Consider the following 112,543-nt stretch of genomic DNA (forward strand, 5'->3'; position numbering starts at 1 on the left):
CGCTATGAAACAGCCTAAGCTGTTTATTTTTTTATATATGGTTTCAAATTTATATTTTTATATTTTACAAACAAATAAATTCCTACGATTAAATAAATCACACTTGTAAGTTGTGCCATTCTTATTGACCCTATCATTAGAGAATCTGTTCTAAGTCCTTCTACAAAAAATCTCAAAATTCCGTAAGCAATAAAATATATTCCTGTTTGAATTCCTTTTTTTGGATTTTTTTTCCTATAATTTATTAAAAATAAAAATATTAAAAAATCTCCAATTGATTCATACAAAAATGTAGGATGGACTTTTACTCCATCAACTATTATTGCCCATGGTAAATTTGTAGGAGTCCCATGTGCTTCTCCATTTACAAAATTACCCCACCTTCCGATAGCTTGACCAAAGGCTAAAGATGGTGCCATTACATCTAAAATATCTATCAACGGAATTTCTTTTTTCTTGGCGTAAAAATAAATACCAATTATTGCAAATAAAATTCCGCCGTGGATAGCAAGTCCTCCTGCTCTGAAATTTAAAATTTGAATTGGATTATTTTTGTACATATCCCATTCAAAAATTACATACCAAGCTCTTGCTCCAATAATTGCAAGTGGCAAAATCACAAAAAGTAAATCGTAAATAAAATCTTCTTTAAATCCTCTTTTTACAAATTCTTTTTGGGCAAATTTTGCTCCAATTAAAACTCCGGTAATAATTAATATTGCATACCAATATATATCAATTCCAAAAAGAGAAAATGCTACTCTATCTATATTAAAATTTAACATATTATTCTTCTATATTATCTGGCACATTCCAATTTGTATAAACTTCTTGAACGTCATCGTTATCTTCAAGAGCATCAATCAATTTCATTATTTGTTTATTATTTGATTCTTGTGCATCAATCAAATTATCTGCTATATATGAAATATCTGCTTTTGCAAGTTTATAATTTTCTTTTTTTATTCCATCAAGAACTGTTTGAAAATCTTCAACGCTTGTTATTATTTGATAAACATCTCCTTCGTCTGTTACGTCTTCTGCTCCAAAATCAATAACTTCTAACATCAATTCATCAAAATCAATTTCATCTTTTTCGATTTCAATAAGTCCTTTTCTGTTAAACATAAACATAACTGAACCATCTGTTCCAAGATTTCCACCGTTTTTATCAAAAATGTGTCTAATATCTGGAGCTGTTCTATTTTTATTGTCTGTAAGACAATCTACAATTACAGCTACTCCATCTTTGGCATAGCCTTCGTAAATTATTCTTTCAAAATTTGCCCCGCTTGTGTCGCCGCTTGCTTTTTTTATTGCTCTTTCTATATTATCATTTGGCATATTTTCTGCTTTTGCCTTGTCGATTGCTGCTTTTAAAGCTGGATTATATTCTGGATTATCTCCGCCTTCTCTTACTGCAACTGAAATATTTCTACCAAGTTTTGTAAAAATTTTTCCACGTCTTGCATCTTCACTACCTTTTTTATTTTTAATTTTGCTCCACTTATTATGTCCTGACATATTTCCTCCTATTTTTAATCTTCGTATAACATTATTTCATCAATTTTTTCTATTTTAATATTTGATGATGTCATATCAATAAGTTTTTTTTCAAATTTTTCAAAATTTTCCTTTTTAATATATAAATTTATTCTAACATTTTCAAGAAAGTCCTTTTCTATAATAATATATTTTTCCTCATTTAGGAAGTTTTCTATTATTCCTAGTAAATTATAATCGAAAATTATTTTACTTTCTACAAAAATTTTTCGACAAATAATATTTCCATCAAGGCAATCCGAAACTCCTCTTGTGTAGGCTCTTACTAGACCGCCTTTTCCAAGTTTTTTGCCACCAAAATACCTAGTTACAATTGCAACTACATTAAAAAGATTTTCTTTTTCCAAAGCTGAAAGCATGGGAAGACCTGCTGAGCCTTGTGGCTCTCCATCATCAGAATATCTTTTTATTTCTGGTTTTTCATTTATTATATATGCATGGCAATTGTGGTTGGCATCTTTGTATTTTTCTTTGATTTTTTCAATAAAAGAAAGGGCGTCTTCTTCACTTTCCACATATTTCATATTCGTGATAAAAATTGATTTTTCTATTTCAAATTCATCTTTAATTTCGCCTTTGATGGTTTTATAATTTTCGCTAATTTTTCTCGATATATCTTTCATATTTATTGTAGTCTTTCTTTGAAATATCAAATTCTAATATTGATGAACTCTCATCATAATCTTTATTGTCAATGTCGTAATTTGTCATTATATAATCTAAAACTTTCCCATCTTCGTATGGTATTTTCATTTTTACTTTTATATAATCATCTTTTATTACATCAACAATTTTTTCTTTTAATTTTATAATATCATCTTGATTTTTTGCTGATATATAAATTTTTTCTTCTTTTCTCTTATATCCTAAAAGAAGAGTATCATTTTCTATTTTGTCTATTTTATTAAAAACATAAAGAATTTTTTTATTTCCAACGTCAATATCATCCAAAGCCTTATCTATTGTTTTCAACTGAGTTTCAATATCGTATGATGAATCTATGACAACTAAAAGCATATCTGAAAATTTTATTTCCTCAAGCGTTGTAAGAAAAGAATCATTTAATTCTTTTGACAAATTATCAATAAATCCTACTGTATCAGTCAAAGTAACCTTGGTATTTGAAAAATCTAGTCTTCTTGTTGATGTATCCAAAGTTGCAAACAACAAATCATCAGAATATACATATTTTTCTTTACCAAAAATTTTTAGCATATTATTTAATATTGTAGATTTTCCTGCGTTGGTGTAGCCCAAAAGTGAAATATTTAAAATCTTATCTCTTGATTTTCTATTTACACTTTTTGTTTTTTCCAAATCTTTTAGTTTTTCTTCAAGACTTCTTATATCACGAACTATAGCTCTCTTATCAGTTTCAAGCATTGTTTCGCCTGGTCCTCTTGTTCCAATTCCACCTGATTGACGAGAAAGATAAGCAAACCATTTGTTAATTCTTGGCAACTGATATTTTAATTGAGCAAGTTTAATTTTTAATTTTGCTTCTTTTGTATTTGCTCTTTGAGCAAAAATATCCAAAATTAAAGTTGTCCAATCAACGACGTGAAGTTTCATTTTCTCTTCAAGATTTCTAAGTTGAGATGCCGAAAGCTCCACATCAAAAACTACAGTTTTTACATCTAATTTTTTTGCTATATCTTCAATTTCAGAAACTTTTCCAGAACCTATGTAGTAGGCAGGATTTACTTTCGAAATAACTTGACTGATTTTTGCAACAGATTTTCCGCCTGCTGTGTTAATTAATGATTCAAGCTCAAACTCTTTATTTGGATTTTCATTTTTTTCAAAAACATTTACTTGTATAACTTCTTGCATAAACTTCCTTTCTATTAAGATTATACAATTTATTGAATCAAATTAAAGAATCTAAAAATAATCTCCAATATTTATTTGAATAAAATAGATTAAATTTTTAAAAAATGATAAAATAATAATAAGTTTAAATTTATGATTAATTTGAAATAAAAAATAAAGACTTTAAGCAAGGAGGTCAAAATGAATAAAAAAATTTCCTCTATAGTTTTAAAAGTTTTACTTATAGCGTTTTTTGCCTTAGGCATATTAGCAACTATATTTGCAGGATTAGTTGGCGGAGGAATAATTGAGGTTATGAAAAAATCTCCAAAGGTTAATCCCGATAATATAAAATATGAAATGAGTGAAAATTCAACTATAGTAGATAAAGATGGAAATGAAATTGATTCTATTAGGACTAGCGAAAATAGGGAAATTGTTGATTACGATAAAATTCCTGAAAATATGAAAAATGCTTTTGTAGCAGTTGAAGACAGAAGATTTTACAAACACGGTGGAATTGATCCAATGTCAATAATTGGTTCTGCTTTTCAAAATTTAAAAAGCGGATCAATAGTAAGAGGCGGATCAACTCTAACTCAACAGCTTGCAAGAAACACTTATCTTTCAAACGACCAAACTTATGAAAGAAAAATTAAGGAAATATTTCTTGCCCTAGAAATCGAAAAAAATTTAAACAAAGATGAAATACTCGAAGCTTATATGAATAGAGTTTTTCTAGGACAAAATGTTTATGGAGTTCAAGCTGCAGCTCAAACATATTTTTCAAAAGACGTAGGAGAATTAACACTTGCCGAATGTGCAGCCATTGCAGGAATCGTTCAATCCCCTACAGAATTTGCTTTATTTAAATCAATCCCAACATCTGAAGTTACAAATCAAAAAGTTTTAGGAGAATTTTCAATAGATGGACAAAAATATTCAGCTATTTATAATCCAAAACCATTTGAAAGACAAAAAGATGTTCTTTTAAAAATGAAAGAAGAAGGATATATTTCTCAAAAAGAATATCAACAAGCTTTAAACGAAGATGTAGCTAGCAATATTAAGCCACCAAAAGACAAAAAACCATTAATGGCTTCTTATTTTAATACACTTTTAGAAAAACAAGTAGTAGAAAAACTACAAGAACTTTATGATATTGATGAAAAACAAGCTTATAACAAGTTGTATTATGGTGGTTTAAAAATTACAACTACTATAGATACAAAAATGCAAGAACAACTTGAAAATATATATGATGATTTTTCAGAATATATAATGGGAAACACTCAAGGCTGGTATAATGCCCCATTACTTTCTCTACTATATGATAATTTTGGAAATATTATTAACGAACAAGGAGAAGTTTTATACTATGCAAAATCAAATGTTATTAATGATAACAATGATTTTACTTTGTCAGCTGATGAAGCCTACTTTGATGAAAATGAAAATTTCATAATAAATTCAAACAAAGTTCGTTTAGATCAAACTAATATAATTTTGAAAAAATTTTATACATTAGATGACAAAAATTCAAATCTAAGAACTCATAAAACAGGCTTAATACAATTAACTTCAAATGAAAATATCAAAAAAGGAAATGATGGCTCAATTATAATTACATCAAAATATTTAAAAGCACACAAAGATTTAATTACAAAAAACGAATCAGGATCTTATTCTCTTAATAAATCTTATTATGATATTGATCTTGAAGGAGTTATTCAACCACAATCATCCACTGTTGTAATTGACCATAAAAATGGAGAAGTAAAAGCTGTTGTTGGTGGACGTGATCAAAAAGGTCTAAAAACACTAAATAGAGCCATAGATCAGCCAAGACAACCTGGCTCCTCAATTAAACCTCTAGCTACCTATACCCCAGCTTTAGACAACGGATATAATTTGGCAACAGGGATTGATGACGTTCCATTTATGAGAAATGAACAAGGAGAAATTTGGCCAGAAAACGTATATAAATATTACAAAGGTATTGTAACTTTAAGAGATTCTTTGGTATATTCAATTAATACTAACGCAGTTAGAACCCTTAAAGATATAGGGATAGATAAATCAAAAGAATATCTCGAAAACTTTGGTTTAATAAAAAAAGATAAAAAAGATAATTTTATTACTAAAGAAGAAGATAGTGCTCATAACGATGAAAATTTAGCAGCACTAGGACTTGGAGCAATGACAAGAGGTCTATCAGTTTTAGATATGACTGCAGCATACGCAGCTCTTGCAAATGGCGGAGAGTATATTGAACCTCTTACTTTTTCTAAAATTGAAGATAATAGAAATAAAGTAATTTTTGATTCAAATAAAGTTAATAAAAATAAAGTTACTAGTCCAGAAACCGCTTATCAAATAACATCTGCTTTACAATCTACTGGAGAAAGTTACCAGACTATCTACTTAGATGGTACAGATTATGCTACCAAAACTGGTACTAGTGATGATAGTGTTGATTTTTGGTGTGTAGGATATAGTCCTTATTATACAGTTGGAGTTTGGATGGGATCAGACGATCAAAATTTATCTTTAAATGGCTATTCATATAATAGAGCAGCTAGTATGTGGAATGTAGTTAATAGAAATCTTTTAGAGGAATATGAAACTGCAAAATTCGAAGAGCCAGAAGGAATAATCCATGCAAAAGTTGACACAATAAGTGGAAAACTTCCGACTCAAGCATCCTATTCAGATCCTAGAGGCACTGTCAAAGATGAAATATTTACAAAAGATAATCTTCCAAAAGATGAAGATGATATGCACGTTTGGATCACAGTTGATAAAAGAAACAATTTACTTGCAACAAATAAAACCCCCAAATCCTTACAAGCAACTAGAGCCTTTGTTGATAGAAAAAAATCTTATGATCCTAACAAATGGGATGGAATAATACCAGAAGATTGGAAATATAATATTCCTTATATGTATTCTCCTTTAGGAGCTGAAAAGCCTAAATCAGATGACAATTCTAATGAAAAGGATAAAAAAGATAAGGATGAAAAATCTAAAGATAATAAAGAAAATAAAAATAAGATAAACAATACAAATAATGGTCAATAATATAAAAATAATTTACATTAAAAAAAGAGCTTAAAGCTCTTTTTTTATGCAATAGATTGTAAAAACAAATCTTTTTTATTGTCATTGTCTATTATTACAATCTTTTTTTCTAATTTTAACTTATTTAATTTTTCTAGGATTTTATCTCTTTCGTTTTTATCAAAATTTAATAGCCAAGAGATATAATCTTTATTTAATTTTTCAGTCCTATCTAGGCTTGGATCGTCTTCATTATTTTTTTCAGTTAATGATCTTTTTACTGATCTTTTTAAATTTGTTACTGGTGGAAAATCTAAAAAAATAATCGTATCACTAGCTTTTAATCTTAAATCCAAAGTGTCTGGATAGTAGCCGTCAAAAATAAATGATTTTTTGTTTTCTATTATATTTTTTTGAATTTCTAAGAATTTCTCATCGCTAATGTGGTCTTTATCGTTTATCCACCATATTTTATTTAAGTAAAAAACTTCTATATTAAGCTTTTCTCCTAGCTGTTTGGCAAGAGTTGATTTTCCAGAACCTCCTGATCCAATTATAGTTATTTTTTCCATAATTCCTCCATACCGATTGACTATACTTAAAAAATATTTCTTTGCAACAAGCTATAAAGCAATATCTATGTCGTATTTTGTTTGGTCTGGATAATAGTCTATTAATTTAAAATCATCTATTGTAAAGTCTTTAAATTCTTTTATATCTGGATTTATTTCAAGCCTTGGCTTACTTTTTTCATCGACTTTTATTTCTAATATTTTTTTAACGCTTGGTATGTGTTTTTTGTAGATGTGATAATTTTGTATAAAGTGAACAAAATCTCCAGCTTTATATCCTGTAACTTGGGCAACCATTCTTAATAAGACATAATATTGGAAAGCATTTATTCCTCCTGGTGCTGCGGCCGCCAAAAAATCTCCGCTTCTTTGTACCAAAGTAAGATTTAAATATTCTCCGCTTACTGTCCACATTGTCAAAAATGCACATGGTATCAAAGTCATATCTGCCATGTCGTCTACATCAATCAAATTCATAATCAATCTTCTGTTTAGAGGATTATTTTTTATTTGGTCAATTAAACGTTCGATTTGATTTGTCATTTGTCCTGTTTCTGGCGATTTAAATTTTTTATTTATTTGATAACCGTAGGCTGTTCCTAGATTGCCATCTTCATTTTTCCATGAATCCCAATAATTTACTTTGTATTTTTCTTTTAATAAATTTACATCGTTTGACCTATCTTGATAAATCCACAAAATTTCTTTTATAGCTGATTTCCAAGCAATTTTTCTTAAACTTATTAGAGGCAATTCTCCTTTCTCATATCTTACGACTTGTTGGGGTAAATATTTTGTGTAAGCACTTTCTCCATCATCCCAAACAGGTCTTACCTCTTTGTTTAATTCTTCTTCGTCATAGCCTTTTTCTAAAATTTCTTTTGCGATTTTTATATATTTTTCATTTACATCCATATTTATATTATAGCAAACCCTCATAATATTTGATAGCTATTTAAAATATTTAAATTTTTTTACAAAAAAAGACTGGATAAACCAGCCTAAAAACATAATAAATTTATTTTTTCTTTGTTATTAAATTATAAATATAAATTAAAATTACAGAACCTAGGATTCCTGAAATTAAACTTCCTACAAATCCTGATACGCTTATGTTTACCATTCCAAGTATCCATGAACCGATTGCTCCTCCGATAACTCCTACTACTATATTTGCTATAGCTCCCATTTGAGCATCTGTTTTCATTATCATACTTGCAATCCATCCGCACAATGCGCCTATTATAATTGAACTAATCATATTTCTCTCCTTCATATATTTTTTAATTTTTGTAATTATCTTACATATTATTTATACCCAGCTTATTTAAAATCTATCATTTTTTTAAATTTTTCACATAATATAAACTAATTAATAGGATATATTAATTTTAACAATTTTAATAAGGTATAATAAAACAGAGGTGAAACAGATGAATGATATAAATATTTTAATTATTGAAGATGAACAAGGTATTTCAAAAATTATTAAATCTTATCTTGAAAAAGAAGGCTACAATGTCTTTCAAGCTTTTGATGGCAAGGAAGGTTTAGATTTTTTTGAAAATGAACAAATCGATTTGATCTTGCTTGATTTGATGATTCCAAAAATTTCTGGCGAAGATCTTATTAAAGAGATTAGAAACAAGTCTAATGTTCCTGTTATCATGGTTACTGCCAAAGTAAGTGAGGAAAATATTATAAATGGTTTAAAACTTGGCGCTGATGATTACGTTACTAAACCATTTTCTCCAAAGGAACTTATGCAAAGAATCAAAACTGTTCTTAGAAGAATTGAAAAATATAATATTCCAAGAGCTGACATTATAAAAACAACTGATGGCAGACTTGAAATGGATCTTGAATATAATAGATTTTTCAAAGATGGAGAGGAAATTTTCCTTACAAAAAATGAATTTCAAATAATTAAAACTCTATTTTCAAATCCTAATAAAATTTTTACTAGAGAAGAAATTATAGAAATCACTTTTGGTTTTGACTATGACGCCTACGACAGAGCTATTGATACTCACATTAAAAATATCAGACAAAAAATTGAAGATAATCCAAAAAAACCTGACTATATAAAAACAATTTATGGTATGGGTTATAAATCTGGTGGTGTCGATGACGTCTCTTCGAAATAAAATAATTAGAAACTTTGTTGGAGGAATTTTTGCCTGCATCTTAGTTTTTTCTATTGCAATTTCTTATTTATTAAGTATCTATACAAAAAATTTCCTTGCAACGACTGAGGATAATATGCCTTTGAATATTAAAAAGCAATTTGAAAGTCTTTTGACTGATAATGATGTTTATACTATGAAAGAAAGACTTGGCAAATATTCTAAGGCTTTAAATATTGATATAGAAATTTTAGATAAAGACAATGAGCCAGTAATGCGTTTTAAGGGGAGAAATGACAATGAAAATCCTCTTACTACTACAAAAAGTTACGATATTATAAATCCTAATCTCAATGATTATAGGGGTCAATTAATTATAACTTATGACACTGGCGAAATGGCAGCTAATGAACTTTTAAATAATTTTAGAAATTCAATCATAATTGCCATTGTTATGTCTCTTACTATTGGGATAATTATTGCCTTAGTGCTTTCTACAAATATAACTAATCCTATAAAGCAAATTTCTGATGCAACTTTAAAAATTAAAGATGGTGATTATGATATAAATTTAAAGGAAAGCAAAATTATTGAGCTTGAAAATTTACAAAATAATATAAGGTATCTTTCAAGGAATTTAAAAAATCAAAAATATGTAAGAAAACAATACGCTCAAGATATTTCTCATGAACTTAGAACTCCAATTACAAATCTACAACTTTATATTGAAGCGATAAAAGATGGAGTTATTGATGTTGATGAGCAAACTCTTTCGTCTTTGTTGGAAGAAACTCACAGACTTGAAGGGCTTGTAGTAAATTTAAATAAATCTTTCAATGATAATTCTGAATATTTAAAAATAAATAAAAAAGAATTCGACTTATCTCAACACATAAAACTTATTCTTGATACAATAAAACCAAGACTAGCTAAACTTGATATTTCTTTGATTGAAGAAATAAAATATGGAGTTATGATTTATTCTGATAAGGATAAGATAAGCCAAATAATACAAAATTTAATTTCAAATGCTATAAAAGCTATAAAAGAAGATGGCTTGATTAGAGTAAGCCTTTACGAAGATAAAAACAATATTTACATTGACATAAAGGATAATGGTGTTGGAATATCTGATGAGAAAAAAGAAGTTATTTTTGAGAGATTTTATAGAATTGATGATGCAAGAAATACAAAAACAAACGGACATGGTCTAGGTCTTTCAATTACAAAAAATTTCGTTGAAAGTCTTGGAGGAAAAATAAAATTAAAATCCAAGCTTGGAAAAGGCTCAACCTTTTCAGTTATTTTCCCAAAATAATTTTATATATTCCAAAAAATTTTGTATATAAATTATTTTTTGATATATTATAATACAGGTGAATTATGAAAAGTAAAAATAATAAAAGAAATAAAAAAGATCAGTCCGCATCAAGACATACGAAAAAAAAAGTAAGAAAAAAAGATATAAAAATAAAATCAAAAAATACAAATATTAAAAATAGGTCTAAAAAAAGATTAAAAGCAAAAAAAAGAAAATATATGAGAAGAAGGTTTGCCCTTCTTCTTATCTTGATTTTTTTAATATTTTTTATTGTAAAAGCTATTTTTTCTTCAAAAAATAAATTCGAAACATATACATATCCAAAATTTAGAGATAAGGTAATGAATTCTGTACAAAAAGAAATTTTTATCGGAAATACTGAAGAAAGAACACTTACAAGTGCAGAAAAAATTGCAGATTTTGATAAACTTACCTATTATGTAAGTAGAAATTACGCTATTGATAAGGAAAACAAAGAAAATTTTAAATCTTTAATGAATCAAACCGACGCTTACAAAAAAAGAATTAAAAATTCAAAATCAGACCAAGAATTTTTTGATGCAATTCAATCATATCTTTCAATCCTTGATGATAATAGAACAAATGTAATTGATATTAAAACTTATAGAAGCATATTTGGATATTACAAAGAAAATAAAGATTCTCCTAGGGGAAAAATTTTAGGGGATGCTCAAGTTGTAAATAGGTACAAAAGACTTCTTGGAAGAAAAGATGATTTAGAAAAAATAGAAATTAAGGAAAATAAAAATATTTTAGAGATAAATATGCCAAGTTTTAATTCAAATGATTTAAAAAAAGACAAAGAAAATTTGAAAAAAATATTGCAAAATAATCAAGAAATTCAAAATATTTTTATTAACTTATCAAACAACGAATCAATCGATGACAAATATGCAAACGAAATTCTTCCCTTGCTAATTCATAAAGATTATTCATACGAAAAAGTTATTTTTTATAGGGGAAATTTATTAAAGCAAAGTCTATCCTACATGAAAAATAACAAGGATAAGGTCAATACTTACTCCTCATTTATGAAAAATCAGGCGATAAAATTTCCTGAAAAATCACAAGGCATAAATAAAAATGACTTTATGTATTATGATCAAATAAAAACTGAAATCAAAAAAGATTCCGATTTGCCAGATAAAAAAATATATATATTGACAAATGATAATACAAAAAATGACGCCATTAGATTTGCAAATATTTTAAAAAACACTTCAGATGCTTATGTTGTAAAAAATGGATTTGAAGGAGATAAGTCCAAAAGCGATATTATTTATCACATGAGAACTGAAATTATAAAATTAGATCATTGCGGAATTTTAGTTTCCATCGATTGTGCAAAAAGTTTAGATGAAGATGATAAATATTTAAAATATAGCCAAATTATAAATGCACAAAATCCTTACAAGCAAGTTTTGTCTATGATAAAATAATAAAAACTTAATTTTTCCACCTGCGTAGTAGGTGGTTTTTTTCTATTTTATGATCGCTTAGCTAACTTAGATTTACAAAAAAATCCTAAAGGAAATTTCCTTTAGGATTTTTGAATTTATTTTTAAAGATTATTTACGTATTGTTCTCCCATTTTTGCTGTATAAACTTCAATTGCAAGTCCAACAATTAAGAATAAAAATACTAAAACAGCTCCAGCTGATGCTTTATTTGTTGCAGATTCTGCCCCATCTTTTGCTTTTTCAACTGTTTTATCTACATCTTTTTTAGCTTTTTCTAAAGAATCTTTTGCATTTTCAATTTGTTTGCTTGCTTCTTTTGATGCCTTATCCATTCCATCATAAATATTATTTACAGCTTCTTCACTTTCTTTTTCAGAAAGATCTGAATTTTTGTAAACTTCTTCTTGGATTGTTTTTTTATCAACAGAATCAGTAATATTTTTAGCCTTTTTCTCTAAAGATTTTGCTAAATCATCAATTATTTGATCAGAATTTTCTGGATTTGTTAAAAGTTCTTTTCCAGCTTTTGCAATTTCGTCTTTTGAGTCATCAAGTTGAGATTTTAAATATCCAGGTTGAAGTTCTTTAACATCAGTTTCTTTTAAAGCATCTTCTATATTTTTTTCAAGCTCTTTTGTATCAACTTCAGAAATTGAATCTCCAACACTTGATAGAACATTTCCTGCCCCATCAGCTGCTGTGCTTGCCACGCTTCCTGCAACATTTCCTGCAGTGTTTGCTACAGATTTTGCAGCAGAACTTGCAAGTCCAAAAGCAGATGATAAAATGCTAGTTACCAAACCAAATAATAACATTATTGATAAAGCCCAGCTCATAAATCCATGAAGCAAAGATTGTCCTTTTGAAAAAGCTCCAGAAATAAATCCAGAAATTGCAAAAGAAATTATCAAAATAATTATTGTAGCAATTCCTACCCCAATTCCCATAGATTGAAATGGATTTTCATTATTTGGTGAAAAAATTCCAAGACCTAAAGCTCCAACAAGTAAACTCAATACTGTAAAAACAGCCGCAAATGAAATTGCACCAGCGATAATTGAACCCCAAGAAATACTATTATCTCTAGAATAATCATCATTGTATCTAGCTCTTCTGTGCTCCCTCATTTCGGAAGTTCTTTTCTTCCTATTATTTTCATTATAATTTTCAGTCATAATTCCTCCTTTAAAATTTTATAAAATATAAATAATTTATATATGCAAATTATACTGGAAATATTTCAATAATCAATTTCAAATTTTGAAATAATTAATTTTTCTAAAGAATTACTAAATAAAATTAAAATATCCGTTAATATTTTTGTAATTTTTATTTATTTTTATATAAAAAATTTAATATCCATTTTTATTTTTTATATTTGTATAAACTTTGAGCATCTTCAATTTCTCTTATCATATCTCTGCCCTTTAACATTTTTTTGATATTTTTTACATCCAAAATCAATACATCTGCTGCAATTAATTCATTTTTTGATTCCTCTTGCAAAAAAGATGTATTTATTACAAGAACAGGTCTTACTCTTTCATTTTTTAATTTTTCAAAATTATCTGCAAGCTTTCTTGCAAATCCTTTATCAATATCTCTTTGAGATTTATAATTTCTAATTTCAACTGCATATCTTCTCTCGTTTTTCTTGGCATATAAATCAAATTTATTGCTTCTTTCAAAGCCTTCTTGATAAGGCTCAACCCAATAAGAAGTATTTTTTAAAGCTTTTGAAATTAATTTTTGATTTGTCAAATCTTCATTTAACATTTTTAGAGCATTCAAAAGATTTTTTGGTTTTATTTTAAAAATTGCTGTAGTTTTCGCCTCATCTTTGCTAATTATTTTTTCATCAAAACCAACCATCAAATCATCAACAATATTAAAAGAGCCATGTGCTATTGCATTTCTAATATGTCTTAACAAGGATTCAGTTTTTGTTTCCCCATCTGATTGAGTCAAAATTAATTTTTGAGAATTTGTACAAATTCTTCTTTTATATTCAGATGCAATTTTTTCGTCAATTTGATTTGTGAACAAACAATCCTCATCTCTTAAATCCATATAAGTCATTATTTCTACAAAAGTATAATAATCATATTCCTTATTTGAAATCAATTCATTTGATTTTGATTGGATTGATGAAATATCTGGCACATACCACAGCAAATACGCAAGAGCAGCCCACATATCGCTTGATAATTTTATGGGAATTTCTTTATGTATTAGTGAATATTCTCTAGGATTTTTACAATTGTCTTTTTCAAATTTTTCTGTTAATTCCATTTTTACTTCCTTTTTTTATTTTCATTATAATTTTACCCATTAAAAAATTAAAATAAGAAGAATATAAAAAAACTCATATCAATAAAATTTTATTAATATGAGTTTTTTATATTTATATATTTTGTATTTTTTTATTTGAAAAATTTATTTGTAATTTTTTCTTTTATTTTTTCTACACAAAATCCTAATTCATCTTGGACTTCTTCGCCTTTGCCGGAAATTCCAAACCTATCTATGCCAATATTTAATCCATCATCTCCAGTAAATTCGCTCCAGCCAAATGTTGATGCCATTTCTATTGAAACTTTTTTTACTTCTTTTGGTAAAATTTCATTTTTGTATGAATCATCTTGCATCCTAAATAATTCCATTGATGGCATTGAAACAACTCTTACCTTTTTATTTTCTTCTTCAAATTTATTTGAAACTTCTAGGGCAAGGGAAACTTCTGAGCCTGTAGCTATTAAAATTAATTCTGGATTTTCGCAATCTTTTATTACGTAAGCTCCCCTATTAATATCTTCTAAATTTTCTGTTTGTTTTAAATTTGGAAGATTTTGTCTTGTCAAAGAAAGTATTACTGGTGTATTTTGACTTTCTAAGGCAATTTTCCAAGCAAGTCTTGTTTCATTTGCATCTGCTGGTCTTATAACTATAGTATTTGGAATTGATCTTAGCATCGCTAATTGTTCAATCGGTTCGTGAGTTGGTCCATCTTCTCCAACAGCAATTGAATCATGTGTAAAAACATAAGTTAAAGCATGGCCCGATAAAGCTGATAGTCTAATTGCAGCTTTCAAATAATCTGCAAAAACAAAGAAAGTTGACACATGATGAAAACTTCCGCCGTGAGCTATGATTCCATTTCCAATTGCTGCCATAGCAAATTCACGAACTCCATAAAAAATATTTCTTCCACAAGAATTTTCATCACTAAAACTTTTCTCATCTTTTATATCAGTCTTGTTTGATGCAAATAAATCAGCTGAACCACCCCAGAAATTCCTTGTTATTTTTGAAAGATCTTGAATTATTTCTCCGCTTGATGCTCTTGTTGCAAGAGCTTTCATTGATGAATCATATTTTTTTACATCTTTCATAAAATCTTTAGGAAGTTTTCTATTAATTCCTATCATTAATTCCTTATAATCTTCTGGATATTTTTCCTCATATTTTTTAAGAATTTCATCCCATTTTTTATTTTCTTCTTTTCCATTTTTTAAAATGCCAACTTCAAAAGTATTATAAACTTCATCTGGCACTTCAAAATCTTCAAATTCCCAGCCATAATTTTTTTTAGCTAAAGAAAAATCTTCCTTTCCTATTGGAGCACCATGAACTTTATTTGTTCCTTGATTTTTTGAACCATATCCTATAATAGTTTTTACTTCAATTAAAGTTGGACCATTTTTATTTTCTTTTGCTTTTTTTATAGCCTTATAAATTTCTTCTAAATTATTTCCATCTTCTACTTTTAAATAATTCCAATTTTGTGCACTAACTCTTTTTTCAACATTTTCAGAAAATGATGAAGAAAGACTACCGTCTAAACAAATATCGTTTGAATCGTATAAAACAATTAATTTATTTAGGTTAAGATGTCCTGCAAGGCTCATTGCCTCATAAGAAACGCCTTCCATAAGATCTCCATCTCCACAAAGAGCAAAGGTATAATGGTCTATAATTTTAAAATCATCTTTATTGTAAAGAGCTTGCATGTGTTTTTCTGCAATAGCAAGACCTACAGCTTGACCTATGCCTTGTCCAAGTGGACCTGTTGTAACTTCTACTCCCTTGGTGTGTGAGTATTCTGGATGTCCTGGAGTTTTTGAACCTTTTTGCCTAAATTGTTTTAAATCATCAATTGATAAATCATATCCTGACAAATGCAAAAGTGAATAAAGCATAGCAGAACCATGGCCTGCTGATAAAACAAACCTATCTCTATCAAACCAATTTTCATTTTTTGGATTTGTTTTTAAAATTTTATTAAACAAAACATAAGCCATAGGACTTGCTCCCATAGGGAGTCCTGGATGGCCACTATTTGCTTTTTCTATTTGAGCAAGGGACAAACATCTTATAGCATTAACTGCTAGCTGATCATTTTTTGTAAACATTGATTCTCCTTATATATTTTTATTTTTTTAATTTTATTTTTGAATAAGAAAAAGGCTTTGCAAAATATTTTAAACATTGTGCAAAGCCATTTTTTAATTAACGATTTTCGAAAGCTTCCCAATCTTTTTTAAATGATTCTATGCCTGCATCTGTCAATGGATGAGACCATAGTTTTTCGAATAAAGTTCCTGGGATTGTTGCTATGTGAGCTCCCGCTAAAGCAGCTTCTTCTAGATGACCAATATGTCTTATGCTTGCTGCAATTATTTGTGAATCATATCCGTAAATATCTATAACATCTCTTAATTCACTTACTAATTTTGCTCCAGATTCTCCCATATCATCTATTCTTCCCATAAAAGGAGAAATATATGTTGCTCCAGCTTTCATAGCCATTAATCCTTGAGATACAGAAAATATTAGTGTACAGTTAGTTTTTATTTTTTCTTTTGACAAAATATTTATTGCTTTCAATCCTTCTTCTGTCATAGGAATTTTTACAACAATATTTTCTGCCCATTTTGATAAAGCTCTTGCTTGTTCAACCATTCCCTCACATTCATAGCTTGTTACTTCTGCTGATACAGGACCATCTACAAGCTTACAAATTTCTTTTACAACCTCTTCAAAATCTCTACCTTCTTTTTTTATAATAGATGGATTTGTTGTTACTCCGTCGCAAAGTCCAAGGTCGTTTACTCTTTTTATTTCTTCAATATTTGCTGTGTCTAAGAAAAATTTCATTTTAACTCCTAACTTTTTTCTAACAATTAAAATATTTCGTTTATTTTATTTTTAAAATCAATGGCAGCTTGTTTAGGATTTTCCGCTTCTGCTATAGATCTACCTGCTATAAAAGCATTAACATCTATCCCCTTAAATAATTCAAGAGTATATACATCAAGCCCACCTGTAACTGAAACCTTAAAGCCCATTTCTACCAATTTTTTAATTTTATCTAAATCTTTATCTCCCCAGCTTTGTCCACTAAGAAGAGCATCTCTTGATTGATGATAAACAACTTGTTCTATTCCAATATTTTTCCAATCTTTTGCTTGATCGAATGTCCAATCTCCATATAATTCTACTTGAAGTTCGTCTATTTCTTTATTAGCCGCTTGCATTGTTTGTATAGTTGCACAACAGATAACAGTCATCCAATCAGCACCTGCATCTTTGCAATTTTTAGCAACAGTTTTTCCAGCATCTGCACATTTTGTATCTGCAAGAATTGTTTTTTCTGGATACAATGCTCTTATTGCTCTTACAGGTTCCATACCATCTTGCAAGCAAAGTACAGTACCAACTTCTAAAATATCTACTACATCTCCAACTTCTCTAACTGTAACTAGAGCTTCACTTAAAGATTGACTGTCAAGCGCTATTTGTAGTTTTGGTTTTGCCATAACTTTCTCCTTATTTTAGTTTTTCACTTAAAAATTCGTAAGAATTTTTTATTATTTCCTTATAATTTTCTTCTCCATGATCCCAAAATTCACCAGTGTAAATTTGAACTTTTTGATTTTTTAATTCTTTTATACATCTTTCATATTCTGTATGACCACCAGATCCAAATTGCATATCCCTATAAATTCCAGGATTTGTTTCTTTAAGGTGTGCTGCAAAAATATGTCCCTTGCCTTTTTTTAAATCTTTAACAACATCCTCATTATATTTTACAGATGCGTTTTTTAAGTTGCCAATATCTGGATATATTCCAAGATAAGGGCTATCAACAAGATTAACATATTCCATAGCTTTTTCTACAGTATCCATAAATTCTGTTTCCATGGTTTCAAAAGCAAGTATAACTCCATATTTTGATGCAAAGTCCACCGCTTTAAACAAATTTTCTATAAAATATTTTTTTGTTTCATTATTTGATTTTTCGTAATAAACATCATAGCCTGCAAGCTGAATTATTTTTATAGAATTAATGTCAGCAAACTCTAAAGCTTTTTGCATAATATCAAGGCTTTTTTTTCTGATTTGTTCGTCATTTGAACCAAAAGGATACTTTCTATGACCTGATAAACACATTGTTCTTACTCTCATGTCATTATCAATTTGTGCCTTGAGAAGTTTTTTGGAAAAACCATTTGTAAGCCTATTTAATTTTTCATCTGACTCATCTATACTAATTTCTAACTGATTAAATCCTATTTTTTTTGCAAGTTTTAACTTTTCATTTATATCTAATCTATTTGGCAGAGCCTTTTCATATATTCCAAGATTAATTTTGTCCATAATAAGCATCTTTTCCATGTTTTCTTAGGTAATGTTTATCAAGAAGATTATCGCTCATTGATTCATTTTTTCCAAGAGAAACTAAGTGCCAATTCATAAAAGCAACTTCTTCTAAAACTACTGAATGAAATACTGAATCATTTGCATCTTTTCCAAATACAAATGGGCCATGATTTGCTACCAACACAGCTGGCACATCTTTTGGAGAAATATTTTTCTCTTCAAAACATTCTATTATTACAAGACCAGTATTTTTTTCGTAGTCATTTTCGATTTCTTCTTTTTTCATATCTCTTGTTACAGGAATACTTCCATAAAAATAATCTGCATGAGTTGTTCCCATAGCTTTTATATCAAGCTTTGCTTGTGACATAATTGTTGCCCATCTTGAATGAGTATGAGTTATACCACCAATTTCTTTATACTTTTTATAAAGTTCAAGATGTGTTGGAGTATCGCTAGAAGGTTTTAATTTACCTTCTACGATATTTCCATCAAGATCAACAACAACCATATCACTTGCTTTCATGCTATCATAATCAACGCCAGATGGTTTTATTACAACATATTTTCTATCTGGAGTGATTTCTGAAACATTTCCCCAAGTAAATTTAACTAGATCATATTTTGGCAATAATAAATTTGCCTTGTAGACCCTTTCTTTTATATCTTCTAACATTTTAACCAACTTATTTTTCTAAAAGATTGTGTTCTTTAATCTTTTCAATAGCTTCATCTTTAGAAAGAATATTTTTCATTCCAATTATTTCAACACCTTTTGATTTTAACGCATCAAAATCTTTGGTAAAATTAATAGCACAGAATATAACATCAGCATTTCTACCTGTAGATTTTCCTTCTGACAAGGAGCAATGAGATATATCAAGTTTTCCTTTATAATCCAACTCTTTAAATGCTTGTTTGATTTTATTCATCATCATTAAAGAAGTTCCAGCTCCATTTGCACATGCTACTATTACTTTCATTTTTTCCTCCTATTTGTTTTCAATTGTTTCTTTGTACTTTTCATAATCTTCAGTTATCATGAAATAACCTTTTTTGTTCTTTTTGTATTGAAGTTGAGGTATAACTATCAAGAAAATTGCTACTATTGCTACACCAACATATTGGATATTATTAATCAATACTGTAAATGCTGGCCATACTGTTGCCCAGTCAAACATTCCTAAGTATCCACCATATTGAGCAAGTCCTGTATATGTTGCTATAAATGCAGAACCAAATACTTGAATTAGTCCAGATATAAATGGCATCAAGAAAGCTGCTTTATATCCTCCTCTATTATTAGCATATACCCCAATTACGGCATTATCAAAAAATAATGGTACAAATCCTGCAATTATTAATGTAGGAGATTTTAGTAAAAATAGGATTGCTATTGCTAAAAATTGACCTAAAGCACCAAACATAAATCCAATTGTAACAGCATTTGCTGCACCAAATCCGAAAACTGCAGCACAGTCTATTCCTGGAAGAGCTCCTGGTAAAAGTTTATTTTGAATTCCATCAAATGATGCAGTCAACTCTCCAACGAAAGTTCTAACACCTAATTGTAAAATTGCTAAATTTACAGCAAAACTAAATGATGATTGAAGTATATAGAAGAAGAAATTATCTTCCATTGTTAAAGCTTCTTGAGCTACTAAATATTCTTTTCCCAAAACACCTTGGATTATTCCAAAGAATAAAGTCATTAGTATAGCAGTTGCTACCATATTTTCATTGAAAATTGACAAAAATCCTGGAAGTTCAATATCATCAATATCTTTACTTTGATCTTTTTTATTTGCAAATAATTTATCACTTAACCAGCAAGCAAGTCTAATACCAAACATTTGTTGGTGAGCTATACAAAAACCAGCCCCATCAGTTAAGCGTTGTGTATCTTCAACAGTTAAGTTACTACCAACAGCCCAATAAAGTCCTAAAAGAATTGCCATTATAACAAGTATAGGAGTTTGTCCTAACTTTGGAAAACAAAAAACTATTAACCAAAAAGCTGTTGCAGCTTGTTGCATTTGTACGTGTCCTGTTGTAAAAACAGCTCTCATTTTTGTAATATTTTTTAATCTTACCAAAATAATATTTACAATAAAGGCAACCAATAACAAAATCATTACTTGAGAAAATGATTTACCTAAGTGTTCCATACCTTCAGTAACTGCGTTTTGTCCAAAATAAGGATCTATTACAGTTGCAGAAATATTAAATCTGTCCTTTAGTCCTGTAAGAATCGGTCTAAATGTTGAAACAAGTCCACCAGAACCCACCATCAAAATCATATATCCTACAGTAGCTTTAATAAAACCAGCTAAAGCTTCATACCATTTTTTTCCATCCAATAAATAACCAATCAAAACCAAAAATCCTATGAAAAACGCTGGTTTTGTGAGAATATTTTTTACAAATCCATTTAAAATACTTAAAATTATATCCATATTTTTCTCCTAAATATTATATTTTTTTGAAATTTTTATTAAATCATCTACGTTCTTAGCCTGATTAAAAGCTTCTACTATTTCTTCATCACACAAAATATCAGAAAGTTGTGCTATATTTTCCAAATGTTTTTCATTATTTTCACTTGCTATTGTAAAAAATATTTTCGCATCCTTATCCCTATCATTTTCGTCAAATACAACTGGCTTTTCTACTTTCATAAAAGCCACAGCGGTATCTTTTACTCCATCGGCACATTCTTGACAATGTGGCATGGCAACTCCAGGAATTAAAACTATGTATGGACCATATTTTTCAACTGTTTCTATAACTTGTTTAGCATAAGAATCATCCACAATATCCTTTTCCACTAGCTTATCACAAGATTTTATAATAGCATCTTGCCAGGTATCGATTTTATCATAAAAATCAAATAAACCCTTTTCAATAATTTCACTAATCATTATTATCCTCACTTATATGTAGGCGCTGCCAAAAATTTGACAGCACTTATTATTTTATAAAATAGATTTAAAAGGAACATTCCTTTCATTATCAAACGCATCTTCAAATCCAGGTCTATATCTAAATTCTAATTCATCTTTCATCTTAGGCCATACGTATTTGCCACCTACATCCCAAATATATGGATGGAATTTATATTTTGACCTATCTTTTCTATATTGCCATAAATATTTTATTTCTTTAGGATCAGCTTTGAAGTTAGTCCAAACATCATAGTGAATTGGAATTACAACTTCACATCCTACTGATTCAGCCATTCTTAAAATATCAATCGAAGTCATCTTATCTTGATTTCCAACAGGATTATCTCCATAAGAACCAAACGCAATATCTACATCATATTTCTTTCCAACTTCTGCAAAACCAATTGAAAAATGAGAATCACCTGTATGATATACGCTACCAGCTGGCATCTTAATTAAATAATTTACAGCCTTTTGATCCATATTTGTAGGACAAACTCCTTCAATATCTTCTCCTACTTCAGTAGTAACTAAACAAGTTCTATCAAAACTGTCCAAAACAACTATAGTAGTATCTTTAATTTTAATTTCATCTCCTGGTTTAACCATTTTGCATCTTTCTTCTGGAACTCCATAAGATAACCATTTTTTTACAGATTCTTCAGGGCCTATAAAAGGAACATCTTCTGGACAATTTTTCAAAACTGCTGCAGCAAAGAAAGGATCAATATGATCATTATGATAATGAGTAGATAAAACTGCATCAACATTTTTAACTGCAAAAGGATCAAAGACAATTGGATTTGCTCTTAAATTTGGTTGAAGAGCTTTTCCACCAGTCATATTTCTCATTTGATGATATGGTTGCATCTCTTTAACTTTTTTTGTTCTCTTTCCATTACCAAACCAAAGATCCACAGCTATGTTAGTATTATTTTCAGTTTTAAACCAAATACCAGTACATCCTATCCACCACATAGCAAATGTGCCTTTTTCTACAACTTCTTCATCAATTTCTTCATTTAGCCACGTTCCCCATTCTGGAAAAGCATTTAAAATCCAATTTTCTCTTGTGATTTCGTCAACTTTGCTCATTAATACCTCCAATTTTTCATTTTCTTTTTTTCTTTGATATTATAATATAATAATTATTTTGAACGGTCAAGCATAAAAAACACATTTTTGCATATATTTTACGATTGTTTCTTTCGTTATTTGATTTTTTTATAATTTAGAAAGGTTTTTTTAAAAATTTTAATTAAATTAATGGATTCTTTTGATTTTTTTCTAAGTATAGGTTATCATTTAAAGAGAGGTAGTTATGAAAATAAAAAAAACAATCGTAAATAACAGAAGAAATAATATATTAAAATTTATAAAAGATAATAAACAAGCAAAAACAAATGAGCTTGTCGAAATATTTAAAGTTTCAGAAATAACTATAAGAAGAGATTTGGATTATCTTCAATCAATAGGAAAAATAGAAAGATTTTATGGAGGAGCAGAATATAACGAATCAAACAGCTGCAAAAATCTAACTATTGAAAATAATAAAGAAAAAATCGCAAAAAAATGTGCCGATTTTATAAAAGAAAATGATGATATTTTTATAAATTCATCATCGACAGCCCTAGGAGTTTTAAAATATCTCAAAAATAAAAGGATAAATGTTATAACAAATAACGCAAAAGCATCTTATATTGATATAGACCCTTTAGTTAATGTAATTTTAACTGGTGGCAGGGTTTCTTATCCAAAAAACGCCCTTACCGGTACTTTTGCTTTAAATAATCTTAAAACTGTAGCATCAGATATTTCAATCCTAGGAATTTCCGGTGTATCCGAAAGTGGAGAATTAACTACGTCAGTTATAGATGAAGTTGAAATAAACCAATATATGATAAACGAATCTACAAGCAAAAATATTTTAGTGTGCGATTCAAGTAAATTTTCAAAAACAGCAAATTTTAAAATTGGAACAATAGAAAATATAGATATTCTGATAACAGATAGCTCTATGCCAAGAAGTATTTTAGAATATGCTGAAAGTTTAGGAATTAAAGTTATACTTGTATAATACAAGTTTTAAATCACGATTTTATGATTGAATTGAATGTTATAAACAAAAAAAGAATTAGCTATTAGGCAAAAGGCTAATTCTTTTTTTGTAAAAATATTTAATTTTATCGGCTTTTTTTATTTTTTAAAAGTAAAATAAATTACTTTTCTTATCCCATAATTAAAGATAAAATATTTTTTCCATAAGTTGATAGGTAAACTTCCATTTCATAATTTTTTAAAAATTCATCAATTGTATTTTTTGCAATCATAAAGGCATCTTTGTCAGGATAGCCATAAATTCCTGATGAAATCAAGGGAAAAGCTATAGACTTTATTCCTTTTTTCTTGGCAATTTTTAAAGAATTTTTGTAGGCGTCTTGAAGAATTTTTTGACAAGCTTCTTTATACATTTCATTATAAACAGGGCCTACTGCATGGATTATATATTTTTGATAAAGATTAAATCCATCTGTAATTACAGCCTCGCCTGGTTTAATTGGGGATAATTTTAGGCACGCTTTTTTTAACTTTTCTCTTCCTGCTTTTTCAAAAATTTGCCCACAAATCCCTCCACCTTCAATCAAGTCCACGTTCGCAGCATTTACAATTGCATCTACATTTAATTTCAAAATATCTATATCAATAACTTTTAATGTCATATTTACTCCTTTTATATATTATAACTTGAAATTTAAAAAAATCATAATATACTATTCTTGTAGGATTTTTTTAAATTTCAAAATTAATATAATTAATTTACAAGTGTAAAATTTAAAGTATAATTAAAATGAAAATAAGAATACTTTAAATTTTATTTTAAAAAGAAAGTAAGGGATAAATAATGATAAACAAATTTTTAAAAATCAAAAATTTCATACCAGTCTATTTTAAGGCAATGAGAAATAAAGAAACTCCAAAACTTGCAAAAATTTTGGGACTTGGAGCAATTTTATATGCAGTCATGCCCGCTGATTTTGTAAATGATATGATTCCATTTTTGGGAATTTTGGATGATGCTATTGTTCTTCCATTTTTAATATATGTAACAAGCAAAATGATTCCTGATTATGTAATGGAAAAAGAAAAAATTGAATATGTAGAAGAAAATAAATAAAAAAGACACAGTTGAAATGAATCCCTCAATCCGTATTCCGGATTTGGGGTTCACTTCATGCTGGGTCTTTTTTATTGTTTTATTTTAAAGGTTTTTGGGGCAAATTTATATATTAAAAAACTTGCAAGTCCTACAAATCCTATAATAAAAATTGAAATAATTAACATAAATTTAATCTCTCCAATTTTAGTTGCCAAAGCTGGAAGCCCAAATATAAAAATATAATACAAAAACATATTCATCAAAACTAAAACTACAGATTTTTGTTTTCCTTCCTTGTCAAAGGGTTGGATTATATAGTATTGAAACAAGGGCAAAACTGTAAAAAATATTGCATTTAATAAAATATAAAAAATCGGCAATAATAAATTTAAATCAGTTTTAATCAAAAATTTTATTGCAAAACCTATATAAATTATAAACATGGCACCCATAGGAATAAGCATAAGTTTAAAAATCGAATTTAATCTTAGCCAAAACATTTTCAATAAATTCTTATCTTCCCTATAAAAATTGTAGTACAAAAGCGATGAGTCACAATTTTTATAGAAAGCCATCAAAATTTTATCTTGTTTGAATAAAATATAGGAAATTATTGGTATTGCATATATTAAAATTTTATAAACCTCATTACCCTTAATTGTAAGTCTGGATAAAAGAAAAAATCCACAAATTCCAAGGACAAAAAAGATGCCTGTTTTTATTAAAGTTGGTTTTAAAAGGTGTCTTTTGTGTCTTTTAAAAAACAAATTATTCAAATATACAAAGCCTTCGCCTTTAATCTTTTCCTTTTTATTTATATCTTTATTTTCAATTTTTACTACACCATCTTGAATATTTTTCGCATCTTTAACCGCAATTTTATATACATTTATTGTTTTTTCGATTATTTTGTCATATCCCTTAAAATTTTTAAAATATTTCACTGTAAATGGAAATAAAATTATATTTATAAAGAAAAATCCAAGGCTTAAAACTTTAAAATCAAGTTTTATTATTAAAACTAACAAACTTATCGCCAAATCCAAAATTAAAATCAAAATAATTTGTAAAAATGGTCTATCTTCAAAAAATGATTTTTCTCTTTTTTCATATATTTTTGTCCAAAAACAAGTCATATTTATATTGTAAAAATAAAGTCCTAGGCTAAAGGCAAAAGTGTAAATCGGATTTATATTTGCAAAAATTTTTCCAAAAATCACAAATCCCAAAGTTCTTCCAATAAAAATTAAAAATGGCTGTAAATACAAAAATATGCGCGCCAAATCATTTGGAAAAAAATTAAAATTTTTACTCAAATCTGAAAATACATTTCCATTATCTGTTAGCATTGATGATGTAATCATATTTGTTATATAAAAAACAAAAGGAATACAAGTTAGAAGAACTGCTCCCAGACTTAAATCAAAATTTTCCCTAAAAAATAAGGGAGATTTATCAGAAATTTCAAATAAAAATTTTAACATAGTCCTTGAAATTATTATTGCAAATCCAAAAGTTAAAATCGATTTGATAAATTGCCAAATTATAGAAAAAATTGGAACAAATGTATTTACAATTTCTTTTAAATCATAAAAATAATACTTATCTCCCAAGTGTTTCCCAATTAAAGGAACTTTTCTTATCCCATAAACCATTCCATTAAAAACTTTGGTGATTTTTATTCTTTCAATTAAAAGAAATTTTGAAAAATATCTACTCATCTTTATCACCCAAATTTTTATCATCTAAATTTATTTCAATATTTTCAATATTTTTGCTTGTCAAAAGCTTTATTATTTTATCTTCAAAATCCTTGTCTTCTGAAACCATCTTATCAACTTTTTGTAAATTTTTATCATGGAGAAGGACAATGTCATCACAAATATCTTTTGCAAGTTGTAAAATATGGGTTGAAAAAATAATTATATGGTCCTTGTGAATATCTCTAATTATTTTTTTCATTTCAAGTTGAACAACTACATCAAGACTTGTAAGCGGCTCATCCATCAAAATTACCTTTGGTCTTAAAATCAAAAACATAAGCATTTGAAGTTTGTTTTTCATTCCTGTTGAATAATCTTGAATTAATCTATCAGCATCTTCCATGTCAAAATCCACAAGAGAAAAATATTCTTCGACGGACTTAAAATCTTTTATAATTTCTTTGTTTGCCTCTACAAAAAATTTTATAAATTCTCGCCCTGTAAGAAATTTGGGAAGATCTGGCTCTGCCACCATAAAAAATACATCCCTAAAATCAAGTTCTTTCTTTTCATTTTCATCAAGAAGATAAATATTTCCAGAATCTTTTTTGATTTGCTCACTAATTAAAGAAAAAAGTGTAGTTTTTCCAGCACCGTTTCTTCCCAAAAGAGCATAAACGACTCCTTGGTCAAAAGTGTAATCTATATTTTTTAAAACTTCTTTTTTGCCAAATTTTTTGGAAAGATTTTTTATTTCAAGTTTCATAAAAGCTCCTTTAAGAAAATTTATATTTATTTTATTAATAATATTATTTATTTTATCACTAATCTTTTTCATTATAACAAAAAAATAAGCAAGTACAAAACTTGCTTTTTTAAAAAAATTATGAAATTTTTCCACCAGAAATTTTTAAATCTTCTCCATTATGATTTATTATTGTTTTTATGGCAATATTTATTGCCCTTAAAGAATTTTCCAAATCCATTGAAGGTGTATTCGCTTTATTTAAAACTTGTTCTGGCAAATATGGAATATGGATAAAGCCTGCTCTTATATTTTTATATTTTTCTGCCAAATACAAGGCTTCATACATCAAATGATTACATACAAAAGTTCCTGCTGAATTTGAAATTTCTGCTGGAATTTTTTCTTTTTTTATCTCTTCCACAATTTTTTTAATTGGAAGATTTGAAAAATAAGCATTTTCTCCGTCAATTCTTATTTTTTCATCAATCGGTTTTTTACCATCATTATCAGCTATTCTTGCATCATCAATGTTAATTGCAATTCTTTCAACAGAAATCGCACTTCTTCCACCAGCTTGCCCAATACATAAAATTACATCTGGTTTAATTTTTTTTATATTTTCTTCTAAAATTTCTCCTGATTTTTTGAAAACTGTTGGAATTTCTATTTTAAAAATTTGGGCGCCCTCAATTTTTTCGTTTAATTTTTTTACAAGTTCAATTGATGGATTTATTTTTTCTTTATCAAAAGGATCAAATCCTGTAAGCAATATTTTCATTTTCTATCCTTTCATAATCAATCTTATCAATTTTTTCAATATATTTTACAAAATCTACCATTAGGTCGACTCCTCTTAGCATATCTTTTTCGTTAATATCAAATTCTTCGCTGTGATGGCTGTCTTTTAAATTTGAGCCTAAAATAAAATGAACTGTCTTACCACCAGCTTTTCTAACTTCATTTAATAAATATGCAATATCTTCTGAGCCTTTCAAATTTGCATCTACAAGTTTGTAGGATTTTTCTTTATAATAATTTCTAAGATTTTTTATAAATTCTTCATCATAAGAAATAAGTGATGGAGCTTGTCCCTTTATTTCTATTTCATAAGAACAACCATAAGAAATTGCAGAGCCTTCAACGATTCTATTTACTCCATCGTATAAATAAGAAATTATATGATCATTTTCTCCCCTAATTTCCATTTCTATTTTTGCAATGTTTGCAATAATATTTCTTCCGCTTCCTGCATTTAATTTTCCAACATTGATTCTTGCCTCTCCCATTGAATGTTGAGCAAGACTATTAAAATTTAAAACTGCACTTGATGCAGCCAAAAGTGCATTGTGACCTTTTTCGGGACTTGCTCCAGCATGAGATGCCTTGCCTTTAAAAATAATATCAATTTTTTTTGTAGCAAGAAAGCCATGACTTCCCACACCAATTTCTCCACTTTTTACGTCCATTCCAATATGCATGCCAGCCAAATAATCAAGTTTATCTATAATCGGATTATTCATTAAAGAATAGGCTCCTCTTACTCCTTCTTCTGCTGGTTGAAAAATAAAAATAATTTTTCCTTTTAATTTTTTTATATTTGATGCAAGAATTTTTGCAAGCTCAATCCCAATTGACATGTGAGCATCGTGACCGCAAGCGTGCATGGCAAAAGAATTTTTTGATGAAAAATTTAAAATATTTGGCAAATGTCCAAGTGAATTACTTTCGCAAAGTTCATTTGCATCTATATCAAATCTAAAGCCAATATTTGGTCCAATTTTTTTCGTATCCAAAACAGCGATAAGACCTGTGTAAGAATCCAAAATTTCTTCTTTTTTTTCAATATTTGAAATAGAAATTGAATTTTTATAAGACTCTAGGATTGATTTTTCTGGAAGTCCCATTCTTTTATTGAAATAAATTTCTTTTCCATAATAAAGGTCAAGATTATAATTTTTCAACTCTTCAATAATTTTTGCAGTAGTCAAAAATTCCATCCAAGCAGGCTCAGCATATTTGTGAAAATGTCTTCTTAATCTAATAAGCTCTTCTTCAATCATTTTATTTCCTTATTTAAAAATCATTTTTTTGTATCACATTAAAAAAATGAGCCTAGACTCATTTTTTAAAAAACATATCTATATCTTCAAAAACTTCAAATCTTTCATCTTCATTTAAAACTTCATGTTTCATGTGATCGTAAGTTTTGAAATATAAATTTTCGTAACCAATAGAAGATAAAATATTTTTTGTATTCAATAGTCCCTTATCTCCACCAGTAACGTCATCATCAACTCCATTAAATGAAGCTATTTGTAAATTTTTATTTTTTAGCTTAAATTTATTTTTCTTGTTTAAATTATTTACAAGAGTAAACAAACATACATTACTTCTTGCCAAAAATCCATCAAGGCGCATTGGATCATTGTTTTTAATCCTTACATTTTCTTCATTATAAGAAATCCAAGATGGATCTTTTGAGGAAATTCCAGAAAGTTTATCAAGAATTTTAGATTTTCTTTTCTCTCCCAAATAAAATGTGACAATATTTCCAATAAAAATTCCAAGACTTGCTATTGGAATATAAGCTACAGTTCCTGTCAAAACTAATTTATCAATTGTATCATCATATTTTTGCAAATAATTTCTACAAATCAAAGACCCCATAGAATGACCTATCATATAAATTTTTTTGTCCTTGTAATACATTCTAATATATTTATTTATAACAAATTGATCGTCAACAAGCTCATCTTTTTCCTTTATAAATCCAGAAGGATGATTTTCAGAAATAGATTTTCCATGTCCCCTATTATCAGAAATGATAACAGCGTATCCTCTTTCATTCAAAAACTTAATAAAATGTAAATAATTAAGTGAATGTTCAAGCATACCATGGACAATTTGCACAACAGCTTTTGGATTTTCAACATCAAAACGATTAGCATAAATATCAAAACCATCTGAATTTGTCAAAATAACTTTGCATCTATTATCATTTATCATGCTTTCTTCTTTGATAAAAAATCTTGAACCATTTTTTAAATCAAGGTAAGTTTTTTTCCTATACAAATAATAAATTTGAGGAAGAAAAATCAAAAACAAAATCAAAATAAAATATTTCATCTTAACTCCTTTTTTTCACATTAAAAGCAGTATCTCCCCTGCCAAAATCTTTCACATCAAATTCAACCCTTGCACCGTTTTCTATAGTTTTATAAACCTTGTCAGAAATTATTTCAGAATAATGGAAAAAATAGTCGCCACTTTCTGATTCTATAAAACCAAATCCTTTTTTGTTATCAAAAAATTTAACTTTTCCTTCCATTTTCACTCCTTTTTAGCCTTAAACAAAATTCTCAAAGTATCATCTTTGATTTCTTGCATTGTATCTTCATCAAAAATTTCAATTTCAGAAAAATTATTTTCTTTTAAAATTTTTTTCATAAAATCTACAGAATAAATTCTTTCAACTTGATTTTCAATTATTCTTTGGTAAGTTCCGCCCTCATTTTCGACAAAAAAGTTTAATTCCATATCAATTATATCGCCATCTTTAATATTATCCCAAGTATAAAAAATATCTTCATACTCATAAACATAAGATTTTGAGCCAAAAACTTCTTTCATTTTATATTCTGAATTTATATCAAAAATCAAAAGTCCACCCTTTTTCAAATTTTTGTAAGAATTTTCTATTAATTTTTTCAAATCTTTTTCATCCAAAATATAATTTATAGAGTCAAGCAAGATTACAATTAAATCATAGGAATTTTCATTTTGAAAATCAACCATATCATAATTATATAAAGACACATTTTCTTTTTGAAATTTTTTCGAAAAAACTTCAAGCATAGATTTTGATAAGTCTAAGGCATCAATTTTTTCAAAAAAATCAAAAAAATGATTAGTTAGCATGCCAGTTCCGCATGCTAACTCTAACATTTTTTCTTTTTTTATATTATTTTGTCCGACTAAATTCTTGATATTATTTGCATATTTTTCATAATCAAGGTCAAAGGATAATTTATCATAAATATAAGCAAAATCTTTATACATTATTTATCTTCTACTTCCTTGTAAGATTCTTGAGTTTTTACAAGTAAGTCTTTATATTTTTCTAATTTTTCACGTTCTTCATTTACAACAGCCTCTGGTGCTTTTGAAACAAAACCTTGATTGTTAAGTTTTCCTTCTGCTCTTTTTATTTCGGATTCTAATTTTTTGATTTCATCTTTTAATCTTTTTCTTTCCTTGTCATAATCAATTAGATTTTCCAAAGGAATATAAATTTTAAAATCATTAAAAATTAAACTAACTGCATCTTCAACTTCTTTGTCCTCATCTATTATTGTAATTTCTCCAGATTTTGAAAGATTTACAAATTGGCCCTTCAAAATTTCTAGGAAATTTCTTGTATTTTCATCAGATGAATAGATTATTAAATCTTGTCTTATTTTTGATCCAAGATTTAAAGTTTGTCTTTGATTTCTGATAGCTTTTATAGCCTCAATTGCTCCATCAACAACTCTTGCCTCATCATCAAAATTAAAATCATCCCTAACTTGTGGCCAAGTCTCAACTATAAGCATATCTTTTTTATTTGGTAATTGCTTATAAATTTCTTCAGTAATAAATGGCATAAATGGATGAAGAAGTGAAATCATATCTTTTAAAACATAAAGCAAAACTTTTTTAACTGTAGCTTTTTTATTATCATCATCAGAATTTAATCTTTCCTTGGCAAATTCAATATACCAATCACAAAATTCTTCCCAAATAAAATCTTCAATCCTACTTGCAGCAAGACCAATTTCATATTTATCAAGATTTTTAGAAACTTCCTCAACTACATTGTTTAATCTTTTTAAAATCCACTTATCTTCAAGACTTAAATCTAAATTTTTAAATTCAATATCATCATTTTCATCAACATTCATCAAGACAAATCTTGTAGCATTCCACAATTTATTGGCAAAATTTCTGCTTGCTACAATTCTTTTTTCATCATAGCGCATATCATTTCCAGGAGAATTGCCAGTAATTATTGTAAATCTAAGAGCATCTGCTCCATATTTATTTACAACATCAATTGGATCAACTCCATTTCCAAGAGATTTACTCATCTTTCTTCCTTGTGGATCTCTAATTAATCCTGTGAAAAGTACATGGTCAAAAGGAGTTTTATTTGTATTGTAAAGTGAAGAAAATACCATTCTTATAACCCAGAAAAATATAATATCATAACCTGTTACAAGAATATCTGTTGGGAAGAAATATTTATAATCTTCAGTTTCTTCGGGCCAACCCAAAGTTGCAAAAGGCCAAAGAGCTGATGAAAACCAAGTATCAAGAGTATCTTCTTCTTGTGTTACTTTTTTTCCATCCAAATATCCATTTTCATCTGGATCATCTTCTGAAACAATAATTTCTCCATCTTCTGTATAGAAAACTGGAAGTCTATGTCCCCACCATAATTGTCTAGAAATACACCAATCTCTAATATTTTCTAGCCAATTCATGTAGGTTTTTCCTAAAGAATCTGGAATTAAATTTAAATCTCCATTTTTATAAACTTCGATTGCATCTTTTGCTAAATCTTCCATTTTAACAAACCATTGTTTTGAAATTAATGGTTCAATTACAACATTTGTTCTTTCACTGTATCCTACTGCATGCTCAATTTTTTCAGTTTTTACCAAAAGATTTTCTTTTTCCAAATCTTCAATCATTAATTTACGAGCATCATACCTATCAAGCCCAGAATATTTTCCATATCCTTCTTTTATTTTTGCGCCTTCATCAATAACTACGCATTGACCAAGCTTATGCCTTTTTCCAACTTCAAAATCGTTAGGGTCATGAGATGGAGTGATTTTTACACAACCTGTACCAAATTCCATATCAACATAAGAATCTTCAATCAAAGGAATTTTACGACCTACAAGTGGTAAGATTAAATTTTTTCCAATTTTATCTTTAAACCTTTCGTCTTCTGGATTTACAGCAACAGCCAAATCTCCAAGCATAGTTTCAGGCCTTGTTGTAGCTATTGTTATAAATTCATCGCTATCTTCAAAGAAATATTTTATATACCACAAATGTCCTTCTTGGTCTTTGTGATAAACTTCTGCATCAGAAAGTGCAGTTTTTGCCTCAGGATCCCAATTTACAATTCTATTTCCCCTATAAATCAATCCCTCATCATACATTTTTTTGAAAACTTTTCTTACAGCTCTTGTTAGATTTTTATCCATAGTAAAAGAATCACGATCCCAATCGCAAGAAACTCCTACAGTTCTTAATTGTCTTTTGATTGTTCCACCGTATTCTTCTGTCCAATCCCAACATTCTTCCAAAAATTTATCACGACCTAAATCATCTTTAGATTTACCTTCATTTTTGATTTTTTCTACAACTTTTGCCTCAGTCGAAATAGATGCGTGATCTGTTCCTGGAATCCAACAAGCTTCATAGCCTTGCATTCTTTTATATCTAATAATAATATCTTGAATTGTATTGTTTAAGGCATGGCCCAAGTGTAATTTTCCTGTAATATTTGGTGGTGGCATAACAATAGTAAATGGTTTTTTATTTTCATTAACTCTTGCTTTAAAATATCCACCTTCTTCCCATTTTTTATAAATTTCTTTTTCAAATTTTTGTGGTTCGTATTTTGTTTGCATATTTTCTCCTTATTTTCAAAATAAAAAATTAAAAATAAATAATAAAAAAAGTAACACAATTCTCAAGGACGAGATTATCGCGTTACCACCTATCTTCCTTTTTTATAAAAAAGGCTCTTATTTGCATTCATGCATGCTACATTAAACTATTTCAAAACAACCTTCATAGTTTCAATTTAAAGACTTTCACCATCCGTCTCCTCTCTAAAAAATTTCCCCTACTACTCCTTTTTGTCAAAGTTTTATATTCAATTCTTTTTCTTATTATATTTTAAAATATTTTTTTGTCAATTTCACTTGTAAAAGTTAATGTTGAAAATTCAAATGATATATTTGTAAAAAATTAATAATTATTAGTTTTAACGATTGAAAAATGTTTTCAGCTCTTGGATTTTTGATTAAAAATGCTATAATATTAATAGAATCTTATATTAAAGAGGTGACAGGATGAAGCTTAGTGTAAACATTATCTCTGATACAAGTGGATACGCTACAGAAAAAATTGTAAAAGTATCTCTTAGTCAATTTAATGTTGAATCAATTACAAATATATATCCAGATGTAAGAGATATAGATTCTCTTAAAGATATATTAAATTTTATAATTGAAACTTGCGATAATTTCATTATCTATCACTCATTTCAAGATTCAAGGATGAACGTTTATATCAATGATTTTTGTGAGCTAAATAATATTACTTATGTTGATATAACCGGCTATTCCATAAGGACTATTTCTAAAAAACTTGATTTAGAACCAAAATATGCTTTTTCTGAAGAGTCCCTTTATGAAACTGACCGATTTAAAACATTAAATTCATTAGATTTTGCAATCAAATATGACGATGGCAAAGATTTTAGGTCACTTAAAGCTTGTGATATAGCAATAATTGGAGTATCTCGTTCTTCTAAAACTCCATTATCAATTTATATGGCAAGTAAAGGCTATAAAGTTTGTAATATTCCTATACTTTTAAATACTAGCCTGCCCGATGAACTTTTTGAAATTGATAGCAAGAAAATTTTCGGTCTAACTATCGATAAAAACATTTTAAAGTCTTTTAGGGAAGAAAGACTTAAAAGTTTGGGTTTATCTGGAAAAAGTCAATATTCAGATATAAGAGCCATTCAAAAAGAATTGGACTATGCCAAAGAGATTATGGAAGATTTAGATTGTGTCATGATTGATGTTACATATAAATCTATAGAAGAAACGTCTGATATAATAATTAATCATATTAACAGTAGGAAAGGGGAAAAAAATGACTGAAAAATATGTTTACAATTTTAACGAAGGAGACAAGGACATGCGCTCTTTGCTCGGTGGTAAAGGCGCAAATCTAGCAGAAATGACAAATATGGGAATCAATGTCCCATACGGTTTTACGGTTACAACAGAAGCATGTGCAAGATTTTACAAAGAAGATAAAAAAATTTGGGAAGATCTTAAAAAAGAAATAACAAATCACATCAAAGATTTAGAAGAACATAATGGAAAAACATTTGGTTCAACAGAAGATCCTCTCCTTGTATCTGTAAGAAGTGGTGCTCCAATTTCTATGCCAGGTATGATGGATACAATTTTAAATCTTGGTTTAAATGATGATGCTGTTATAGGTCTTAGCAAAAAAACAAACAACGAAAGATTCGCTTACGATTCTTACAGAAGATTTATTCAAATGTTTGCTGATGTAGCAATGGGAATCAATAAAAATAATTTTGAAAAGGTTCTTAGTGCTAAAAAGGATGAAAAGGGCGTAACAGAAGATACTGAGCTTGATGCTAACGACTTAAAAGATGTTGTAGAAAAATATAAAAAAGTTTATAAAGATATTGAAGGAGAAGATTTCCCACAAGAACCAAGAGAACAATTAGACAAAGCTATTACTGCTGTATTTGCGTCTTGGAATAATGAACGTGCAATTTTATATAGAAGATTAAATGATATAGATGATTCTATGGGAACTGCTGTAAATGTTCAATCAATGGTATTTGGAAATATGGGAGAAACTTCTGGAACAGGTGTAGCTTTCTCAAGAAACCCTGCAACCGGTGAGAATAAATTATTTGGTGAATATTTAATGAACGCTCAAGGCGAAGACGTTGTAGCTGGAGTTAGAACACCAAAAGAAATTGCAACATTAAAGGATTCATTACCAGAAGTTTTTAATCAATTCCATGATACTGCAGAAAAACTTGAACAACATTACAAAGATATGCAAGATATGGAATTTACAATCCAAGAAGGACAATTATTCCTACTTCAAACAAGAAATGGTAAAAGAACTGCTCATGCTGCAGTAAAAGTTGCAGTTGATATGGTTCATGAAGGACTTCTTAATGAAAAAGAAGCTGTTTTAAGAATTGATCCTAAAGATCTTGATGGTTTACTCCATCCTACACTTTCTCAAAAATCTATAAAAGAAAATGAACCTGTTGCTAAAGGTCTTGCAGCAAGTCCAGGAGCTGCTGTAGGTTACATTGCATTTACTGCAAAAGAAGCTAAAAAAAGAGCTGCAAAAGGAATAGATGTAATCTTAGTTCGTGAAGAAACTTCTCCAGAAGATCTTGAAGGAATGGTTTCAGCAGTTGGAATCCTTACAGCAAGAGGCGGTATGACAAGCCACGCTGCTGTAGTTGCTAGAGGAATGGGAAAATGTTGTGTATCTGGTGCTCATGAAATATATGTAAATGAAGATGAAAGATTCGTAAGAATTGATGGCAAAAAATATTCAGACCAAGACGTACTTTCAATAGATGGTTCTACTGGAAATATTTACGTTGGAGCTCTTGAAACTGAAAATCCAAAACTTGAAGGTACATTTGGAGAATTTATGAGCTGGGTTGACAAATATCGTGATATGAAAGTAAGAACTAATGCAGATACACCTCACGATGCTAAACAAGCTTTAGAATTTGGTGCTGAAGGAATTGGTTTATGTAGAACTGAACACATGTTCTTTAAGGCTGATAGAATTTTCCAAGTTAGAAAAATGATTTTAGCTCACAATTTCGAAACAAGAAAAGAAGCTTTAGATAAAATTCTTCCAATGCAAGAAGATGATTTCTATCAAATTTATTCTCTAATGGGCGAAAGACCTGTTACTGTAAGACTTCTTGATCCACCTCTTCACGAATTTTTACCAAGAGGACAAGAAGAAATTAGAACTCTTGCTGAAGATTTAAATATGGAAATATCTGAAGTTAAAAAGAGAATCCTAGATCTTGAAGAAGTAAACCCAATGCTTGGATTTAGAGGACTAAGACTTGGTGTAAGATATCCAGAAATTTCAAAAATGCAAGCTCGTGCTATAATTCAAGCTGCAATGCATTGTCATGAAGATGGAATTAATGTTGTTCCAGAAATAATGATTCCACTTTCATCTGATGTTAAAGAACTTGCTTATGTAAAAGCTCAAGTAAAAGAAGAAATTGAAAAAGTATTTGAAGAAAAAGGAAAGAAAATTGACTACTTATTAGGAACAATGATTGAAATTCCTAGAGCTGCTATAACAGCTGATCAAATTGGAGAAATTACTGACTTCTTCTCATTTGGTACAAACGACTTAACACAAATGACTTTTGGTCTTTCAAGAGATGACGCTGGTAAATTCTTGGATCTTTACTTAGACAAAGATATTTTCGCAAAAGATCCATTCCAAGTTCTAGACCAAAAAGGTGTTGGTTTCTTAGTTGAAACTGCTGTTGAACGTGGTAAAAAAGCAAATCCAAATCTTCACTTAGGAATTTGCGGAGAACACGGTGGAGAACCTACTACTGTTAAATATTTATATAATGTAGGACTTGATTATGTATCATGTTCTCCATTTAGAGTTCCAATTGCAAAACTTGCAGCAGCTCAAGAAGCAATTGAACATCCAAGAAATAAATAATTTAAAATTAATACAAAAATACCAGAGTTTTAAAACTCTGGTATTTTTGATTCATCAAGAAGGATAATATAAATCTAAATTCGAAAATTTTCATTTTCTACATTTTGTCTTTTATTATTTTTTCTATCATTTCTTTTACTTCTTTGTATTTATCTTCTTTGTCTATTGCTCCTACTATTGGATCTCCAACTATATTTCCTTCGCTATCTACAAGGATTGATGTCGGATATGACATTATTGTTTCTGTGTATTTTTCAAGTTCGCTACCTTTGTCGATAGTAATATTTTTGTATTTTGCTCCTTGTTTTTCTAGGATTTTTTTAGCTTCTTTTATTGTATCTTCCTCGCCTACTTTGGCTTCTGAATTTATTCCTATTACTTGTCCACCTATTTTTTCTATTTCATCGTTTAATTGTTGTAATTTTGGAAGCTCTCCTACGCATGGTGCACAACCGTTAAACCAGAAATTTACTAATGTTAATTTTTTATCTTTGAATATGTCTTTTGTAACATCATTTCCATCAAAATCTTTTGAATTAAATGTTGGGAATTTTTTTAATTCTTTTGTTGAAACTGCTCCATCATCTTTTTTGTTTGATGCACTTTCGTTTCCTGCTTTTAATTTTGTTATTTCTTCTTCTAGTTTTGCAATTTCTTCTACGTCTTTTGTCAAAAGCTCATAGTCTTCTTTGGATAATTCATCTTTTGCTTTTTCTACTAAATCTTTTAAATATGCATCGTATCCTTTATCTTTATTATCTTCTGCGCTTGACTTATCTGCTTTTGAAAATGCTACTTGCCATTGCTTATCGTGTGAAGCTAAGATGTCATTTTGTTTTTTCATCAATTCGTCAATTTTAGCTTTATTATCGTCCATCTTGTTTGAGTTATTTGAATTGCTTTCAACTTTTTCTACTGATGAAGGATTTGAGTTCATATTGTCTTTGTTTTCTTGTTTTGAACAAGCTGTTAATGCTAATACTAATGTTGCTGATAATGCTAATACTTTTACTTTTTTAAATTTCATTTTTTTCTCCTTTAATATCTTCTTTTAAATTTTCTTTTTTATTTTCATCTTTTTTCTTATCAAGTCCAAATTGATATTTTAGGGCACAGGTTGGACATGATGTGATACACATTCCACACCTTATACATTCGGTATGGTTTTGGTCTTTTCTAACGTCTACATCCATTTTACAGGCTTTTACACATTTTTTGCAGGATATGCACTTGTTGTTGTCAAAATTTATTTTGAATAGGGATATTTTATTAAATAGGGCATAAAATGCTCCCAATGGGCAAATCCATTTGCAAAATGGTCTAAAAAATATTATTGATAGGATTACTGTTATTATCAAAATTGTAAGTTTTAGATTAAATAATGAGCCTAAGCTTGCTCTTATTGATGTGTCTACTAAGGAAAGTGGTATTGCTCCTTCTAAGACTCCTGCTGGGCAAATATACTTACAAAAATATGGATTACCCATTCCCAATTCGTTTACTACAAGAACTGGCAAAATAATAACGGCAACTATGAGTATCAAATATTTTATGTATCTTAATGGTTTTAATTTTTTTGTTGAAAATTTTTTGCATGGAATCTTGTGTAAAATTTCTTGGATAAAACCAAATGGACACAAAAATCCGCAAACTAATCTTCCTACCATTACTCCCACAAAAATCAAAAATCCGCTTATATAATAGGAAAATTTGAATTTTGATGAGCCAACTACTGCCTGATATGCTCCTATTGGACAAGCTCCTGTTGCTGCTGGGCAAGAATAGCAATTAAGTCCAGGAACGCAAATCTTTTTTATATTCCCCCTATAAATTACTCCTTTTAAAAAATTGGGAAGGTGAATATTTGTCATAAGACTTGCTAAAATTTGGATTAGCCACCTAAATTTTGCTATAGTTTTTGATCTAATCTTATCCAATTCCAACACACTCCAGACATAATTTTATCGCCTTGCTAAAAACCGTATCTACTTCTCCACGGAAGGCTCCATAAGAAATAAAACCTATTGCAAGGATCAAAAATCCTATTTGTATATTTTTCTTTTTTTTAATTTCTATATCAATCACCTCTTTACAAATTAATAATAACAGATTAGATATAAATTTTCTGTTAAGATTTTCTTAACATATATTTTATTATGATTTGATATAATACTTATAAAGGAGAGAACATGAAAATATTAATAGTAGAAGATGAAAAAATATTAAATAACACAATAAATAAATCTTTAAAAGATGCAGGTTATGAAGTCGAATCCGCTTTTGACGGCTTTGATGCTATGGAAATGATAGAAATTGAATCTTATGATCTTATAGTTTTAGATTTAAATCTTCCAAATATGGATGGAATGGAAATTTTGAAAAATTTGAGAAAAGAAGATGTTGAAACAAAAGTTTTAATTCTATCTGCAAGAAGTCAAATCCAAGATAAGGTCGAAGGTCTTGATGCTGGAGCAAATGATTTTTTGCAAAAGCCATTTCACTTGGACGAATTAAAAGCAAGAGTTAGATCTCTTACTAGAAGAAACTTTATACAAAATAATACAGAGCTTTCTTTTGATAAGATAAAATTTGATAGTAAAAATAGGACGATTTTTATTGAAGACAAAGAATTAAAATTGACAAGAAAAGAATCTGGGATTTTGGAATACTTGCTTTTAAATCAAGGAAGACCAGTAAGCCAAGAAGAATTAATTGACCACGTTTGGGATTCTAGCGTTGATTTATTAAGCAATTCCATAAGAGTGCATATATCTGCTCTTAGAAAAAAATTAAAACAAGAACTTGGCTATGATCCCATTGAAAATAGGATTGGAATAGGATATTTGTTGAGGAAAATAAAATGAAAAAAATGTCATTAAGGCTTCGAATCGCCATTTTAACAAGTATTTTGATAGCTCTTACAAGTTTAACCATGAATTTTTTTATGAATAAAACCGCATATTTTTATATAGATTCTTTGGGTGGATATGTCGATAAAATGGAAAACAAAGAAGATTTGTATATAAACATTGACAAGGATAAAATTGGCGATTTTGATACAAATTTTTCAGACCAAGTCACAATTACAAAAAATAATTTTTCAAAAAAATCTTGGATAATAACAAGTTTAGTTACAATTTTTGGCGGAATAATTTCATATTTTCTAAGTGGCAAATTTCTAGAACCCCTTGATAAATTCTCAAATCAAATTGAACAAATCCAGCTTAAAAATATAACCGATTACGAAGTAAAAGAAAATCCAATAAAAGAATTTCAAAAACTAACCAAATCTTTTAACCAAATGCTAGAAAGATTAAACGAATCCTACAAAAACGAAAGAGAATTTACAGCAAGAGCAGCCCACGAGTTGAGAACTCCCCTTACCATAATAAATTCACAAATCGACCTATTCGAAGAAGAAAATATGGATGAGGATGAAATAAAAAATCTTGTAACAATGATAAAAAACGAATCAGATAGACTTTCAAAACTTGTAACAAGCCTTTTAGATTTAAGCGAATTAAGATCAGTTACAAGAAACGAAAAAATTGAACTATCCTCTTTAATTGAAGAGGCAATTCAAGATTTATCATTTATATCCGACAAAAAAAATATAAACATAGAAAATCTTTGCCAAGAAATATATATAGAAGGAAGTGATTTACTAATCTATAGAGTATTTTATAATTTGATAGAAAACGCAATAAAATACAACAATAATAATGGATTCGTAAAAATTTATTCCAAAAAAAATAAAGACTTTGCAGAAATTTATGTAGAAGATAGTGGAATAGGAATAGCAAATAGCGAAAAAGAAAATATCTTCAAAGCCTTTTATAGAATAAAAGCAAACGAAGAAATAGGCTCAGGACTAGGACTTTCTCTAGTAAAAGAAACAATAAAACTTCATAGAGGAAAAATTAAAGTTTTAGACAAAGAAAAAGGAAGCCTAATAAAAGTTTCCCTACCGATTTCTAATTTATAAAATAATTTTAAGCACAAAAAAACTAGGCGCAAAGCCTAGTTTTTTAATTAAATTTCTTCAGCATTTATAATTTCTTCATTGAAACCGTCTTTGTAGTCATCATTTTTAACTATATGTTTATTAAATATTTTATCTATACCAACTGAGATTGCTGTATCTCCTGATATATTTGCAGCGGTTCCAAATGAATCTTGAGTTAGATATAGTGTAATTAACAATGATGCAAGCTCTCCTTCTGAAGGAATTCCTACAACTGGTAAAAATGGTAGGGCACTCATTACAGCTCCACCTGGTGCTCCAGGGGCTGCAACCATAGCTATTCCCAAAATTGCCATATATCTTAACATTAATAAATAAGAATGATCCATGCCATACATGGTTAAAATTGTAAATGTGCAAGCTGTGATTGTAATCATTGAGCCTGGCATGTGAACTGTAGCTCCAAGAGGAATTACAAAATCTCTTATTCCCTTGCTAACACTATTTGACTTAGCACATTCTAAGTTTACAGGAATTGTAGCAACAGATGATTGTGTACCAACTGCTGTTAAATATCCTTTGATTTGGTTTTTGATTAAAACTAGAGGATTTTTCTTTGTATAAAGACCATTTATTATAAATAAAGCAGATATATATAATAAGTGAAGAGCAATTACACACAAGAATATTTTCCAGAAAATTGAAAGAACTGCAAATACAGAACCTGTAAATGCCATTTTTGAGAAATTACCAAAAATAAAAAATGGTAATAATGGAACAATTGCTGTTGATAAAACTTTTGTAATTATCTCATTAAATTCTCCAATTAAACCGTAAGAATATTCTCCCTTACCATGTTTTCTTAACCAAGAAATTGAAATTCCCATCATAAAGGCAAAAATAATTGCTGATGTAACATCAAAAAATGGTGTGATAGGCACTTCAAAAAATGGATTAACTTCAATTTCACTTGAAGCTTGGATTTTAGCAACTTGATCTTGACTTATAAAAGCTGGGAAAATATTTGAACTCATTAAATAAGATAATGAACCACCAACTATAGTTGATGTATAAGCAATAAGAACAGTTACAGCAAGTAACCTTCCAGCTCCTTCTCCAAGATCTGCTATTCCTTTAGTAACAAAAGCGATTATCATAAGTGGGATAACAAAGTTTAAAAATGCACCGAAAATTGATGAGAATGTAACTGCAATTCTTACAAACCATTCAGGCAAATATAAACCAGCTAAAGTACCTAAGGCAATCGCTATCAATAATTTAGGTATTAAACCAAGTTTTTTCTTTTCAGATTTACTCATAAAATTTAAACACTCCTTTTTTAGCTATATTTTTATGTAAAATATATAGCTCGTAACGTGACTACCTATCCATTATAGGACATAAAGAAAAAAAGTGCAAATAAAATTGCACTTTTTTTAACAAATTATTATCAATTTATCTTATTTTTGGTCATATTTTATTTGAAGTTCAGAAATTAAATTATTATCATCAAAATAATTTATGCCCATAGCATCTTTTACTTGCTCAAGTTTCATTTTTCCATAAGCACTTGCTTCTTTCGAACCATTTTCCATAATTTTAAATAATTTGGAAATATCTTTTTCATAATAAGCTCTTTTTTCTCTAACCGGAACAAGAAAATCTTCCAAAACTTTATTTAAGAATTTTTTAATTTTTACGTCGCCAAGACCACCACGTCTATAATGATCTTTTAATTCATCTAAATTTTTATATTCTGGCAAATATTTTTCAAAATGATAATCTTCACAAAAAGCATCAAGATAAGTAAATACAGAATTTCCCTCAACCTTTCCTGGATCTGTAATTTTTATATGTCCTGGATCTGTAAACATTGACATTACTTTTTTCTTTACTTCTTCTTTTGAATCTGATAAGTAAATACAATTATCCAAAGACTTACTCATTTTTGCATTTCCATCAATTCCCGGAAGTCTTCTACAAACTTTATTTTCTGGAATTACAGCTTTAGGTTCTCTAAAAATTTCTTTGTAAGTACTATTAAATGAACGAACCAATTCTCTAGCTTGTTCAAGCATTGGCTCTTGGTCTTCTCCAACTGGAACAATATTTGAATCAAACAAAATAATATCTGAAGTTTGGCTAACAGGATAAATTAAAAATCCAGTTGGAAGACTTGTTTCAAAATTTTTAGATTTTATTTCGCTTTTTACTGTAGGATTTCTTTCAAGCCTTGATAGGGTAACTAAATTTAATAAATAAAAAGTTAATTCTGTAAGCTCTTTTACATAAGATTGAACAAAAAATGTCACCTTATTTGGATCAAGTCCAACTGATAAATAATCAAGCATAACTTCTGTAATATTTTCTCTGATTTTTTTTGGATTATCAAAATTATCTGTTAGGGCTTGAGCATCGGCAATCATAACATACATTTTGTCATAATTTCCTTCATTTTGCATTTTAACCCTATTTTTTAATGAGCCAACATAATGGCCCAAGTGAAGTTTTCCTGTTGGTCTATCTCCAGTTAAAATTATATTTTTCATTTTTTCTCCTTTTTAATAAAAAATAAGGGAAAGATTATTCCCTTCCCTTATTAGCTAAATATTCATCTATAAATCCGTCAATATCTCCATCCATTACGCTTTCAACATTTCCAACTTCAAAATTTGTTCTATGATCTTTAACCAAAGTGTATGGATGAAATACATAAGATCTTATTTGATTTCCCCAAGCTATTTGGGTGTAATTTCCTTGAATATCTTCAATTTTTTCCCTGTGTTCTTCTTCTTTAATTTGAGTAAGTTTTGCCAAAAGAAGTTTCATTGCTGTTTCTTTATTTTGAGTTTGGCTTCTTTCAGCCTGACTTGATGCTATAACTCCTGTTGGGATGTGAGTAATTCTTACAGCAGAATCAGTTTTATTAACGTGTTGTCCACCTGCTCCACTTGCCCTATAAGTATCAATCCTCAAATCTTTTGGATCAATTTCTACACTCATATCATCATTTAATTCAGGAAAAATATCAACTGATGCAAAAGAAGTGTGGCGTCTTTTTGAAGAATCAAAAGGAGAAATCCTAACAAGCCTGTGAACGCCTTTTTCTCCTTTTAAATATCCATAAGCAAAAGAACCTTTCACATGAATTGTTGCAGATTTTATACCACCAGCTTCTTCGTTATTTAAATCTGTTACATCAAATTTAAAATTTCTTTTTTCGAAAAATCTTGTGTACATTCTCATAAGCATTTCTGCCCAATCAGTAGCCTCAAGTCCACCAGCTCCAGCATGTATTACAAGATAGGCGTTATTTTTGTCATATTCTCCATCAAGCTCAGTTTTTATTTTAAAAGATCCAATTTCTTTTTTTAAAGAATTTAAAATTTCTTCAATTTCATTTAAACTTTCTAAATCTTCATTGCTTTCTTCAATTATATCCAAAAGATCAGATTGGTCTTTTAATTCTTCTTTAAAGCTTGTAAAAGTTTTAAAATTATCTTTTTTATCTGACAAATCTGCCATTATTTCTTGAGCTTTTTGGCTGTCATCCCAAAAATTTTCTTCTAGAGTTTGTTTTTCAATTTCTTTTATTTCTGTATTTAGCTTTTCTGGGTTAAGATGAGAGCCAATCATATCTAGATTTTTATCAAGTTCTTTAATGATTTCTCTTAGCTCATAAATTTCTGCCATCTAATTACCCTTGATGTGTCCTTTTTTAGCTTCTCTTTTTAATCTTCTTCTTTCAGCCCTATTTGTTGCTTCTTCTGGATTTTCAGGATTTTCAAATCCTTCTTCATCAGGTTTTAAAACTTGTTTTCTTTCAATATTTTGTCTGATTTCAACACCCATCATAAGTCTTACAGTTTCTTCTTGGATGGCATTAGTCATTTCTTCATACATATCAAAACCAGTATTTGTGTAAGCTCTTACAGGATCATCATTTCCCATTGCCCTTACACCAATTTCTTTTCTCATTTGATCCATTGAATCGATATGTTCCATCCATTTTGTATCAATTACTCTAAGTAAAACAACTCTTTCAACTTCTCTCATGTTTTCTTCGCCAAATTGTTTTTCCTTATTTTCATATTTTTCTAAGCTTGTTTGGTAAATATAATCTATAAGTTTTTCTTGAGTAAAATCATTTATATTTTCAAACTTCAATAATTCAACAGGAATTGCAATTGATTTTAAATGGTTTAATAAAGCTACCATTTCCCAATTTTCTGGTTTTACTTGTGGATTTGTAAATGAATATACGGATTGTGAGATTGAATCTTTTATCATTCCAAGAATTGAATCTCTCATATTTTCTCCGTAAAGAACTTGTTTTCTTTCGTTGTAGATTATTGTTCTTTGTTTGTTCATTACATCGTCGTATTGAAGAACTCTTTTTCTTGTTGCAAAGTTATTTGCTTCAACTCTTGTTTGAGCTTTTTCAATTGACCTTGTAACCATTTTTGAAACAATTGGTTCATCTTCTGGATAATTATAGTTTTCTACAAATTTTGAAATTTGTTCTCCAACATTAAGTCTAATCAAATCATCTTTTAATGAAATGAAAAATCTTGATTTTCCTGGATCTCCTTGCCTTCCAGAACGACCTCTCAACTGATTATCTATTCTTCGTGATTCGTGTCTTTCTGAACCAATTATATAAAGTCCACCAACTTCTCTAACTTTTTTAGCTTCTTCGTCAATTCCTGGTTTTACAAGAGATTTATAATGTTTATATTTTTTTCTTGCTTCTAATATTTCTTGGTTATCTGTTTCTTGGAAGGAGTCAACTTGTTCAAGCAATTCTTCTGAAATTCCTTCTCTTTTCAATCTTTGCTTTGCCATGTGATCGGCATTTCCACCAAGCATAATATCAGTACCACGGCCTGCCATATTTGTTGCTATTGTTACAGAATTTAATCTTCCTGCTTGAGCAACTATATCAGCTTCTCTTTCGTGATTTTTTGCATTTAATACAACGTGTTTTATTTTTTCTTTTTTAAGAGCGTTTGATAATTTTTCAGAATTTTCTATTGAAATTGTACCTACAAGGATTGGTTGACCTGTTGCATGTACTCTTTTAATTTCTTCAATTATCGCATTATATTTTCCATTTTCATTTATATAAACATAATCTACATCATCAACTCTTTGAATTGGTTTATTTGTTGGAATTTCTACAACGTCTAGATTATAAATTTCTGAAAATTCTTCTTCCTCTGTTTTTGCAGTACCAGTCATTCCTGATAATTTATCATACATTCTAAAGTAATTTTGGAAGGTAATTGTTGCAAGAGTTTTTGATTCTGATTGAACTTCAACTCCTTCTTTTGCTTCAATTGCTTGATGAAGACCATCTGAATATCTTCTTCCTTGCATGATACGTCCAGTAAATTCATCTACAATCATAACTTCGCCATTATTTACTACATAATCAATATCTCTTGTCATTGTAGTGTTTGCTTTCAAAGCATTGTTGATGTAGTGAGCAAGTTCAAGATGTTCTGGATCTGATAAATTTTCAATTCCAAAGAATTTTTCTGCCTTTGCTGTACCTTGTTCTGTAAGGTTTGATGATTTTCTTTTTTCATCAACTAAGAAATCTACTTTTTCTACAACAAATTCTCTATCAAATGGATCTTGATCTAAATCTTCATTTGGATCTAAAATTCTTCCTTCAAGTCCTTTTATAAATTCATCTGCTTTTACATAAGTATCAGTTGATTCATCGCCTTCTCCAGAAATAATAAGTGGAGTTCTTGCCTCATCTATTAAAATTGAGTCAACCTCATCGACTATTGCATAGTGAAGTCCTCTTTGAACCATATTGTCCTTATAAATAACCATGTTATCTCTTAGATAATCAAAACCAAATTGGTTGTTTGTTCCGTAAGTTATATCACAGTTATAATTTTTTTGTCTTTCTGAATTTGTAAGTCCATAAATTATACAACCTACTGTAAGACCTAAAAATGAATAAACTTTTCCCATCCACTCTTGGTCACGCTTTGCAAGATAATCATTTACTGTAACTATGTGAACGCCTTTTCCATCAAGGGCATTTAAATAAGCAGGAAGAGTTTCAACCAAAGTTTTTCCTTCTCCTGTTTTCATCTCTGCAATTTGTCCATTATGTAGAACAATTCCACCGAGCAATTGAACTGGATAGTGTTTCATTCCCAAAACCCTATCACTTGCTTCTCTTACTGTTGCAAATGCCTCTACCAATAAATCATCAAGACTTTCTCCCTTGTTTAATCTTTCTTTAAATTCATTAGTTTTATCTTGTAACTGTTTATCTGTTAGTTTTTGCATATCTTCATCTAGTGCCAAAATTTTATCAACCAATTTTTGGTTGTTATCAATTTCTTTTTGACTAAATGATTTAAATATATTTAATAACGCCAAATCTTTCACCTCTAATTCTCTGTATATCCTACCCTTTTTATAAGCTTTTGGCAATAAGTTAGGATTAAACTATCACAAATATAATATTAAATGAAAATCAACAAATTGTAAAATAAATTTACATATTTATTTATCATAATTTTCTTTTAAAAAATCTATCGCTTCTATATAACCATCAAAGCCCTTGCCTTTAATAGTTTTTTTGGCAAAATATGAAACATAAGATATTTTTCTAAAATCTTCTCTTTTATTTACATCTGTCAAATGCACTTCAACTGTTGGAATATTTACAGCTTTTAGTGCATCCAAAATTGCAATTGATGTATGGGTATAAGCTGCTGGATTTATTACAATTCCATCATACAAATTATAAGCTTCTTGAATTTTATTTATAATTTGTCCTTCAGAATTTGATTGGTAAATTTCAATTTCAATGTCCTTTTCTTTAGTGTATTCTTTTATATATTTTATTAAATCTTTATAATTTTTTGAGCCATAAATATTTTTTTCTCTAATTCCAAGCATATTTATATTTGGTCCGTTAATTATCAATATTCTCATAAAATTTCACCTCAATTTCCTTAGCACATTCCAGCAAATTATTATTTTCCACCTCAACATCTTTAAAACTGTCATATAATTTTTTTCTCTTTTTATATAAATCAAATAAATTATATTTTTTTGAAATAGGTCTTCCCTCTGTTTCTAGATTTTCTAAATTTCTTTTTACTTCTACTATCAGAGAATTTTCTTTTAGGAAATAATAATTTTCTTTTCTTTCAACAACACCTCCGCCACAACTTATAATAAGAGAAGTTTTTTTTGAAATTTCTTTTATTATTTGGCTTTCTTTTTTTCTAAATTCGTCTTCCCCATATTTATTGAAGAACTCTTCAATATTTCCATATTTTTTTACAAATTCTAAATCAATATCGACAAGTTTTCTATTCATATTTTTTGCTAAAATTTTTCCAAGACTGGTTTTGCCTACTGCTGGCATACCTATTAGGGCAATATTTATTTTTTCTCTGTAAATAGATTTTTTTATTTTTTCAATAACTGATTCATCAATCTTTTTATCTAAAAATAATTCGCTTGCCTTAACTGCTTGGGCAAGCAACATATCAAAACCTGTTGCATATTTTATATTTTTTTCTTTGGCACAAGCTATAATTTTTGTCATATATGGATTGTAAATCAAATCTACAACTGCCTCTAAATTTATAAAATCATCAAGGTCAATTTCTTTTAAATATTTTTCGTTGTTAGGATACATTCCAACAGGAGTTGTATTTACTATAATTTCAAAATCAAAATAATCTTTTGCATCTTTAAGAAATGGTTTATATTTTCTTGACAAAAATACTATTTTTTTTGCCCCCTCATCTTTTAAAACCTCACTTACAGTTTTTGATGAGGCGCCTTTACCTAAAATTAAGCATTTTTTATCTTTTACATTTATTTTATTTTTTCTCAAATTATAAGAAAATCCATAATAATCAGTATTGTAGCCGTAAAGTTTTCCATTTTTATTTACAATTGTATTTACTGCTCCAATTTTTTCTGCTTTTTTTGAAACAAAGTCTAGGTACTTCATTACTGTTTTTTTATAAGGAATTGTTACATTTATTCCTTTAAAATCTTTTCTTTCAAAAAAATAATCTAATTCTTCTTCGTTTTTTTCAAAATATTGGTAATTATAAAAGGCTATTTTTTCGTGAATTATTTTTGAATAAGAATGAGCTAAACTTTTTCCTAAAAGTCCATATTTTTCTTCTTCTTTTTGTAAATTCTTCGATTGATCCATAATTTCTTGAAAAATAGGAAGAAAATATTCGCCATATTCAGGACTTTCCTCTTTTATTTTTTTTAAAATTTCTCGCTCTCTTTTTGGATCGTAAATTTTTTTATTGTGGGAAATTTTGTAGGCTCTAACTTTTTTTGAAAGGTCAAATCTTTTTTCCAATAAATTTATAATTTCTTCATCAATTTTATTAATTTGATTTCTAATCTCTTTTAAATCTTCCATTTAAGCTCCTAAATACTCAATTTTTCCTCCTAATTTTTCAAAAGTTTTAAAAAATGAAGGATAGGATTTGTTTACTGCCTTATAATTTTTTATAATAATATCATCTTTTGCCATTAAGGAAGCGATGCTTGCTGCCATTACAATTCTGTGATCGTTAAAAGAGTCGACTTCTCCTCCTATAATTTTTCCAGAAATTTTTAGATTATCTCCAATAATTTCGCATTTAGCTCCCAAATCATTCAGCATTTTTGAAGTTGATTCAAGCCTATCGCTTTCTTTAAGCCTCAATCTTTTTCCATTTGTAATATAAGACGTTTTATCTAAATATGTTAAAAGAAGAGCAAGTATTGGACAAAGATCTGGAATTTGAGAAATATCTATTTCAAGTGTCTTATTTTCATTTTTGCAAAGTTTTATTTTTTTTATAATATCTATAATTTCCCTATCTTTTTGCAAGGAATCTTCTTTCAAATTTTTAATTTTTATTTGAGAATTTATAAGATTTGCCCCATAAAAAAAGGCAGCATTTGACCAATCGCCTTCAACATAATAATTATTAGGCGATTTTATTTGTGAATTTTCTATAAAATAAGAATTATTTTCTTCTTTTACATCTACATTAAAATCTTTTAAAACTTCTCTGCTTATGTCAATATAGCCAAGCGATTCGGGTTTTTCTTTTAATTTTATCGATGTTTTCCCTGATAATTTGCTTGACGCAAGCATAATTGCGGTAATATATTGACTGGATTTATTTTCAAAAAATTCAAAATCTCCACCAAATAAATTTCCCTTTATCGTATAAGGAATTTTATCAGATGAAATTTCAAGACCATGCTTTCTCAAATTTTTTATTAATTCATAATTTGGTCTTTGACTTAATCTTTCCTTTCCCATTATTTTTACTTCTTTTGCAAAATGATTTGCTACAGCTGTAAAAAACCTTAGTGAAGAACCCGACTCGTACATATCTATTGTGGCTTTTTCTATTTTTACTTTTGGAGGAGTAACTTTTACAAAATTTTCAAATTTTTCAATTCCAACTCCCAAATTTTTTAAAGATTCTATTGTAACATTTATATCTTTTGAAAATTCATTTATATAAATATTTGTAGGCTCTTCACAAAGTCCAGCCAAAATCAAAGCTCTATGGGCAAATGATTTTGAAGAAATAGCATCAATTTCGCCTTTTAGTTTTGATGGATGAATTAAAATATTATCTGTTTTCATAAATTTTCCTCAAATCCTTTAAATCTATATTTAAAATTTCGCAAGTTCCAAGATTTCTCACAACAATTATATTTATCCTGTCATTTCTTGATTTTTTATCAACCATGCAAACTTTTAATATTTTTTCTGTATCAAAATCAATTTCTTTATCAAGATTATATTTTTTCAACACTTTTATAAAATCATCGTAAAAACTTTCGTAAAAATTTTTAACCATAATTTTCATACCAAGAGCAACCGCATGGCCATGGCTTATTTCAAAATTTGAATTTTTCTCTATAGCATGAGCAAATGTGTGACCATAATTTAAAATTTGCCTAATACCAAAATCTTTTTCATCATCTTTAACCACATCTTTTTTTATATCCAAACATTTTTTTATAATTGATGGGAGATTTTCGTAAGTTTTACTTACATTTTCTTTTGAAATTTCATCAAAAATAGACTTATCTTTTATCATTCCATATTTTATTGCCTCAGCCAAACCATCATTAAAATAATAATCAGACAAAGTTTTTAAAAAATCTGTATCTATAAAAACTTTTTTGGGTTGGTAAAAAGTTCCACACAAATTTTTCCCTGCCTTTAAATTTACGGCTGTTTTTCCACCAACTGATGAATCAATTGCTGATAAAAAAGTAGTTGGAATTGAAATATAATCAACTCCTCTAAGATATAAAGATGCAACAAGTCCAGAAATATCTCCTACAACTCCTCCACCAAAGGCAATTATTAAATCATTTCTCTTGTATTGATTTTCAGCAGCAAATTCTAAAATTTTTATCAAATTTTCTGTTGATTTAGAATTTTCTCCGTTTTTTATTATAAATTCTTTATAAAAAAATCCATCAAGCTCTTTAATTAATTTTTCTTTATGAATTTTATAAACTAAGTCATCGCTTATAATTAAAATTTTTGAATTTTTATAATTTTCTTTTAAATATGTATTTAATTTTTTTATAATATTTGAGCCTATTTCTATTTCATAGGGATTTATTAAATCTACACTTAATTTCATTACCACATCTTCTTTCTTGTGTCATTTCCTTTTTTTAGTTGGGCTTTTAATTTATCTACGTCGTTATTTTTCAAATCATTTTTTAATTCTTCCAAGTTTTCCATCATTGTATTTATGTCCTCAATCAAAAAATCCTTGTTTAATAAAAATAATTCTGACCATAAGTTTTCATCAATCTTTGAAACTCTTGTCATATCTTTTAAACTCCCAGCAGAAAATCCATCATGGTAAATGCTTTTTTGATTTAATACATAAGCATTAGAAATCACATGACATAGTTGAGATGTAAAAGAAATCATTTCATCGTGTTTTTTGGGACTTGCCTTTACAAATTTGTCAAATCCAATTTTTTTAAATAAAGAAATTTCCTCATCATCTAAATCATCAACATAAATCATAGAAGCATTAATGTATAAATCTTTTAAAGAAGATTCAAAGCCATAAACTTCTCTACCAGCCATAGGATGAATTGATTTATATACGAAAGAATATTTTTCTGATAATTTTTTTATATATGGATACAAATTATTTTTTACTCCCGAAATTTCCATAACAGTTTTGGATAGATATTTATAATTTTCTCCAACAAATTTTTTTATGGTTAATGGATTTAAACAAATAATTGTAAGATCCATATTTTTTAATTCATTCTTATCTTCAATTATTTTTATACCAAAATTCTTAGCCGATTTTTTCGTTTTTTCATCAATATCATAGCCATAAACTATATTATCACTATACTCTATAAAAGCCTTAGCAAAAGAACCGCCCATTAATCCTAAACCAACTATAGCAATTTTTTTCATTATTTATCCCTCATATTTAAATATTTTTATTTATATTATATCAAAAAAAATTTTAGTAAACACAAAAATACTGCTGCAAAATATTTTGCAGCAGTTAATTTATTTTATTCGGGAATAATTAATCCGTAATGTCCATCTTTTCTTTTATATACAAGTCTTGTTTTCATTTCCTCATCATCTAAGTATATGAAGAAATCATGATTTAATAATTCCATTTGCATACAAGCTTCTTCATCGCTCATAGGTCTTAGAACTATTTCTTTTTGTCTTTTAATTTTTGGAATATTTTCCTCTTTTCCTTCTTCAATGTTATCAAAGGATTCAAATTTAATTGATTCACCATTTCTTCTATTTCTTTGAAGTTTTGTTTTTTGTTTTCTAATTTGACGAACCAAAGCATCTATTACCTTATCAATTCCAGTTGAGAAATTATCATTTACTTCCTCAGCTCTTAAAATTGTTCCGCCTTTAAGAAAAATGGTTGATTCAACTTTTTTTAAATTACCTTCGGTAGAAAATTTGAGGTCCATTTCTTCTTCCTTGTTGAAATATTTGTCAAGCCTATCAAATTTTTCCTTAGCTTCTTCTTTTAAGCTTTCATAAACATTGATGTTTTTACCTTTAATATTTAATTTCATATTGAACCTCCGTCATTTTGATATTATATATATACCCCCGTAAGTTTAATGTAAACCTTTAGTTTTTTCTTTATTAAAATTTATTGTATAATGAGATAAATGCAAGGAGGAGAAATGGAAAAAACAAAAATTAATGATATTTTAACTTATGATTTTTATTCAAGTCTTGAAATATCTAATGACGAAAAATATTTGGCTTTTTTAAAAACAAATGCCGATTTAGACGAAAATAAATACAATTCTTATCTTTATCTTTTTGATATAGAAAAAAATAAAAAATATAAAGTTTCTGATAATAAAAATATTGGAATCTTTATTTTTGATGAAAATGATAATTTAATTTACAAGGAAAAATCCGACGATAAATTTGATTATTTTTATAAAAAAGATAAGTCAATGGGAGTTGGAAGTTTAGAATTTAAAATTGATAAAAATGTTTCATATATCAAAGATTTAAAAAATGGATATTATTTGATAAAAGCTTCTGACAAATTAAGTGAGGACGAAAGGAAAAAACAAAAGGAAAATTCTTTTTATAAGGAAGTTACCAAATTACCTTTTTGGTTTAATGGCACAGGTTATATAAATAATCAAAAACAAAGTCTTTACCTTTTCAAAAAAGAAGATAAAAGTCTTCAAAAAATTAGAAATTTTGAAAATGAAAGTCTAAATGCTTTTGCAATAAATAAAAACGCAAATAAATTAGCTCTAGTTTTGGGAAAAAATGATAATAAAGTTTCAAGGCTTAGAGATGATTTAGTAATTTTAGATTTAGAAAATAAGGAAGAAAAAATTATAATCGAAAATGAATTTTCATATTATGATTTATTTTTTAATGACAAAGATGAAATTATTTTTGTGGCAAGTGATATGAGAAAAGGCGGAATAAATGAAGACGCCTTTATCTATAAAACCAATTTAACTGGCGAATATAAAAAAATAAGTCCTGATGATTTTGACAAATCTTTTGGCAATTCTATTGGAAGCGATGCAAGATATGAAGCTTATAGGACTTTTTTTTACAAAAACAATAAATTTTATTTTGTAGTTACAGAAAAAGAAGAATCAAAACTTTATTCTTTAGATGAAAATGAAAATATAAAGCTAGAAATTTCTGGTTGCGTTGAAGATTTTGCAATAGCAAATGACAATATTTATTATTTTGCCATGACAGAAAATAGAATTTCCCACTTAAAAGAAAAGAAAAATAACAAAATTTTACTTGATAATAAAATAAATTCATCACTTGGAAAAATCGAAGAATTTTTCTATGAATCAAACGGCGATAAAATTAGAGGATTTGTTCTTTTGCCAGTAGATTTTGATAAAAACAAAAAATATCCTACCATTTTATCAATCCACGGCGGACCAAAAACAGAATTTTCAAATATTTTCCACCACGAGCATCAAGTTTTTGCAAATGATGGATATATAATTATTTATACAAATCCACACGGTTCAAGTGGAAATGGCATAAAATATTCTGATATTAGAGGAAAATATGGAACTATTGACTATGAAGATTTGATGAATTTTACAGATTTGGCTATAAAAAAATATCCACAAATTGATGAAAATAATATGGGAGTTTATGGCGGATCTTATGGTGGATTTATGACAAATTGGATTGTTTCACACACAAACAGATTTAAGGCTGCAAATTCTCAAAGATCAATTTCAAATTGGACTTCATTCTATGGAGTTTCTGATATAGGATATTATTTTGCACCTGATCAAACAGGGGCAAATCCTTGGGATAATTTAGAAAAAATGTGGGAGCAATCTCCTATTAAGCATGCAAAAAATGTAAAAACTCCAACAATGTTTATTCATTCTGACGAAGATTATAGATGTCCATTAGAGCAAGGTCTTCAAATGTATACAAGAATAAAAGAAAATGGCGTTGATACAAAAATGTATATTTTTCATGGAGAAAATCACGAATTGTCAAGATCTGGAAAGCCAAAAGCAAGAATAAAAAGACTAGAAAAAATTAAAGAATGGTTTGATGGGTACTTGAAATGAAAGGAAAAATAAAATCAAAAAAAACTAAAAAATTTATTTTTACCCTAATCGAAAGAGCAAAGTCCCACGATATTATGACCTTGGCGTCTTCTCTTTCATATTATTTTTTGTCAGCTGCAATTCCCATGCTTTTGGTTTTGTTAAATCTTGTCACAAAATATATGAAAGGTAACGAAGATGTAATTGTAGAATTTATTGAGCTTTTGCCAGAAACAATAAGAGGTGTAATTTTGATGCTTGTAAAATCAATTATTAATTCATCATCAGTTTCAACACTTTCTACAATCACATTGATATTTGCCCTTTGGTCAGCATCAAAAGGAGTTTCAAAAATAATTCTTGCAATAAATGTAGCCTACGGACTTGAAGACGATCATTCCATGATAAAAAATAAAATATTTGGATTCTTATATACCTTTATCCTTATTTTTATCCTAATATTTTTATTTTTGCTAAGAATTTATTCAAATGGAATTTTAAATTTAATAGAAAATGTATTGCAACTTGTAAATTCTTCATTTTCTCTTGAAGAATTTACTTGGCTAATTAATTTGGTTTCAGGAATACTTCCACCAATAATTTTAATTCTTGGTCTAAGCCTTTTATACAAGTGTGCGCCTTACAATAATTCAATAAAAATAAGCTTCAAAGACGCCTTTGTCGGCTCAATTTCTACAACAATTATGATTACCATAACAAGCTTTGCCTATTCATTTTTCTTAAATAATATGAGCAATATGTCCGTTATTTACGGAGCCTTGGCAGGAATTATAGCCTTATTAGTTTGGATGCTTTTATTTTCATTGACAATAATTTTGGGAGCAGAAATCATTGCAGCCTATATGAAAACAAAAAATAAATTTACAGGATTAAATTAAGAAAAAATAAAAATTTTAAAATTATTGAGTCAAAAAACAAGAGCTTTTGGAGTGATTTAATGAAAAAAGACCTAAGACGTTATTTTATAAATAACAGAAAAAAAATCCCAAAAACCGATAAAAAAAATTGGGATGAAAAAATAAAAAATAAACTTATATCAAGCGATTATTATAAAAATGCCAAGTCGATTTTTATTTATTATTCAACAGAAGATGAAATTGATACAAAAAAAATAATAAAACAAGCATTTTTAGATAAAAAGGAAGTTTATATACCAAAAATTATAAAAAAATCTGAAATGATTCCAGTTTTGCTCACTTCATTTGACGATCTTATTGATGGAGCATATAAAATAAAAACATCAAAACTTGAAAAAAGTTTGGAAAAAATAGATCTTACCATAGTCCCAGGACTTTCCTTTGACAAAAATAAATTTAGACTTGGCTACGGCGGAGGATATTATGATTATTACATAAAAAATCATAAGTCCTTTTACATCGGTTTATTTTATCAAATAAATAAATCTTATAAATTAAATTTCGATGATTTTGATCAAAAATTAGATTTAATAATTACAGATAAAAAAATATTTTAAAATCCTAGCCAATTGGCTAGGATTTTTTGAGTGTTTATAAATGAGTTTCTTTAATTTCTATTTATTTTTTGGAACAAGTTTTTCTATTCCACCCATATACATTTGAAGTGGTTTTGGAATTTTAACTGATCCGTCTTCTTGTAATAGGTTTTCTAAAAATGCAATTAACATTCTTGGAGGAGCTACTACTGTGTTATTTAATGTGTGAGCAAAATAATTTCCTTTTTCTCCTCTTAATCTTATTTTAAGTCTTCTTGCTTGAGCATCTCCAAGGTTTGAACATGAACCTACTTCAAAATATTTTCCTTGTCTTGGGCTCCATGCTTCAACATCGCATGATTTTACTTTTAAATCTGCCAAATCTCCTGAGCAACATTCAAGTGTTCTTACAGGAATTTCTAATGATCTAAAAAATTCTACTGTATTTTTCCATAATTCATCGTAAAATTTCTTTGAATCTTCTGGTTTACAAATTATAACCATTTCTTGTTTTTCAAATTGGTGGATTCTATAAACTCCACGTTCTTCAATTCCGTGAGCTCCAACTTCTTTTCTAAAACAAGGAGAATATGATGTCATTCTTAGTGGCATTTCGTTTTCATCTGTGATTGAGTTTATAAATTTACCAATCATTGAGTGCTCACTTGTTCCGATTAAATATAAATCTTCGCCTTCGATTTTATACATCATATCTTCCATTTCAGCAAAGCTCATAACGCCTGTAACAACGTCAGATCTAATCATAAATGGTGGAATGTGATATTCATATCCCTTGTCAATCATAAAATCTCTTGCATAAGAAAGAATTGCTGAGTGAAGTCTTGCAATATCTCCTTTTAAATAATAAAAACCTGCTCCTGATGTATCTCTTGCAGAATCTAAATCAATTCCATTAAAGCTTTCCATAATATCAACGTGATAAGGAACTTCAAAATCTGGAGTTACATTTTCTCCAAATCTTTCAATTTCTACATTTTCGCTGTCATCTTTTCCTATTGGAACTGAATCATCAATTATTTGTGGGATAACTTGCATTTTTTCTTTTAATTGGTCTTGGAATTTTCTTGTATCTTCTTCGATTTGAACAAGTCTATCATTTATATCTGAAACTTCTTCTTTTACTTTTTCAGCTTCATCTTTTTTTCCTTGACCCATAAGAGCACCAATTTGTTTTGAAGTTTTATTTCTTTTTGCCCTTAAATTGTCTCCCTCTGTTTTTACATCTCTTAATTTTTCATCAAGCTTAATTACTTCATCAACCAAAACTAATTTTTCATCTTGAAATTTTTTCTTGATATTTTCTTTTACAAAATCTGGGTTTTCTCTTACAAATTTTATGTCTAACATATTTCCTCCTAAATTTTTTACAATAAAAAAATCTCATCCCAAAAGGGACGAGATTATCGCGGTACCACCCAATTTAATGAAATAAATTCATTCACTTTAAATTTATAAGCTCAAAGACGGATTCATTAACTTTCGCCAAAGATTTTCACCAACCATCTTCTCTCTAAAGGCTATTTTTAATTACTACTTCTCATCACAGCTTTATTCAATTAATTCTAATATACTTTTATTTTTGCTTTTTTCAAATATTTATAAATTTTTCGATTGCAATTTGAGGAAGACCTATATCACAAACTACAGTTTTATCTTTAAAATAATTATCTTCATAAAGACCTTTTTTTAAAATTTGCATACAAACAATTAAGTCGCTGTCAACGTATGTGCCATAATTATTTTCCCCATTTGCATCAAAACCTGATGGCAAATCAATAGAAATTGTGTAGATATTTTTTTCATTTATCAAATCAATTATATTTGCATAAATTCCAGAAACAGGTCTATTCAAACCAGTTCCAAATATTCCATCAACAATCGTATTTACCCTATCAAGATTTTTTCTCAAAAAATTCATATCTTCAATTGTTTCAATCGAATAAATATTTTTTGTAAGATTTTTGCAAGCATTATAATTTATTATAAAATCTTTGCTTGCCTTGTTTTTATTTCCAATAATATAAATATCGCAATCCTTAGAAAGAGCAAGCAAATTTCTTGCAAGAGCAAGTCCATCAGCTCCATTGTTTCCACAAGAAACAATAAGAGCAAAAGAGTGTCTTATATCAAGATTAATATTTTCCATCACAGAAAGTGCTGCTCTTTCAACCAAACACAAAGACGGAATTTTAATTTCATTTATAGCGTAACTATCAATATTTTGCATGGTTTCACGATCTACTAAAAGCATATTTTACTCCTAAAATAAAAGTCTTAAATCTTCTCCAAAAATTTCCATTACATGGCTAGAACCAATAATTCTTGAAAAAATCCTATCTCCATAAAACTCCATTAGCTCATCTTCAGAATAATTTGATGAAAAAATAATTGGTTTTTTGTTAATCATCCTATCATTAACAATTTCAAAAAGATTTGATTCATTAGAATTTCTGTCATTTTCGCTTCCCAAATCATCAATAATTAAAAGGTCAGACTCAAAAATCAAATCATATCTTTCTTTTAATTCCTCTTTTCTTTCAGAAAAAGCATACAAATAATCATTCATAAATGAAAATAATTTTGTAGCTGTAAGATAAATAACAGAATAATTTCTATCCAAAATTTCCTTGGCAATAGAATTTATCAAAAAAGTTTTGCCCCTTCCAACATCTCCAAATATATAAAGATTTTTATAATTTTTTGAGAAATTTTCAACATACATTTTTGCATCATTTTGAATTCTAATTATATTTTCGTAGGGACTAATTGGATAATCTTTGTAAAGATTTTTAGAATATAAATTTGCGTTAAATGTTCTAAAATTTTCTCTTTGAACAAGCCTACTAATATTTGATTGGGAATATTTTTTCTCTATTATAAGTTTTTTTCTACACCTACAAATTTGTGTATTTACAAAACCTGTATCCTTACATATATCACAATGATAATGGATTTTTAAATAGTCTTTTGGGTAAGAATTTTCAAGTAAAATTTCTTCCTTTTGCCTATCAAGCTCTTTCAATTTTTTCTTTAATTCATCTACATTAATTCCTTCTTGAGCCTTTGTTATTGCCATTTGCCCAATCGATGCAATAGTTTTGTCAATGACTTTAATTCTTGGAAATTTTTCATAGATTTCTTTTTTTCTTTTTTCTTGTTCTTCTTTATTTTTTATTCTTCTTTTTTCAATTATTCTTGAAATATTGTCATTGGGACTCATCTTATATCCCCTCCTTCAAGAATTTTTTTAAATCTTTCTTCCCTTGCCTTTTGAGCATAAGATTTTTCATTTGGATTTTTATTTTTTGACCTATAAACTTTTTTTGCACTCTTATATTTTCTTGGAGATTTTTCTCTCATTAATTTCGCTCTTTCTTCTTTTATTTTTAAGTCATTTAAGGAAAAAATACTTTGATCTCTCCAAGTTTTTAAAAATCCCATTACATATTTTACATCAACATTATTTACTTCTTTTGCTTGCCTAAAAGCTTCTGTAACAAGCTCAGGATCTTGTTTATATTCATCTAAAGTTTCGTGAATCCTTCTAATATCTTGTGGAGTAAGCTGTCTTTGAATAATTCTTTCAACCTGATTAAACATTACAGATTTTCTTTTTGAAGTATCAAGCATATTTTCGCTTGCATTTGCCTTTGAATTTCCAAAATAAGCTTGTCTTAGAGAAATTATTTCAAGATAAAAAGTACCATCGCCCCTATCTTTTTTTCTAAATACTCCCATATTTGTCCAATATGAAATTATTTCGTTCATTTTTTCATCATCAAAGGCAAGTTGTCTTTTTATTTTTTCTAAATCAACTTCTCCGCTAGATTTTAAATCCTTATATAAAAGCAAAAAAACTTTTAGGCTATCTCCGTCTGCCATGGGTACGTATGTATTTAAAAACATATTTTCAAATGATGTTTCTCCCATATCCAAACTTAAATTTTGAATTTTAAATTCCAAATTATTACCTTCCATCTTTTCTTATTTTCATTTTTGTAATAAAACTATAAATTTTGCCATTTTTCATTAAAAAATATTTATCGTCAGGATATATTTCTTGGTTTTCAAAAATTTCTATTGTATCGCCACATTTTTTAAATCCTAATTTTTCATACAAAGAAATCGCTCTTTTATTAAAATTATTTACATCAAGATAAAGTTCATTAAATTTTAAATCCTCAAAATAATAATCAAGTAAGATTTTCATAGCCTTAAAACCATAACCTCTTGAAGTATATTGTGGATCAAAAACAATTCCCAATTCACTTTTTCTTAAAATCGGATTATAATTTTTTAGACCAATAAAGGCAATAAAACTATCATCGTCAATTTTTCTTACCGCAAAATATCTTTTCCTATAAATATTTACATTCATAAACCAAACTTCGCAATCAATTTGAGAAAAATTTCCATAATTATAGCCTTTTAATCTTTCATCCTCATTCATTGACCATTTTCTTAAATCATAAGCATCATCTAAGTCTAATTTTTTTAAATATATCTTATCGTCTTTACCAATTATTTTCATTTTATTTTTCATCATGACTTAGGTCTTTAAAAGTTGTACATTGTTTGTGGAAAAATAACTCCATAAGACCAGTTGGTCCATTTCTGTGTTTTGCCAAAATTACTTTTGCCACATTAGGATTATCATCTACGTCATAATAATCTTCCCTATACAAAAGCATAACAACATCTGCATCTTGCTCGATTGCTCCTGATTCACGAAGATCTGATAAAATTGGCTTGTGATCAGATCTTTTATCTGCCTCACGAGATAGTTGGGCAAGTGATAAAACCGGGCAATTTATTTCTTTTGACAAAGATTTTAAACCTCTAGAAATTTGTGCAATTTCTTGTTGCCTATTATCAAATCTTCCTTCCCCAGTCATAAGTTGCAAATAATCAATTACAATTAAATCAAGTCCTTCTTCTGCCTTTAATCTTTTACATTTACTTCTAAGCTCTGACAAAGTAATTCCTGCAGTTTCATCGACGTAAATTTCTTTTTCTTTTATCTTTGTAATTGCATTTATAATTTCAATCCACTCATCAGCTTCCAAATTTCCTGTAATAATTTTTTCAAGATCAATCATAGAAACCATAGAAATTAATCTTTGATTTAATTGATAAGTTGACATTTCTAATGAAAAAAACGCAACTGATTTGCCAGCGTTTGCTGCATTCCATGCCATAGTAAGACCAAGAGCAGTTTTTCCCATTGCAGGTCTTGCTGCAAGTAAAATTAATTGGGAATTTTGAAGTCCTGACAGTTTATCATCAACGCTTGAAATTCCTGTCGTAACGCCAGTTATTTTTCCTTCATTTAAACTTAAAAGTTCAAGTTGTTTTATTGTTTCATCCATAGTTTCAGAAACTCTTACAAGACCCTTTTCAAGATTTTTTTGGCTTATTTCGAAAATTTTTGATTCTGCCATTTCTATAACTTCTTTAGCATCTTTTTTTTGTTCGTAAGATTTTCCAACTATTTCGTCGCACGCACTTATTAATGCTCTAAGGAGAGCTTTTTCTTTGACATTCTCACAGTATTGATCCATATTTGGAGTATAAAATGAGGAGAGTGTTATCTCTGCAATAAACTGCTCTCCTCCAACTTCCTCCAAGATGTTTTCTGATTTTAATTTTGATATAAGACTTACTTCATCTATTTTTATATCTTTTTGATACATATTAACTAAAGTCTTATAAATTCTTTGGCATCTTGAATCATAAAACTCATAAGGCTTTACTAATTGTATAGCCTGATCTATGGTTTCACTTTTTGTAATTATACAACCAATTATGGCCATCTCTGAAGAAATATCACTAGGCATTTGCCTAAGATTTTCTTCCATTATTCTGCCTCAACCTTCACTTTTAATTTTGCAGAAACCTGTTGGTAAAGCTTAATTGTAACTTCATAATCTCCAAGTGAATCAATGTCAGCCTTGTCGATTTTTTTCTTATCTACTTCAATATTTTTTTCATCAAGAGCTTTTTTAATATCCATATTTGTAATAGAGCCAAATAATTTTCCATTTTCTCCAGCTTTTACCTTGATTATAACTTCTGTTTTTTCAATTTTTTCTTTATTTTCCATTGCAGCTTTTATATTTTCATCTTCTTCTTTTTTTAATTTTTTAAGATGTTCATCAAGCTTTGCTAAATTTTCTTTATTTGCTTCTACTCCAAGATTATTTGGTAAAATATAATTTCTAAAATAACCTTGTTTTACATTTACAACTTCGCCTTTTTTGCCGATTTTTTTAACATCTTCAGTTAATATTATCTTCATTTTTTTCAACTTCCTCCTCTAAATATTCTTTTATAGCTTTTTTAAGCATAATTTCTGCTTCTTCTATACTCATATCAAGTTGGGTTGCAGCTGAAGTTAAATGTCCACCTCCACCAATTCTTTCCAAAATTAATTGAACCGAAATATCTCCCAAACTTCTTCCTGATATATGGATTTTATCATTTGCTCTTGTCAAAACAAAACTTGCTTTAACACCTTTTATATTTAATAAATCATCAGCAGCTTGACTTGCTATTAAAGTTGAGCCATCCATTTCTCTATTAAAATGACCTATTGCAATAAAATCATTTATCACTGTCGAATCAGCTATTACTTCTGATTTGTATTTTACTATTTCAAAATCATCTTTGAACATTCTTTTTATTATAATTGAATCTGCTCCCCATCTTTTTAAAATTGATGCAGCTTCAAAAGTTCTTACTCCTGTTTGATAAACGAAATTTTTTGTATCAACAGTAAGTCCTGCAAGAAGGGCTTCCGCAACTGGAACTCTTGCCTTAAACGATTCATCAAAATAATTTAAAATTTCTGTTACAAGCTCGCTTGCACTTGATGCATAAGGCTCAATATAAGAAATTGTTGCATTTCTTATATAGTCATTTCCCCTTCTGTGATGATCAATTATTACAATTTGTTCTGTCCTATCTATTAATGATGGAGCTTCTGTAGAATTTTTTCTGTGATTGTCTGTTACTATTACCAAAGAGCCTTGATCCATTAGTTCCAAAGCTTTTATTTCTGTAACAACATTTTCTCTAAATCCTTCCAAGTCTTCAACAGTTCTATTGTAAATATTTTCTATTGGTTTGTTTACTTCATTTAAAACAAAATAACATTCCTTGCCAATACTTTTTATTCCTTCATAAATTCCAAGAGCTGATCCAAAAGAATCCATATCTGGATTGTTATGTCCCATTACAAAAACTTTTGATGATGTTTCTACCATTCTTTTTAAAGCTTGTGATATAACACGACTTCTTACTTTTGAAATTTTTTCTGTTGCTTTTGATTTGCCACCAAAATACTCGTAATTATCGCCTTCTTTTATTACAACTTGATCGCCACCACGCGAAAGAGCAATATCTATTGAAATTCTAGATTCCTCATAAACATCAATAGGCTTTGAACCTGATAAACCTACACCAACAGAAAGAGTTGGTTGGATAGAATTTCCTTTTTTTACATCTCTTACCAAATCTAAAATTTTAAATTTACTATCATAAATTTTTTTGTAATCATCATAATGAATCATTACCATGTACCTATCATTTTCGTATTTTCTTACCATGGCACCAAATTTTTCAAAATAATTCATTATAATTCTATCAATTTCTCCAGTTAGAGATGATCTGTCACTTGCCTTTGTAGATTGTCTTAAATCATCAAAGTTGTCAATATACATTGTCAAAACAACAAGGCGTCTGTCTTTAAATATTTTTTTAATATTCTCATCAGATGTATTATCAATTCCATAAATAAAAGTAAGCTCGTCATCAAACTTTTCTCTTTTTATTGTGGAATAATAAAATTCATAAACCTTATCGTAAATATCAACAGATATAGGATCCGTTGATTGTTTAGAAAAATCTATTTGGCTAAAATCTGTTATAAAATTATTTACACTTTTTCCTATTAAATTTTTCGCCTCAAACAATTCCTTAAAATTAGAATTATGCCACTTAATTGTTTTTCCATCTTCCAAAATAACAATCGGAAACGGCATTTGAAATACAACGTTTTTAGTTATTTCATCAAAAGAATAATCCAACTCATCAATATATGCTTGGAAAAAATCTTCATTATTATCATCTATTTTTTTAATATAAAAATATAATAAAACTACAAGGATAAGTCCTATAGTTGCAAAAATTTTCTCATAAAAAAACAAGATTATCGAAATAATTAGAGGTAAGATTAGTATAAAAATATAATTTTCTTTCGTAAAATACCTTAATTTTTCCTTCATGCTATCCTCGCTTTTCTTCTTAAATTCAAAAATATATCAATAAAACCTATTGTTGCTATAATATCTGATATGTAAGCAAACAATATAAATAATAAAAACCAATTAATTATTCTTGCTGCTTTGCTTTTCCTTAGCGATACAAAATAATCAATCAACAAAACCCCATTTACACAAAATAATAATTTTAAAGCCATAATTGAATTTAACAAAATAAATTCATTTGAAAAAGATAAAATTTTACATAATATTGCTGAAATAATTAGGCAAATAAAAATATATCTTAAATCTTTTATATCAATTCTAATTCTGTTAATTCTTCTTAAATCCCTTATATTTTCATTTTTATAATTCAAATAATTTCTAACAAGTTTTAGTGAAATCATGCTATAAATTAAAGAAAAGAAAATAAAAACTAAAGGTATTGTTTTAAGACTTTTTCTAATTATTTCCTTATCAATTTTAAAATTTTGATCTTTAAATATTTTTTCTGTTGCATCTACTAAAAAATTCAAATTAATATCTGACTTAGAGTAAAGATACCCAATAATTGTCAAAGATAAAACCGAAAAAATTATAGTAAGTACTTTCAAACTATACTTATCAGTTTTATTTTTCTTAATTAAATCATATAAAACATTTCCATAAATTATCATAGGAGACATTAGAAAAATAGTTATCCTAATATTTAAAATTGCAGAAAATAAACCTGTCGTAAACAAAAATATCATTTTATTTTTATCATTTAATTCCCACAATTTTATGGCAGTAAAAATTGGAATAAAAAATGCAAATACCAAAAAACGCGTTGATAAAAATGCTAAAACAACATTTATTAAACCAAAAATTATTGCTCCTAATTTTTTATTTTTCTTTAAATAATCATTCATAAAAATCCTTTCTATTTTTTAGGATGTTTATCACATAGATTATACGATTTTTGAAAAAAAAAGCTAACATCAAAAATCAAATAACCCCTAAAAATACAAAATGAAAATTTTGAATTTCAGGGGTTAATTTATGATTTTAATTAATTATTTTTATTTTATTTAAAGTAAATATGGATCGTCTTCTGGTTTTATAAATTTTTTAGGATCATAGTCTGTTTTTATTTCTTCCCATTCTTTCATAGACAAATCTTTGCTAGGTTTATCCAATTCTTTATGAGCATTGTTTGCTTTATAATTTGCTTGTCTTGAATCCCTTTTACTTAATTCTAAATCAACATCATTAATGTCAATTTCTAAAACCTTAGCAAGTCTTTCTCCATAATCTTTATCTGCTTGATAGCAATGATTTATCCATCTATGTTTAATTTGTAGCGTCGTATCTTTCATGTGTCTTGCAGTATTTTCACATAAAACTTCTTTTTGATCGTCTGTCATTGCTCTATAAAGCATTCCTGGTTGAGTGTAATAATCTTGATCTTCTTTTCTATAATCATATCTATAAACATCTCCACCATTTTGTTTTGGCTCATATCCTTTAGGATCTTCTTCCCAATTTCCATAAGAATTTGGTTCATAATGATTTTCTCCACCAAGATTTCCATCAATTCTCATAAGACCATCTCTATGCCAAGGATGATAATCTTTTTTATTCATTCCCTTTGGAGAATTTACTGGAATTTGATTATGATTAACTCCAAGTCTATATCTTTGAGCATCTCCATACATCAAAATTCTTGATTGCAGCATCCTATCTGGAGAAAATGAAATTCCTGGAACATTATTTCCTGGACTAAATGCAGATTGTTCTACATCTTGAAAATAATTTTCCGGATTTTTATTTAATTCAAATTCTCCAACTTCGATGAATGGATGATCTTTTTTTAACCACATCTTTGTCAAATCAAATGGATTTACTTCCATATTATTAGCTTCATCTTCACTCATAACTTGAATATACATCTTCCACTTAGGATATTTCTTTTTTTCTATAGCCTCAAAAAGATCTCTTTGATGTGAATCAGGATCCATTCCTTTTACTTTTTCAGCTTCTTGGTCTGTAAGATTTTGAATTCCTTGTTGGGATCTAAAATGAAATTTTACCCAAGTTCTTTCATTATCTTCATTAATTAAAGAATAAGTGTGAGAACCAAACCCATGCATATATCTATAAGATGATGGAATTCCTCTGTCACTCATTGTAATTGTTACTTGAAGAAGAGATTCTGGCAACGAAGACCAAAAATCCCAATTGCTATTAGGACTTCTCATGTTATTTTTTGGATCTCTTTTTACAACGCGATTTAAATCTATAAATTTCATAGGATCTCTAAAGAAAAATACTGGAGTATTATTTCCAACTAAATCCCAGTTACCTTCTTCTGTATAAAATTTTAGAGCAAATCCTCTAATATCTCTATCTGCATCTGCAAATCCTCTTTCTCCTGCAACAAGAGAAAATCTTGCAAACATTTCTGTTTTCTTTCCTACTTTAGAAAAAATTTTTGCCTTAGTATATTTGCTTATATCATTTGTAACTGTAAATGTTCCAAAAGCTCCTGAACCTTTTGCGTGCATTCTTCTTTCAGGAATAACTTCTCTATTAAAATGAGCATTTTTTTCAAAAAGCCAAGTATCTTCAAAAACTATTGGACCTCTTCTTCCTGCTGTCATTGAATCTTGATTATTTTCTACTGGAGCTCCAGAAGCTCTTGTAATTTTAGGATTTTCGCCCTTAGTATTATTTCTACTAGGTAAGTTGTCTCCTAAATTATTCTTATCCATTGGATTTTTTTTCATATTCCCTCCTTCTTAATAAAATATTTTCATCTATTTTAAATATACCCTAAGAAGAATCTTTGAAACTTAGAAGATTAGAAGAAATATCTTTTAATAATTTAAAATATTTAAAATTTTATTTCTGTATTCAATAAATTTATCACTTGTCCTATCTCTTGGATAGTCCAAATTTATATCTACAACTTCTTTTACCTACAGGCCTTGGCTCCATTATTATAATTTTTGTAGACATATAAACAGCTTCTTCTACATCGTGAGTTACCATAATCATTAAATTTTTAATTTCTTGCCACAAATTTAAAATTTCATCTTGCAAATTCATTCTTGTAAAAGCATCAAGGCTTCCCAAAGGCTCATCAAGTAAAAATATTTCTGGTTTTGAAATCATAGTTCTAATCAACGAAACTCTTTGTGCCATTTTTCCTGACAATTCTTTTGGATAAGAATTTTTAAATTCTATAAGTCCAACTTTTTTTAGCATTTTATCAATTTCTTTCTCATCAATTTTCTCTTCGTTTTTTAATGATCCAGAAAATCCTACATTTTCTCCAACGCTTAGCCAAGGAAAAAGCCTAGGTTTTTGAAAGACCATGCCCTTTCTTGATGACGGTTTATCAATAATTTTTTTATCTAATAAAATTTCCCCTTGGCTTGGTTTTATTAAACCAGAAATTAATTGTTTTTTTTATTATGAAATCAATTATGCGAATTCCTATTAATTTAGTAAAAATTAATTTTAAATTTTTTTCCAAATAAAATTAATAATTGTAAATCAATAAAACTCTAAAATTTATAATTCAATATTTCTCCTTATTTTTATTTTTTACTTATGGTATATTAAAATTAAGAAAAAGGAAATGATAGTATGGAAAATAATAAAAAAATAAGCCTCAGCATTCTTTCTGATATTCATATTTTGGCAAGATCTTTGATGGCTAATAACAAAGAATTTAATATGGCTATCAAATATGACAGAAAATTTTTGGTTGAAGGCGAAGGGCTTTTGAAAAGAGCATTAGAGCTTGCAAGTCTTAATGATAGCAAATATATAATAATTCCTGGCGATTTGACAAAAGATGGAGAAAAAAAATCTCATCTAGAAGTTATGGAAACTTTAAAATCTTGGACCTATGAAAATCCACAAAGAAAAATATTTTTAATTCCAGGAAATCATGATATAAATAACAAGCAGGCTTTTGATTATAAAAATCTCAAAAAAACTGATGGAATTGAACCTAGAGAATTTTTTGAAATATATGATTTTTTGTACAAAGATAAGGTTTTGGAATTTTATAAAAATTCTAATATTTTTAAATCTCATCTTGATTTTATAAACAAAAAATTTAATAGAGATTTTAAATATTCTTATTATTGCCAAGGATATGGCTCTTATCTTGCAAGAATTGATAATAATTTAGAAAATAAAAATTCTCTAACTTTACTTTTTATTGACACTTCAATTTATTCTTGTGATTATGAACAAAATCATAAGGATGGCAAAACAAATGTGGTTGGAGCCCTTGATAAAAATGTTATGAAATGGGCGATTGAAAAAATCGATGAGGCTAAAGGTAGAAAAGATATGATTTTTGTAATATCTCATCATGCTTTAATTCCAAATTTTAGAGATCAAAGACTCGTCTTGGGACCTTTTATAATAAAAAATTGGAATGAAAAATATATTGACGATGATCCTAGAATAAATGATAGGCTTCCAATTGAGGTTTTGGCAGATATGGGAGTAAAATTTTTATTTACAGGTCACCTGCATGAAAATGGAACTGCAAAATATAAATCTGTTTTGGGAAATGAAATATTTAATATTCAAACTGGTTCAACCGTAACCTATCCTCTTCCAATAAGACACATTAATGTTTTGGATGATATAGAAGAATTTAATGGATTTTCTGTTGATTTAAAAACTCAATTAATCAAATCTTTTTCTTACGAAAATTTATCAGGAGAAACAATAAAAATAGAAAATTCAATTGCCTACGCTCTAGAAAATCAATTATCACTAAAGGATGTTTTGTTTAATTACGTTCATTCCATGGCAAAAAATCCTATGATTTCTGAAATGAATATTAAAAAATTTTTAATTGATAGGATAAACACAGCTTTAAAAATAAATCTTCCAAAAAAAGGATATATAGGAGAAATTTTAAAATTTTACAAGGATAAATTCCCAATTCATATTGAAAAATTAGGTTTTATAAATATTTTTGATGCAGATGGGGAAATGTTTATAAAAATAGATTCATACAGGTCTCATGCCATAATAAAAGCAAAAGATTTGGAAGAATGCCTAGAGATTTTGATTGAGCAATTTGAAGAAAAAATAATGACAACAGACAATATAATTTATTATTACGATAAGCTTATGAAAAAAGGTATTTCTATGCCAATTTCAAAAGACGGTCATAGCTTATATGATTTTTCAAATTATATTTACCAATACAAGGCGCTTGATGAAAAGACAACTCCATCTTATGTAGTTGAATTTATGGCAAAATTAAATAATCCAAATTATTCAATCACAGACCAAATAATTGATTATTGCCAAGATGAAATTAATGAAATTTTTGAATTTTTAACAAAAAATATAAGATTTGAAATTGATGGTTCAAAAGATAAATTTTTTAATAAATTAGTTTCTATAAAGGGAATATTTTTTAATAGTTTAATTAAATATTTAAAAAGAAAATCAAATAATTTGTTCGACCTTCTAACTTTTATTTCCAAATTTATTTTGAAAAAAAGAAGAGTTGAAGGAGTCGACCTTGCAAAATATATAGTAAATTATAAAAAAATCACAAATATAAAACAAAATTTAGGTAAAAAAATGCTAGGAAGAGCAAATCTTAGATCATATATAATAGATTTAGTAAAATCAATCAACAACGAAGTAATTGAAACTTACGAAAATGAAGATTTAAATGAAAGAGATCATTATTTTTCTTATGTAGAATACGAAGATGAATAAAAAATGGGGCTTTTGTAGAAATAATTTAATCCTACAAAAGCCCCTAATTTTTTTAATTAAAAATCAGATAAATCTGCTTTTCTTTTTTCAAGGAAAGCTGTCATGCCTTCTTTTTTGTCGTGAGTCTCAAAAGTTGATGCGAAAGTATTTGCTTCTAATTGAATTCCTGTGTGAAGATCAGATTCTACTCCAAGATTTATAACTTGTTTTGCAAGTGTTACTGCATAAGATGCTTTTGAAATAATTTTTTCTGCCATTTTTGTACAATAATCAATTAATTCTTCTTTTTCAACAACGTGATTTACAAGACCAATTCTGTAAGCTTCGTCAGCTTTTATAGAATCTGTTGTAAAAATTAATTCTTTTGCAATTCCTTTTCCAACAAGTCTTGGAAGTCTTTGAGTTCCACCAAATCCTGGAATTATTCCAAGACCAACTTCTGGTTGACCAAATAAAGCATTTTTAGATGCAACTCTAATATCACAAGCCATAGAAATTTCACAACCGCCACCAAGAGCAAATCCATTTACAGCTGCAATTGTAACTTGTGGCATTTCTTCAAGCATATTAAAAGTTTCATAAGCAAGCATACTCATTGCTCTTCCTTCTTGAGGTGTAGCATTTACCATTTCAGAAATATCAGCACCAGCTACGAAAGATTTTTCTCCTCCACCAGTAAGAATTAAAACTTTTACATCTTTTCTATCTCTTATATCTGAAAAAGTTTCATTTAATTCTTTTAAAGTTTCTGAATTTAAAGCATTTAAAGCTTTTGGTCTATCAATAGTTACATAAGCAATTTCATTTTTTACATCTACTTTTACGTTATTCATATTTTCTCCTTTAAGATTTTTTTAAAAACGCTTTCTATAAATTAATCTTATAACATTGATTAATTTTTGTCAAGCAAATATAGTAAATAGAATTATAAATTAATTCGAATTTTTTTAAAAATTTGCAAATAAAAAATCCCCTCATCGGGGAATTAAGACTATTTACAATGTATACAAACCCTCACGCTAAGAATATCATACGGAAAAAATTAATTTGATTTCAAATTTTAAAATTCGTCAAAAATCGCACTGTTTGAGAGCGTAGCTCGAGTTTGCGATTTTAGAATTTTGGAATTTAGAAATCAACAATTTTTGGAGTCCGATATTCGTGCTTGAGGGTTTGTCTATGCTATCAATCCCCTATGGGGAATTTCTTAAATATTTAAATATCCTTGTGATAAAACTGGATCTTGGGTGAAATTAAAGTGCATTTTTAAAAGAGTCTTTTTGTCGCTGTCGTTTAAAATTATTGTTGAGTGAGCATCAAGTCCTTTTAACTTATTTAAATTTTCTAATGCCAAATGACTTACTGGATTTGTTGTTGCTGATATTGAAAGAGCTATCAATACATCGTCAACTGATAAGGACTCCTCTTTTTGTTTTAAAATGTCTTCTTTTAATTTCAAAACTGGCTCTAATATATGTGGAGATATTAATGGAATTTCGTCATTTATTCCAGAAATTTCTTTTAAGGCATTTAAAATACATGCTGCTGGAGATGACATTAATTTTGATTTTTTGCCTGTAACAATTTTTCCGCAGTCAAGTTCAATTGCAAAAATTTCTGAATTTTTTTCTTTTTGTTTTTCTCTAGCTTTTATGGCAACTATCCTATCTGATGATTCTAAATTTAGTCCACTCATCAAAATTTCTATTTTTTCTACAGGTTTAAAGTCGGATTTTGCAAGTTTAAAATCTACTAGGGCACTGTAATATCTTCTTATTATTTCATTTTCACAAGCCTTTATTGTTTCTTTCTCATCGTCGATACAAAAACCAACCATATTTACTCCCATATCAGTTGGAGATTTGTAAGGGCAAACTCCTGAAATTTTTTCAAACATTTGCTTTAAAATAGGAAAAGCTTCAACGTCCCTATTATAATTTACTGTTGTTTTTCCATAAGCTTCAAGATGATATGGATCGATCATATTTACATCGTTTAAATCGGCTGTAGCTGCTTCATAGGCTATATTTACTGGGTGTTTTAAAGGAAGGTTCCACACTGGAAAAGTTTCAAATTTTGCATAGCCTGCGTTTATTCCTCTTTCATTTTCCAAATACATTTGTGAAAGACATGTTGCAAGTTTTCCACTTCCAGGTCCTGGTCCTGTTATAACTACCAAGTCCCTACTTGTTTGTATATAATCATTTTTTCCAAAACCATCTTTGCTTATAATATGAGGAATATTATTTGGATAACCTTCAATGTCATAAGTCTTATAATTTTTTATATTTAAACTATCAAGATATTTTCCATATTTTATAGCTGATGGTTGGTTATCGAATTGAGTTATCACTATTGAATTTACAAAAAATCCCAAATCCTCAAAAGAAGTTTTTAGTCTTAAAACTTCTGTGTCATAACCTATATCAAGATCTGATCTGATTTTATTTGATTCAATATCATTTGCGTTTATTACGATTACAATTTCAGTAATATCTTTTAATTTTTTTAACATTTGTAATTTAGAATCAGGCAAAAATCCTGGCAAAACTCTTGATGCGTGAGAATCATCAAATAATTTTCCGCCAAATTCAAGATACAACTTATCAAATTCTTTTATTCTTTCCTCTATTTTTTCCGACTGGATTTTTATATATTTATCATTATTAAAAGCTTTTTTTATCATTCCTACCTCCTAAATACAGATTATATTATATACTAGATGAAAAAATTTTTGAATATTTTTATAAAAAAAGATGCGAAATATCGCATCAAATTTTTTAAAAAATTTTATTTTTCTTTTACTTCGTATTTGTCCCAATTTTCAGTTTTAAATGTATTGCCATCTTTGTCAATCCAATAAGCTTCTGCATTAAATTTTTTGACTAATTTTTTTCCTTCTTCCAAATCTTTTATAAAAAGAGCTGTTGAAAGGGCATCTGCATAGGCAATATTATCTGTTATTACTGAAACAGATTTAAATTTTGTTGATGGATAATTTGTATCTGGATCTATAATGTGATGATATTTTTTTCCATCAATTTCAAAATATCTTTCATAATCTCCACTTGTTACAACTGATGTCTTATTTACAGAAACTACTGAAGCATAAGGATGATCTTCTGATAGTGATGGATCTTTTATTGCAATTTTAAATTTCCCCGATGGTCTTGTAGGATTTTTTCCAATTATTGCAACGTCGCCACCAACTGATAAAATTCCAGTTTGAAGTCCTTTTTCCATCAATTCTTTTTTTATTAATTCAGTTGCGTAGCCTTTTCCAATTCCACCAATATCAATTTGAACATTTTTATCATTAATGTATGCTGTTTGATTTTTTTCATCTATTTCTATGGCATCTATATTTCTATATTTTCCTGCTTCTTCGAGCTGTTTGTCTGATGGAAGTTTTATATTTTCTGGATCTTTTTCACTTTTTTCTCTTAAATCAAGCCATATTTTTAAAACTCTGCCGTATGCAATGTTTATATCGCCATCAGTTTCCTTGTACCATTTTTTTCCTTCTTTTAAAATATCAATTATTTTTTTGTCAACTTTGACTTTTTCTTTTCCAGCATTTTCGTTTATTGTGGAAAAATTATTTACCTTATCAAATTTATCATAATTATTAAATAATTTATGATATTCTGCCATTCTTTGTTCAACTAAATCTTTGTATTTGTTAAATTCTTCTTCATTTTTGCAATAAGCAGTAAAAGTTGTTATTGTGTCAAAGTATTCATAAATTGTTGCCTCAAATTTTTTCAATTGATTTTCGTCAACATTATTTGAATTGTTTGAAGAAATTTTCTTATCATCACTCAATTCACTTTTAATATTGCTTTTTGCTTCCGGTTTAACTTTTTCAATTTTTTTATTACATGATGAAAGTGCTAAACATAAGCCTAGCACCACACAAGTCATTTTTATTTTTTTATTTTTCAAAATCTAATCCCTATTATATAAATCTATTACTACCATATCTTTATTTACTTTAATATCTTCTTCATTTGCCCAATTTAATAAAATAGCTCCAGCAATTTTTTCTCTAAATTCTTGGAGTTTATTTTCAAGTCCTAGCTCATAAATCAAATCCAAAAATTCCTCGTCAGCTGAGTATTCATTATAATTTTCAAAAAGCCTATCCCTATCGACGCTTCCCAAATAATCCATAAAAACTTCTCTTGCAAGTTTTTTATTTACAGCTTCGCGACCTGGCATACAAACAAATTCGTCCATATTATTTTCAATATCAATATAAGATTCTTCTATATCGTCATTGTTATCCATATCATCATTTATTCTTATCAAATCCAAAGTATCAAGATTTAACCAAATATTTTTTAAATATGAATTATCCCAAATTGTCCATTTTTCTACCAACCAAGAAAGATTGATAGCCTCTTTGTTTCTACTCATTTTATTTTATTTCAAAAACTACAGCCTCATATTCCCAAAGCTCTAGCTCAAGATTTTCCCCCTTATTAATTTTTATATTTTCTCTTTTATATTTATCTCCACCATATTTTTCAGAAAGACTATTAATTTTCTCAACAAAAATTAAATTTTCATCATAAAAAATCGGATAAGATTTTTTGTAAGTATTAGTCATATTTAATACTACCAAAAATCTTTTATCATCTGCAAGTCTTTCGTAGGCAAAAACAGAATTTATATTGTCATCAACAACTTTCCACAAAAATCCTTTTTCATCAAAATCATTTTTGTAAAAACTTGGATTGTCCTTGTAAAGATAATTTAAATCTTTTACAAAATTTTTAAAATCTGAATGTATTGGGAATTTTAAAATATCCCAATTTAAAGATTCATTTTCATTCCATTCATCAAAAGTTGCAAATTCATTGCCCATAAAATTTAATTTTTTGCCAGGATGAGTCATTTGATAAGTATTTAATAATTTTAATTGTTTAAACCTATCTTCATAAAAACCGTTCATTTTATTTATCATAGGCTTTTTAAGATGAACTACCTCGTCATGGCTTAAAGGCAAAAGAAAATTTTCTCTGTAAAAATAAAACATAGAAAAATTAATTTTTCCTTGATATATATGTCTGTTTATTGAATCAACTTCAAAATATTTGCAAGTATCATTCATCCATCCCAAATCCCACTTGTAATCAAAACCAAGACTATCTTGTGAATTTTTTTCTGTTACAAATTCATAAGATGATGAATCTTCTGCAATTTTCATGAAATTTGGATAATCTTTTGAAAGATCTCTGTTTAATTCTTTTAAAAATTTAATATTATTAGGATTTACTCCCCTATTTTTATTTCCATCATAATAAATCATATTAGAAACTGCATCAATTCTTATTCCATCGAAATGACAATTTTCTATCCAAAAATTAATAGCAGATTTCATAAAACTTCTCACATGGCCTTTGGAATAATCAAAATTCAAACTTCCCCATTCAGAATATTGCAAATCTTTATAATCAGATTCGTAAAGACTAGTTCCATCAAAATATTTAAGGGCATAATAATCTTTAGCAAAATGAACAATTACAAAATCAAAAATTACTCCAATATCATTTTGGTGGCAAATATCTACAAATTTTTGCAAATCTTTTATAGAACCATATCTTGATGACATAGCAAAAAATCCTGAAACTTGATAGCCCCAAGAAGGATAATAAGGGTGTTCTGTAATTGGCATAAGTTCTATGTGAGTGTAGCCCATATCTTTTACATAAGAAATTAATTTATCAACTATATCCAAAATATTTGGCATAGAATTATACCTTAACCAGCTTCCAGGATGAATTTCATAAATATTTACTGGTTTATCAAAATTTTTTTCTCTTTTTTCCATCCATTTTTTATCAGAAAAATCATAAGATGTATCAATAATTTTTGTAGCAAATTCTGGAGACATATCAAAATATTTTCCATAAGGGTCAAATTTTTCAAATCTACTTCCTTGACTTTCTATAACATATTTGTAATAATCGCCCTCTTTTGCTTTTATAAATTTATAAAAATATCCATACTTTTCATTTTTAAACATAGGAATTTCTTGCCAGTTTGAAAAATCCCCTTTGATTAAAACCCTATCAGCCTTTGGAGCATACAATCTAAAAACATATCCATCATCTTTTTTTATTGATCCAAAAATTTTATGACCCAACTTGGAATCGCCATTTAAGTAGGATTCTATTTTTTTATAATCTACATCAAGTAACTTAACTTCCATTTTATTCCTCAATCAAATCTTCGATATGTTTAATTAAAATATCTATTCCTCTAGTATTTTTTGCTCCTCTTGGAATTATTATATCTGCATATTTTTTTGTTGGCTCAACATATTTTTCGTGCATTGGCTTTACTTGTTTTATATATTGAGTCAAAACCGATTCCAAACTCCTAGATCTTTCTTTAGTATCTCTTAAAATTCTTCTTTGAAGTCTTACGTCACTATCCGCATCAATAAAAACGCAAGTATCCAAAATATTTCTTATTCTCTCATCATACAAAACCAAAATTCCTTCAATAAGAATTATTTTTTTTGGAACTACATGAATAGTTTCTTTGCTTCTAGTATGAATATTATAATCGTAGGTTGGCATATCAATTTCTTTTCCAGCCTTTAAATCCAAAAGATCCCTCAAAAACATTTCATTATCAAAAGATTCCGGTTTATCATAATTTAATTTTTCCCTATCTTCAAAACTAAGATCATCATGTGATTTATAATAATTGTCATGTCCAATTACATACAAATCTTTAGAAAAATAATTTTTTATATATTCAACAATAGAAGATTTTCCACTAGCAGATCCGCCTGCTATCGCTATAATTTTTGTATCCATAATTAACTTACTTTATTTACGATTTTGCCATCAAGAAACTTATATAAATTATCAAAAACAATTTCGCATCTAATATCCATAGCTTCTTGAGTTAAAAATCCTACATGATTTGTAAGCACTGTGTTTTTTGCATTTCTAAGAGGATAATTTTTATCAATCGGAGGTTCCATATCAAAAACATCAATGCCAGCTCTTAACTTGTCTTCATTTAATAATTTTGCCAAATAATCATTGTCAACAATCGGTCCCCTTGCACAATTTATCAAAATCGCCTTATCTTTCATAAGATCAAGCTCATTTTGTCCAATAAAACCACAAGTTTCTTTGTTTTGAGGAAGATGAATTGTAACAATATCAGAATTTTTCAAAAGCTCATCAAGGCTAACATACTTTGCACCAAGATTTTTCACTTCATCTTTTTCACTTCGACTATATGCCAAAATATTTGCACCAAAAGCCTTAAATAATTCAATAACTCTTATTCCAATTTTTCCTGTGCCAACAACTCCAACAGTTTTTCCTTTTATAATTTGACCAATGACCTTAAAAGATTCATCTTCATACATATTTTTTCTGTTTTCATTAAATTTTCTCATAAGAGAAATTGTAAGACCAATCACAAGCTCAGCAACAGAATCATCAGAATATCCGCTGGCATTTTCTACAATAATATTTTTTTCATTGCAAGCTTCAATATCAACATGATTAAAGCCAGTAAATGCTACATCAATTAATTTTAAATTTGTATTTTCAATTACATTTTTTGAAAATTTATTATTTGTAATTATAGCCACATCGCTGTCTTTTAATCTTTCAATTATTTTTTCATCATCAGATGCGCTTTTTTTGAAATATTGAAATTCATGACCAAGTTTTTCTATTTTTTCCTTATGACTTTCAATTATTTTATCATCAACGAGCAAAGGATCTATTAAAGAAATCTTCATTTACGCCCCCTTTATATTTTATTAATAATTTTTTATCTTGATATTATTATACTATTATGTTAAATTTAATTAAAGAAAGGAATTTAATATGGCAGTTGGTATATCATTTAAAAATGGAAAATGCTTGGAGGCTATTGAATATTATTGCGATATGTTTGACCTTGATCTACCCGAAAAAATAATCAGATATTCTGACTTTGAACAGTATAACTTTCCCGAAGAAATCCGAGATCGAATTTATAATTCAAAATTAGAAATTTATGGAAATAATGTATATTTATTTGACACAACTGATGATAAGCATTGGACAAGTGGAAATAATGGAAGGGTTGTTATTGAAACAAACAGCGAAAATTTATATAAGGCTTATTCAAAACTTGAAAAGGAATCAAAGGTATTAATGCAACCCCAAACAATTAATAAGAAATTATTTACAACCTTGATTGATAAATACAAGGTATTTTGGCAAATTATTGCTACAATTTAATTTATTTTAAAAAAGATTCTTACCCTTATTGGCAAGAATCTTTTTTCTTTTTATTTCTCAATTTTTTAAAAAAATTTTGCAAAAGCTCTAGGCTTTCTTCTTTCATCAAACCAAATTCTGCATCTAAATAATGCAGTTGGCTTCTGTCTCCTGTAATATTTGTGTTTGAACCGCAAGCTCCTCTTTTTACATCGGCAAGACCTATAACTAATCTTTTTATTCTTGAATTTATTATTGCTCCAGCACACATGGAACAAGGCTCCATTGTTACATACATTGTGCAATCTTCTAATCTAAAATCTCCAACATACTTACTCGCCTTATCAATCGCAAGAATTTCTGCGTGTTTCAATGCAGATTTTCCTTTGTATGTATAGTTGTGACTTCTTGCAATTATTTTTTCATCTTTTACAATCACACAACCAATCGGAACTTCGTCTTCTAATCTTGCAAGCTTTGCCTCATTTATGGCTTCTTTCATATAAAAAATATCATCCATTTATTTCTCCACGATTTTAAAATATTTTAAAGTTTTATTCAACAAAAAAAGCTATCGCTCATTTTTTTAAAATTTGCAATAGCTAAAAATATTTGGCGTCCTGAAGAGGATTCGAACCTCCGACACCCGCCTTAGGAGGGCGGTGCTCTATCCAGCTGAGCTACCAGGACCTACCTCAATAGTATAGCAGAAAAGATAGAAAAAGTAAAACTTTTTCTATCTGGCTATAATGCATTCTACCAAAAAATTACAAGCATCTGATACTGTTCTTTTTACTCTAGTAAAGTTAGATGCCTTTTGTTGATCTTTTTTGCTTATCAAATTAACTTCGTATTCTTTGTCCTTATATTTTATGTAAGCCTTGCCGAGTTTTTCATTTTTTTTGATTGGTGCTTTTATGTCTTTATTAATTTTAATTTTCACACTTGGCATTGCTTTGTCTTTAATTATAAAGCCAACTGTTTTTTCTGGATATAATTCTACATATCCTTCTTTTACAGAATTAACTTTTATTGAATCGCTAGGTAAATCTTTATCTGTAAGTTTTTTATAATTAAAATATCTTGAAACGTAATAGATTAAATCGGTCATAGCTGAATTTCTAAATTCATTTTCTTCAGCTCCCATCACAATTCCTATTGCCCTAAATTCATTTTTTGGATCAAATTTATTCATATCGATGGTTGTTGTAAGACAATGACCTGCTTCTTCTGTTGTTCCTGTTTTTAATCCATCAACTCCTTTTATTTCATCCCTAAGTGGAATGGTTGATTTTTTATGAATATCTTTTTTGTCATCATCAATGCCATTTATTTTTGAATATTCTAAAATATCTGGATACTTGTCAACAATTATTCTTGTAAGTTCGAATAAATCTTTTGCAGATGATGAATTTTGTTTATCATCTTCCGTATTTATTCCTGATGCATTGTAATATTTTTGACTTTTCAAATTTAATTCTTGGGCTTTTTTATTCATTTCATTGGCAAAATTAGCTTCACTTCCTGAAATTGTACTTGCCAAAAGATTTGCACAATCATTGCCACTAACTACCATAAGACCTGTAAGCAATTCTTTTATTGTGTATTGTTCGCCTTCTTTAATTCCCATTGCAGAATATTCTGGCCCTGTTAAGTCTTCAGCTTCCTTAGTCCCCTTAACTTTTGTATCAAAAGAAATTTTTCCACTTTCGATTGCATCTCTTGCAAGCAAAAATGTCATAAGCTTACTCATTGATGCTATTGGATAAGTTTGATCTGCATTTTTTTGATAAAAAATATCTCCACTTTCTTGATTTCCAATCAAGTACGCCTTTACAAATTTATCAGCACCAACAATATTATCTCCTTCTTTTGCTACCGTATCATCAGCAAAAGTTTTGATTGGAGAAAATATAAACAAAAACGCCAATAAAAATGCTATAATTTTTTTCCTTTTCATTCATCCCCCTAAACTTGTAGCGATTCCATTTTTTTATAATTTTTTCTCAAAAGCTTTAGTGTATAAACATCATCTTTTTTTGGATAAGAAAAATCAAATTTTTCAGAAAGTTGCATACCAATTTTTCTAAACAATTGGCAAGCTGCAAAAATTGCCCCATAAATTTCAGTAATATCATTTGTTTTAAAGGTCAATAACAATTCTTCCTTAATATCAGCTTCCAAAGTATGAATTAAATTTTGTCCATACTCCCCAGCATCTTTGCCCTTATTAAATTTGTCAATTATATACCAATTTAATAATTTATATAGATAATCCCTTACACTTTGCATTCTATAGCCTGCGCTAATAAGATCTCTTGACATAAGATTAAAAGAAACATCCAAACAGCTTGAAAAAAAGTTCTTACAACACTCATCAAATTCAAATTCACGAGCAAGACTATAAACAATATTTTTCTCACCAATTTCTTCTTCTAAATTCATTTCATCACAAATAAATTCAATACTTCCCGGACACAATTTTATAAAATCATTTGCCTTATCTTCCAAAATTAAATTTATGGAAATTTTTGTAGAATCATTAGTATAAAGTTCGAACTTTGTAAATTGTTGATTTTTTTTATCAAGCTCAAAAGAATCTTTTCTTTTATTAATCATTGCATAATCATCAAAAATATTTTCCAAATCCTCTTTGATTTTTGAAATAATAATATCACTCAAAACAAGATAAATATTTGCAAAATATTCATTATTATTATCTTCCTTTACAAAAAAAATCGCCTTGACTTTTTCATTAGATTTGGAATAATCTTTTAATTTTTCTATAATATAACTTTTCATAACCACATCTTTCTTTCTTACAAACAATTCTCCTATAAACTAATTTTACCACAAATTATAAATCTTTATAAGAAATAATTATTTATAAAATTTTAAAAAATCTTTCAAAACATTTGCAGTCATTCCCCATATAACAGGTTTTGTATTATAAAAATAAAAAGTATGGTATCTTTGCCAAAAATTATAATTTTTCCCATTAGGAATTTTTTCAAAAGGAAAATCATCTGGCAAATCCATTTTGAGTTTTGCAGTATATTTTTCTGGAGGATTTTTTTTCAAATAATCAATAGAAACCGTAAAAATAGAATCAACTTCCATATTATAAGAAATATTTTCAAAATTTTTATTAATTCTTCCATAATAAGCTTTGATTAGCCTATTTGAAGAAGACAAAATCATAGAAGAATAACCAATCAAAGAAATATCTTTTTCGTCCAAATTTAATTCTTCCCTGCATTCCCTAATGGCAGCCATCTCAAATTTTTCGCCTTCATTTACTCCACCACCAGGAAAAGAAACTTCGCCAGCTTGAGAAATGAGATTGCTCCTAACTTCAAATAAAATATGGTCTTTCCCATCAATATTAATTATAGGAATAAAAACAGCATATTTAGATAATTTTTTATAAAATTCATCATCAACTTGTAAATTTTTCATAAATTTTTTCTCCTTATAATCACTATACTATTTTTAAAATATTTTCTATCCTACACATTTATAAAAATTTGGGTATAATGAAAACAAATAAGAAATAAGGAGATATTATGTGGAAAGAATTTAAAGAATTTATTTCAAAGGGAAATGTAGTTGACTTGGCAATAGGTCTTATCATGGGATCTGCTTTCACTGCGATTGTAACTGCAGTTGTAGATGGAATTTTGATGCCAATTATTTCAGGACTTACAGCAGGAGTTGATTACGAAGATTTGGCAGTTAATTTTTTTGGAGCAAAATTACAAATAGGTAGCGTTATTAATGCAATTATTACATTTTTAATTATTTCATTATTCCTATTTTTAATTGTAAAAGCATTGAACAAGGCAAAAAAAGAAGAAGTTGTAGAAGCTACAACAAAAATTTGCCCTCATTGTAAAACAGAAATTAATATAGAAGCAACAAGATGTCCAAATTGTACATCAAAACTTGAAGGCTTTTCTGAAGAAATTAAATAATTTTTTTTAAAAAATAAAGCAGGCATAAGAGCCTGCTTTTTATATACAAAATTCTATCTTCTTTTTTCTTTAACGTAATCACAAGAATTACATTTTATTTCATCAGTTGATCTATTTTTTTTGTGGACTAAAAGGTCTCCGCATTTTGGACATTTTTCTCCTGTTGGTGGATCCCATGTTGCGTAATCACATTTTGGAAAATTTGAACAGCCGTAAAATCTTTTGCCCTTCTTAGAAACTTTTTCTATTATTTCTCCATTTTCACATTCTGGACATTTTACACCTGTTGTTTTTATGATTGATTTTGTAAAATCACACTCTGGGAAATTTGTACATCCAATAAATTTTCCATTTCTTCCGTGCTTTTCTGCAAGCGGATGGCCACACTTTGGACATTTTTCATCCAAAACTTTATCTTTTACCTTATAATCTGTCCTATCTTTTGAAACTTGTTTTAAATCTTTTTCAAATCCTTCATAAAAAGATTTTAAAACATCTTTCCAATAAACTTCATCTTGAGCAATTTTATCAAGCTCATCTTCCATTCTTGCAGTAAATTCTACATTTATTATGTCGTCAAAACTTTCTTGTAAAAAATCATTCACTCTTATTCCAAGTTTTGTCGGAAGAATTTTTCTTTGTTCAAATTCTACATAATTTCTTGAAATAATTGAAGCTATCGTTGATGAATAAGTTGATGGTCTTCCTATTCCATATTCTTCCAAAGTTTTTACAAGACTTGCCTCAGTATAATTTGCTGGTGGCTTAGTAAAATGTTGGTCTTTTTTAATATCAAGTGCCTTTATAATATCTCCTTTTTTTAAATCTGGTAGGATATTTTCATTTTCTTTTGCATTTGATATTTTCATAAATCCATCAAACAAAGTTATTTTTCCATTTGTTTTAAAAATTACTCCATTTGAATCAAATGAAAGAGATGTTGACAAATATTCGTAATCAGTCATCTGACTTGCAACAACTCTTGTCCAAATTAATTTGTAGAGTTTATATTGTTGATCTGTTAAATATTCTTTTACACTTATTGGATCATTGTAAATTGAAGTAGGTCTTATTGCCTCGTGAGCATCTTGACTTGTTTTTGATTTTTTGGAATAAGAATTTCCTTTTGATGCATATTTTTCTCCAAATTTTTCCTTAATATATGATAAACTTTCTCCAATAATTTCGTTTGAAAGTCTTGTGGCATCTGTTCTCATATAAGTAATTAGACCGACTCTTCCCTTATCTCCTAAATCAATTCCTTCAAATAATTGTTGGGCAAGAGACATTGTATATTTTGTTGAAAATCCTAATTTATTTGAGGCGTCTTGTTGTAAAGTTGAAGTTGTGTATGGCTTTTGTGGTTTTCTTTTCTTTTTTGTTTTTTGAATATCTACAACTTCAAACTTGTCCTTATCAATCCTATTTAGGATTTTTTCTGCCCCATTTTCATTTGAAATTTTCATTTTTTTGGATTTTGATCCATAAAATTCTGATTCAAATTCAATTTTACTTTCTTTGTGCTTAGCTGTAATTGTCCAATATTCTTTAGGAACAAAAGAATCAATTTCTCTTTGCTTATCTACAATTAATTTTAAAGCAACTGATTGGACTCTTCCTGCAGATAGACCAGATTTTACTCTTTTCCACAAAATTGGAGAAATTTCATAACCTACTATCCTATCCATAATTCTTCTTGCTTGTTGGCTATCTACCAAATTTTGGTCGATTTTTCTTGGATTTTTGATAGCATTTTTTACATTATTTTTTGTTATCTCATGAAATTCTACTCTGTTCAATTCATTTTTATCAAGTCCCAAAAGATATTGCAAATGCCAGCTTATTGCCTCACCTTCCCTATCAGGGTCTGTTGCAAGATAAACTTTGTCTACGCTTTCTGCTTCTTTTTTTAAGGCATTGATTGTTTTTGCCTTTCCACGAACTTTTATATATTTTGGTTCAAAATCATCTTCTATATCAACTCCAAGTTTTGACTTTGGCAAATCTCTAAGATGTCCATAAGTTGCTCTAACCTTATAATTTGAACCTAGCATCCTAGTGATTGACTTAGCCTTGGTTGGAGATTCTACAATTACTAAATTTTTTGCCATTTAATCCCCTTTACTTACGTATTCATTATTTCCCATATTTTCTATGTAATCATTTAATTCTAAAAATATTAAAATATAATTTACCTCTTCAATCGACATACAAAGATTTTGAGAAATCTCATCTGCATTTGAAGATGGCTTATCGATTATATACTTTACTACATTTAGCGTATCTTTATCAAGTCCATCTAGATTTAATTTTGTTTTTTTCTCATTTATCTTTTTAAAATCTTCAATTTCATCAATTATATCAGACGCATCCATCACAAGCTTTGAGCCTTCTTGAATTAATTTATTACAACCTTTTGAATAAATTGAATTTATATTTCCAGGTAGGCAAAAAACTTCTCTGCCTTGATCTAGGGCGAAATTTGTTGTAATCATAGTTCCAGATTTTTCTTTTGCTTCAATTACACAAACTCCTTTGCTAAGTCCTGAAATTATTCTATTTCTTCTTGGAAAATTGTAGGCATTTGGTGGAGTTTCTAGGGGAAATTCCGAAATAATAGCACCTTTTTCTTCAATTTTTTCGTACAAATACTTATTTGCCTTAGGATAAATTATATCAAGACCTGAGCCAATTACTCCAATAGTTTTAATATTATTTTCAAGACTTACCTTGTGACTAATTGCATCAATTCCATAAGCAAGACCTGATACAGTCCTGATATTTGTATCCTTAAAACCTTCTACGATTTTTTTACAAGCCCATTTCCCATAATCAGTACATTTCCTTGCCCCAACAAAGGCTATGGCATTTTTGTCCTCTTTTTCCAAATTCCCCTTGTAATAAAAAAGAGCCGGCCTGTCATCTATGTAGGATAAATTTATCGGATAATTATCATCGTATATGGTAGAAATTTTATAAGGACCATTAAAAACTTTTTGTCTATAAGCTTTAAAATTTTCTAAATTCTTAGAAGAAAATATCTTTTCCTTATTTTTCTTAGATAAATTTTCAAAAATTTTCCTATCAAGGTCAAAAAAATTATCCATATCAAGATTTTCACAAAAATCCAAAATTATTTTGTTTTGTAAATTTATAAAATTAAAATATAATAACAAATCTTTTTTGTCCATCTAATCACCAAAAGCGTTTTTTATGTAATGAATTGTTTTATTTTCAAGATAAACTTCGCACACATCAAAAGAGATCAAAAATTCGCCCAAATCTTTTTCCATAATATAGGCTTGAGCTGTTTTTTTGATTCTTTCTTGTTTATAATAATCAACATCCAAACTTGCAGGCTTAAATTCATCATTTTTTCTTGTTTTAACTTCAACAAAGGTCAAAATATCATTTTTTATTGCAATAATATCAATTTCTCCGTAGTATTTTAGGAAATTTCTATCCAAAATTTGGTAACCTTTTTTCTCCAAATATTTTAAGGCTATTTCTTCTCCAAAATCTCCTATTGTTCTTTTTTTGCTTTTCATAGAAAAGATAATTGCCTTTCATAAAATTTTCTTAAAAAAGTTTTTCTATGAATTGGACATTCCCCAAATTTTTCAAGACCTTCATAGTGTTTTTTTGTTCCATAGCCTACATTTGATTCAAATGAATAATAGGGATAAATTTTTGAGAAATTTTCCATTATTTTATCTCTTCTTACCTTGGCAAGAATTGACGCACAAGAAATGGCATATTCATACAAGTCGCCCTTTACAATGTTTAATTGCTTAATATGAGTATCAATTCTTTCAGCATCAATCAAAACAATTTGCGGTTTTTTTTCAAGACCTTCAAGAGCATCTTTCATAGCAAGCTTTGTTGCCTCTTTTATATTTATTTTATCAATAAGGATATTATTTGCATAACCAAAAGAATAAGAAATCGAATCATCTATAATTTTTTGATAGAGTTCATTCATTCTCTTTTTTGATAATTTTTTGGAATCTGTGACTCCTTCAATATGAGAATCTTTTTTCATTATAACTGCACAAGCAACAACAGGTCCTGCCAAAGGCCCCCTTCCAACTTCATCGATTCCTGCAATCAATTCATATTTTTCATGAATTTCATTTTTTATTTTATCATTAAATTCAGAATATCTAGGCTTTTTCAATTGTTATCCTTCCAAGTTTTCCACTTCTAAAATCATTAAAAATTAAATTTGCACATCTTGTATAATCAACTTCGCCTTTTCTAATAATTGCACCTCTTTTTATCCCGATTTCTTCATAAATTTCAAGAGCAGTTTTATTAGAATCTATCTTATACCTTTCTTCCAAATTTTTTGGATAGAATTCTTTCATAAATTCAATAAATTTAAGGCACAATTCCTCAATATTTAAAATTTCATCCTTAATTGCATTTGTAAAAGACAAATTAAGTCCTGTTTGCCCTTCAAATTTTGGCCACAAAACTCCGGGTGTATCCAAAAGCAAAATATTTTCTTTTGTTTTTATCCATTGTTTTTGTTGAGTAACTCCAGGTCTATTTCCAACCCTTGCTCCCTTTCTTTTGGCTATATTATTTATAAAGGTAGATTTACCAGAATTTGGAATTCCTACAACCATCATCCTAATATTTTCATTTTCAATATTTTTTTCTTCATTTTTTTTAAATTTTTCAAAAAGAATTTCTTTTGCAATATTATAAATTTCTTTTGTATTTATTTTTTCTTTTGCATTCATCTTTATTGCTTTTATTCCATCATCAGCAAATTTTTTTATCCATTTTTCATTTTCTATCTGGTCTGAAAGATCAGTTTTATTCATTATTATTATTCTATCTTTTTTTTCAGTAATTTCTGAAATCAAAGGATTTCTTGAAGATTTTGGAATTCTTGCATCTATTACTTCTAAAACTATATCAACAAGTTTTAAAGAATTTTTAATTTCTTCTTTGGTCTTTTTCATATGACCCGGATACCAATTTATATTCATATATCCTCCTAATCTTTATCTTATATTTTATCACAAAAATTTGTGATTTATAAAATAAAACACCTTTGTAATCTAATTAAGAATATATTTCCTTCATAAAAATTTTCAAAAATTTCCAATACCAAGACAGCCTTAAAGATTATTTTTAAAATATGATATAATATTGTAGAAAAAATATAGAAAATAGAGGCTTAGTCTGAAGTATATTACGATATTATCCTATGATAATTTTTAAAAAATTAACAGTTGAAAGATAAATAAATTAGACCTACAAAAAGCCATAAACACAACTTTCTACACCATAAAAATATGTCGATATGATAATGTAAGTATGAAAATATAAGAGGATTTGTAGGCATTTTAAGTGTTATATCGCAATTTTTGGAGCATAAAATTGAAAATATTAATGATTGAAGATGACAGCACAATTGCTTTTGCTGTTAAAACTTACTTAAACAAACAGAATATTGAGACGGTTATTTATAACAAGCTTTCTCTGACAGAAAATCTTAATTTTAATGATTTTGATTTAATTCTTCTTGATGCTAATCTCCCAGATGGGTCAGGCTTTAATTTTTTAAAGTGGCTGAGAGAATTTTCTGATATTCCTGTAATAATGCTTACTGTAAAAGACGAAGACGAGTATGTTATCAAAGGTCTTTCTCAAGGAGCAGATGATTATATTACAAAACCTTTCTCTCTTCCTGTTCTAAAGGCGAGAATAGACAATGTTTTTAGTAGAAAAATTAAAAAAGTGAATGAACTGACTTTTGAAAATTTATCTTTAGATCTTATATCAAAACAAGCTTCGATAGATGGAAAAGATTTAGACCTTAACTTAAAAGAGTTTGCTGTTTTGGAAATGCTTTTAGAAAACCAAAATATAAATCTACTAAGAGAGCGAATTTTAGATTATGTTTGGGGTTATGATTTTTATGAAGTAAATGACAATACCCTAACTGTCACCATAAAAAGACTCAGATCTAAACTTGGAGATTATGGCATTCATATAAAAACTCTTAGAGGGATAGGTTATAGGTGGGACAATGAATAAAAAAACTTTACTTGTCTTAATTTTAAATCTATTAATGTCTTTGTTTGTAGTTTATCTCAATCCAAGATTTGATATTCTAACACTTATAGGATTTCTAGTTATAAATATAATTCTGTTTATAGTTATTTCAAAAATTGAAAAGAAAAAAGAAGAAGCTATTGAAGATAAGATTAATAGTGTATTTAACCTCCTCCATTCACTTGATATAAACTCTGATAATTACGAAATTATAGACGATGAATTTGGCAAACTCAGAGATGAGATTATTAAAATTATTATAGAAAACAAAAGAATAGCTGAAAATTCAGAGAAAAATAAGGAAACTTTAAAAGAATATACTGAAGACATTGCCCATCAAATAAAAACACCGTTGACGGGATCACTATTATTGTTAGACCTATTAGAAGACGAAAATGACAACCTTTCTGAAGAATATATAGAAAGACTCAGAGATAATTTACTTAGACTCCACAACTTATCTGACATTTTATTAAAACTTGCAGCCCTTGATTCAGGCACAATAGAAATGGCAAAAGATAGTATATCGGCTAGAGAATTAATTGAAGATATCATACGAAACCTAAAAGATTATTTTATCAATGATAATATTGAAATTCCTCTTTATGGAGATGATTTTAATCTTATATGCGATAAGAAATGGACTTATGAAGCATTATTTAATGTGATGAAAAATGGTATAGAAGCAACAGAAGATAGACAGATAGAAATCCAACTTAAAGAAACAAATCTATATAAAAGTATTTTTGTGGAAGATTTTTCTAAAGGCTTAGATCGAAAAATGTTAGAAAAAGTTTTTAGGCGTTTTTATAAGGCGGATCCAAATTCAAAAGGCTATGGTATTGGACTTCCTATGGCAAAATCTGTTATGGAAAGACAAAATGGAGAGCTTTTATATCACAAAGGGAAGAAATCAAATGCCTTTGAACTGAGATTTTATAATTAAATTTTAAGACTGTGTCTAAAAATAAGACACAGTTTTTTTCTAGTCACTTTCCAGTCACTTAAGCCTAATATTATACAAGAAAGATAAGGAGGACTAAATATGAATATTGTAAAAACAGTAGATTTAACAAAAACTTACAATAGTGGAGTAGAAGTAAATGCCCTTTCAAATGTAAACTTTGAACTAGAAAAAGGAGACCTAGTTGCCATTATTGGAGACAGTGGCTCTGGCAAATCTACCTTACTTCATTTACTTGCAGGAGTAGATACACCAACAAGTGGTGATATATTTATTCAAGATAATAATATTACTAAGTTTAACAAAGACGAAATGACAGTATTTCGCAGAAGAAATATTGGCGTTGTCTACCAATTTTTTAACCTAATTCCAAATATTAATGTGAGAAAAAATATCCTACTTCCTCTTTTATTGGACAATAAAAAAGTAGATGAAGACTATTTAAAGGAAATTTTATCGATACTAGGAATAGAAGGAAAGCTTGATAGGTATCCAAAACAATTATCGGGTGGTGAGCAACAAAGAGTCGCTATTGCCAGAAGTTTGATTACAAGACCTGCCATCGTTCTAGCAGATGAACCTACAGGAAATCTCGATAGAAAAAATTCTGAAGAAATCATAGGACTTTTTAGACTAGTAAATAAAAGATTAAATTCTACAATTATGATAATAACTCATGATGAAAAAGTAGCAAATTCTTGTGATAAGGTCTATAGAATGGTAGATGGTAGGTTAAATTTCTTAGGAGATGAAACTTATGAAAATTATTAATGACCTAGCTGATGGAGCTGTAAAAAATAATAAGAAAGACAGTTTTTCTATTAAAATATCAATACTTTTAGCGGTAATGTTATTAGGAACTGTAATTTTTATCTTAAACTCGTTAAAAACTGACAAGTATGAGTATGTAAAGAAAACTTTTGGAGATTATCATGTGAATATAAGTGGAATTGACCAAGGTTTTTATGATAAATTAAAAAACGATAAAGATATAGAAAAAGTTTCTTTCAATAAAGTAATAAAAACAGACTTAAATGCAGTTATATATGAAAATGGAGATCCTGCAAGCCTTTTACGTTATGATATTAAGGAAGGAAAAAAGCCAGAAAAAGCAAATGAACTTTTAGTTCCAGAGAGATTTTTAATAAAAAATAAAGAATATGATTTGGGTTCTGAAATAAATGTTCGTGATAAAACTTATAAAATAGTTGGTACTTATGATGATTTTAGCTATTCATTTGAAGAGGCTATGCTTGTAGGTTTATCTAAAAGTGATGATAAAAAAGTCTTGTTTGAAAAAAATGTTGGTACCGAAGCAGAAATTTGGTATAAAAATATAAGAGATACTTATACAAAAACTAGGAAAATTTTATCAGAAATGAATATTGACGAGAACCATGCCTTAGACATTGGTAGAGTATTTTATAATAAAGATATCTTAGAATATAAAATGGTCTATCCAAAAGGAATTATTCCACCAAAAAGTGTTGTAAACTCAGCTTTAGAACAATATGGAGCAGCCTTCTTTCTTTGCCTACTTTTTGCTTTTATCATTTATGGGGCTTTTAATGTATGGAACAATAGGGATCTAAAGGAAATTGCTTTATTAAAAAGCACTGGGATGACAGATAAGCAGGTAAAGCAATTAATTCGAAAGAAAGCATTTAAACTTTCAACCTTACCAATAGCCTTGGGAACAATCTTATCTTTGGCTTCTGCAAATCTGCTCTTATATTTGATGTGGCTTAATAATACAAAATCTTATCAAAACATATCAAATATTTTAGGTCAAAGTGTAAAATCTATGGATTTCCATTTCATATTTCCAAGCCCTATATCTATTTTAATAATTGTTTTGTTATCCTTGATAATGGTGTATTTTTCAGCATTGATCCCTGCCAAGAAAAGTGCGAAGATAAATGTTGTCGAAGGTTTAAATGGGATTACAGAAAAAAATATTAAATTAGGAAAATCAAAAATAAATGGACCAATAGAAAAGACTTTAGCAAAAGATTATTACAGGTCTTACCAATCAACCTATAAAATTATTGTGATATCAATAGCTCTATCAGCTTTTTTATTGACGACAGTTTTAGTAAGTCAGGCATATAAAAGTTTAGAGGAAAAATATAATAACTACCAAAGTCCTTACAATTTTGACTCTAGTATTTATGTAGATGATTTTTTGGATAAAAACCTTGTTCATGATATAGAAGAAGTTGAAGGCATAGACCAATTGCATGTATATCAAAGAGTTGATACAAAATTTTACCTTGGCGATAATAAGGATTTTATTTCTAAAGATTTAAAGGAAGCTTTAAAGAGCGGTAAAATACCGGAAGATAAATTGTATTCCAACATATACGCCCTAACAGATGAGGATTTTGAGAAACTTTTAAATGAAAATAATATTTCGAATGCAAAGTATTTACTACTAAATAAAATTCCAAAAAATAGTGGAAGTCCTTATTCTTTTAATGAATATATAAAAATTTCTGATAAGGATACAGGAAAAGTAACTTTAAAATATAATGCAAATGGTAAGTCCATGCCTATAAAAATAGATTCAAGTATCGATGAAATGCCTTATAATATAGAAGCTTATAATGACAATCAAATATCTATCTTTACAAGTGAAAGTACTATGAAAAAATTTATTGATGAATATGGAATAGATCAAGGCAACCCAGTTTATTATTACTTTGTAAAAATTAAAGCTGATAATAATAAAGAAAAAGTATTTGAAGATGCGGAAAAAGTAATTTCAACCTATGTTCCAAAATCTGATCATGGAACTTCTACAGAAATTATTAGAGCAGCCATGGATAAAGAACTAATAAGAAATGAAAAGCTATTGAATCTAGCCATCCAAATCATTCTTATAACAATTGCACTTTCCAATGCTTATAATAGTTTTAAGGGAAACCTTAGGGCAAGATCCAATGACTTTAAACTTCTATCAACAGCAGGTATGACAGAAAAGCAAATGAAAAAGATGGTCTTTGGAGAAGGGAAAATATTGTTTAAAAATATTTTCTTAGTCTATATCTTTATGTTCATTATGAGAATTGCACTTAGAGCCTATAGGAGTAACTATGAATTAGCATTTGCGATAAAAGGTCTGATAACAAATATGAATTATATCCCTCTAATAGTAGTATTTGTATTTATGATTGCAGGAGTTTTATTTGCAATAAAAAGTGGTTTTAAAACAATAAACGAGAACTCAGATAATACTTTCAAGAGTATATAAGAAAAAGGCTGTGAGCATTAAACTCATAGCCTTTTATCTTGACACCTAAATACTCTTTAAATCAGTTTTCTAAAATCCCTAATTCAATGAGCCTTTGGGCCTTTTTATTAATAATTTGTTTTTTCTTTAACTTTTGCAGCCTTACCTTGACGACCTCTTAGGTAATTTAGTTTTGCACGTCTTACCTTACCACGTCTAACGACTTTGAATACTTCTAGTCTTGGTGAGTGATAAAGGAATGTTCTTTCAACTCCTACACCATAAGAAAGTCTTCTAAGTGTGAAAGTTTTTCCAAGATTTCCTTCATTTATTTTAATTACTACACCTTCAAAGTCTTGGAGTCTTGTTTTGTCTCCTTCTTTGATTCTGTAGCTTACTCTTACAGTATCTCCAACTCTAAAGTCTGGATTATCTTCACGTAGTTGTTCATTTTCTATTTTTTTGATTAATTCCATCGTGATCCTCCTTGATATATCTATCGTATAAATCTCTTCTTACTCTTTTGGTTTTTTGAAGAGATGATTTCTTCTTCCACTCTTCTACTTTTTTATGATCTCCACTATATAGTTCTTTTGGAACCATATATCCATTAAAATTTCTAGGCTTAGTGTACTCATCATATTGTAGTAGACCATTGTAGTGTGAATCTGTAACTAATGATTCTTTTTTCCCAACAACTCCTCCAATAAATCTTGAAAGAGAATCTATTAACACCATGGCAGGGATTTCGCCACCGGTTAAAACATAATCTCCAATTGAAACTTCATAATCGACATAGTGATTGGTAATTCTTGCATCAATTCCTTCGTAATGACCGCAAATTATTACCAAGTCTTCAAAATCTGCAAATTTGATTGCTAATTTTTGGTTTAGGATTTCTCCTGCTGCAGACATGTAGACTACTTTTGATTTTGAACTTTTATTTGCTATTAGAGCATCATAAATCGGCTGAGGTCTCATAAGCATTCCTGCAGCCCCTCCAAAAACTGTATCATCAACCCTGTTGTGTTTGTCCTTGCTATAATCTCTTATATCAACAAGATTAATTTCAATAAGTCCTTTTTCAATTGCCTTTCCTATGACTCCATAGCTTTTTAGAAATTCGAAAGATTCAGGAAAAAGTGTAAGTATAGTTATTTTATTCATAATCTTTGAAGTTTTCCACTTCTATTTTTTTATTTTCTAAGTCAACATTTTTTACTGTAGCATTTAAGGCTGGAAAATAAATTTCTTTTCCGTCTTTTTCTATTACATAGATATCATTTGGATAAACTCCAGTGATGACATCTTTTATAAAACCAAGTTCTTGATTTTTTTCATAAACTTTTAGGCCAATCAAATCAAATAAATAATATTCTCCATCATTTAATTTTTCTAAGTCCTTATCCTCAATAGTAAGTTCGTGTCCAATAAACTTTTCTACCTCATTAATATCATTATATTCCTTGAGTTTTATGATGATACTACCCTTATGCTTAAAAGATGATTCGATTGTAACTAAATTTCCATCAAGTAAAAGTTTTGATCCTTTTTCAAATCTTTTTTCATTGTCTGAATAAGATTTTATTTTTAGATTTCCTTTTATCCCGTGTGTTGTAAGTATCTCTGCTACAGTTATTTTCATATTCTTATATTAACCTTAACATCTTCTTTGACTGCGCAGGCACGAGCAATAGTTCTAATAGAATTAATAATATTCCCACCTTTACCTATAACTCTTCCCTTGTCTTTTTCTGCTACGTTAATTTTAATGTCAACTTCTCCGTTGTCTTCTTCTAATATTATTCCTACAGCATCTTTGTCTTCGACAAGTTCTGTAACTATTAGTTTGACTAATTCTTTCATTTTTCTTATGCTAAAACGTTGTTGTCGTTAAATAATTTTTCAACAATAGAAGTTGGTTTTGCACCATTTTTAATCCATTGTTTAGCTTTTTCGTTGTCAATTTTAAATTCTTTTGGTTCAGATACTGGATTATATGTTCCAATTTCTTCGATGAATTTTCCATCTCTTGGACTTCTAGAATCTGCTACAACTACTCTGTAAAATGGTCTTTTCTTTTGTCCCATTCTTTTTAATCTAATTTTAACTGCCATCATAACCTCCGTTTTTTTAGAAGAAAGGCATATTGAATTTTCTTTTGCCTTTTCTACCTTTTTTCATATTAGTAAATTGTTTCATCATTTTCTTTAGTTCTTTGAATTGCTTTAATAATTTATTTAATTCATTCATATCAACCCCAGATCCCTTGGCAATTCTTTCTTTACGACTTTTGCCAATAATCTCTGGTTTTTCTCTTTCTTCTTTTGTCATAGAAGATATTAAAGCTTCAATCCTTACAAATCCTTTTTCATCAACATTTACATTTTTAAGCATCTTGTTGTTTACTCCAGGAATCATAGCAAGTAAATCTTCAAGCGGTCCCATATTTCTTATTTGATTTATTTGTTCAACAAAATCATCAAGAGTATAGGATTGGTTTCGCATTTTTTCTTCAAGTTCTTTTGCATCTTTTAAAGTAACTTGTTTTTCTGCCTTTTCAATAAGAGATAAGACATCTCCCATACCAAGTATTCTTGATGCCATCCTGTCTGGATGAAAGGCTTCAAGATCATCAAGCTTTTCGCCTGTACCAATAAATTTAATTGGCTTTCCTACAACTTGTCTAATTGAAAGGGCTGCTCCACCTCTTGCATCTCCGTCAAGTTTTGTTAGAATAACGCCAGTAATATCAAGATATTCATCAAATGTTTTTGCAACATTTACAGATTCTTGTCCAACCATGGCATCAACTACCAAAAGTATCTCATCAGGTTTTACAGCTTTTTTAATATTTTTAAGCTCATCCATCAAATCTTCATCGATTTGAAGTCGTCCAGCCGTATCCATTATAACAACATCATTGTTATTTCTTCTAGCATATTCTTTTGCTTCATTTGCAGTTTGAACAGGATCTTGCTTTCCCTTTTCAAAAACTTCAACCTCAGCTTGTTTGCCCACAACTTTCAATTGCTCAATAGCCGCAGGTCTATAAACATCAAGAGCTACTAGGAGAGGATTTCTGCCTTCTTTTTTTAATTTCCTGACAAGTTTTCCAGAGTGAGTTGTCTTACCTGAACCTTGCAAACCTACCATCAACACAACGTGAGGAGTAGATCCTTTTAGCTCAAGTTTAGAATTTTCCTTACCCATAAGATTTGTAAGTTCTTCATTTACAATCTTAATTACAGTTTGACCTGGAGTAAGAGATTCCATGACATCTTGACCCATAGCTCTTTCTTTGATTTTTTTGACAAACTCCTTAACTACTTTGTAATTAACGTCAGCCTCAAGCAAAGAAAGTTTTATTTCTCTGGCTACATTGTCGATGTCTTTTTCGCTTAATTTTCCTTTTCCTGTAAGTTTACCTAAAGATTCTTGTAACTTCTCAGAAAGATTTGAAAAAATCATATTTTCACATCCTAAATTTTATTTATCATTTCATCGATCATATCCATAGCTTCACTTTGATTTGAACTTTCGATCAACTCTCTTAACAAAGACAAATCTTCTCTTAATTGATTTTTTTTCTTTATTAAAGAAAGCTCATTTTCAAACTCAAATAACTTGTCAACAGACCTTTGAATCATATCAGATATGGCTTGTTTTGACTTATTATTGTTTTGAGCTATTTCATTTAATGATAAATCTTCATTGTAATAACAATTTATGACGTCTTTTTGTTTTTCATTCAAAAGCGATCCATAAGTGTCAAACAATCTTGCAACTTGTACTAATTTTTCCATATTCTCACCCGTCAAGTATTTTTCTTGACCTATAAAGTATACTAGCAATTCAATCTAATGTCAAGACTTTTTCTTGACTATTTTTTTCTTGAATTTTCAATCTTAAATAAAATTTTTTCAAGCAAAAATTAATTTGAAATTTGAAAATATTTTTAATTCGAAAAATTTTCAAAATATTTTAAAATTGAAAATAAAAAATTTCTTATTTAACTTTACAAATTTTATTTGTACAATTATTTTTTATTATTATTTTCAATAAAAGACAATATTTTGATATTCAAAGGAAAAAATTTTTGTTATCATATTTATGATAATGATTATTATTATGAATTATTTCTTTGAATTTTTATTTTTAAATTTGCTTTTTTAATTTTTATTTAATGCTTGGAAATTTAAAAATTTACTTTTCAAATGAAAATCAAATAATCATTATTTATTAAATTATAATTTAATAGAAAAAATTTAACATTATGGAGGTTTAAATTTTGAAAAAGAATAAAAAATTTGCTACTGCCCTAATTTTGGCTATGGGCTTGGGGGTTGTTAATCCCGTTTATAATTCTTACGCATCTAATACTGATGAAAATATGGTAGAATATAGAGAAAATTCGACTGGCTTTGCTGATAATTTAAATGAAAAAAATCTTGAAAATGAAGTTGGCAAAGCACAAAAAGAATTAGATCTTGCAAATGAAAATTTAAAAGCTAAAGAAAATGAAAAAATAGAACTTGATAAAAAAGTTTTATCTTTACAAAATGAACTTAATAAAGCCAATGAAAATAAGAAAAAAGCTGATAATGATTTTATTACCGCTTACAAAAAACAAAGTGAAGCAAGCGACGATTATATAAATCTTAGTGAAAAAAAGAATAAACAAGTTGAGGCTGACAAAAATTTAGCCAAAGCAAAAGAAGAACTTAATATTGCTAAAAATCAACAAGAAAAAGCAAAAGAGAATTTAAATTTAGCTCAAAAAAATGCTGACGAAAAGAAAAATGCCCTAGACTTGGCAAATAATAAGCTTGATGAGGCTAAGAAAAATGAGAAAGCTCAAGAAGATATTTATGAGAATCAAGCAAAGAAAAAAGCAAGTGATGCCTTGGAGAAAAAAGATAAGGCAAAAAAAGATTTAGACCAAGCGAAAAAAAATTCTGATAATTTTTTGGAAGATCAAAAAGAAGATTTGACAGAAAAAAATCAAAATTATGATAAATCGAAATCAAAAGTTGATGATTCACGCAATTCTTTAAATTCTCAAAATGAAGATTTGGATAAACTCTATGCGTCTATTAAAAATTATGAAAAAGACAAGACTGATATAAGCGATAAAAAGTCAGAACTTAAACAAAATTTGCTAGAAGCCAAAGAAAATATTAAATGGCTTCAGCCGAATAGTGATGGGTATAAGGCAAAACAAAATGAAATTGATGATTTAAATAAGCAAATAGAAGAAATTGATAAAATTTGCAAAAAAATTACCGAAGATTACAAAAATTTATATAAAGAGGCTGAAAAAGAATTTGACATATTTAGAAATTATAATACTAATTTCAATGATCTCAAAGAAAATATCAAAGAAAAAAGCCAAGCAAATGCCAAAAATATTGTAATACAAGAAATTTTAGATGGAAAATTAAACAAGGATAATCTAGAAGAAAAAGCTAAAGCTGCAAATAATAAATTAGGTGACTTGTATTTAAAAAGAAATGGCAAAGGACATGATTACGAAATGATTAATGATGAATTCCACAAGGCTTGGAGGAAACTAGCACATGCAAGTGAAGTTTTGGAAGAACAAAAAAAGATGGCTTACGATTCAAGTAGGGATGAAATTTTCAAAAAAGAGGCCAAAAAACTTATAAAACAATATTCCAAAGAATTTGAAGATAATCTTGCAGTATTAAAGGAAAAACTTCCCCTATTAAAGGAGAAAGCTGATATTTATTTAGAGTCTATGGTAGAAGTTGAACAAGCAGAAGCCTATGCAAATGCTTTAGAAAATGCAAATATTTTGCTTGAACAAGTAGATAAAAATAAAGAAAATCTTAAAAATTTAACCGATTCTTTCAACCAAGCTAATGCCCAATACGAAAAAGCACAAAAAGAATTAGAAGATGCAAAAAATCTCCTAGATTCTAAGAAAAAAGAAATTGAAGCCAATAAAAATTTGATAGCAAAGGCAAACGAAGACCTAAATACAGCAAGTGAAAATTTAAATAAAACAAAAACTCAAAAAGATCATGCTGACAAAAAGGTCAAAGAACTTGAAGATTTGATAAAAAATCTTACAAATAATTTGCCAGAAAAAATAGATGATGGAAAAATAAATGAAGCTAAAGAAAAATATAATAAAGCAAAAGATGAAGCTCAAAAAGCTCAAAAAATGCTTGAAAATGCACAAAAAGAAGAAGATGAAATCAAGGCTAGACTTAATAAAGCACAAGATGAAAAAACACAATTGCAAAAAGATATAGATAAGGCAAAAGATGACCTTGATTTAGCAAAAGAAAACCTTAAAAATAAAAAAGACGCCCTAGCCCTACAAAAAGAAAAAGAATCTATCCAAAAAGCAAAAGCATCGCTTGAAAATTTATTGAAAACTAGCAAGAAAATAAATGATAAAAATTTAAATAAGGTAATTGCAGAAATAGAAAAAGCCCTTAAAGACGAAAATCTAACAATAAATGATATTCTTTCATTAAACAACAAATTAACCGACGCCCTAAATAATGTAAAATTAAAGCCAAAAGATGAAAGCACTAAACCACAAGATAGTGATAAGGGAAAAAACAAAAATATTCAAAAAGATAAAAATAAAAATATTCAAAACAATGAACATAATAGAAAAACTCAAGGAAAAACCTCTCCAAAAACAGGAGTTGAAAGCCTATCCTTTGTTGGAACTTCCTTGGCACTTTCCCTATCAGCTCTTTTTGCTTTAAAAAAGAAAAGAAAATAAAGTCACAAACTCTTTAATATATTTTTAAAAAAATGAGTATCAACCAAGGTCTTAAAAGCAAGGTTGATACTCATTTTTACATTTTTAAATTTTATTATTTTCAAGACTATGTAAATTAAGATAAGCTCTTTTACTAAAAATTGACAAATATTGATACACAAAATTATTTACAGAACCATAAGAATTTATATTTAGATTTAAGTTTTTAAAAAATATTATCAATCAATTTTTCCTTTAAAGTAGGTTCTTATTTAATGCAATAATTTTTATAAAAAATGAGTATAAACCCAAGTCAAAAAGATAAGGTTGATACTCATTTTTACATTTTTAAATTTTTAAAATATTAAATTTTATTATTTTCTTTTGCTTTTAAATAAACCTAGGCTTGATGCTCCTAATAAGCCCAAAATTGCTGATAGGCTTCCAACTCCTGTTTGAACATTTTCTCCAGCGTTATTTACTTTATTGCCTGTATTTGCTGTATTTGTTGTGCCTGTTTTTTTATTTTTTCTGTTAGGATTTTTTTGGCTAGGATTTTGTGGTTTTTGATTTGCCATATCGTCTATAATTTTTACCAATTCTAGATCATAAGCATCGCTTTCGCCCTTTCCATACAAAAGATCCCTTGCGAACTTTTCTTTGACATAACCAAGTATCTTTGAAATTTCATCCCAAGTTGTAGCTTTTTGTAATTGTTCATATTTAAGTCTCTTAGCATCAACTTCTTCTTCAGAAGCAGGAGGTTCTTTATTTATAGCAACCCATATTTCATAACCTATAAAATCTAACTCTGCTCCTTTACATTTTTCAAATGCACCTTTTTCATTTAAAAGTTCACTCATTTTATATTCTTTAGGTTTTACTTTCTTTTCGTCTTTTGGTTTTTCTTCGTTAGTTTCTGGATTTTCTGTTTTGTCATCTGGTTTTCCTGTTTCGCCGTCTGGCTTTTCTTCTCCGCCTTCTGGTTTTTCTGTTTTGCCTTCTGGTTTTTCTGGATCACCTTCTGGTTTTTCTGGATCGCCTTCTGGTTTTTCTATTTTGCCTTCTGGTTTTTCTGGGTCGCCTTCTGGTTTTTCTGTTTCGCCGTCTGGGTTTTCTGTTTCGTCATCTGGCTTTTCTTCTCCCTTTTCATTTACTGGAGCTTTCTTTATAGTAATTTTTTTATCTTCTACAGTTGGTTTTTCTTCTGTTTTTACTGTTTCACTAGTTTTAGCTGGCTCTTTTAAGATTTTTTCTAGTGTTTTTTCTTCATTTGCTTTTGCGTTAGGAATTAATAAGCTTACTCCAAGTGCCAAGGCTAGACTAGCGCTTATTATTTTCTTATTTTTGTTCATAAATTTTCTCCTTTTACTTATTTTTTTAAATATTCTTTCACTAAACATTATATATATTGTCAAATATTTTAAATATTTATCCATAAAATTAAATTTGAAAATTTCGAAACTATTTCCAATAAAAAACATGGGCAAATTAATCAATTTTACCCATGTTTTTGGTGTTTATTTTTTATGGTCTTAGCCAATCTGGCAATTGTTGACCTTCTTTTTCTTCTTTACTTTCTTCTTTTTTTGGATTTGCCTCTTTAAATTCTTCGACGTTTGATGAATCCATTGTAAATTTGAAATCTATTTCTTTTTTCTCTCCTGCTCTTACAATTTGAATTTTGCAAGTATCTCCTACGCTATAATTTAATAGAATCTTTTTGAGGTTGGACATATCTTTTACTTTTTGTCCATCTATTCCTGTAATTATATCGCCTTTTCTGAAATAATTATTCGCATCATCTGAGATTGATTGTACAAATACTCCGTCTTCGCTTCCTACGTTTTTGCTATCTATATTATTGTATTGTAAAAGTAAATCCAAATTTATTCCTGTAATTCCCAAATATACTGAATTAAATTTGCCGTTTTTGGCTATTTCTTTTATAACTTTTTTCGCCAAATTTACTGGAATTGCAAATCCTATCCCATCAGAATTTCCTGCCTTTGCTGTATTAATTCCTATAAGTTGTCCTTTTGAATTTAGCAAGGCTCCTCCTGAATTTCCGGAATTTATTGCAGCGTCTGTTTGCATTAATCCATCCATTTGTGCTCCATTTTGGAATGAAACTGTCCTATCAAGTCCTGAAATTATTCCACTTGTAACTGTTGATTGTAATTGAAGTCCTAATGGATTACCTATTGCTACTGATTTATCTCCTACTTTTACTGTATCGCTATCGCCTAGGTCGATTGGTTTTAAATTATTTGCCTCAACTTTTATAACTGCAAGGTCCAAGGTTGTATCATTCCAAACAAGTTTTGCTTTTTTTGTTTTATTATTTGAAAACAAAACATTAATTTCGCTTGCATCTCCATTGCTTACAACGTGTGAATTTGTCAAAATATATCCATCTTTTGTAACGATTGAGCCTGAGCCTACTCCTTCAACATAACCTGTTTGTTGACCTAAAATTGTATTTTGTGTAGTTTTTGTTTTTGTTGTTATTCCTACAACAGAATCTATACTTTTTTCGACAACTGCTCTTTCCATTGTCGTCTCATCGTTTGTTGTTATATCCACTACATTATTTTTTTTGGTATTTGAATTTGTATTAGCTTCCTTTTTATTATTATCTGATGTTTTTAATGAGCTACCTAAAAGTGAAAAAACTAAAAATCCACCCAAAACAGCTCCTATTAGTCCCGAAAGAAAATTTGAAAATCCACCAGAACCACGATTTCTTCTAGCCATCTATTCCTCCTTATTATTCTTTTCTATATTATTATATAAAAAATTGTAAATAATATGTTATAGATAAGTAGAAATTTGATTTTGTAAATTTCTTTAAATGATTTTTCTAAAATTATTTTAAATTTTTTATAATTAATTTCTTATTTATTTTTCTTTGAAATAAAAAACAAACCCAGAAAAAATCTGAGTTTGTTAATTTTGTTTTATTACATTATAGCCATTGCAATTGATAAAATTACAATATTTGCAATCATTACTATAAAGAATGGTTTCTTTACCCATTTCAAATATGTTGAGTATTCTACTCTTGCTGCTGCTAGTCCACCCATTACAACTCCTGATGTTGGTGTAACAAAGTTTACAAGTCCACAAGCACCACAGAAAATCATGATCATTATGTTAGGGTCATATCCTAATTGATGAGCAAGAGATCCCATGATTGGAATTGATAATGCTGCAAGTCCTGATGTTGATGGTACTAAGAATGATAATAACATGTAAATCAAGTATGCAAGTGGTGCGAATACAAATGGAGAAACTCCTCTTAATAGTTTTGCTGAATTTTGTAGGATGTAGAAATCTAAGTGAGTAGAGCTCATTACTACTGTAATTCCTCTTGCTACTGCTATGATTAAACCTACTGATAATAAATCAGCAGCTCCTGCGATAAATCCATCTACAAATTCTTTTTCGCCAATTTTTGCAACTATAGCTATTACTATACTAGATAAGGTAAATAGTGCTGCTAAGTCTTTGAAGTACCAATATCCTAATGGAGATCCTGTCAAGAAATCTGACCAACCAAATGCTTTCAAGTAAGCTTCTTCGTCTCCGTGGAAATTGATGTCTACATAAGAAATTAATGATATAATCATTATTGCAAATGTTATAGCAAAAACTGTTAATACAGCTTTGTGTGTTCCAGTAAATTCTAATTCTTCTCCGTTATCGTTAGAGAAATATTCTTCCATAGCGTTTTTTTCATCAGCGCTTAGAATGGAAGATTCTTTGTTTTCTAATAATTTTTTAGCATAATTCAATACAAATTTTATAACGATTAAATCTGTTGATAACCAAAGGATAACGCCTATAATCATTACTGTTGTTGCATTAGATTTTATACCAACTGATTCTAATGCTCCCATAGCTGCTGATGTAGCGAATGGGTTGATTGTAGAACCTAGTACTCCGGCTCCAGCTCCAAGTAGAACTGTTCCTACTGCTACCATTGTATCAAGTCCAGCTGCTACCATTGCTGCTGTGATTAATGGATAAAAACCAATTGTTTCTTCTGCCATTCCGTATGTTGATCCACCAACTGAAAATAGGAACATTAATACTGCAATTAGTCTTCCTTCTTTACCTTTGTTTTTTCTTACTAAGGAACGAATTCCTGCTTCCATAGCACCAGTACTCATTACTATACCGATGAATCCACCAATACATAAAATAAATATAATTAGATCTGCGGCATCCATAAATCCGTTTGGAATAGCCATAATAAAGTCACTTAAACTAGCACTTTGTACAGTAACTGTTTCTCCAGCCTTAACTGCATTTATAAGATCTTCATATTTGCCTGGGTCTAATGATTTTATAATGTCTGAATCGATTGCTTGACCACTAGCTAATAAAGTTATTAAACATACAGCAGCTAGAACTATCATCAAGATAGAAAATGCACTTAGTGATTTTTTCTTACCTTTTTTCATAGTATTCTCCTATTTTTTTATTATAGTTCCTGTCTTTCCTTCTAATGCTTCAGCTGCTTTTTCTAAAGATGTAATTAGTGCAAGACCTTGTTCTGATTTTTCAACAAATTCTAAACAAGCTTCTACTTTTGGTAACATTGAGCCAGGAGCAAAGTGTCCTTCTTCAATATATTTTTTAGCTTCATTAACAGTCATTTCTTTAATTTCTTCTTGATTTGGTTTGTTGAAATTGATCATAACTCTATCAACTGCTGTTAATATTACTAACATATCAGCATTTAATTCTTTTGCTAATAATGCAGATGATCTATCTTTATCTATTACAGCTGGCACACCTTGTAATCCTTCTTCTGTATCTATTACCGGTACACCACCTCCACCAACTGTTATTACTATATTACCATTTGAAACCAAATTTTCCACAACATTTATTTCAATGATTTCTTTAGGTATTGGGCTTGCTACAACTCTTCTGTATCCCCTACCTGCATCTTCTACGTATTCGTAGCCGTTTTCTTCGTGTTTGGCTTCAGCTTCTTCTTTTGTTAAGAAACTTCCTATTGGTTTAGTTGGTTTATTGAAAGCTTCATCATCTTTGTCAACTAAAACTTGTGTAACAACGCAAGCTATTTCAGAATCTTTGCCTCTGTTTTTTAATTCATTTCTGATTGATTGTGATAAATGATAACCAATGTATCCTTGGCTCATTGCGCCACATTCTGGGAAAGGCATTTCAGGTGTATTGCCACCTTTGTTTGCTGAAAATTCCATTGCGTTATTTATCATTCCTACTTGTGGACCGTTTCCGTGTCCTACTGCTACATCGTAGTTTTCTGATAAATCTACTATTGTTTTAGCTGTCTTTTTTACTAATTCTAATTGCTCTTGAGGGGTATTGCCTAAAGCATTACCCCCGAGAGCGATAACTAATCTTTTTTTTGTCATCTGTTAATTTATATCCGTTTCTGTTTCTATTTTTTCTATTTTAATGTTGCATACATAATTGCTTTGATTGTATGCATTCTGTTTTCTGCTTGATCAAATACTTTACTTTGTTTTCCTAAGAATACTTCGTCTTTTACTTCCATTCCATCAAGGTCATATTTGTCTCCGAATTTTTCGTTTACATCAATACCTGTTGTTGTGTGAAGATCGTGGAATGATGGTAGACAGTGTAAGAAGATTGCATCATCATCTGCTAAATCCATAACTTTTTGGTTTACTTGGAATGGATGAAGTAATTCAATTCTCTTTTCCCATACTTCTTTTGGTTCTCCCATTGATACCCAAATGTCTGTATAAACTGCGTGAGCACCTTTTGCTGCTTCTTCAACGTTTTCTGTAAATTCTACTTTTGAACCGTGAACTTTTGCAAATTCTTTTGCTTCTGCAATTAATTTTTCATCTGCCCATAATTCTTTTGGACCGCAACCTGTGTAGTTGATTCCAAGTTTAGCACATGCTACCATTAATGAGTTACTTACGTTGTTTCTGCAATCGCCCATAAATACAAAATTTAATCCTTTTAGGTAACCAAAGTTTTCTTTGATTGTAAGCATATCAGCGATCATTTGTGTTGGGTGGAAATCATCTGTAAGACCATTCCATACTGGAACTCCTGAATATTTAGCTAATTTTTCTACTAATTCTTGGTCAAATCCTCTGTATTCGATTCCATCATAAAATCTTCCCAATACTTTTGCTGTATCTTCGATTGATTCTTTGTGTCCCATTTGGCTTGAACCTGGATCAAGGTATGTTACTCCCATTCCTAAGTCCATTCCAGCTACTTCAAATGAACAACGTGTTCTTGTTGAAGTTTTTTCAAATAATAATACTATATTTTTTCCTTCTAGATATTTGTGTGGTGTTCTTGTTAATTTTAATTTTTTGAATTGTTCACCTAGATCTATTAGGTATTTAATTTCATCTTCTGTTAGGAATTTTAATCCTAGTATACTTTGTCCTTGTAAATTTACTGGCATATTGTTTTCTCCTTATTTTTGTTTTTCAATATTAATTTTATTTTGTGACTAACTTACTTCTTATAGTTCTCTTTCTAATGGCATTGACATACATCTTGGACCACCACGACCTACTGTTAGGTTTGATGCATCTAATTCTAATACTTCAATACCTTCTTTTCTTAGTACTTCGTTTGTTACTGTATTTCTCTTGTAAACTAAAACTTTTCCTGGAGCAAGTGTTAATGTGTTTGATCCATCATTCCATTGTTCTCTTTCTGCAGCTATTGGGTCTCCACCACCACATGGGATTAGACGTACTTTTTCGATTCCTAGTGCTTTTGCTAAGACTTCGTCTAATTTTCCTGAAGCTGTTTCAATGTGTAAATCATTGTTTGCTTCATCTTTTGTTATGATTTTAACTTCCATTTCTTTGATTATAGCTGGATGGTATGTGAATGCATCATAATCGATTTGTGTAAATACTGTATCTAAGTGCATGAATGCTCTGTTTTCATCGATTTTTAATGCGTAGATTTTTTCAATCTTGTTTTCATTTTCTCCAAAGAATAATTTTTTAGCTAATACTTTGATTGCTTCATATTGTGTTCTTTGTGAAATACCAATTAATAGTGTAGTTTCATTGCCGTTGAATGTATCTCCACCTTCTATATGGTATTCGTTATCTCTACCATAAAGATTTGGAACATTTCCTTTGTATTCTGGGTGGAATCTAAAGATATAATCACAGTAGATTGTTTCTCTATTTCTTGTTACAGAATACATTCTATTGATAACTGCACCGTTTCCTACTGATGCAAATGGATCTCTTGTAAAGTATAGGTTTGGCATTGGGTTAATTGCAAGATATGATTTTCCTACAACCATTTCATGAAGATCTTCTTCTGTGAAAAGTCCTAGTTCTTTTAATGTTAAACCAGCCATTGTTTTTTCAACAAATTCTTTTGTATCTTCAATTTTTTCTAAATATTCTTTAGCTTTTGCAAGGATTTCTTTATCTTCACATCCTGTTTCACTTAAATATTGTTCTAAGAAAGTTTCTCTTAATCCTTCATTAGCATCTAGTGTTTCAGCCATTAAATCTTCAAGATAAACAACTTCTACTCCATTATCTCTCATGATATTTGTAAATCTATCATGTTCTTCTTGAGCTAATGCTAGATCTGGAATATCATCGAATAATAGTTCTTCAAGAGTTGATGGAGTTAAATTTAATAATTCATCTCCTGGTCTGTGAACCAAAACTCTTTTTAGTGGTTTAATCTCGCTTGTTACTTGAATCTTTTTCATAATTCCTCCTAAAATATATATAAATAGAGTGTATCTCTTTACTTGAATAAAGTTTCGTTTTGATTTTTTCATTCAAGATAAATTTTAGAGCCACTCATATCGTTTACATCAATAGTATACTCTAACCGTTTCATTTTTACACGACAAATTTCGGATAGTTTATTGTAAATTATATTCAAATGAAAATGTTTTTATAAGTGTTTTTATGAAAAATTATTAATAAATGGCTAAAAATTAGTAAATTAGCTTAAAATATTATATAATATAAATATATATCAAACTAAAATTAAAGAGGTTATTTATGGTTATAAGTAATATACAAACCAAAATTTCTGCAATTTCAGATCTATCAAAAATATGTAATTTTGAAGTAGAATTTCAAGACAGTTCTACCACAACTTTAATTCACAGTACAGCAAGACTTCTCTTGTTCAAAAAAGGCAAGGGGAAATTTATGATAAACGGGGTTGAATATCTAATCGAAAAAAATACCATGATTTCTATTCTTCCTTGGGATATTACAACTATCACTGATGTTACAGAAGATTTGGAATTTTACAAAATCGTATACAATTTTCAAATTATAAATGACGATTTGAAAAATATTTGTAATTTTAGGAAAAATCAAATAAATTCTATAGAAGTTTTGTCAAAAAATCCTATAAAAATTCTTGATAGCAAGGCTTTTCATGATATGAAAAATTCCTTTATTGAAATCAAAGATGAAGTAGGAAATGACTCTTTCCAAGAAGAAATTGATGAAAAACAATATTCTGATGAATATCTTATTTCATCAATTATAAGAATTTTAATTAAATTTTTAAGATTTGAAAACAAAAATGAAATAAGTACCAAGCAAAATTATGAACATCAAATTCAAATCAACCAAATTCTTAGGTATATGTATTCACACATGAGCGAAAAGTTAACACTTGACAGACTTGCCTCTACATTTTTCATTAGCAAATCAAGTCTTACAAAATATTTAGAAGAAAACATTGGCTTTACATTTTCAGAATTATTAAATAGAATTAGATTTTCAAAAGCAATCGACTTACTAATGTTTTCTGAAAAAAGTCTAAATGAAATTGCAAAACGCGTTGGCTATACAGACTCATCACACTTTACGAAAATATTTGAAAATACTGAAGGAATCAATCCTGGCGAATTTAGAAATTATTACAATATTAAACAAGTTAGTCTCAAACAATCTGAGGCAAAACTTCTTGATAGTGTTATAAATTATGAAATCAAAAACTATACTGACACAGATCTTACAATTGGAAAAGTAGCCAAAAAATTTGGCATTTCAACATCTGAAGTAAACAGATTAATTTATTTCCAATTTGAAAAAAATTTCTACGAATATTTAGATTTTCTTAGGATTTCAAAAGCATGTGAAATGTTAAAAACAACAGATTTAAAAATAATAGATATAGCAATGAAAGTCGGGTATAATTCAACAAGAACTTTCCAGAGAGCCTTTAGCAGAATAATTGGTGTATCCCCTAATAAATTTAGGACAACAATAAACTACCAAGACTCTGAAGGAAATATAATATAGTAGGAAAAAATAAAAGGAGAAAATTATGAAATTTATAGCAAGCGAATCTTTTTGGGATTTATTCCCTGAAGCAGAAATAGGCCTTATCCTATTTAAAGACATAAAAATGGAAGAAAAATCAAATAGAGAAATAAGAGACAAACTTGATAATGCAAACGAAAAAGCCCTAGATTATCTTACAAAACCAGTATTTAGCGAAAATCCAGTAATAAAAGTATGGAGAGATGCCTTCAAATTATTCAAAACAAAAAAAGGAGCACGCTGTTCAATAGAAGCCTTATTAAAAAGAGTGGCAAAAGACAAAGACGTTGGAAGTATCAATCCCCTAGTTGACATTTACAACGCTGCATCATTAAATTATGCCCTACCATGCGGAGCTGAAGATATAGACAAATTTGTAGGCGATGTAAAACTTGAAATTACAGAAGGAAATGACCCTTTCCAAGCTATAGGAGATGACAAAGAATCCCCAACACTAGAAGGCGAATTATGCTATAGAGATGAAAAAGGAGCTATTTGTAGATGTTTCAACTGGAGAGATTGCCAAAGAACAATGATAACAGAAGAAACAAAAAACGCAATACTTTTTATGGAAAATATAGATCCAGATAGAAAAGATGATTTAAAAGAAGCAATAAACTATCTAGGAGAAAATCTAAAAACCCACCTAGAAGGAAATATTCAAATTCACTTTTTAACAAAAGATAATCCAAGCATAGAAATCAAATAAAAATAAATTTAACTGTTGCAAAATAAAATAATCAATAAAAAATTTTTAAATACCAATATTGATTATAAAAAAATTTTGCAACAGTTTTTTTATGTCAATTTAGAAAAAAATCAATCAATCTATATAAAAATAAATGCAAATAAATTAGAAAGAATATAAAACCACAATAAAAAAGACCTCTAGCAAAACTAAAGATCCAAAATTTCTGGCGCGGCATTGAGGATTCGAACCCCAGGCCTACTGGTCCGTAGCCAGTCGCTCTATCCAACTGAGCTAATACCGCTCAATATTTTTAATAAAAATATTGGCGCGCCTGAGAGGAGTCGAACCTCTGACACACGGATTAGAAGTCCGTTGCTCTATCCAGCTGAGCTACAGGCGCATAATTAAAAATATAATCTAAAAAAGATATTTGGCGCGCCTGAGAGGAGTCGAACCTCTGACACACGGATTAGAAGTCCGTTGCTCTATCCAGCTGAGCTACAGGCGCATAATTAAAAATATAAAATTATTAATATCTTAACAATATAATATGGTACTATCATTACCTACTGTAATATAAATTATACCACAAAATTTTAAAAAATAAAAATAATTTATAAAAAAATGGAGCGGGTGAAGGGAATCGGACCCTCGCAACCAGCTTGGAAGGCTGGGGCTCTACCACTGAGCTACACCCGCATAAAATTGGAGCGGAAGACGGGATTCGAACCCGCGACCCTCGCCTTGGCAAGGCGATACTCTACCACTGAGCCACTTCCGCAAATAATATAAAAGGAAACAACAAAGTGAAAGCTAAAATAAATTATTAAATTAGCAAGCACCCAATTCCTATTTTTAATAAACGTTAAAATTTATAATATAAAGGAAAACCTTAATATGGAGCTGATGATAGGACTTGAACCTACAACCTATTGATTACAAATCAATTGCTCTACCAATTGAGCTACATCAGCACATTGGATCTCTATTGAAATCCAAGTCCTAAATTAGCCGGACAGGCATCTGGCGACTTAGATGGGACTCGAACCCACGACCTCCGCCGTGACAGGGCGGCATTCTAACCAGCTGAACTACTAAGCCATAATTAAAATAGCATAATATTAAAAATATTATGGTGGAAGTAACAGGGCTCGAACCTGTGACCCCCTGCTTGTAAGGCAGATGCTCTCCCAACTGAGCTATACTTCCATGTGGTGACCCTACCGGGATTTGAACCCGGGATACCGCCGTGAAAGGGCGATGTCTTAACCGCTTGACCATAGGGCCTCAATCATTATCATATTCATTAAACATACTTTTTTTAAAAAACTTGCAGCAAGCTGCAAATGTCTTAGTCGGCTTGTTGACAAAGTTGCAAGCAACTTTGAAACACCGCGACATCTGACCTACCATCAATTTATTTCATAAATTGGGTTAGGATCATAAACCGCTTGACCATAGGACCGTAAAATTATAAAAAAATATAAGTGGTGACTCCACCGGGATTTGAACCCGGGATACCAGCGTGAGAGGCTGGTGTCTTAACCACTTGACCATGGAGCCTAAAAGCTCCATGCTGGTTAATAAGCTAAGAGCTTATAAAAAAAATGGTAGCGAAGAAGAGACTTGAACTCTTGACACTCCGGGTATGAACCGAATGCTCTAGCCAACTGAGCTACTTCGCCACATGGTTGCGGGAGTAGGATTTGAACCTACGACCTCCGGGTTATGAGCCCGACGAGCCACCAAGCTGCTCCATCCCGCGCTATAATAATTGCTAAGTTATGAGCTACTTGAAGCTATATCTATTTAAAGAAACATTGGCGCTCAGGGTGGGGCTCGAACCCACAACCTACCGGTTAACAGCCGGGTGCTCCACCATTGAGCTACCTAAGCACTCTAAATAAAAAAATCTTATATAAATACCTTCTATTAATAAAAATAGAAGATATTTTTA

Annotated in this window: 103 protein-coding genes, 14 tRNA genes and 1 other annotated feature; of the genes, 23 read left to right on the plus strand and 94 right to left on the minus strand. The window is 28.6% G+C overall.

Annotated features, from left to right (window positions below):
- Positions 1 to 23 precede the first annotated feature (23 nt).
- The 4 genes from lgt to hflX are packed head-to-tail and all read right to left on the minus strand — an operon-like array spanning position 24 to position 3,396.
- Positions 24 to 785, minus strand: coding sequence for a prolipoprotein diacylglyceryl transferase (gene lgt, locus HMPREF0078_RS05115; RefSeq protein WP_004839066.1), 762 nt, complete (start codon positions 783 to 785; stop codon positions 24 to 26).
- Position 786: 1 nt separating this feature from the next.
- A complete protein-coding gene (locus HMPREF0078_RS05120; protein ID WP_004839067.1) occupies positions 787 to 1,524 on the minus strand; it encodes a YebC/PmpR family DNA-binding transcriptional regulator in 738 nt (245 codons plus the stop codon).
- 14 nt (positions 1,525 to 1,538) lie between these two features.
- The gene (locus HMPREF0078_RS05125; protein ID WP_004839068.1) at positions 1,539 to 2,186 is read right to left on the minus strand and encodes a YigZ family protein; all 648 of its coding nucleotides are present in this window, start codon (positions 2,184 to 2,186) and stop codon (positions 1,539 to 1,541) included.
- Positions 2,161 to 3,396 carry a GTPase HflX gene (gene hflX, locus HMPREF0078_RS05130; protein WP_004839069.1) on the minus strand — a complete coding sequence of 412 codons (1,236 nt, stop codon included), beginning with the start codon at positions 3,394 to 3,396 and terminating at the stop codon, positions 2,161 to 2,163. Before hflX ends, HMPREF0078_RS05125 begins: the two co-directional genes overlap by 26 nt.
- Before the next feature lie 180 nt (positions 3,397 to 3,576).
- Between hflX and HMPREF0078_RS05135 the strand changes: the two genes are divergently transcribed.
- Complete coding sequence (locus HMPREF0078_RS05135; RefSeq protein ID WP_004839070.1) at positions 3,577 to 6,456, plus strand: penicillin-binding protein 1A; 2,880 nt, start codon at positions 3,577 to 3,579, stop codon at positions 6,454 to 6,456.
- Positions 6,457 to 6,500: 44 nt separating this feature from the next.
- Here the strand turns inward: HMPREF0078_RS05135 and HMPREF0078_RS05140 are convergent, their stop codons facing one another.
- The 3 genes from HMPREF0078_RS05140 to HMPREF0078_RS05150 all read right to left on the minus strand — a co-directional run bounded on the left by HMPREF0078_RS05140 (position 6,501) and on the right by HMPREF0078_RS05150 (position 8,268).
- Complete coding sequence (locus tag HMPREF0078_RS05140; RefSeq protein ID WP_004839071.1) at positions 6,501 to 7,007, minus strand: AAA family ATPase; 507 nt, start codon at positions 7,005 to 7,007, stop codon at positions 6,501 to 6,503.
- A gap of 51 nt (positions 7,008 to 7,058) precedes the next feature.
- Positions 7,059 to 7,922, minus strand: a complete 864-nt coding sequence (thyA, locus tag HMPREF0078_RS05145) for a thymidylate synthase (protein ID WP_004839072.1) — start codon at positions 7,920 to 7,922, stop codon at positions 7,059 to 7,061.
- 103 nt (positions 7,923 to 8,025) lie between these two features.
- Complete coding sequence (locus HMPREF0078_RS05150; protein ID WP_019117459.1) at positions 8,026 to 8,268, minus strand: GlsB/YeaQ/YmgE family stress response membrane protein; 243 nt, start codon at positions 8,266 to 8,268, stop codon at positions 8,026 to 8,028.
- Between the two features lie 172 nt (positions 8,269 to 8,440).
- On the opposite strand from HMPREF0078_RS05150, the gene HMPREF0078_RS05155 reads away from it, so the two are divergent.
- The 3 genes from HMPREF0078_RS05155 to HMPREF0078_RS05165 all read left to right on the plus strand — a co-directional run bounded on the left by HMPREF0078_RS05155 (position 8,441) and on the right by HMPREF0078_RS05165 (position 11,914).
- Positions 8,441 to 9,154 (plus strand): response regulator transcription factor, encoded by a 714-nt coding sequence (locus HMPREF0078_RS05155; RefSeq protein ID WP_004839074.1) that lies wholly within the window; start codon positions 8,441 to 8,443, stop codon positions 9,152 to 9,154.
- On the plus strand, positions 9,135 to 10,451 hold the full coding sequence (locus tag HMPREF0078_RS05160) for a sensor histidine kinase (RefSeq protein ID WP_004839075.1): 1,317 nt from the start codon (positions 9,135 to 9,137) through the stop codon (positions 10,449 to 10,451). Before HMPREF0078_RS05155 ends, HMPREF0078_RS05160 begins: the two co-directional genes overlap by 20 nt.
- 65 nt (positions 10,452 to 10,516) lie before the next feature.
- Entirely contained in the window at positions 10,517 to 11,914 is a 1,398-nt protein-coding gene (locus HMPREF0078_RS05165; RefSeq protein ID WP_004839076.1) for a hypothetical protein, read from the plus strand.
- Between the two features lie 122 nt (positions 11,915 to 12,036).
- On the opposite strand, the gene HMPREF0078_RS05170 is transcribed toward HMPREF0078_RS05165, so the two are convergent.
- The 11 genes from HMPREF0078_RS05170 to ulaG form a co-directional block, all read right to left on the minus strand.
- The gene (locus tag HMPREF0078_RS05170) at positions 12,037 to 13,110 is read right to left on the minus strand and encodes a hypothetical protein (protein ID WP_004839077.1); all 1,074 of its coding nucleotides are present in this window, start codon (positions 13,108 to 13,110) and stop codon (positions 12,037 to 12,039) included.
- 190 nt (positions 13,111 to 13,300) lie between these two features.
- Complete coding sequence (locus HMPREF0078_RS05175; RefSeq protein WP_004839078.1) at positions 13,301 to 14,227, minus strand: hypothetical protein; 927 nt, start codon at positions 14,225 to 14,227, stop codon at positions 13,301 to 13,303.
- 131 nt (positions 14,228 to 14,358) lie between these two features.
- The gene (gene tkt, locus HMPREF0078_RS05180; protein ID WP_004839079.1) at positions 14,359 to 16,347 is read right to left on the minus strand and encodes a transketolase; all 1,989 of its coding nucleotides are present in this window, start codon (positions 16,345 to 16,347) and stop codon (positions 14,359 to 14,361) included.
- 97 nt (positions 16,348 to 16,444) lie between these two features.
- On the minus strand, positions 16,445 to 17,092 hold the full coding sequence (fsa, locus tag HMPREF0078_RS05185; protein WP_004839080.1) for a fructose-6-phosphate aldolase: 648 nt from the start codon (positions 17,090 to 17,092) through the stop codon (positions 16,445 to 16,447).
- Positions 17,093 to 17,118: 26 nt separating this feature from the next.
- The gene (locus HMPREF0078_RS05190) at positions 17,119 to 17,754 is read right to left on the minus strand and encodes a 3-keto-L-gulonate-6-phosphate decarboxylase UlaD (protein ID WP_004839081.1); all 636 of its coding nucleotides are present in this window, start codon (positions 17,752 to 17,754) and stop codon (positions 17,119 to 17,121) included.
- Between the two features lie 10 nt (positions 17,755 to 17,764).
- Positions 17,765 to 18,595 (minus strand): L-ribulose-5-phosphate 3-epimerase, encoded by an 831-nt coding sequence (locus tag HMPREF0078_RS05195; RefSeq protein ID WP_155811437.1) that lies wholly within the window; start codon positions 18,593 to 18,595, stop codon positions 17,765 to 17,767.
- Complete coding sequence (locus HMPREF0078_RS05200) at positions 18,582 to 19,274, minus strand: L-ribulose-5-phosphate 4-epimerase (protein WP_004839083.1); 693 nt, start codon at positions 19,272 to 19,274, stop codon at positions 18,582 to 18,584. The genes HMPREF0078_RS05195 and HMPREF0078_RS05200 overlap by 14 nt, the downstream gene beginning before the upstream one ends.
- A gap of 10 nt (positions 19,275 to 19,284) precedes the next feature.
- A complete protein-coding gene (locus HMPREF0078_RS05205; RefSeq protein ID WP_004839084.1) occupies positions 19,285 to 19,581 on the minus strand; it encodes a PTS sugar transporter subunit IIB in 297 nt (98 codons plus the stop codon).
- Between the two features lie 9 nt (positions 19,582 to 19,590).
- Positions 19,591 to 21,054 carry a PTS ascorbate transporter subunit IIC gene (locus HMPREF0078_RS05210; protein ID WP_004839085.1) on the minus strand — a complete coding sequence of 488 codons (1,464 nt, stop codon included), beginning with the start codon at positions 21,052 to 21,054 and terminating at the stop codon, positions 19,591 to 19,593.
- Positions 21,055 to 21,063: 9 nt separating this feature from the next.
- Positions 21,064 to 21,519, minus strand: coding sequence for a PTS sugar transporter subunit IIA (locus HMPREF0078_RS05215; protein WP_004839086.1), 456 nt, complete (start codon positions 21,517 to 21,519; stop codon positions 21,064 to 21,066).
- Between the two features lie 54 nt (positions 21,520 to 21,573).
- A complete protein-coding gene (gene ulaG, locus HMPREF0078_RS05220) occupies positions 21,574 to 22,638 on the minus strand; it encodes an L-ascorbate 6-phosphate lactonase (RefSeq protein ID WP_004839087.1) in 1,065 nt (354 codons plus the stop codon).
- A 226-nt stretch (positions 22,639 to 22,864) separates the two neighbouring features.
- Between ulaG and HMPREF0078_RS05225 the strand changes: the two genes are divergently transcribed.
- Positions 22,865 to 23,620: a DeoR/GlpR family DNA-binding transcription regulator gene (locus tag HMPREF0078_RS05225; protein WP_004839088.1), complete on the plus strand. Its 756-nt coding sequence runs from the start codon at positions 22,865 to 22,867 to the stop codon at positions 23,618 to 23,620.
- A 151-nt stretch (positions 23,621 to 23,771) separates the two neighbouring features.
- On the opposite strand, the gene HMPREF0078_RS05230 is transcribed toward HMPREF0078_RS05225, so the two are convergent.
- Entirely contained in the window at positions 23,772 to 24,263 is a 492-nt protein-coding gene (locus HMPREF0078_RS05230; protein ID WP_004839089.1) for a macro domain-containing protein, read from the minus strand.
- Positions 24,264 to 24,445: 182 nt separating this feature from the next.
- Between HMPREF0078_RS05230 and HMPREF0078_RS05235 the strand changes: the two genes are divergently transcribed.
- The gene (locus HMPREF0078_RS05235; protein ID WP_004839090.1) at positions 24,446 to 24,718 is read left to right on the plus strand and encodes a YkvA family protein; all 273 of its coding nucleotides are present in this window, start codon (positions 24,446 to 24,448) and stop codon (positions 24,716 to 24,718) included.
- Between the two features lie 71 nt (positions 24,719 to 24,789).
- On the opposite strand, the gene HMPREF0078_RS05240 is transcribed toward HMPREF0078_RS05235, so the two are convergent.
- The 8 genes from HMPREF0078_RS05240 to HMPREF0078_RS05275 form a co-directional block, all read right to left on the minus strand.
- Positions 24,790 to 26,421: a hypothetical protein gene (locus tag HMPREF0078_RS05240; protein WP_039920536.1), complete on the minus strand. Its 1,632-nt coding sequence runs from the start codon at positions 26,419 to 26,421 to the stop codon at positions 24,790 to 24,792.
- Positions 26,414 to 27,169 carry an ABC transporter ATP-binding protein gene (locus HMPREF0078_RS05245; RefSeq protein ID WP_198482140.1) on the minus strand — a complete coding sequence of 252 codons (756 nt, stop codon included), beginning with the start codon at positions 27,167 to 27,169 and terminating at the stop codon, positions 26,414 to 26,416. Before HMPREF0078_RS05245 ends, HMPREF0078_RS05240 begins: the two co-directional genes overlap by 8 nt.
- 118 nt (positions 27,170 to 27,287) lie before the next feature.
- A complete protein-coding gene (gene pcp / locus HMPREF0078_RS05250; RefSeq protein WP_004839093.1) occupies positions 27,288 to 27,929 on the minus strand; it encodes a pyroglutamyl-peptidase I in 642 nt (213 codons plus the stop codon).
- Positions 27,904 to 29,211 (minus strand): amidohydrolase, encoded by a 1,308-nt coding sequence (locus HMPREF0078_RS05255; protein WP_004839094.1) that lies wholly within the window; start codon positions 29,209 to 29,211, stop codon positions 27,904 to 27,906. The genes pcp and HMPREF0078_RS05255 overlap by 26 nt, the downstream gene beginning before the upstream one ends.
- A gap of 58 nt (positions 29,212 to 29,269) precedes the next feature.
- Entirely contained in the window at positions 29,270 to 30,277 is a 1,008-nt protein-coding gene (locus tag HMPREF0078_RS05260; protein WP_004839095.1) for an alpha/beta fold hydrolase, read from the minus strand.
- A gap of 1 nt (position 30,278) precedes the next feature.
- On the minus strand, positions 30,279 to 30,479 hold the full coding sequence (locus HMPREF0078_RS05265; protein ID WP_039920539.1) for a cold-shock protein: 201 nt from the start codon (positions 30,477 to 30,479) through the stop codon (positions 30,279 to 30,281).
- Positions 30,480 to 30,481: 2 nt separating this feature from the next.
- The gene (locus HMPREF0078_RS05270; RefSeq protein ID WP_004839097.1) at positions 30,482 to 31,210 is read right to left on the minus strand and encodes a class I SAM-dependent DNA methyltransferase; all 729 of its coding nucleotides are present in this window, start codon (positions 31,208 to 31,210) and stop codon (positions 30,482 to 30,484) included.
- On the minus strand, positions 31,210 to 33,837 hold the full coding sequence (locus tag HMPREF0078_RS05275) for a valine--tRNA ligase (protein ID WP_004839098.1): 2,628 nt from the start codon (positions 33,835 to 33,837) through the stop codon (positions 31,210 to 31,212). Before HMPREF0078_RS05275 ends, HMPREF0078_RS05270 begins: the two co-directional genes overlap by 1 nt.
- Positions 33,838 to 34,284: 447 nt before the next feature.
- Here HMPREF0078_RS05275 and HMPREF0078_RS05280 point away from each other — a divergent pair, with 447 nt between their 5' ends.
- On the plus strand, positions 34,285 to 35,106 hold the full coding sequence (locus HMPREF0078_RS05280) for a pyruvate, water dikinase regulatory protein (RefSeq protein WP_004839099.1): 822 nt from the start codon (positions 34,285 to 34,287) through the stop codon (positions 35,104 to 35,106).
- Positions 35,099 to 37,729 (plus strand): pyruvate, phosphate dikinase, encoded by a 2,631-nt coding sequence (ppdK, locus tag HMPREF0078_RS05285; protein ID WP_004839100.1) that lies wholly within the window; start codon positions 35,099 to 35,101, stop codon positions 37,727 to 37,729. Before HMPREF0078_RS05280 ends, ppdK begins: the two co-directional genes overlap by 8 nt.
- A gap of 97 nt (positions 37,730 to 37,826) precedes the next feature.
- On the opposite strand, the gene HMPREF0078_RS05290 is transcribed toward ppdK, so the two are convergent.
- The 3 genes from HMPREF0078_RS05290 to HMPREF0078_RS09185 are packed head-to-tail and all read right to left on the minus strand — an operon-like array spanning position 37,827 to position 39,781.
- The gene (locus HMPREF0078_RS05290) at positions 37,827 to 38,756 is read right to left on the minus strand and encodes a TlpA family protein disulfide reductase (protein ID WP_004839101.1); all 930 of its coding nucleotides are present in this window, start codon (positions 38,754 to 38,756) and stop codon (positions 37,827 to 37,829) included.
- Positions 38,746 to 39,672: a 4Fe-4S binding protein gene (locus HMPREF0078_RS05295; RefSeq protein ID WP_039920542.1), complete on the minus strand. Its 927-nt coding sequence runs from the start codon at positions 39,670 to 39,672 to the stop codon at positions 38,746 to 38,748. Before HMPREF0078_RS05295 ends, HMPREF0078_RS05290 begins: the two co-directional genes overlap by 11 nt.
- Complete coding sequence (locus tag HMPREF0078_RS09185) at positions 39,659 to 39,781, minus strand: CD1871A family CXXC motif-containing protein (RefSeq protein WP_425277031.1); 123 nt, start codon at positions 39,779 to 39,781, stop codon at positions 39,659 to 39,661. The genes HMPREF0078_RS05295 and HMPREF0078_RS09185 overlap by 14 nt, the downstream gene beginning before the upstream one ends.
- A gap of 137 nt (positions 39,782 to 39,918) precedes the next feature.
- On the opposite strand from HMPREF0078_RS09185, the gene HMPREF0078_RS05300 reads away from it, so the two are divergent.
- Positions 39,919 to 40,593, plus strand: a complete 675-nt coding sequence (locus tag HMPREF0078_RS05300) for a response regulator transcription factor (RefSeq protein ID WP_004839106.1) — start codon at positions 39,919 to 39,921, stop codon at positions 40,591 to 40,593.
- Entirely contained in the window at positions 40,590 to 41,714 is a 1,125-nt protein-coding gene (locus HMPREF0078_RS05305; protein ID WP_004839107.1) for a HAMP domain-containing sensor histidine kinase, read from the plus strand. Before HMPREF0078_RS05300 ends, HMPREF0078_RS05305 begins: the two co-directional genes overlap by 4 nt.
- 47 nt (positions 41,715 to 41,761) lie before the next feature.
- Here HMPREF0078_RS05305 and HMPREF0078_RS05310 read toward each other — a convergent pair whose 3' ends face one another.
- The 10 genes from HMPREF0078_RS05310 to hpf form a co-directional block, all read right to left on the minus strand.
- The gene (locus HMPREF0078_RS05310) at positions 41,762 to 43,012 is read right to left on the minus strand and encodes a dicarboxylate/amino acid:cation symporter (RefSeq protein ID WP_004839109.1); all 1,251 of its coding nucleotides are present in this window, start codon (positions 43,010 to 43,012) and stop codon (positions 41,762 to 41,764) included.
- Between the two features lie 141 nt (positions 43,013 to 43,153).
- On the minus strand, positions 43,154 to 44,242 hold the full coding sequence (trpS, locus tag HMPREF0078_RS05315; protein ID WP_004839110.1) for a tryptophan--tRNA ligase: 1,089 nt from the start codon (positions 44,240 to 44,242) through the stop codon (positions 43,154 to 43,156).
- Between the two features lie 34 nt (positions 44,243 to 44,276).
- A complete protein-coding gene (gene prfB / locus HMPREF0078_RS05320; protein WP_004839111.1) occupies positions 44,277 to 45,386 on the minus strand; it encodes a peptide chain release factor 2 in 1,110 nt (369 codons plus the stop codon).
- A complete protein-coding gene (secA, locus tag HMPREF0078_RS05325) occupies positions 45,387 to 48,101 on the minus strand; it encodes a preprotein translocase subunit SecA (RefSeq protein WP_039920545.1) in 2,715 nt (904 codons plus the stop codon).
- Positions 48,102 to 48,227: 126 nt separating this feature from the next.
- Positions 48,228 to 48,662 (minus strand): type II 3-dehydroquinate dehydratase, encoded by a 435-nt coding sequence (aroQ, locus tag HMPREF0078_RS05330; protein ID WP_004839113.1) that lies wholly within the window; start codon positions 48,660 to 48,662, stop codon positions 48,228 to 48,230.
- Entirely contained in the window at positions 48,643 to 50,130 is a 1,488-nt protein-coding gene (locus tag HMPREF0078_RS05335; protein WP_004839114.1) for a shikimate kinase, read from the minus strand. Before HMPREF0078_RS05335 ends, aroQ begins: the two co-directional genes overlap by 20 nt.
- Complete coding sequence (gene aroA, locus HMPREF0078_RS05340) at positions 50,131 to 51,360, minus strand: 3-phosphoshikimate 1-carboxyvinyltransferase (protein WP_004839115.1); 1,230 nt, start codon at positions 51,358 to 51,360, stop codon at positions 50,131 to 50,133.
- Positions 51,347 to 52,378 carry a 3-dehydroquinate synthase gene (gene aroB, locus HMPREF0078_RS05345; protein ID WP_004839116.1) on the minus strand — a complete coding sequence of 344 codons (1,032 nt, stop codon included), beginning with the start codon at positions 52,376 to 52,378 and terminating at the stop codon, positions 51,347 to 51,349. The genes aroA and aroB overlap by 14 nt, the downstream gene beginning before the upstream one ends.
- A complete protein-coding gene (locus tag HMPREF0078_RS05350) occupies positions 52,378 to 53,184 on the minus strand; it encodes a prephenate dehydrogenase (protein ID WP_004839117.1) in 807 nt (268 codons plus the stop codon). Before HMPREF0078_RS05350 ends, aroB begins: the two co-directional genes overlap by 1 nt.
- A gap of 104 nt (positions 53,185 to 53,288) precedes the next feature.
- The gene (gene hpf / locus HMPREF0078_RS05355) at positions 53,289 to 53,822 is read right to left on the minus strand and encodes a ribosome hibernation-promoting factor, HPF/YfiA family (protein WP_004839118.1); all 534 of its coding nucleotides are present in this window, start codon (positions 53,820 to 53,822) and stop codon (positions 53,289 to 53,291) included.
- A 114-nt stretch (positions 53,823 to 53,936) separates the two neighbouring features.
- Here hpf and HMPREF0078_RS05360 point away from each other — a divergent pair, with 114 nt between their 5' ends.
- The 3 genes from HMPREF0078_RS05360 to HMPREF0078_RS05370 are packed head-to-tail and all read left to right on the plus strand — an operon-like array spanning position 53,937 to position 57,321.
- Positions 53,937 to 55,847, plus strand: a complete 1,911-nt coding sequence (locus tag HMPREF0078_RS05360; protein WP_039920548.1) for an alpha/beta hydrolase family protein — start codon at positions 53,937 to 53,939, stop codon at positions 55,845 to 55,847.
- Positions 55,844 to 56,725, plus strand: a complete 882-nt coding sequence (locus tag HMPREF0078_RS05365; protein WP_004839120.1) for a YihY/virulence factor BrkB family protein — start codon at positions 55,844 to 55,846, stop codon at positions 56,723 to 56,725. The genes HMPREF0078_RS05360 and HMPREF0078_RS05365 overlap by 4 nt, the downstream gene beginning before the upstream one ends.
- A 59-nt stretch (positions 56,726 to 56,784) precedes the next feature.
- Complete coding sequence (locus tag HMPREF0078_RS05370; protein ID WP_004839121.1) at positions 56,785 to 57,321, plus strand: 5-formyltetrahydrofolate cyclo-ligase; 537 nt, start codon at positions 56,785 to 56,787, stop codon at positions 57,319 to 57,321.
- 57 nt (positions 57,322 to 57,378) lie between these two features.
- Here the strand turns inward: HMPREF0078_RS05370 and serS are convergent, their stop codons facing one another.
- The 11 genes from serS to HMPREF0078_RS05425 all read right to left on the minus strand — a co-directional run bounded on the left by serS (position 57,379) and on the right by HMPREF0078_RS05425 (position 69,023).
- Positions 57,379 to 58,668 (minus strand): serine--tRNA ligase, encoded by a 1,290-nt coding sequence (serS, locus tag HMPREF0078_RS05375; RefSeq protein ID WP_004839122.1) that lies wholly within the window; start codon positions 58,666 to 58,668, stop codon positions 57,379 to 57,381.
- Positions 58,669 to 58,708: 40 nt separating this feature from the next.
- Positions 58,709 to 58,874, minus strand: a binding site (T-box leader).
- Between the two features lie 35 nt (positions 58,875 to 58,909).
- Positions 58,910 to 59,572 (minus strand): NAD(P)H-hydrate epimerase, encoded by a 663-nt coding sequence (locus tag HMPREF0078_RS05380; RefSeq protein WP_004839123.1) that lies wholly within the window; start codon positions 59,570 to 59,572, stop codon positions 58,910 to 58,912.
- A gap of 9 nt (positions 59,573 to 59,581) precedes the next feature.
- Positions 59,582 to 60,541 carry an ATP-binding protein gene (locus HMPREF0078_RS05385; RefSeq protein ID WP_004839124.1) on the minus strand — a complete coding sequence of 320 codons (960 nt, stop codon included), beginning with the start codon at positions 60,539 to 60,541 and terminating at the stop codon, positions 59,582 to 59,584.
- Positions 60,538 to 61,299 (minus strand): DnaD domain-containing protein, encoded by a 762-nt coding sequence (locus HMPREF0078_RS05390; RefSeq protein ID WP_004839125.1) that lies wholly within the window; start codon positions 61,297 to 61,299, stop codon positions 60,538 to 60,540. Before HMPREF0078_RS05390 ends, HMPREF0078_RS05385 begins: the two co-directional genes overlap by 4 nt.
- Positions 61,289 to 61,852, minus strand: coding sequence for a GNAT family N-acetyltransferase (locus HMPREF0078_RS05395; protein ID WP_039920729.1), 564 nt, complete (start codon positions 61,850 to 61,852; stop codon positions 61,289 to 61,291). The genes HMPREF0078_RS05390 and HMPREF0078_RS05395 overlap by 11 nt, the downstream gene beginning before the upstream one ends.
- 1 nt (position 61,853) lies before the next feature.
- The gene (gene dnaB / locus HMPREF0078_RS05400) at positions 61,854 to 63,179 is read right to left on the minus strand and encodes a replicative DNA helicase (protein ID WP_004839127.1); all 1,326 of its coding nucleotides are present in this window, start codon (positions 63,177 to 63,179) and stop codon (positions 61,854 to 61,856) included.
- Positions 63,179 to 63,619, minus strand: a complete 441-nt coding sequence (gene rplI, locus HMPREF0078_RS05405; protein ID WP_004839128.1) for a 50S ribosomal protein L9 — start codon at positions 63,617 to 63,619, stop codon at positions 63,179 to 63,181. Before rplI ends, dnaB begins: the two co-directional genes overlap by 1 nt.
- Positions 63,600 to 65,606 carry a DHH family phosphoesterase gene (locus HMPREF0078_RS05410; protein ID WP_004839129.1) on the minus strand — a complete coding sequence of 669 codons (2,007 nt, stop codon included), beginning with the start codon at positions 65,604 to 65,606 and terminating at the stop codon, positions 63,600 to 63,602. Before HMPREF0078_RS05410 ends, rplI begins: the two co-directional genes overlap by 20 nt.
- Positions 65,603 to 66,493, minus strand: coding sequence for a DUF2232 domain-containing protein (locus HMPREF0078_RS05415; protein ID WP_004839130.1), 891 nt, complete (start codon positions 66,491 to 66,493; stop codon positions 65,603 to 65,605). The genes HMPREF0078_RS05410 and HMPREF0078_RS05415 overlap by 4 nt, the downstream gene beginning before the upstream one ends.
- 159 nt (positions 66,494 to 66,652) lie before the next feature.
- Positions 66,653 to 68,350: a catalase gene (locus HMPREF0078_RS05420; RefSeq protein WP_004839131.1), complete on the minus strand. Its 1,698-nt coding sequence runs from the start codon at positions 68,348 to 68,350 to the stop codon at positions 66,653 to 66,655.
- 148 nt (positions 68,351 to 68,498) lie between these two features.
- Positions 68,499 to 69,023 carry an ABC transporter ATP-binding protein gene (locus HMPREF0078_RS05425; protein ID WP_322785220.1) on the minus strand — a complete coding sequence of 175 codons (525 nt, stop codon included), beginning with the start codon at positions 69,021 to 69,023 and terminating at the stop codon, positions 68,499 to 68,501.
- Positions 69,024 to 69,215: 192 nt separating this feature from the next.
- Between HMPREF0078_RS05425 and HMPREF0078_RS05430 the strand changes: the two genes are divergently transcribed.
- Positions 69,216 to 71,333 carry a metallophosphoesterase family protein gene (locus HMPREF0078_RS05430; RefSeq protein WP_004839133.1) on the plus strand — a complete coding sequence of 706 codons (2,118 nt, stop codon included), beginning with the start codon at positions 69,216 to 69,218 and terminating at the stop codon, positions 71,331 to 71,333.
- A gap of 56 nt (positions 71,334 to 71,389) precedes the next feature.
- Here the strand turns inward: HMPREF0078_RS05430 and HMPREF0078_RS05435 are convergent, their stop codons facing one another.
- The 7 genes from HMPREF0078_RS05435 to HMPREF0078_RS05465 all read right to left on the minus strand — a co-directional run bounded on the left by HMPREF0078_RS05435 (position 71,390) and on the right by HMPREF0078_RS05465 (position 79,113).
- A complete protein-coding gene (locus tag HMPREF0078_RS05435; protein ID WP_004839134.1) occupies positions 71,390 to 72,166 on the minus strand; it encodes an enoyl-CoA hydratase-related protein in 777 nt (258 codons plus the stop codon).
- Between the two features lie 374 nt (positions 72,167 to 72,540).
- Entirely contained in the window at positions 72,541 to 74,019 is a 1,479-nt protein-coding gene (locus HMPREF0078_RS05440; protein ID WP_004839135.1) for a DUF1846 domain-containing protein, read from the minus strand.
- 104 nt (positions 74,020 to 74,123) lie between these two features.
- Positions 74,124 to 75,257 carry an FAD:protein FMN transferase gene (locus HMPREF0078_RS05445; RefSeq protein ID WP_004839136.1) on the minus strand — a complete coding sequence of 378 codons (1,134 nt, stop codon included), beginning with the start codon at positions 75,255 to 75,257 and terminating at the stop codon, positions 74,124 to 74,126.
- A gap of 24 nt (positions 75,258 to 75,281) precedes the next feature.
- Positions 75,282 to 75,752 (minus strand): hypothetical protein, encoded by a 471-nt coding sequence (locus HMPREF0078_RS05450; protein ID WP_004839137.1) that lies wholly within the window; start codon positions 75,750 to 75,752, stop codon positions 75,282 to 75,284.
- 1 nt (position 75,753) lies between these two features.
- Positions 75,754 to 77,550, minus strand: coding sequence for a 1,4-alpha-glucan branching protein GlgB (gene glgB / locus HMPREF0078_RS05455; RefSeq protein WP_004839138.1), 1,797 nt, complete (start codon positions 77,548 to 77,550; stop codon positions 75,754 to 75,756).
- A 1-nt stretch (position 77,551) separates the two neighbouring features.
- Positions 77,552 to 78,166 (minus strand): uridine kinase, encoded by a 615-nt coding sequence (udk, locus tag HMPREF0078_RS05460; protein WP_004839139.1) that lies wholly within the window; start codon positions 78,164 to 78,166, stop codon positions 77,552 to 77,554.
- Between the two features lie 2 nt (positions 78,167 to 78,168).
- Positions 78,169 to 79,113, minus strand: a complete 945-nt coding sequence (locus HMPREF0078_RS05465; RefSeq protein WP_004839140.1) for an NAD(P)-dependent oxidoreductase — start codon at positions 79,111 to 79,113, stop codon at positions 78,169 to 78,171.
- Between the two features lie 88 nt (positions 79,114 to 79,201).
- Between HMPREF0078_RS05465 and HMPREF0078_RS05470 the strand changes: the two genes are divergently transcribed.
- A complete protein-coding gene (locus tag HMPREF0078_RS05470) occupies positions 79,202 to 79,600 on the plus strand; it encodes a VOC family protein (RefSeq protein ID WP_004839141.1) in 399 nt (132 codons plus the stop codon).
- A gap of 25 nt (positions 79,601 to 79,625) precedes the next feature.
- On the opposite strand, the gene HMPREF0078_RS05475 is transcribed toward HMPREF0078_RS05470, so the two are convergent.
- From HMPREF0078_RS05475 to HMPREF0078_RS05495, 5 genes are all read right to left on the minus strand, one after another.
- Complete coding sequence (locus HMPREF0078_RS05475; protein ID WP_004839142.1) at positions 79,626 to 80,099, minus strand: nucleoside deaminase; 474 nt, start codon at positions 80,097 to 80,099, stop codon at positions 79,626 to 79,628.
- 93 nt (positions 80,100 to 80,192) lie between these two features.
- Positions 80,193 to 80,269, minus strand: a tRNA-Arg gene (locus HMPREF0078_RS05480).
- A gap of 46 nt (positions 80,270 to 80,315) precedes the next feature.
- Complete coding sequence (locus tag HMPREF0078_RS05485; protein ID WP_004839143.1) at positions 80,316 to 81,539, minus strand: D-alanyl-D-alanine carboxypeptidase family protein; 1,224 nt, start codon at positions 81,537 to 81,539, stop codon at positions 80,316 to 80,318.
- A gap of 8 nt (positions 81,540 to 81,547) precedes the next feature.
- Complete coding sequence (locus tag HMPREF0078_RS05490) at positions 81,548 to 82,381, minus strand: aminoglycoside 6-adenylyltransferase (RefSeq protein ID WP_004839144.1); 834 nt, start codon at positions 82,379 to 82,381, stop codon at positions 81,548 to 81,550.
- Between the two features lie 78 nt (positions 82,382 to 82,459).
- The gene (locus HMPREF0078_RS05495) at positions 82,460 to 83,038 is read right to left on the minus strand and encodes an NUDIX hydrolase (protein WP_004839145.1); all 579 of its coding nucleotides are present in this window, start codon (positions 83,036 to 83,038) and stop codon (positions 82,460 to 82,462) included.
- Positions 83,039 to 83,145: 107 nt separating this feature from the next.
- Between HMPREF0078_RS05495 and mscL the strand changes: the two genes are divergently transcribed.
- Positions 83,146 to 83,553 carry a large conductance mechanosensitive channel protein MscL gene (gene mscL, locus HMPREF0078_RS05500; protein ID WP_004839146.1) on the plus strand — a complete coding sequence of 136 codons (408 nt, stop codon included), beginning with the start codon at positions 83,146 to 83,148 and terminating at the stop codon, positions 83,551 to 83,553.
- A gap of 53 nt (positions 83,554 to 83,606) precedes the next feature.
- On the opposite strand, the gene topA is transcribed toward mscL, so the two are convergent.
- Genes topA through ylqF form a run of 5 tightly spaced genes read right to left on the minus strand, consistent with a single transcriptional unit; the run spans position 83,607 to position 88,553 of the window.
- Entirely contained in the window at positions 83,607 to 85,664 is a 2,058-nt protein-coding gene (gene topA, locus HMPREF0078_RS05505) for a type I DNA topoisomerase (protein ID WP_004839147.1), read from the minus strand.
- Positions 85,665 to 86,744 (minus strand): DNA-processing protein DprA, encoded by a 1,080-nt coding sequence (dprA, locus tag HMPREF0078_RS05510; protein WP_004839148.1) that lies wholly within the window; start codon positions 86,742 to 86,744, stop codon positions 85,665 to 85,667.
- Entirely contained in the window at positions 86,745 to 87,101 is a 357-nt protein-coding gene (locus HMPREF0078_RS05515; RefSeq protein ID WP_004839149.1) for a YraN family protein, read from the minus strand.
- Positions 87,098 to 87,730: a ribonuclease HII gene (locus HMPREF0078_RS05520; protein ID WP_004839150.1), complete on the minus strand. Its 633-nt coding sequence runs from the start codon at positions 87,728 to 87,730 to the stop codon at positions 87,098 to 87,100. Before HMPREF0078_RS05520 ends, HMPREF0078_RS05515 begins: the two co-directional genes overlap by 4 nt.
- A complete protein-coding gene (gene ylqF, locus HMPREF0078_RS05525) occupies positions 87,717 to 88,553 on the minus strand; it encodes a ribosome biogenesis GTPase YlqF (protein ID WP_004839151.1) in 837 nt (278 codons plus the stop codon). The genes HMPREF0078_RS05520 and ylqF overlap by 14 nt, the downstream gene beginning before the upstream one ends.
- A 394-nt stretch (positions 88,554 to 88,947) precedes the next feature.
- On the opposite strand from ylqF, the gene HMPREF0078_RS05530 reads away from it, so the two are divergent.
- The 4 genes from HMPREF0078_RS05530 (at position 88,948) to HMPREF0078_RS05545 (ending at position 93,842) form a co-directional block, all read left to right on the plus strand.
- The gene (locus tag HMPREF0078_RS05530) at positions 88,948 to 89,607 is read left to right on the plus strand and encodes a response regulator transcription factor (RefSeq protein WP_039920549.1); all 660 of its coding nucleotides are present in this window, start codon (positions 88,948 to 88,950) and stop codon (positions 89,605 to 89,607) included.
- Complete coding sequence (locus HMPREF0078_RS05535) at positions 89,600 to 90,571, plus strand: sensor histidine kinase (protein ID WP_004839153.1); 972 nt, start codon at positions 89,600 to 89,602, stop codon at positions 90,569 to 90,571. Before HMPREF0078_RS05530 ends, HMPREF0078_RS05535 begins: the two co-directional genes overlap by 8 nt.
- A gap of 99 nt (positions 90,572 to 90,670) precedes the next feature.
- The gene (locus HMPREF0078_RS05540) at positions 90,671 to 91,360 is read left to right on the plus strand and encodes an ABC transporter ATP-binding protein (RefSeq protein ID WP_004839154.1); all 690 of its coding nucleotides are present in this window, start codon (positions 90,671 to 90,673) and stop codon (positions 91,358 to 91,360) included.
- Positions 91,347 to 93,842, plus strand: coding sequence for an FtsX-like permease family protein (locus HMPREF0078_RS05545; RefSeq protein WP_039920550.1), 2,496 nt, complete (start codon positions 91,347 to 91,349; stop codon positions 93,840 to 93,842). Before HMPREF0078_RS05540 ends, HMPREF0078_RS05545 begins: the two co-directional genes overlap by 14 nt.
- Positions 93,843 to 93,949: 107 nt before the next feature.
- On the opposite strand, the gene rplS is transcribed toward HMPREF0078_RS05545, so the two are convergent.
- The 7 genes from rplS to ylxM are packed head-to-tail and all read right to left on the minus strand — an operon-like array spanning position 93,950 to position 97,627.
- Positions 93,950 to 94,297, minus strand: coding sequence for a 50S ribosomal protein L19 (gene rplS / locus HMPREF0078_RS05550; RefSeq protein ID WP_004839156.1), 348 nt, complete (start codon positions 94,295 to 94,297; stop codon positions 93,950 to 93,952).
- Positions 94,269 to 94,988 (minus strand): tRNA (guanosine(37)-N1)-methyltransferase TrmD, encoded by a 720-nt coding sequence (gene trmD, locus HMPREF0078_RS05555; protein WP_004839157.1) that lies wholly within the window; start codon positions 94,986 to 94,988, stop codon positions 94,269 to 94,271. The genes rplS and trmD overlap by 29 nt, the downstream gene beginning before the upstream one ends.
- Positions 94,981 to 95,466 (minus strand): ribosome maturation factor RimM, encoded by a 486-nt coding sequence (gene rimM / locus HMPREF0078_RS05560; RefSeq protein WP_004839158.1) that lies wholly within the window; start codon positions 95,464 to 95,466, stop codon positions 94,981 to 94,983. Before rimM ends, trmD begins: the two co-directional genes overlap by 8 nt.
- Positions 95,463 to 95,687, minus strand: coding sequence for a KH domain-containing protein (locus tag HMPREF0078_RS05565; protein ID WP_004839159.1), 225 nt, complete (start codon positions 95,685 to 95,687; stop codon positions 95,463 to 95,465). The genes rimM and HMPREF0078_RS05565 overlap by 4 nt, the downstream gene beginning before the upstream one ends.
- 5 nt (positions 95,688 to 95,692) lie before the next feature.
- Positions 95,693 to 95,938, minus strand: coding sequence for a 30S ribosomal protein S16 (rpsP, locus tag HMPREF0078_RS05570; RefSeq protein WP_019117400.1), 246 nt, complete (start codon positions 95,936 to 95,938; stop codon positions 95,693 to 95,695).
- A gap of 16 nt (positions 95,939 to 95,954) precedes the next feature.
- Positions 95,955 to 97,292: a signal recognition particle protein gene (gene ffh, locus HMPREF0078_RS05575; protein WP_004839161.1), complete on the minus strand. Its 1,338-nt coding sequence runs from the start codon at positions 97,290 to 97,292 to the stop codon at positions 95,955 to 95,957.
- A gap of 11 nt (positions 97,293 to 97,303) precedes the next feature.
- Positions 97,304 to 97,627, minus strand: a complete 324-nt coding sequence (ylxM, locus tag HMPREF0078_RS05580; protein WP_039920552.1) for a YlxM family DNA-binding protein — start codon at positions 97,625 to 97,627, stop codon at positions 97,304 to 97,306.
- A gap of 485 nt (positions 97,628 to 98,112) precedes the next feature.
- Between ylxM and HMPREF0078_RS05585 the strand changes: the two genes are divergently transcribed.
- Entirely contained in the window at positions 98,113 to 100,587 is a 2,475-nt protein-coding gene (locus HMPREF0078_RS05585; RefSeq protein ID WP_004839164.1) for a coiled-coil domain-containing protein, read from the plus strand.
- A 353-nt stretch (positions 100,588 to 100,940) separates the two neighbouring features.
- Here HMPREF0078_RS05585 and HMPREF0078_RS05590 read toward each other — a convergent pair whose 3' ends face one another.
- From HMPREF0078_RS05590 to arcA, 6 genes are all read right to left on the minus strand, one after another.
- The gene (locus tag HMPREF0078_RS05590) at positions 100,941 to 101,921 is read right to left on the minus strand and encodes a hypothetical protein (protein ID WP_039920553.1); all 981 of its coding nucleotides are present in this window, start codon (positions 101,919 to 101,921) and stop codon (positions 100,941 to 100,943) included.
- 172 nt (positions 101,922 to 102,093) lie between these two features.
- Positions 102,094 to 103,323: a S1C family serine protease gene (locus tag HMPREF0078_RS05595; protein WP_004839167.1), complete on the minus strand. Its 1,230-nt coding sequence runs from the start codon at positions 103,321 to 103,323 to the stop codon at positions 102,094 to 102,096.
- 206 nt (positions 103,324 to 103,529) lie between these two features.
- Positions 103,530 to 105,035 carry a YfcC family protein gene (locus HMPREF0078_RS05600; protein ID WP_004839168.1) on the minus strand — a complete coding sequence of 502 codons (1,506 nt, stop codon included), beginning with the start codon at positions 105,033 to 105,035 and terminating at the stop codon, positions 103,530 to 103,532.
- A 9-nt stretch (positions 105,036 to 105,044) separates the two neighbouring features.
- The gene (gene arcC / locus HMPREF0078_RS05605; RefSeq protein WP_004839169.1) at positions 105,045 to 105,980 is read right to left on the minus strand and encodes a carbamate kinase; all 936 of its coding nucleotides are present in this window, start codon (positions 105,978 to 105,980) and stop codon (positions 105,045 to 105,047) included.
- Between the two features lie 35 nt (positions 105,981 to 106,015).
- The gene (argF, locus tag HMPREF0078_RS05610) at positions 106,016 to 107,020 is read right to left on the minus strand and encodes an ornithine carbamoyltransferase (protein ID WP_004839170.1); all 1,005 of its coding nucleotides are present in this window, start codon (positions 107,018 to 107,020) and stop codon (positions 106,016 to 106,018) included.
- 60 nt (positions 107,021 to 107,080) lie between these two features.
- The gene (gene arcA, locus HMPREF0078_RS05615) at positions 107,081 to 108,310 is read right to left on the minus strand and encodes an arginine deiminase (protein ID WP_039920554.1); all 1,230 of its coding nucleotides are present in this window, start codon (positions 108,308 to 108,310) and stop codon (positions 107,081 to 107,083) included.
- A 301-nt stretch (positions 108,311 to 108,611) separates the two neighbouring features.
- Between arcA and HMPREF0078_RS05620 the strand changes: the two genes are divergently transcribed.
- Both HMPREF0078_RS05620 and HMPREF0078_RS05625 read left to right on the plus strand, forming a co-directional pair.
- Complete coding sequence (locus HMPREF0078_RS05620) at positions 108,612 to 109,874, plus strand: helix-turn-helix domain-containing protein (RefSeq protein WP_004839172.1); 1,263 nt, start codon at positions 108,612 to 108,614, stop codon at positions 109,872 to 109,874.
- Between the two features lie 25 nt (positions 109,875 to 109,899).
- Positions 109,900 to 110,604 (plus strand): B3/B4 domain-containing protein, encoded by a 705-nt coding sequence (locus HMPREF0078_RS05625; protein WP_004839173.1) that lies wholly within the window; start codon positions 109,900 to 109,902, stop codon positions 110,602 to 110,604.
- Between the two features lie 206 nt (positions 110,605 to 110,810).
- Here the strand turns inward: HMPREF0078_RS05625 and HMPREF0078_RS05630 are convergent.
- From HMPREF0078_RS05630 to HMPREF0078_RS05690, 13 genes are all read right to left on the minus strand, one after another.
- Positions 110,811 to 110,887 (minus strand) — tRNA-Arg (locus HMPREF0078_RS05630).
- Positions 110,888 to 110,909: 22 nt separating this feature from the next.
- Positions 110,910 to 110,986 (minus strand) — tRNA-Arg (locus tag HMPREF0078_RS05635).
- A 31-nt stretch (positions 110,987 to 111,017) separates the two neighbouring features.
- A tRNA-Arg gene (locus tag HMPREF0078_RS05640) sits at positions 111,018 to 111,094 on the minus strand.
- Positions 111,095 to 111,211: 117 nt separating this feature from the next.
- Positions 111,212 to 111,285: transfer RNA gene (locus HMPREF0078_RS05645), tRNA-Gly, on the minus strand.
- Between the two features lie 7 nt (positions 111,286 to 111,292).
- Positions 111,293 to 111,367: transfer RNA gene (locus tag HMPREF0078_RS05650), tRNA-Gly, on the minus strand.
- Positions 111,368 to 111,484: 117 nt separating this feature from the next.
- Positions 111,485 to 111,560 (minus strand) — tRNA-Thr (locus HMPREF0078_RS05655).
- 50 nt (positions 111,561 to 111,610) lie between these two features.
- A tRNA-Asp gene (locus HMPREF0078_RS05660) sits at positions 111,611 to 111,687 on the minus strand.
- Positions 111,688 to 111,719: 32 nt separating this feature from the next.
- Positions 111,720 to 111,795: transfer RNA gene (locus HMPREF0078_RS05665), tRNA-Val, on the minus strand.
- Between the two features lie 3 nt (positions 111,796 to 111,798).
- A tRNA-Glu gene (locus HMPREF0078_RS05670) sits at positions 111,799 to 111,873 on the minus strand.
- Positions 111,874 to 112,074: 201 nt separating this feature from the next.
- Positions 112,075 to 112,149: transfer RNA gene (locus HMPREF0078_RS05675), tRNA-Glu, on the minus strand.
- Positions 112,150 to 112,194: 45 nt separating this feature from the next.
- A tRNA-Met gene (locus HMPREF0078_RS05680) sits at positions 112,195 to 112,271 on the minus strand.
- 3 nt (positions 112,272 to 112,274) lie between these two features.
- A tRNA-Met gene (locus tag HMPREF0078_RS05685) sits at positions 112,275 to 112,351 on the minus strand.
- Positions 112,352 to 112,407: 56 nt separating this feature from the next.
- A tRNA-Asn gene (locus HMPREF0078_RS05690) sits at positions 112,408 to 112,482 on the minus strand.
- Positions 112,483 to 112,543 lie beyond the last annotated feature (61 nt).

The sequence above is a fragment of the Anaerococcus vaginalis ATCC 51170 genome (genome assembly GCF_000163295.1).
GTDB classification, from domain to species: Bacteria; Bacillota; Clostridia; order Tissierellales; family Peptoniphilaceae; genus Anaerococcus; species Anaerococcus vaginalis.

What these genes read in the sequence shown, in the direction of transcription:
- lgt (WP_004839066.1), bottom strand. Translation starts at nt 785, where the DNA reads ATGTTAAATTTTAATATAGATAGAGTAGCATTTTCTCTTTTTGGAATT.
- HMPREF0078_RS05120 (WP_004839067.1), bottom strand. Translation starts at nt 1,524, where the DNA reads ATGTCAGGACATAATAAGTGGAGCAAAATTAAAAATAAAAAAGGTAGT.
- HMPREF0078_RS05125 (WP_004839068.1), bottom strand. Translation starts at nt 2,186, where the DNA reads ATGAAAGATATATCGAGAAAAATTAGCGAAAATTATAAAACCATCAAA.
- hflX (WP_004839069.1), bottom strand. Translation starts at nt 3,396, where the DNA reads ATGCAAGAAGTTATACAAGTAAATGTTTTTGAAAAAAATGAAAATCCA.
- HMPREF0078_RS05135 (WP_004839070.1), top strand. Translation starts at nt 3,577, where the DNA reads ATGAATAAAAAAATTTCCTCTATAGTTTTAAAAGTTTTACTTATAGCG.
- HMPREF0078_RS05140 (WP_004839071.1), bottom strand. Translation starts at nt 7,007, where the DNA reads ATGGAAAAAATAACTATAATTGGATCAGGAGGTTCTGGAAAATCAACT.
- thyA (WP_004839072.1), bottom strand. Translation starts at nt 7,922, where the DNA reads ATGGATGTAAATGAAAAATATATAAAAATCGCAAAAGAAATTTTAGAA.
- HMPREF0078_RS05150 (WP_019117459.1), bottom strand. Translation starts at nt 8,268, where the DNA reads ATGATTAGTTCAATTATAATAGGCGCATTGTGCGGATGGATTGCAAGT.
- HMPREF0078_RS05155 (WP_004839074.1), top strand. Translation starts at nt 8,441, where the DNA reads ATGAATGATATAAATATTTTAATTATTGAAGATGAACAAGGTATTTCA.
- HMPREF0078_RS05160 (WP_004839075.1), top strand. Translation starts at nt 9,135, where the DNA reads ATGACGTCTCTTCGAAATAAAATAATTAGAAACTTTGTTGGAGGAATT.
- HMPREF0078_RS05165 (WP_004839076.1), top strand. Translation starts at nt 10,517, where the DNA reads ATGAAAAGTAAAAATAATAAAAGAAATAAAAAAGATCAGTCCGCATCA.
- HMPREF0078_RS05170 (WP_004839077.1), bottom strand. Translation starts at nt 13,110, where the DNA reads ATGACTGAAAATTATAATGAAAATAATAGGAAGAAAAGAACTTCCGAA.
- HMPREF0078_RS05175 (WP_004839078.1), bottom strand. Translation starts at nt 14,227, where the DNA reads ATGGAATTAACAGAAAAATTTGAAAAAGACAATTGTAAAAATCCTAGA.
- tkt (WP_004839079.1), bottom strand. Translation starts at nt 16,347, where the DNA reads ATGTTTACAAAAAATGATCAGCTAGCAGTTAATGCTATAAGATGTTTG.
- fsa (WP_004839080.1), bottom strand. Translation starts at nt 17,092, where the DNA reads ATGAAATTTTTCTTAGACACAGCAAATATTGAAGAAATAAAAAGAGTA.
- HMPREF0078_RS05190 (WP_004839081.1), bottom strand. Translation starts at nt 17,754, where the DNA reads ATGGCAAAACCAAAACTACAAATAGCGCTTGACAGTCAATCTTTAAGT.
- HMPREF0078_RS05195 (WP_155811437.1), bottom strand. Translation starts at nt 18,595, where the DNA reads ATGGACAAAATTAATCTTGGAATATATGAAAAGGCTCTGCCAAATAGA.
- HMPREF0078_RS05200 (WP_004839083.1), bottom strand. Translation starts at nt 19,274, where the DNA reads ATGTTAGAAGATATAAAAGAAAGGGTCTACAAGGCAAATTTATTATTG.
- HMPREF0078_RS05205 (WP_004839084.1), bottom strand. Translation starts at nt 19,581, where the DNA reads ATGAAAGTAATAGTAGCATGTGCAAATGGAGCTGGAACTTCTTTAATG.
- HMPREF0078_RS05210 (WP_004839085.1), bottom strand. Translation starts at nt 21,054, where the DNA reads ATGGATATAATTTTAAGTATTTTAAATGGATTTGTAAAAAATATTCTC.
- HMPREF0078_RS05215 (WP_004839086.1), bottom strand. Translation starts at nt 21,519, where the DNA reads ATGATTAGTGAAATTATTGAAAAGGGTTTATTTGATTTTTATGATAAA.
- ulaG (WP_004839087.1), bottom strand. Translation starts at nt 22,638, where the DNA reads ATGAGCAAAGTTGACGAAATCACAAGAGAAAATTGGATTTTAAATGCT.
- HMPREF0078_RS05225 (WP_004839088.1), top strand. Translation starts at nt 22,865, where the DNA reads ATGAAAATAAAAAAAACAATCGTAAATAACAGAAGAAATAATATATTA.
- HMPREF0078_RS05230 (WP_004839089.1), bottom strand. Translation starts at nt 24,263, where the DNA reads ATGACATTAAAAGTTATTGATATAGATATTTTGAAATTAAATGTAGAT.
- HMPREF0078_RS05235 (WP_004839090.1), top strand. Translation starts at nt 24,446, where the DNA reads ATGATAAACAAATTTTTAAAAATCAAAAATTTCATACCAGTCTATTTT.
- HMPREF0078_RS05240 (WP_039920536.1), bottom strand. Translation starts at nt 26,421, where the DNA reads ATGAGTAGATATTTTTCAAAATTTCTTTTAATTGAAAGAATAAAAATC.
- HMPREF0078_RS05245 (WP_198482140.1), bottom strand. Translation starts at nt 27,169, where the DNA reads ATGAAACTTGAAATAAAAAATCTTTCCAAAAAATTTGGCAAAAAAGAA.
- pcp (WP_004839093.1), bottom strand. Translation starts at nt 27,929, where the DNA reads ATGAAAATATTGCTTACAGGATTTGATCCTTTTGATAAAGAAAAAATA.
- HMPREF0078_RS05255 (WP_004839094.1), bottom strand. Translation starts at nt 29,211, where the DNA reads ATGATTGAAGAAGAGCTTATTAGATTAAGAAGACATTTTCACAAATAT.
- HMPREF0078_RS05260 (WP_004839095.1), bottom strand. Translation starts at nt 30,277, where the DNA reads ATGAAATATTTTATTTTGATTTTGTTTTTGATTTTTCTTCCTCAAATT.
- HMPREF0078_RS05265 (WP_039920539.1), bottom strand. Translation starts at nt 30,479, where the DNA reads ATGGAAGGAAAAGTTAAATTTTTTGATAACAAAAAAGGATTTGGTTTT.
- HMPREF0078_RS05270 (WP_004839097.1), bottom strand. Translation starts at nt 31,210, where the DNA reads ATGTATAAAGATTTTGCTTATATTTATGATAAATTATCCTTTGACCTT.
- HMPREF0078_RS05275 (WP_004839098.1), bottom strand. Translation starts at nt 33,837, where the DNA reads ATGCAAACAAAATACGAACCACAAAAATTTGAAAAAGAAATTTATAAA.
- HMPREF0078_RS05280 (WP_004839099.1), top strand. Translation starts at nt 34,285, where the DNA reads ATGAAGCTTAGTGTAAACATTATCTCTGATACAAGTGGATACGCTACA.
- ppdK (WP_004839100.1), top strand. Translation starts at nt 35,099, where the DNA reads ATGACTGAAAAATATGTTTACAATTTTAACGAAGGAGACAAGGACATG.
- HMPREF0078_RS05290 (WP_004839101.1), bottom strand. Translation starts at nt 38,756, where the DNA reads ATGAAATTTAAAAAAGTAAAAGTATTAGCATTATCAGCAACATTAGTA.
- HMPREF0078_RS05300 (WP_004839106.1), top strand. Translation starts at nt 39,919, where the DNA reads ATGAAAATATTAATAGTAGAAGATGAAAAAATATTAAATAACACAATA.
- HMPREF0078_RS05305 (WP_004839107.1), top strand. Translation starts at nt 40,590, where the DNA reads ATGAAAAAAATGTCATTAAGGCTTCGAATCGCCATTTTAACAAGTATT.
- HMPREF0078_RS05310 (WP_004839109.1), bottom strand. Translation starts at nt 43,012, where the DNA reads ATGAGTAAATCTGAAAAGAAAAAACTTGGTTTAATACCTAAATTATTG.
- trpS (WP_004839110.1), bottom strand. Translation starts at nt 44,242, where the DNA reads ATGAAAAATATAATTTTAACTGGAGATAGACCAACAGGAAAACTTCAC.
- prfB (WP_004839111.1), bottom strand. Translation starts at nt 45,386, where the DNA reads ATGGCAGAAATTTATGAGCTAAGAGAAATCATTAAAGAACTTGATAAA.
- aroQ (WP_004839113.1), bottom strand. Translation starts at nt 48,662, where the DNA reads ATGAGAATATTGATAATTAACGGACCAAATATAAATATGCTTGGAATT.
- HMPREF0078_RS05335 (WP_004839114.1), bottom strand. Translation starts at nt 50,130, where the DNA reads ATGGAAGATTTAAAAGAGATTAGAAATCAAATTAATAAAATTGATGAA.
- aroA (WP_004839115.1), bottom strand. Translation starts at nt 51,360, where the DNA reads ATGAAAACAGATAATATTTTAATTCATCCATCAAAACTAAAAGGCGAA.
- aroB (WP_004839116.1), bottom strand. Translation starts at nt 52,378, where the DNA reads ATGAAATTAAGTGTAGATTTAATAAATCCCTATGAAATAGAAATAGGC.
- HMPREF0078_RS05350 (WP_004839117.1), bottom strand. Translation starts at nt 53,184, where the DNA reads ATGAAAAAAATTGCTATAGTTGGTTTAGGATTAATGGGCGGTTCTTTT.
- hpf (WP_004839118.1), bottom strand. Translation starts at nt 53,822, where the DNA reads ATGAAATTAAATATTAAAGGTAAAAACATCAATGTTTATGAAAGCTTA.
- HMPREF0078_RS05360 (WP_039920548.1), top strand. Translation starts at nt 53,937, where the DNA reads ATGGAAAAAACAAAAATTAATGATATTTTAACTTATGATTTTTATTCA.
- HMPREF0078_RS05365 (WP_004839120.1), top strand. Translation starts at nt 55,844, where the DNA reads ATGAAAGGAAAAATAAAATCAAAAAAAACTAAAAAATTTATTTTTACC.
- HMPREF0078_RS05370 (WP_004839121.1), top strand. Translation starts at nt 56,785, where the DNA reads ATGAAAAAAGACCTAAGACGTTATTTTATAAATAACAGAAAAAAAATC.
- serS (WP_004839122.1), bottom strand. Translation starts at nt 58,668, where the DNA reads ATGTTAGACATAAAATTTGTAAGAGAAAACCCAGATTTTGTAAAAGAA.
- HMPREF0078_RS05380 (WP_004839123.1), bottom strand. Translation starts at nt 59,572, where the DNA reads ATGCTTTTAGTAGATCGTGAAACCATGCAAAATATTGATAGTTACGCT.
- HMPREF0078_RS05385 (WP_004839124.1), bottom strand. Translation starts at nt 60,541, where the DNA reads ATGAGTCCCAATGACAATATTTCAAGAATAATTGAAAAAAGAAGAATA.
- HMPREF0078_RS05390 (WP_004839125.1), bottom strand. Translation starts at nt 61,299, where the DNA reads ATGGAAGGTAATAATTTGGAATTTAAAATTCAAAATTTAAGTTTGGAT.
- HMPREF0078_RS05395 (WP_039920729.1), bottom strand. Translation starts at nt 61,852, where the DNA reads ATGAAAATAATTGGTAAAGACGATAAGATATATTTAAAAAAATTAGAC.
- dnaB (WP_004839127.1), bottom strand. Translation starts at nt 63,179, where the DNA reads ATGGAAGAAAATCTTAGGCAAATGCCTAGTGATATTTCTTCAGAGATG.
- rplI (WP_004839128.1), bottom strand. Translation starts at nt 63,619, where the DNA reads ATGAAGATAATATTAACTGAAGATGTTAAAAAAATCGGCAAAAAAGGC.
- HMPREF0078_RS05410 (WP_004839129.1), bottom strand. Translation starts at nt 65,606, where the DNA reads ATGAAGGAAAAATTAAGGTATTTTACGAAAGAAAATTATATTTTTATA.
- HMPREF0078_RS05415 (WP_004839130.1), bottom strand. Translation starts at nt 66,493, where the DNA reads ATGAATGATTATTTAAAGAAAAATAAAAAATTAGGAGCAATAATTTTT.
- HMPREF0078_RS05420 (WP_004839131.1), bottom strand. Translation starts at nt 68,350, where the DNA reads ATGAAAAAAAATCCAATGGATAAGAATAATTTAGGAGACAACTTACCT.
- HMPREF0078_RS05430 (WP_004839133.1), top strand. Translation starts at nt 69,216, where the DNA reads ATGGAAAATAATAAAAAAATAAGCCTCAGCATTCTTTCTGATATTCAT.
- HMPREF0078_RS05435 (WP_004839134.1), bottom strand. Translation starts at nt 72,166, where the DNA reads ATGAATAACGTAAAAGTAGATGTAAAAAATGAAATTGCTTATGTAACT.
- HMPREF0078_RS05440 (WP_004839135.1), bottom strand. Translation starts at nt 74,019, where the DNA reads ATGATAAAAAAAGCTTTTAATAATGATAAATATATAAAAATCCAGTCG.
- HMPREF0078_RS05445 (WP_004839136.1), bottom strand. Translation starts at nt 75,257, where the DNA reads ATGACTTGTGTGGTGCTAGGCTTATGTTTAGCACTTTCATCATGTAAT.
- HMPREF0078_RS05450 (WP_004839137.1), bottom strand. Translation starts at nt 75,752, where the DNA reads ATGAGTAGAAACAAAGAGGCTATCAATCTTTCTTGGTTGGTAGAAAAA.
- glgB (WP_004839138.1), bottom strand. Translation starts at nt 77,550, where the DNA reads ATGGAAGTTAAGTTACTTGATGTAGATTATAAAAAAATAGAATCCTAC.
- udk (WP_004839139.1), bottom strand. Translation starts at nt 78,166, where the DNA reads ATGGATACAAAAATTATAGCGATAGCAGGCGGATCTGCTAGTGGAAAA.
- HMPREF0078_RS05465 (WP_004839140.1), bottom strand. Translation starts at nt 79,113, where the DNA reads ATGAAGATTTCTTTAATAGATCCTTTGCTCGTTGATGATAAAATAATT.
- HMPREF0078_RS05470 (WP_004839141.1), top strand. Translation starts at nt 79,202, where the DNA reads ATGGCAGTTGGTATATCATTTAAAAATGGAAAATGCTTGGAGGCTATT.
- HMPREF0078_RS05475 (WP_004839142.1), bottom strand. Translation starts at nt 80,099, where the DNA reads ATGGATGATATTTTTTATATGAAAGAAGCCATAAATGAGGCAAAGCTT.
- HMPREF0078_RS05485 (WP_004839143.1), bottom strand. Translation starts at nt 81,539, where the DNA reads ATGAAAAGGAAAAAAATTATAGCATTTTTATTGGCGTTTTTGTTTATA.
- HMPREF0078_RS05490 (WP_004839144.1), bottom strand. Translation starts at nt 82,381, where the DNA reads ATGAAAAGTTATATTATAGAAAAATTAAAAGATTATTCCAAATCTAAT.
- HMPREF0078_RS05495 (WP_004839145.1), bottom strand. Translation starts at nt 83,038, where the DNA reads ATGAAAAATTTACAAGTTGATGATGAATTTTATAAAAAATTATCTAAA.
- mscL (WP_004839146.1), top strand. Translation starts at nt 83,146, where the DNA reads ATGTGGAAAGAATTTAAAGAATTTATTTCAAAGGGAAATGTAGTTGAC.
- topA (WP_004839147.1), bottom strand. Translation starts at nt 85,664, where the DNA reads ATGGCAAAAAATTTAGTAATTGTAGAATCTCCAACCAAGGCTAAGTCA.
- dprA (WP_004839148.1), bottom strand. Translation starts at nt 86,744, where the DNA reads ATGGACAAAAAAGATTTGTTATTATATTTTAATTTTATAAATTTACAA.
- HMPREF0078_RS05515 (WP_004839149.1), bottom strand. Translation starts at nt 87,101, where the DNA reads ATGAAAAGCAAAAAAAGAACAATAGGAGATTTTGGAGAAGAAATAGCC.
- ylqF (WP_004839151.1), bottom strand. Translation starts at nt 88,553, where the DNA reads ATGAATATAAATTGGTATCCGGGTCATATGAAAAAGACCAAAGAAGAA.
- HMPREF0078_RS05535 (WP_004839153.1), top strand. Translation starts at nt 89,600, where the DNA reads ATGAATAAAAAAACTTTACTTGTCTTAATTTTAAATCTATTAATGTCT.
- HMPREF0078_RS05540 (WP_004839154.1), top strand. Translation starts at nt 90,671, where the DNA reads ATGAATATTGTAAAAACAGTAGATTTAACAAAAACTTACAATAGTGGA.
- HMPREF0078_RS05545 (WP_039920550.1), top strand. Translation starts at nt 91,347, where the DNA reads ATGAAAATTATTAATGACCTAGCTGATGGAGCTGTAAAAAATAATAAG.
- rplS (WP_004839156.1), bottom strand. Translation starts at nt 94,297, where the DNA reads ATGGAATTAATCAAAAAAATAGAAAATGAACAACTACGTGAAGATAAT.
- trmD (WP_004839157.1), bottom strand. Translation starts at nt 94,988, where the DNA reads ATGAATAAAATAACTATACTTACACTTTTTCCTGAATCTTTCGAATTT.
- rimM (WP_004839158.1), bottom strand. Translation starts at nt 95,466, where the DNA reads ATGAAAATAACTGTAGCAGAGATACTTACAACACACGGGATAAAAGGA.
- HMPREF0078_RS05565 (WP_004839159.1), bottom strand. Translation starts at nt 95,687, where the DNA reads ATGAAAGAATTAGTCAAACTAATAGTTACAGAACTTGTCGAAGACAAA.
- rpsP (WP_019117400.1), bottom strand. Translation starts at nt 95,938, where the DNA reads ATGGCAGTTAAAATTAGATTAAAAAGAATGGGACAAAAGAAAAGACCA.
- ffh (WP_004839161.1), bottom strand. Translation starts at nt 97,292, where the DNA reads ATGATTTTTTCAAATCTTTCTGAGAAGTTACAAGAATCTTTAGGTAAA.
- ylxM (WP_039920552.1), bottom strand. Translation starts at nt 97,627, where the DNA reads ATGGAAAAATTAGTACAAGTTGCAAGATTGTTTGACACTTATGGATCG.
- HMPREF0078_RS05590 (WP_039920553.1), bottom strand. Translation starts at nt 101,921, where the DNA reads ATGAACAAAAATAAGAAAATAATAAGCGCTAGTCTAGCCTTGGCACTT.
- HMPREF0078_RS05595 (WP_004839167.1), bottom strand. Translation starts at nt 103,323, where the DNA reads ATGGCTAGAAGAAATCGTGGTTCTGGTGGATTTTCAAATTTTCTTTCG.
- HMPREF0078_RS05600 (WP_004839168.1), bottom strand. Translation starts at nt 105,035, where the DNA reads ATGAAAAAAGGTAAGAAAAAATCACTAAGTGCATTTTCTATCTTGATG.
- arcC (WP_004839169.1), bottom strand. Translation starts at nt 105,980, where the DNA reads ATGACAAAAAAAAGATTAGTTATCGCTCTCGGGGGTAATGCTTTAGGC.
- argF (WP_004839170.1), bottom strand. Translation starts at nt 107,020, where the DNA reads ATGCCAGTAAATTTACAAGGACAAAGTATACTAGGATTAAAATTCCTA.
- arcA (WP_039920554.1), bottom strand. Translation starts at nt 108,310, where the DNA reads ATGAAAAAGATTCAAGTAACAAGCGAGATTAAACCACTAAAAAGAGTT.
- HMPREF0078_RS05620 (WP_004839172.1), top strand. Translation starts at nt 108,612, where the DNA reads ATGGTTATAAGTAATATACAAACCAAAATTTCTGCAATTTCAGATCTA.
- HMPREF0078_RS05625 (WP_004839173.1), top strand. Translation starts at nt 109,900, where the DNA reads ATGAAATTTATAGCAAGCGAATCTTTTTGGGATTTATTCCCTGAAGCA.